The 115343-nt window shown below is 69.0% G+C and carries 90 protein-coding genes (1 of these 90 running past the window's edge); 36 read left to right on the top strand and 54 right to left on the bottom strand.

Annotation, left to right across the window (positions count from 1 at the left end; all coding sequences use genetic code 11):
- The 4 genes from mshC to ABD848_RS03475 form a co-directional block, all read right to left on the bottom strand.
- Window positions 1-608 carry the beginning of a cysteine--1-D-myo-inosityl 2-amino-2-deoxy-alpha-D-glucopyranoside ligase gene (mshC, locus tag ABD848_RS03490; RefSeq protein WP_344967168.1) on the bottom strand. It extends 628 nt beyond the left edge of the window, so only the first 608 of its 1236 coding nucleotides appear in the window; it begins with the start codon at window positions 606-608; its stop codon lies off the left edge, out of view.
- A gap of 374 nt (window positions 609-982) precedes the next feature.
- Window positions 983-1213 (bottom strand): hypothetical protein, encoded by a 231-nt coding sequence (locus ABD848_RS03485; protein WP_344967166.1) that lies wholly within the window; start codon window positions 1211-1213, stop codon window positions 983-985.
- A gap of 396 nt (window positions 1214-1609) precedes the next feature.
- A complete protein-coding gene (locus ABD848_RS03480; RefSeq protein ID WP_344967164.1) occupies window positions 1610-3424 on the bottom strand; it encodes a helix-hairpin-helix domain-containing protein in 1815 nt (604 codons plus the stop codon).
- 681 nt (window positions 3425-4105) lie between these two features.
- Complete coding sequence (locus ABD848_RS03475) at window positions 4106-5065, bottom strand: aldo/keto reductase (RefSeq protein WP_344967162.1); 960 nt, start codon at window positions 5063-5065, stop codon at window positions 4106-4108.
- A gap of 405 nt (window positions 5066-5470) precedes the next feature.
- Here ABD848_RS03475 and ABD848_RS03470 point away from each other — a divergent pair, with 405 nt between their 5' ends.
- The 6 genes from ABD848_RS03470 to ABD848_RS03445 all read left to right on the top strand — a co-directional run bounded on the left by ABD848_RS03470 (window position 5471) and on the right by ABD848_RS03445 (window position 10881).
- Entirely contained in the window at window positions 5471-6535 is a 1065-nt protein-coding gene (locus ABD848_RS03470; RefSeq protein ID WP_344967160.1) for an undecaprenyl-diphosphate phosphatase, read from the top strand.
- 71 nt (window positions 6536-6606) lie between these two features.
- Window positions 6607-7191: a hypothetical protein gene (locus ABD848_RS03465; RefSeq protein ID WP_344967158.1), complete on the top strand. Its 585-nt coding sequence runs from the start codon at window positions 6607-6609 to the stop codon at window positions 7189-7191.
- A complete protein-coding gene (locus ABD848_RS03460) occupies window positions 7188-7916 on the top strand; it encodes a histidine phosphatase family protein (RefSeq protein ID WP_344967156.1) in 729 nt (242 codons plus the stop codon). Before ABD848_RS03465 ends, ABD848_RS03460 begins: the two co-directional genes overlap by 4 nt.
- A 24-nt stretch (window positions 7917-7940) precedes the next feature.
- Window positions 7941-8525, top strand: a complete 585-nt coding sequence (locus tag ABD848_RS03455; RefSeq protein WP_344967154.1) for a DUF3090 family protein — start codon at window positions 7941-7943, stop codon at window positions 8523-8525.
- 55 nt (window positions 8526-8580) lie between these two features.
- Window positions 8581-9324, top strand: coding sequence for an SCO1664 family protein (locus ABD848_RS03450; RefSeq protein WP_344967152.1), 744 nt, complete (start codon window positions 8581-8583; stop codon window positions 9322-9324).
- A 726-nt stretch (window positions 9325-10050) separates the two neighbouring features.
- Window positions 10051-10881 carry an NRDE family protein gene (locus tag ABD848_RS03445; protein ID WP_344967150.1) on the top strand — a complete coding sequence of 277 codons (831 nt, stop codon included), beginning with the start codon at window positions 10051-10053 and terminating at the stop codon, window positions 10879-10881.
- A 343-nt stretch (window positions 10882-11224) separates the two neighbouring features.
- Here the strand turns inward: ABD848_RS03445 and ABD848_RS03440 are convergent, their stop codons facing one another.
- From ABD848_RS03440 to ABD848_RS03415, 6 genes are all read right to left on the bottom strand, one after another.
- The gene (locus ABD848_RS03440; RefSeq protein WP_344967148.1) at window positions 11225-11986 is read right to left on the bottom strand and encodes an SDR family NAD(P)-dependent oxidoreductase; all 762 of its coding nucleotides are present in this window, start codon (window positions 11984-11986) and stop codon (window positions 11225-11227) included.
- An 89-nt stretch (window positions 11987-12075) separates the two neighbouring features.
- Window positions 12076-12840 (bottom strand): enoyl-ACP reductase FabI, encoded by a 765-nt coding sequence (gene fabI, locus ABD848_RS03435; protein ID WP_344967146.1) that lies wholly within the window; start codon window positions 12838-12840, stop codon window positions 12076-12078.
- Window positions 12841-12934: 94 nt separating this feature from the next.
- Window positions 12935-13639: a 3-oxoacyl-[acyl-carrier-protein] reductase gene (gene fabG, locus ABD848_RS03430; RefSeq protein ID WP_344967144.1), complete on the bottom strand. Its 705-nt coding sequence runs from the start codon at window positions 13637-13639 to the stop codon at window positions 12935-12937.
- Window positions 13640-13868: 229 nt separating this feature from the next.
- The gene (locus ABD848_RS03425) at window positions 13869-14888 is read right to left on the bottom strand and encodes a phosphotransferase family protein (RefSeq protein WP_344967339.1); all 1020 of its coding nucleotides are present in this window, start codon (window positions 14886-14888) and stop codon (window positions 13869-13871) included.
- A 248-nt stretch (window positions 14889-15136) separates the two neighbouring features.
- Window positions 15137-15784 carry a response regulator transcription factor gene (locus ABD848_RS03420; RefSeq protein WP_344967142.1) on the bottom strand — a complete coding sequence of 216 codons (648 nt, stop codon included), beginning with the start codon at window positions 15782-15784 and terminating at the stop codon, window positions 15137-15139.
- A 12-nt stretch (window positions 15785-15796) separates the two neighbouring features.
- Entirely contained in the window at window positions 15797-17050 is a 1254-nt protein-coding gene (locus tag ABD848_RS03415; RefSeq protein WP_344967141.1) for a sensor histidine kinase, read from the bottom strand.
- Window positions 17051-17474: 424 nt separating this feature from the next.
- Here ABD848_RS03415 and ABD848_RS03410 point away from each other — a divergent pair, with 424 nt between their 5' ends.
- From ABD848_RS03410 to ABD848_RS03400, 3 genes are all read left to right on the top strand, one after another.
- Entirely contained in the window at window positions 17475-18230 is a 756-nt protein-coding gene (locus ABD848_RS03410; RefSeq protein ID WP_425567425.1) for an ABC transporter ATP-binding protein, read from the top strand.
- A 6-nt stretch (window positions 18231-18236) separates the two neighbouring features.
- Entirely contained in the window at window positions 18237-20807 is a 2571-nt protein-coding gene (locus tag ABD848_RS03405; protein WP_344967137.1) for an ABC transporter permease, read from the top strand.
- 216 nt (window positions 20808-21023) lie between these two features.
- Complete coding sequence (locus ABD848_RS03400; RefSeq protein WP_344967135.1) at window positions 21024-22424, top strand: FAD/NAD(P)-binding protein; 1401 nt, start codon at window positions 21024-21026, stop codon at window positions 22422-22424.
- Window positions 22425-22445: 21 nt separating this feature from the next.
- Here ABD848_RS03400 and ABD848_RS03395 read toward each other — a convergent pair whose 3' ends face one another.
- From ABD848_RS03395 to ABD848_RS03375, 5 genes are all read right to left on the bottom strand, one after another.
- On the bottom strand, window positions 22446-23240 hold the full coding sequence (locus ABD848_RS03395; RefSeq protein ID WP_344967134.1) for a polyprenol monophosphomannose synthase: 795 nt from the start codon (window positions 23238-23240) through the stop codon (window positions 22446-22448).
- 365 nt (window positions 23241-23605) lie between these two features.
- Complete coding sequence (locus tag ABD848_RS03390; protein ID WP_344967133.1) at window positions 23606-24412, bottom strand: DeoR/GlpR family DNA-binding transcription regulator; 807 nt, start codon at window positions 24410-24412, stop codon at window positions 23606-23608.
- Window positions 24413-24575: 163 nt separating this feature from the next.
- Entirely contained in the window at window positions 24576-24746 is a 171-nt protein-coding gene (locus ABD848_RS03385) for a hypothetical protein (RefSeq protein WP_344967132.1), read from the bottom strand.
- Between the two features lie 228 nt (window positions 24747-24974).
- Entirely contained in the window at window positions 24975-26237 is a 1263-nt protein-coding gene (locus ABD848_RS03380) for an MFS transporter (RefSeq protein WP_344967131.1), read from the bottom strand.
- Window positions 26230-26988, bottom strand: coding sequence for a DeoR/GlpR family DNA-binding transcription regulator (locus ABD848_RS03375; protein ID WP_344967337.1), 759 nt, complete (start codon window positions 26986-26988; stop codon window positions 26230-26232). Before ABD848_RS03375 ends, ABD848_RS03380 begins: the two co-directional genes overlap by 8 nt.
- 138 nt (window positions 26989-27126) lie before the next feature.
- Between ABD848_RS03375 and ABD848_RS03370 the strand changes: the two genes are divergently transcribed.
- The 4 genes from ABD848_RS03370 to ABD848_RS03355 all read left to right on the top strand — a co-directional run bounded on the left by ABD848_RS03370 (window position 27127) and on the right by ABD848_RS03355 (window position 33745).
- Window positions 27127-27891 carry a 4'-phosphopantetheinyl transferase family protein gene (locus ABD848_RS03370; RefSeq protein WP_344967129.1) on the top strand — a complete coding sequence of 255 codons (765 nt, stop codon included), beginning with the start codon at window positions 27127-27129 and terminating at the stop codon, window positions 27889-27891.
- A 663-nt stretch (window positions 27892-28554) separates the two neighbouring features.
- Window positions 28555-30723, top strand: coding sequence for a prolyl oligopeptidase family serine peptidase (locus tag ABD848_RS03365; RefSeq protein WP_425567424.1), 2169 nt, complete (start codon window positions 28555-28557; stop codon window positions 30721-30723).
- Between the two features lie 431 nt (window positions 30724-31154).
- A complete protein-coding gene (locus tag ABD848_RS03360) occupies window positions 31155-32339 on the top strand; it encodes a JmjC domain-containing protein (protein ID WP_344967335.1) in 1185 nt (394 codons plus the stop codon).
- A gap of 542 nt (window positions 32340-32881) precedes the next feature.
- Complete coding sequence (locus ABD848_RS03355) at window positions 32882-33745, top strand: (2Fe-2S)-binding protein (RefSeq protein ID WP_344967125.1); 864 nt, start codon at window positions 32882-32884, stop codon at window positions 33743-33745.
- 16 nt (window positions 33746-33761) lie between these two features.
- On the opposite strand, the gene ABD848_RS03350 is transcribed toward ABD848_RS03355, so the two are convergent.
- From ABD848_RS03350 to ABD848_RS03275, 16 genes are all read right to left on the bottom strand, one after another.
- Window positions 33762-34049: a hypothetical protein gene (locus ABD848_RS03350; protein WP_344967333.1), complete on the bottom strand. Its 288-nt coding sequence runs from the start codon at window positions 34047-34049 to the stop codon at window positions 33762-33764.
- Window positions 34050-34427: 378 nt separating this feature from the next.
- Entirely contained in the window at window positions 34428-34835 is a 408-nt protein-coding gene (panD, locus tag ABD848_RS03345) for an aspartate 1-decarboxylase (RefSeq protein ID WP_344967123.1), read from the bottom strand.
- Window positions 34836-35243: 408 nt separating this feature from the next.
- On the bottom strand, window positions 35244-36062 hold the full coding sequence (locus tag ABD848_RS03340; RefSeq protein ID WP_344967121.1) for a siderophore-interacting protein: 819 nt from the start codon (window positions 36060-36062) through the stop codon (window positions 35244-35246).
- A 77-nt stretch (window positions 36063-36139) separates the two neighbouring features.
- The gene (gene entS, locus ABD848_RS03335) at window positions 36140-37417 is read right to left on the bottom strand and encodes an enterobactin transporter EntS (RefSeq protein ID WP_344967119.1); all 1278 of its coding nucleotides are present in this window, start codon (window positions 37415-37417) and stop codon (window positions 36140-36142) included.
- 392 nt (window positions 37418-37809) lie between these two features.
- A complete protein-coding gene (locus ABD848_RS03330; RefSeq protein WP_344967117.1) occupies window positions 37810-38817 on the bottom strand; it encodes an ABC transporter substrate-binding protein in 1008 nt (335 codons plus the stop codon).
- Between the two features lie 132 nt (window positions 38818-38949).
- Window positions 38950-39147, bottom strand: coding sequence for an MbtH family protein (locus ABD848_RS03325; RefSeq protein ID WP_344967115.1), 198 nt, complete (start codon window positions 39145-39147; stop codon window positions 38950-38952).
- A gap of 76 nt (window positions 39148-39223) precedes the next feature.
- Window positions 39224-43222 carry a non-ribosomal peptide synthetase gene (locus ABD848_RS03320; protein ID WP_344967113.1) on the bottom strand — a complete coding sequence of 1333 codons (3999 nt, stop codon included), beginning with the start codon at window positions 43220-43222 and terminating at the stop codon, window positions 39224-39226.
- Between the two features lie 44 nt (window positions 43223-43266).
- Complete coding sequence (locus tag ABD848_RS03315; RefSeq protein WP_344967111.1) at window positions 43267-46548, bottom strand: amino acid adenylation domain-containing protein; 3282 nt, start codon at window positions 46546-46548, stop codon at window positions 43267-43269.
- A 52-nt stretch (window positions 46549-46600) separates the two neighbouring features.
- Complete coding sequence (locus tag ABD848_RS03310) at window positions 46601-54433, bottom strand: amino acid adenylation domain-containing protein (protein ID WP_344967109.1); 7833 nt, start codon at window positions 54431-54433, stop codon at window positions 46601-46603.
- Between the two features lie 53 nt (window positions 54434-54486).
- Window positions 54487-55998 carry a tryptophan 7-halogenase gene (locus ABD848_RS03305; protein WP_344967107.1) on the bottom strand — a complete coding sequence of 504 codons (1512 nt, stop codon included), beginning with the start codon at window positions 55996-55998 and terminating at the stop codon, window positions 54487-54489.
- Window positions 55999-56108: 110 nt separating this feature from the next.
- On the bottom strand, window positions 56109-56387 hold the full coding sequence (locus tag ABD848_RS03300) for a phosphopantetheine-binding protein (RefSeq protein WP_344967105.1): 279 nt from the start codon (window positions 56385-56387) through the stop codon (window positions 56109-56111).
- Between the two features lie 62 nt (window positions 56388-56449).
- On the bottom strand, window positions 56450-57802 hold the full coding sequence (locus ABD848_RS03295; RefSeq protein WP_425567423.1) for a lysine N(6)-hydroxylase/L-ornithine N(5)-oxygenase family protein: 1353 nt from the start codon (window positions 57800-57802) through the stop codon (window positions 56450-56452).
- Between the two features lie 52 nt (window positions 57803-57854).
- A complete protein-coding gene (locus ABD848_RS03290; RefSeq protein WP_344967102.1) occupies window positions 57855-58511 on the bottom strand; it encodes an isochorismatase family protein in 657 nt (218 codons plus the stop codon).
- Between the two features lie 51 nt (window positions 58512-58562).
- Window positions 58563-60230, bottom strand: coding sequence for a (2,3-dihydroxybenzoyl)adenylate synthase (locus tag ABD848_RS03285; RefSeq protein WP_344967332.1), 1668 nt, complete (start codon window positions 60228-60230; stop codon window positions 58563-58565).
- Window positions 60231-60281: 51 nt separating this feature from the next.
- Entirely contained in the window at window positions 60282-61496 is a 1215-nt protein-coding gene (locus ABD848_RS03280; protein ID WP_344967100.1) for an isochorismate synthase, read from the bottom strand.
- Between the two features lie 87 nt (window positions 61497-61583).
- Window positions 61584-62378 carry a 2,3-dihydro-2,3-dihydroxybenzoate dehydrogenase gene (locus tag ABD848_RS03275; protein WP_344967098.1) on the bottom strand — a complete coding sequence of 265 codons (795 nt, stop codon included), beginning with the start codon at window positions 62376-62378 and terminating at the stop codon, window positions 61584-61586.
- 1074 nt (window positions 62379-63452) lie between these two features.
- Here ABD848_RS03275 and ABD848_RS03270 point away from each other — a divergent pair.
- Window positions 63453-63833 (top strand): SSI family serine proteinase inhibitor, encoded by a 381-nt coding sequence (locus tag ABD848_RS03270; RefSeq protein WP_344967096.1) that lies wholly within the window; start codon window positions 63453-63455, stop codon window positions 63831-63833.
- Between the two features lie 92 nt (window positions 63834-63925).
- On the opposite strand, the gene ABD848_RS03265 is transcribed toward ABD848_RS03270, so the two are convergent.
- The 13 genes from ABD848_RS03265 to ABD848_RS03205 all read right to left on the bottom strand — a co-directional run bounded on the left by ABD848_RS03265 (window position 63926) and on the right by ABD848_RS03205 (window position 78308).
- Window positions 63926-64717 carry a TIGR03943 family putative permease subunit gene (locus tag ABD848_RS03265; protein WP_344967094.1) on the bottom strand — a complete coding sequence of 264 codons (792 nt, stop codon included), beginning with the start codon at window positions 64715-64717 and terminating at the stop codon, window positions 63926-63928.
- Entirely contained in the window at window positions 64714-65784 is a 1071-nt protein-coding gene (locus ABD848_RS03260; RefSeq protein WP_344967092.1) for a permease, read from the bottom strand. Before ABD848_RS03260 ends, ABD848_RS03265 begins: the two co-directional genes overlap by 4 nt.
- Before the next feature lie 125 nt (window positions 65785-65909).
- Entirely contained in the window at window positions 65910-66422 is a 513-nt protein-coding gene (locus ABD848_RS03255) for a GNAT family N-acetyltransferase (RefSeq protein WP_425567422.1), read from the bottom strand.
- A 56-nt stretch (window positions 66423-66478) separates the two neighbouring features.
- Complete coding sequence (locus ABD848_RS03250; RefSeq protein ID WP_344967088.1) at window positions 66479-67042, bottom strand: Uma2 family endonuclease; 564 nt, start codon at window positions 67040-67042, stop codon at window positions 66479-66481.
- 109 nt (window positions 67043-67151) lie between these two features.
- Entirely contained in the window at window positions 67152-68165 is a 1014-nt protein-coding gene (locus ABD848_RS03245) for an NADP-dependent oxidoreductase (RefSeq protein ID WP_344967086.1), read from the bottom strand.
- 151 nt (window positions 68166-68316) lie between these two features.
- Window positions 68317-70251: an ABC transporter ATP-binding protein gene (locus ABD848_RS03240; RefSeq protein ID WP_344967084.1), complete on the bottom strand. Its 1935-nt coding sequence runs from the start codon at window positions 70249-70251 to the stop codon at window positions 68317-68319.
- A gap of 288 nt (window positions 70252-70539) precedes the next feature.
- Window positions 70540-71853, bottom strand: coding sequence for a DEAD/DEAH box helicase (locus ABD848_RS03235; RefSeq protein WP_344967082.1), 1314 nt, complete (start codon window positions 71851-71853; stop codon window positions 70540-70542).
- A gap of 232 nt (window positions 71854-72085) precedes the next feature.
- Window positions 72086-72913, bottom strand: a complete 828-nt coding sequence (locus ABD848_RS03230) for an enoyl-CoA hydratase/isomerase family protein (RefSeq protein WP_344967080.1) — start codon at window positions 72911-72913, stop codon at window positions 72086-72088.
- A 168-nt stretch (window positions 72914-73081) separates the two neighbouring features.
- Window positions 73082-73294, bottom strand: a complete 213-nt coding sequence (locus tag ABD848_RS03225) for a helix-turn-helix domain-containing protein (protein ID WP_344967078.1) — start codon at window positions 73292-73294, stop codon at window positions 73082-73084.
- Window positions 73295-73517: 223 nt separating this feature from the next.
- Entirely contained in the window at window positions 73518-75116 is a 1599-nt protein-coding gene (locus tag ABD848_RS03220; RefSeq protein WP_344967076.1) for an ABC-F family ATP-binding cassette domain-containing protein, read from the bottom strand.
- Between the two features lie 197 nt (window positions 75117-75313).
- Window positions 75314-76633, bottom strand: coding sequence for an AI-2E family transporter (locus tag ABD848_RS03215; protein WP_344967074.1), 1320 nt, complete (start codon window positions 76631-76633; stop codon window positions 75314-75316).
- Window positions 76634-77004: 371 nt separating this feature from the next.
- Window positions 77005-77412, bottom strand: coding sequence for a YccF domain-containing protein (locus ABD848_RS03210; RefSeq protein WP_344967072.1), 408 nt, complete (start codon window positions 77410-77412; stop codon window positions 77005-77007).
- Between the two features lie 251 nt (window positions 77413-77663).
- Window positions 77664-78308 carry a pyridoxamine 5'-phosphate oxidase family protein gene (locus ABD848_RS03205; protein ID WP_344967070.1) on the bottom strand — a complete coding sequence of 215 codons (645 nt, stop codon included), beginning with the start codon at window positions 78306-78308 and terminating at the stop codon, window positions 77664-77666.
- A gap of 361 nt (window positions 78309-78669) precedes the next feature.
- Here ABD848_RS03205 and ABD848_RS03200 point away from each other — a divergent pair, with 361 nt between their 5' ends.
- Window positions 78670-79323, top strand: coding sequence for an MBL fold metallo-hydrolase (locus ABD848_RS03200; protein WP_344967068.1), 654 nt, complete (start codon window positions 78670-78672; stop codon window positions 79321-79323).
- A 509-nt stretch (window positions 79324-79832) separates the two neighbouring features.
- Window positions 79833-80132, top strand: a complete 300-nt coding sequence (locus tag ABD848_RS03195; protein ID WP_344967066.1) for a WhiB family transcriptional regulator — start codon at window positions 79833-79835, stop codon at window positions 80130-80132.
- A gap of 164 nt (window positions 80133-80296) precedes the next feature.
- Here the strand turns inward: ABD848_RS03195 and ABD848_RS03190 are convergent, their stop codons facing one another.
- Window positions 80297-81622, bottom strand: coding sequence for a phosphoribosyltransferase family protein (locus ABD848_RS03190; protein ID WP_344967064.1), 1326 nt, complete (start codon window positions 81620-81622; stop codon window positions 80297-80299).
- Window positions 81623-81883: 261 nt separating this feature from the next.
- Window positions 81884-82453, bottom strand: a complete 570-nt coding sequence (locus ABD848_RS03185; protein WP_344967062.1) for a GNAT family N-acetyltransferase — start codon at window positions 82451-82453, stop codon at window positions 81884-81886.
- 535 nt (window positions 82454-82988) lie between these two features.
- Here ABD848_RS03185 and ABD848_RS03180 point away from each other — a divergent pair.
- On the top strand, window positions 82989-84233 hold the full coding sequence (locus tag ABD848_RS03180) for an MFS transporter (RefSeq protein ID WP_344967061.1): 1245 nt from the start codon (window positions 82989-82991) through the stop codon (window positions 84231-84233).
- Here the strand turns inward: ABD848_RS03180 and ABD848_RS03175 are convergent.
- Both ABD848_RS03175 and ABD848_RS03170 read right to left on the bottom strand, forming a co-directional pair.
- On the bottom strand, window positions 84230-84940 hold the full coding sequence (locus ABD848_RS03175; protein ID WP_344967059.1) for an HNH endonuclease family protein: 711 nt from the start codon (window positions 84938-84940) through the stop codon (window positions 84230-84232). The two genes, ABD848_RS03180 and ABD848_RS03175, sit on opposite strands and share 4 nt — an antisense overlap.
- Before the next feature lie 80 nt (window positions 84941-85020).
- Window positions 85021-86340 carry a YihY/virulence factor BrkB family protein gene (locus tag ABD848_RS03170; RefSeq protein ID WP_344967057.1) on the bottom strand — a complete coding sequence of 440 codons (1320 nt, stop codon included), beginning with the start codon at window positions 86338-86340 and terminating at the stop codon, window positions 85021-85023.
- A 945-nt stretch (window positions 86341-87285) separates the two neighbouring features.
- Between ABD848_RS03170 and ABD848_RS03165 the strand changes: the two genes are divergently transcribed.
- The 10 genes from ABD848_RS03165 (at window position 87286) to ABD848_RS03120 (ending at window position 97926) form a co-directional block, all read left to right on the top strand.
- Window positions 87286-88971 (top strand): nitrite/sulfite reductase, encoded by a 1686-nt coding sequence (locus ABD848_RS03165; protein ID WP_344967056.1) that lies wholly within the window; start codon window positions 87286-87288, stop codon window positions 88969-88971.
- Between the two features lie 49 nt (window positions 88972-89020).
- Complete coding sequence (locus ABD848_RS03160) at window positions 89021-89224, top strand: hypothetical protein (RefSeq protein ID WP_344967055.1); 204 nt, start codon at window positions 89021-89023, stop codon at window positions 89222-89224.
- Window positions 89221-89913: a phosphoadenylyl-sulfate reductase gene (locus ABD848_RS03155; RefSeq protein WP_344967054.1), complete on the top strand. Its 693-nt coding sequence runs from the start codon at window positions 89221-89223 to the stop codon at window positions 89911-89913. The genes ABD848_RS03160 and ABD848_RS03155 overlap by 4 nt, the downstream gene beginning before the upstream one ends.
- Window positions 89910-90695 (top strand): sirohydrochlorin chelatase, encoded by a 786-nt coding sequence (locus ABD848_RS03150; protein ID WP_344967053.1) that lies wholly within the window; start codon window positions 89910-89912, stop codon window positions 90693-90695. The genes ABD848_RS03155 and ABD848_RS03150 overlap by 4 nt, the downstream gene beginning before the upstream one ends.
- A gap of 245 nt (window positions 90696-90940) precedes the next feature.
- Window positions 90941-92584, top strand: a complete 1644-nt coding sequence (locus ABD848_RS03145; RefSeq protein ID WP_344967051.1) for an acyl-CoA dehydrogenase family protein — start codon at window positions 90941-90943, stop codon at window positions 92582-92584.
- Between the two features lie 207 nt (window positions 92585-92791).
- Window positions 92792-92959, top strand: coding sequence for a hypothetical protein (locus ABD848_RS03140; RefSeq protein ID WP_344967049.1), 168 nt, complete (start codon window positions 92792-92794; stop codon window positions 92957-92959).
- 222 nt (window positions 92960-93181) lie between these two features.
- Complete coding sequence (locus tag ABD848_RS03135) at window positions 93182-93367, top strand: hypothetical protein (RefSeq protein WP_344967047.1); 186 nt, start codon at window positions 93182-93184, stop codon at window positions 93365-93367.
- Between the two features lie 521 nt (window positions 93368-93888).
- Window positions 93889-96051, top strand: coding sequence for a glycogen debranching protein GlgX (gene glgX / locus ABD848_RS03130; RefSeq protein WP_344967045.1), 2163 nt, complete (start codon window positions 93889-93891; stop codon window positions 96049-96051).
- 11 nt (window positions 96052-96062) lie between these two features.
- Window positions 96063-96824 (top strand): pyrimidine reductase family protein, encoded by a 762-nt coding sequence (locus ABD848_RS03125; protein ID WP_344967043.1) that lies wholly within the window; start codon window positions 96063-96065, stop codon window positions 96822-96824.
- 343 nt (window positions 96825-97167) lie between these two features.
- Entirely contained in the window at window positions 97168-97926 is a 759-nt protein-coding gene (locus ABD848_RS03120; protein WP_344967041.1) for a GntR family transcriptional regulator, read from the top strand.
- A 228-nt stretch (window positions 97927-98154) separates the two neighbouring features.
- On the opposite strand, the gene ABD848_RS03115 is transcribed toward ABD848_RS03120, so the two are convergent.
- Entirely contained in the window at window positions 98155-98619 is a 465-nt protein-coding gene (locus ABD848_RS03115; protein WP_344967040.1) for a hypothetical protein, read from the bottom strand.
- A 178-nt stretch (window positions 98620-98797) separates the two neighbouring features.
- Here ABD848_RS03115 and msrB point away from each other — a divergent pair, with 178 nt between their 5' ends.
- The 3 genes from msrB (at window position 98798) to pssA (ending at window position 100824) form a co-directional block, all read left to right on the top strand.
- Complete coding sequence (gene msrB / locus ABD848_RS03110; RefSeq protein ID WP_344967038.1) at window positions 98798-99238, top strand: peptide-methionine (R)-S-oxide reductase MsrB; 441 nt, start codon at window positions 98798-98800, stop codon at window positions 99236-99238.
- A 64-nt stretch (window positions 99239-99302) separates the two neighbouring features.
- A complete protein-coding gene (locus ABD848_RS03105; protein ID WP_344967036.1) occupies window positions 99303-99953 on the top strand; it encodes a phosphatidylserine decarboxylase in 651 nt (216 codons plus the stop codon).
- Between the two features lie 49 nt (window positions 99954-100002).
- Window positions 100003-100824, top strand: a complete 822-nt coding sequence (gene pssA / locus ABD848_RS03100) for a CDP-diacylglycerol--serine O-phosphatidyltransferase (protein WP_344967034.1) — start codon at window positions 100003-100005, stop codon at window positions 100822-100824.
- A gap of 137 nt (window positions 100825-100961) precedes the next feature.
- Here pssA and hemQ read toward each other — a convergent pair whose 3' ends face one another.
- The 3 genes from hemQ to ABD848_RS24975 all read right to left on the bottom strand — a co-directional run bounded on the left by hemQ (window position 100962) and on the right by ABD848_RS24975 (window position 103783).
- A complete protein-coding gene (gene hemQ / locus ABD848_RS03095) occupies window positions 100962-101600 on the bottom strand; it encodes a hydrogen peroxide-dependent heme synthase (RefSeq protein ID WP_344967330.1) in 639 nt (212 codons plus the stop codon).
- Window positions 101601-101747: 147 nt separating this feature from the next.
- On the bottom strand, window positions 101748-103265 hold the full coding sequence (gene hemG, locus ABD848_RS03090; protein ID WP_344967032.1) for a protoporphyrinogen oxidase: 1518 nt from the start codon (window positions 103263-103265) through the stop codon (window positions 101748-101750).
- Window positions 103169-103783, bottom strand: a complete 615-nt coding sequence (locus tag ABD848_RS24975; protein WP_425567421.1) for a hypothetical protein — start codon at window positions 103781-103783, stop codon at window positions 103169-103171. The genes hemG and ABD848_RS24975 overlap by 97 nt, the downstream gene beginning before the upstream one ends.
- A 222-nt stretch (window positions 103784-104005) precedes the next feature.
- On the opposite strand from ABD848_RS24975, the gene ABD848_RS03085 reads away from it, so the two are divergent.
- The gene (locus tag ABD848_RS03085) at window positions 104006-105091 is read left to right on the top strand and encodes a DUF4349 domain-containing protein (RefSeq protein ID WP_344967030.1); all 1086 of its coding nucleotides are present in this window, start codon (window positions 104006-104008) and stop codon (window positions 105089-105091) included.
- 194 nt (window positions 105092-105285) lie between these two features.
- Here ABD848_RS03085 and hemE read toward each other — a convergent pair whose 3' ends face one another.
- Window positions 105286-106254 (bottom strand): uroporphyrinogen decarboxylase, encoded by a 969-nt coding sequence (gene hemE / locus ABD848_RS03080; RefSeq protein ID WP_344967328.1) that lies wholly within the window; start codon window positions 106252-106254, stop codon window positions 105286-105288.
- Between the two features lie 521 nt (window positions 106255-106775).
- Here hemE and ABD848_RS03075 point away from each other — a divergent pair.
- The 5 genes from ABD848_RS03075 (at window position 106776) to ABD848_RS03055 (ending at window position 113958) form a co-directional block, all read left to right on the top strand.
- On the top strand, window positions 106776-107360 hold the full coding sequence (locus ABD848_RS03075; protein ID WP_344967028.1) for a DUF3000 domain-containing protein: 585 nt from the start codon (window positions 106776-106778) through the stop codon (window positions 107358-107360).
- A 541-nt stretch (window positions 107361-107901) separates the two neighbouring features.
- Window positions 107902-109179: a ribonuclease D gene (locus tag ABD848_RS03070; RefSeq protein WP_425567403.1), complete on the top strand. Its 1278-nt coding sequence runs from the start codon at window positions 107902-107904 to the stop codon at window positions 109177-109179.
- A gap of 308 nt (window positions 109180-109487) precedes the next feature.
- The gene (locus tag ABD848_RS03065) at window positions 109488-110363 is read left to right on the top strand and encodes a tetratricopeptide repeat protein (protein ID WP_425567420.1); all 876 of its coding nucleotides are present in this window, start codon (window positions 109488-109490) and stop codon (window positions 110361-110363) included.
- A 302-nt stretch (window positions 110364-110665) separates the two neighbouring features.
- Entirely contained in the window at window positions 110666-111868 is a 1203-nt protein-coding gene (locus tag ABD848_RS03060) for a thiolase family protein (RefSeq protein WP_344967026.1), read from the top strand.
- Entirely contained in the window at window positions 111865-113958 is a 2094-nt protein-coding gene (locus ABD848_RS03055; protein WP_344967024.1) for a 3-hydroxyacyl-CoA dehydrogenase NAD-binding domain-containing protein, read from the top strand. The genes ABD848_RS03060 and ABD848_RS03055 overlap by 4 nt, the downstream gene beginning before the upstream one ends.
- Before the next feature lie 200 nt (window positions 113959-114158).
- On the opposite strand, the gene ABD848_RS03050 is transcribed toward ABD848_RS03055, so the two are convergent.
- Window positions 114159-114671 (bottom strand): DUF7144 family membrane protein, encoded by a 513-nt coding sequence (locus tag ABD848_RS03050; RefSeq protein ID WP_344967022.1) that lies wholly within the window; start codon window positions 114669-114671, stop codon window positions 114159-114161.
- Between the last annotated feature and the right edge of the window lie 672 nt (window positions 114672-115343).

The following is a 115343-nucleotide window of genomic DNA, read 5'->3' as shown; positions in this document are numbered from 1 at the left end:
CGCCACAGCAGCCAGTCGATGGGGTCCTTCTTGCCCCATCGCTCCGGGTCACCGCCACGTTCGCCGAACAGTTCCAGCATCGTGTCGCGGCCAAGGCCGCTCACCTCGCCAAAACGTGCCGCCGCGGCGGCGGAGAAGTAGATGTCGCCGTCGAGCTCGTAGGCTGCGCCACTGGCGCGGAGGCGCTCGATGAACTCGACGATGAGCTCGATCGACTCCACCACACCGAGGTAGGCACGCGGCGGCAGGATACGCAGCGCCGCCATGTCCTGACGAAACACCTCGATCTCACGTTCAGCGAGCGCACGCCACTCTTCGCCGGTGGCCGCGGCCCGCTCCAGCAGGGGATCGTCGATGTCGGTGATGTTCTGCACGTAGTCGACATCGTGGCCGGCGTCACGCCAGACCCGGTTGACCATGTCAAAGACTAGGTAGGTGAAAGCATGGCCCATGTGGGCAGCGTCATAGGGGGTGATGCCGCAGATGTACATCCGCGCGGTTGCCTCGGGGTCGGTGGTGTACAGGCTGCCGCTAGCGGTGTCGTGGATGTGGAGAGGGTGTCCGCTGCCGGGCAGGCGGACGATGTCGGGCGCAGACCAGGAACGCATAATCCAGAGACTATCCCGCCATCTCGGCAGAAACGGTTCGCCGGGGCCCGCTGCGGACCTGTGATGTCGACGCTGCTGCGGGAGAGAGCCTCCCCTCCTCGCGGCTACACCCCCGGCGGGCATGCCGGGTTGGAATGTGCCGCCGCGCGGCGTGGCGCCCCGAGACCACACGTAGGGCGCGGCTACCGACGTTTCCGCCGGCGGCCACGTGGACTCGCGCTCGGCCGGCGCAGGCACGCCTCGGAGCGTAACGACTGGCGCGAACAGCCGAACCTGGGGGAAAGCGCTGTGCCCGTGAGGGTGACGGGATCGGCTGGCCGGTGCCCCACCGCCACGACACCGGCACCTCCCCCCGAACTTGCCGGCCGTGATCTTTAGGCGGGCGAGCGGAGACCGATGATCAACCGCACACTCACCAGCACGGCCACCGCGCACCCCACCGCGAGCAGATGGTTACCCATGCGCCAGTGCAGCAGTACAGCCGTGACGGCCACCACGTACAGCAGCCAATAGGCCGCCGGTTCCCACACCGAGGCGCTGCTCAACCGGGCTGTGGCCTTACTCCAGGCCCGCCGCGCCCGTGCGCGCAGTCTTGCGATCACCATTGGCTCCCGACGCTCCTTCAACGCTCGGGCGACGACCGGCGCCAACCGAGTCCTTGCGGCCTCGCCGTCCCGGTCGTGCTCATGGCCGGGGCGACACGTGTGACGCCGCTCCTGCCGGTGGTACCTGAGGGAGACGTGCGCCGCGGCGCAGAGGTTTACTGGCAGCCAGCGCGGGCGGCCCGGCCCCACCGCAGGCGGCCAACGCGGCGGAAAGGCAGCGGGAAGGGGGACTTCGGCTGCGGGCCCGTGTGGGGTGCCGTCCCGGCTGCGGCTGGGTTCTGTTTTTGGGGGACGGCGAGATCGCGCAGCGATCAAGGCACGAGCCAACGAAGAACACCTCCACAGCCCCCACTCCAGCCGTTCGCACCACAGAACCTAGCGGCGGTGACCGGAGCCTCACGCCGTCCGCAGCGCGTCGACGAGGCGGGTCCGCCGTGGGATCGTCGCCACCTCGCCCACCGCGCGCGCCAACTCCCCGCCGGTGGCGTCGATGAGGGAGAGGTGTCGTTGGGGCCGGGTCAAGGCGGTGTAGACCTGCGGGCGCGATCCCTTGGTCTCAGGTGGGAAGACGGCGACCACAGCGGGCCAGCTCCCGCCATGGGCGGCAGCGACCGTGACGGCCCACCCGTGCCGCAGGCCCCCCGGGTCGGCCACCGTGACCCGCGTGCCGTCGCGCAGTTCGACCACGCCTCCCGCCTCGGTGATCTCCCGTAGCCAGCCGACCTCGCCCGCTGCGTGCCCCGGCCCCCGGCGGGTCAACAGGACCCGGTCGCCGGCGTCGAACCCGCCGTGGGCGCCCGGACCGGGGTTGAGATGGGTCTTACAGGCGGTGTTGAGCGCTTGGGCCCCGGCCTCGCCGCCATTAGTGGCAGTGATGAGCTGGACGTCGTGGGCCGGGATCTCCAGGGCCCGCGGGATGGAGTCGGTGATCAGTTGCAGGGCGCGGTGCGCGGCCTCGGCAGCCGACTGGGCCGGCACCGTCACAACCTCGCGGCCAGGGGCGTCCACCGCAGCGAGCTCCCCGGCCGCCACCGTCGAGGCCAGCCTGGCCACGGGCCCGGGAGCGGCATCCTCGGGGAGCCGGGCCACCGCCACCGCACGAGAGGTGATCACGTCACTGACCACCTGCCCCGGACCCACCGACGGTGCCTGGCACGGATCGGCGAGCAGCACCAGGTGGGTGCCGTCGCCGCAGGTGTCGACGAGTTCGGTGGCGCGGAGCACGTCCAGCGCCATGGCGTCGGTCACGATCACGAGGCCCGCGGCCGGTGCCGGCGAGCCCGCCCCCGGCGTCTCGGGCGCGCCCGTGCCGGGCGAGCCGAGCAGCTCGGCGAGGGAGACGACGTCAATGCCGCCGCCCGCCCCGGCAGCCGCTAGGCGTGCCCGCAGTGCGGCGGCTGCGCTGGCGGTGGGGCAGGCGACGGTGGCGCCCAGCTCGCTCTCGTGGGCGATACCGGCACAGCAGGCCAACGTGTCGATGATCGCCGCGTCACAGCCGGCCCCGTGTTCCAACACGCACACTCCGCGCAGCGCGACGGTGACCACGGCAGCGGCTGTCGCCGCAGCGACGTGACGCCCCAGGTGCTCGGCTCGCGCTTGGACGATCTCGGCTGCTGTGGCGGCGTCGACGATCGGCTCGCTGGTGGCTGCCAGCCGCGCCAGCCCTTCACCCAACCGCTGCTCAGCGGCCCCAAGTTCGGCTGGGGCCAGCACCACTTCCGGCTCGGGCAGGTCGGCAGCCTCGCCCTCCGCGAACTCGTCCTCATCCCCGTCGAGCGTTTCGAAGGCGACGATCTCCTCGGCCTCTTGGGAGGCTGCCAGCGCGGTCTTGGGATCGCGGACCCCCTGAGAGCGCAGTGCCCGTTCGAGCTGCCGCTCTTCGACAGCGGTGTGGCCCGCACGCACCTCCTGGCGTATGGCCCGCTCCACCAGCGCTCGGCCCCGCCGAGCGTCATCGGGAGAAGCCTGTGCCCCCAGCAGTTGGCGGGCGCAATAGTCGGCCTGTTCCACCGTGACCGTGGACAGTTTCAGCAGCAGCCACGGGTTCTCGGTGATCTGTTCGGCGGCGGTAGAGCCCAATGCCGCCACCAGCGCTCGCGCGAGGTGCTCCGGGGCGCCCATACGGGCCAGCGCGGCGCTCGCCTGCGTGACGGCGGCACTCCCGGACTCCGCCGCGGGCGCGGGGGACGGATGCGGCGACACCTCGGGCACAGCAGCGAATCCCTTCTGATGGTGGTACGGGGCACCGCGTCCCGGCGGGCGGGGCCGATGCCGCTTTCGCAGCGAGCTTAGCGAGAACAGCGGCACCACGGTCGGGCAGTGAACCGGGCTGGGCGTGCCTCAGCGTGCGCGGTGGGGCCACCGTGGGCGACGGTGCAGCCGCGGCGTCACCGCGATGGTGGTTGCGGGGCCACTGGCTGGTCGCGGCGTTGATTTCCTGCCTGCGGTTGGAGCGGGGGTCCCGCTGGTTTCTGGTGCTGGTTGGTGGGTGCTTGCGCGGGGTGGCGCTGGTGTGCGGCTAGGCAGTCCGCTCTTCCTCGGGGACCGATTTTTAGGGTGCGGGCGTGGCCGGGAGCGCGCGGCGGCCTCGGCCCGATCCTCACGCGCATCCGCCTCCCCGTCGACAGGCGTAGCAGGTCGGCGAGGGCGACCGGGGCGGCGGTGACGATCCGGAGTGCGGTACAAAGCTGGCGCCTTGCCCCCTCAAGATGCAAAGAAGCGGCTCCCATGGCCGAAGCCAGGGAGCTGCGCCGCGAGAAGATCGATCACCCCAGCGGCCGGGGGCCGGGGCCGGCCGGGGTGAGCTGAGCGCGCCCGGCGGACGCGGTAGGCGCCGGGGGGCGGCGTGACCGTCTCCCGTGCGCACGATGCTCGTGACTGGTTCGGGTGGGCTCAGTGCAGGGGGGCGGCGGAGGCGTCGTGCAACGCCTCCCGGATTTCACGCGGCAAGACGACGTTCTCGGCGGCCAGGATGTCGCCCAGTTGGGAGGCGGTGCGCGGGCCGACCGTCGTGGCGGCCACATTGGGCTGGTCGCGGACCCAACTCAGCGCCACCGCCAGCGGAGAGACTCCCAGCCCTTCGGCGGCGGTGCACACCGATTCCACTACGCCGCGACTGCGCTCGTCGAAATATGGCTCTACGTAGGGTGCCATGTGCGGCAGTGCGGCGCGGGAATCGCTGGGGACACCGTTGCGGTATTTGGCGGTCAGCACCCCGCGTCCCAGCGGAGACCAGGCGATGGCGCTGGCGCCGCAGTCGTCGGCGGCCGGCAACAGGTCGGCTTCGACACGGCGGTTGAGGAGGGAGTACTCGGCTCCCGTCGACACGATGGGGCAGCGTCCCATCGCTTGGCCGGCGCGCTGCCAGGTGGCGTAGGTGGCGAGTTGCCAGCCGGTGAGGTGGCCGACACCGATATAGCGCACCTTTCCCGCCGCCACCGCCGCGTCGGCGGCAGCGAGGGTCTCCTCGGCCGGGGTGCCGGGGTCGTAGACGTGGAGCTGCCACAGGTCGATGTGATCGACCTGGAGTCGACGCAGGGAGGCCTCCAAGGAGGCCAGCAGGTGCCGACGTGAGGTGTCGAACGGCCGGTTTCCCTCCGGAGTATGCCCCACCTTCGTGGCGAGGATCACATCTTCCCGACGTATGGCGGTACGCAATAGCCGTCCGACAATACGTTCGCTCTGGCCCCCCGTGTAGATATCGGCGGTGTCGATGAAGGTTCCGCCGGCGTCCACAAAAGCGGTCAACTGGTCGGCGGCTTCACTCTCCTCGACATCTTTTCCCCAGGTCATCGTGCCTAAGGCGGTCCGTGACACCCACAGCCCCGACCCGCCGAGCCTTCGCTGTTCCATGGCGCGGAGAGTACCCGCTCGGACCCTTGTACGGGCTGAACCAGCCGAGGGCGGGGTGGTGGCGTATACCGGGCGGCAGGTCACCGGTCGACGTGGCCTCGGACTCTCTGGCCTGCGCCGGCCCGGCCATACTCGTGCTATAACCAGCGTGCCCGCACCGTGGTCGCAAGCAGAGTAAGCTGCCGGGGTCCCCCTCCGCGCCGATTCGCCGCTGAAGCGAGTGCAGCGGGTAGGCCCAGCCCTTTCCGGCGTCTTCCGTTGCCCACCAGTGCGCCACCGGAGGGGGTGACCGGTTGACTGGGAGCCGACTTCGCCGCCCGAGCCCCACACCCTCGGATCTCGTCGGCGGCCCTTCCCAGGCGCCACCGTCGCCACGGAAACCAATAGCCAGGAGCCGATTCCGCCGTGTCCCTACTAGAGGCCCTCATCCTTGGAATAGTCCAGGGGTTGACCGAGTTTCTGCCGATCTCCTCAAGCGGTCACCTCAGAGTCGTCGCCGCCTTCGCCGGCTGGCCCGACCCGGGCGCCGCCTTCACCGCTGTCAGCCAGATCGGCACCGAGCTCGCCGTGCTCGTCTACTTCCGTAACAAGGTCTGGAGCATCCTCTCGACCTGGTTTCGATCCTTGGTCAACAAGGAACTGCGGCGTGACATCAACGCCCGCATGGGGTGGTACGTCATCATCGGCACGATCCCCATCGGTGTGACCGGCCTGCTCCTGGAAGAGCAGATCGACAGCGTCTTCCGTGACCTGCGACTCGTCGCGCTCACCCTGATCGTCTTCGGCGTGTTCCTCGGCATGGCCGACCGCTACACCCGCAAGCGCCGCGAGCTCACCGAGCTTACGGCCGGGCGAGGGATCGTCTACGGTCTCTTCCAGACGCTGGCGCTCATCCCCGGCGTCTCCCGCTCCGGCGCCACAGTTACCGGCGGTATGCTGCTGGGTTTCCGCCGTGAGGCCGCCGCCGAGTACGCTTTCCTGCTCGCCATGCCGGCGGTATTCGCCTCTGGCTTCTACAAGCTGTTCGACATCGGCGGCAACGAGTACGCGGGCTGGGGGGCGACGTTCCTCGGCACCGCTGTGGCCCTCGTGGTGGGCTATGCCGTGATCGCCTGGTTCATGCGCTTCATCTCGACCAACAGCTTCATGCCCTTCGTCTACTACCGCATCGCGCTGGGAATCCTCATCCTCACCTTGGTCAGCTTTGGCCTGCTCGCCCCGACCTCCGGCTCGCAACTGGAGGAGGTCACCGCCGAGCCCGCACAGTCCTCGCAGGTCGACTCCGAAGCCTCCGCATCGCCAGAGCCGGAGGTTTCCCCATCGCAGCCGGGGACCTCCCCCGCCGCCGTCTCCTCCTCCCCCGACGAGCCCGGTCTTGGCCAGCCTGTCGAGCCCGACACCGGTGGGGGCGCCGGGGCCGGTACCGGCGAGCAGCCGACCGATCCCAACCAGGGCTTCACTGTCCAGTGAGCCGCGCGTAGGGGTCCCTGGGGCCGTCCGGTCGCGGTCGCGGGCGACCGGACGGCTGTTAAGGTTCGGGCATGGCGTACCCCTCGGAGGGGCCCCACCCGGGCGACGGCCTCGGCTCCCACCCCATCAGCGCTGAGGCTGACCCCGGGTACTTCCCCTCGCTGACCCGCCGTACCACTACGCTTGCCTCACTACGCACGTTCGCCCTAGCGCTGACCGGGTCGCTCCCGCTTTTGGCCGCGGCGGTCTTTCTCAGCGTCGAACCGGCGTTTACCGTCGCCCCCGCTTCGCTGGCGCTGCCCGCCTTTGGTCTTGCCACGGTCGCTGCGACCCTAGCCGTGCCCCCGGTGCCCGCGCTGGCTCCGGCGCTGTCCCCCCACGTCGCGGCGCGAACCGCTGTCACCTGGCTGCGCATTGTCGTCCTCACCCGCCTGACGCTGTGCGAGACGGCGGCCCTGCTGGGTGTCGTCGCCTCGTTCTTGCAACCGCGCGGCCCGCTGCCCTTCCTGCTGGGAGCTCTTATCTCCGCGGCGGGCATGGCCGCCGTCGGGCTGCCCACGCGCGCCATGATCGAGCGGGTGCGGGTACGGCTGGAATCCGAGGGAACGCCGTCTTTTCTATGGAACGAGCTGCTGCGGGAGGTCAAGCGGGCATGAGCGCCACGGTCACCCTACTGCTGGTCAGGCACGGCATGACCGAGGTCACCGGCGCGACGCTGGCGGGGTGGACACCTGGAATCCACCTGGACGAGCGAGGCCGTACCCAAGCGGCCACCCTGGCGGACCGGCTCGCCGAGGTGGAGCTGGCCGCCATCATCTCCAGTCCCCTGGAACGCTGCCGCGAGACGGCGCAGGCCATCGCCGACGTCAACGTCGGGGGGCGCGAGGTCACCGTCGACGAACGTTTCGGAGAGTGCCATTACGGCGAGTGGACCGGTCGTCCCCTCAAGGAGTTGGCTCAAGAACCGCTGTGGCGGGTGGTGCAGGCCCAGCCTAGCGCCGCCCGTTTCCCCGGTGGCGAGAGCCTCGCCGAGACCTCCCATCGCGCGGTGGCGGGGGTGCGCGCCTACAACGAGAGACTGCTCACCGAGCACGAGCGCCCGGTCTATGCCGTGTGCAGCCACGGTGACGTCATCAAGGCGATCACCGCTGACGCGCTCGGTTTACACCTGGACCAGTTCCAGCGGTTGCAGGCCGACCCCTGCTCGATCACCGCCATCCGCTACACCGAGACCCGCTCGTTCGTGCTTCGCAGCAACGACGTGGGCGGCTCCGTGGCCGGCCTGGTGCCCGAACCGCCCGCCGAAGACGCGCAGGGCTCTGACGACGCCGTCGTCGGCGGAGGCGCCGGCGGTCCCGGTGTCGACGAATCGCGGGCGTGAGTGTGATCCTCTAGGGTTTGTGGCATGCCCGTCTTCCAATACGACCCCCCTGATCGATTCGTGGTCGGCACTGTCGGTCAGCCGGGGGAGCGAACCTTCTTCTTGCAGGCCACCGGCAGCGGTCGGATCACCAGTGTCATCCTGGAAAAAGCACAGGTCGCAGCGCTCGCTGAGCGAATCGAGGAACTGCTGGAGGAGGTCCGGCAACGGTTCGGAGAGGAAGCCGGCGACGTTCTCACCCCCGGACCAATGGACGACGCTCCCTTGGAGCAACCCATCGAGGAGGACTTCCGGGTCGGCACCCTGGCCTTGGCCTGGGACGCCGAAGCCGCACGGGTCATCGTCGAGGCCCAGCAGGTCGAAGAGACCGAAGAGGGCGCGGGCGAGGACACCGACGCCGAAGAGGTCGAAGTGTTCGCTGAGGAAGCTCCGCAAAGCCGTGACGTGCTGCGCGTACACCTCACCGCTGCGGCTGCGCGCGCCTTCGCCAACCGCGCGATGAAGGTGGTGGCCGCCGGCCGTCCCAACTGCCCGCTGTGCGGACGTCCACTCGATCCGGAGGGCCACATCTGCCCCCGGCAGAACGGCTACCGGCCCATGAGTTTTTAGCGCACTGGTGCCAGGGGCGGTCCCGCTGGAGCCGACCACAACCGCAGGGGGTGTCATGACCGCGTCATTCGATGGTAGTACTGCCACCGAGGCCGTTGATCTGCTCCGCAACGGCGATTTGACGGTCAGTGGGCGCCTGGTGGAGGCATCGAACGCGACCCTGTATTGCACCGTCTCCGACGGCGCGCGCAGTGCGGCGTGTGTGTACAAGCCGGTGGCCGGCGAACGGCCCCTGTGGGACTTCCCCGACGGGACCCTAGCTGGGCGGGAGACTGCCGCCTACGCCGTTTCCGAGGCGTTGGAGTGGCACGTGGTCCCGCCCACCGTCTACCGCGACGGTCCCTTCGGTGAGGGGATGGTCCAGTTGTGGATCGAGGGCGACACCACTGTTGACCTCGTGGAGCTCTCCCGCAGCCAAGAGCATGCCGGGTTGCGGCGCATGGCCGTCTTCGACGCCGTCATCAACAATTCCGACCGCAAAATCGGTCACCTGCTGCCCACGACTGACGGTCACCTCTACGGCTGTGACCACGGCGTCGCCTTCGCCGAAGAGTACAAGCTGCGCACGGTGCTGTGGCAGTGGCAGGGACAGCCACTGCCCCCAGACGCTCTGGCGGGCCTGCACCGACTGCGCGAGCTGTTGGCCTCCCCCGAAAGCACGGTCTCACAGGAGTTGGCCCGCCACTTGACCGAACCCGAGTGCTACGCCACCCGCGCCCGAGTGGACCTCCTGTGCGAGCACAGCGTCTACCCCTACCCCTCCCCCGACTGGCCCGCCCTGCCCTGGCCCCCCGTCTAGGCTCTACTGTGCCAACGGTTGGGGTGTGGGGCTGTGGGGGTGTTCTTCGTTGGCTCCTGCCTCGATCGCTGGGCGATCTCACCGGCCTGCGAAGGCGACAGCGGCAGGCGCTCACCCCCGTCCGCCCACCGCCGGCCCTCACCGTCTGTCCAAAAGACAGAACCTGGCGTCGGCCCCCAAGAGACACCGCTGCCCGTGGGAAGCCGGACGGGAACCCCCTGGGGAGGTCGCCTAGCGCGGCACCGAGACGCCCAGGGCACCGCCCCGTCGTGCAGGCCGCGCCGCGGCCCGGGGCCGGCCTGCGGCGCTCGGAGCTGCTCCCAGGAGCGTACCCCTGCATGGCCGCATCCGGTCCACTGCGGGCGGCCCGGCCCGCCCAGCGCGCATAGCACCGTCCCGGCCCCTCGCCGCGCGGCACTACCTCCCTCGACCGTGGCGCAACCGTTGGGGCACGTGTGGGGGCGAGCGCCGGCTCGCCCCTGCCCCGCCCCTTGCCTTCTCGCCCGCTCGGCACCGCACGAGCGCTGCTGTCGCCCTCCCGGCGCCCTGCGAGGACCACCCCCGAACGCGGGATCGTCCCGCGACTGCCGCGAGCCGGTTTCCCCGCCTTGCCATTCCGGGAAGCTCGCGGGCACCCCACCTGTTCCAGCCAAGAGGGCGGAGCTGAATACTGGCGGGGCTGCGCCGTCGACCCCGCGCGGCGCGAGGAAGGAGAAAGAGGCTCCGATGTGCACCGTGATCGTCAGCCACGATCCCAGCGCTGACGTGCCGCTGCTCGTCGCCGCGCTCCGCGACGAGATGACCGACCGCGCCTGGGAGCCGCCGGCCCGGCACTGGCCCGAGCGGCCCGGTCTCCTGGGCGGGCGCGACCGGCACGCCGGCGGCACATGGCTGGCCGCTCACCCCGCCCCCGCCGCAGCCTCGCCCCGCTTGGGTGCGGTCCTCAACGGCCGTGTCACCGCCGAGCCGTTCCACGGGCGCCGCCCCGTCTTGGACTCCACTGTCGCTCCCGCCCGCGCCAAGCGCAGCAGAGGTGAGCTTCCGCTGCTGGCCGCCGACAGTGCCGAGCTCCGCTTGGACGGCACTGACTTGGACGCCTTCGACCCCTTCCACCTGCTGCGTGCCGACGCCGAGGCAGCGACGCTGTCCACCTGGGACGGCGCCGACCTCACCGAGCGGGCGCTGCCCCGGGGGGTCAGCGTGATCGTCAACACCGGTCTCGACGCGGCCGAACCGCGCGCGCAACGCTTCGCCCCGTTGTTCGCCCACCGCCGTCCGCGCCCGGACGCGGAGCTGCTGCGCACAGCCACCGACCCCTACACCATCTGGGGCGCCTGGGCCGAACTCATCGATACCGCTGCCGGTTCCGGCGCCCGCACCGCTGGAACCGGCAGCGGGGCCGACGATCCCTCCGCCATCGTCGCCCGCGTCGAGCTCGACGGCGGTCGCGTGTGGGCGACCTCGTCGGCGACCTTGCTGGCTCTTACCGGCGACGGGCTGCGCTATGCCTTCACCGACTCCCTCGGCGACCCCCACGCCTGGCGCATGGTTCACTAACCGTTAGAGGCTGTTTTTTCAGACGGGCGGCCAGGACAGGCGGCGGGCGCAAGCCGGTGAGTGCGTCCGCGGTCGCCCCCAGACTGGCGAAATCGCGCAGCGATCGAGGCACGAGCAACGAAGACACCCTATCCCCCACCGTCCGAGCAACAGCACTCCAGTGGCGCCCCGCGTCGGGAAAACGACGCGGCTTCCCCTCGCTGACGCGAGTGGACAGGCCGGCGCTTCTCGGGCAGGGGTGCGGGCGCGACGCAGCCCCGCTTCGGCGGACCTGCCGCTCCTCTGCGGCCGAGCCCAGCCCGACACCAGCGCCCGCGGATACGACGGGAGCCTGCCGCGGCGGCTAGACGCGGTCCACGAACCCGCCGTCGATCACGAGATTAGCCCCGCTGATGAAGCTCGCCATCGGGCTGGCCAGGAAGGCCACCGCGCGGGCGACCTCCTCGGGGGCACCCATCCGGCCACACGGGATACGGGAACGGATCTGCTCGTAAAACTCGGGGTCCTTCTGTCGGCGCCGCGCCCATCCGCCGCCCTCGAACTCGATCGGCCCCGGTGAGACAGTGTTGACCCGGATTCCCTTCTCCGGCAGCGTGCGCGCCAGCGAGGCGGCGTAGTGGTTCAGCGCAGCCTTGATCGGGCCGTAGGCCTTGGGGCCGGAGGGGGTGCCAGTGTGCAGGGCCGAGGTGGTCGAGATGAGGACGATGGCGCCGCCGCGCGTGGACTCGGCCAGGTAGGGTTCGGCGTCGGCGGTCATGCGCACGAACGGCATGAGGTCGGTGGCGACGTTGCGCTCCCACTGATCCGCGGTGGCAGCGCTGCCTCCGGAGACATTGGAGACCAGGATGTCGATTCCGCCCAACTCGGCGGCGGCACGCTCGATGAAGGCGCGCATGGCGGCGGCCTCGGAGACGTCGAGAGCCTCAGCGACCACCGTTGTGCCTTGGGCGCGCAACTGGTCGGCGGCTTCCTCCAGCGGCCCGGCCGAACGGGCGCAGATCGCCAGGTCAGCACCTTCATCAGCGAGAACTTGGGCGATCGCGCGGCCGATGCCGCGGCTGGCTCCCGTGACGACAGCCCTGGCCCCGTCGAGCCCCAAATCCATGGCGGGTCTCCCCTATTCGACTCGTGGTCGGCTCGCAGGAGTGGGCGCCCCGCACGCGGGACGCCCACTCCTGCCCGATCGGGAAAAGCCTAAGCTCCGATGGCGTGAAAACCACCGTCGACATGGACGAGTTCACCGGTCGTTGCGGGAAACCAGTCTGAGAGCAACGCAACGACGCCGCGCGCGGCCGGTTCCGGATCGCTCAGATCCCAGCCCAGGGGGGCGCGCTCGGGCCAGCGTGCGGCGAGGTTGTCGAAGCCGGGGATGCTGCGCGCCGCCATCGTGGCGAGGGGGCCAGACGAGACCAGGTTGACGCGGACCCGCTGCTCACCCAGGTAACGGGCGAGGTAGCGCGAAGTGGCCTCCAGGCTGGCCTTGGCCACGCCCATCCAGTCGTAGACGGGGTAGGCCACGGTGGCGTCGAAGTCCATGGCCACCACGGAACCGCCGTCCTTCATCAGCGGCAACACGGAAGTGGTGAGCGATTTCAGCGAGTAGGCGGAGGTGTGCATCGCGGTGGCGACGTCGTCCCACTCGGTGTTGAGGAAATTCCCTCCCAAGGCGTCGGGGGGTGTGTAGCCGATGGAGTGGACGACCCCGTCCAAGCCGCCGACGTGCTCGCTGATCCGGTCGGCGAGGCTGTCGAGGTGGCCGGTGTCGGTGACGTCGAGCTCGAGCACCGGCGCCTGCTCAGGGAGGCGTTTGGCGATGCGCTCGACGAGGCTGAGCCGGCCGTAGCCGGTGAGCACGACGGTGGCGCCCTGCTCCTGGCACAGCCGGGCGACGTGGTAGGCGATCGAACTCTCGGTGATCACCCCGGTAACGAGGATTCGCTTGCCCTCGATGATTCCCATGGCTTCCTCAGTCCTGTGTTAGTTGCTCGGTGCGAGCCGCTCGGGCGGCTCCCGGCCCGTGCGGGCCGGTCGGGGGGCGAGGGTGGGAAGGGCGCTAGTGGCCCATGCCCATGCCGCCGTCGACAGGGATGATCGCTCCGGTGATGTAGGCGGCCTCCTCGCTGGCGAGGAAGCGTACGGCGGCGGCGACCTCGTCGGCCCGCCCAAAACGTCCGAGGGGCACGGTGCCCTTGATCTCGTCTTGGCGCTCCTGGGGCAACTGGGCGGTCATGTCGGTCTCGACGAATCCGGGGGCGACGACGTTGACCGTGATGTTGCGCGAGCCCAGCTCGCGGGCGAGCGAACGGGCGAAGCCGACGAGCCCGGCCTTGGAGGCGGCGTAGTTGGCCTGGCCGCCGGAGCCGAGCAGGCCCACCACCGAGGAGATGAGGACGATACGTCCGGAGCGTTTGCGCATCATGCCCCGCACTGCCCGCTTGGCCACGCGGAACGCGCCGGTGAGGTTGGTGTCGAGGACGGCGGAGAAGTCCTCCTCGTTCATCAGGGCGAGGAGTTGGTCCTTGGTGATGCCGGCGTTGGCGACCAGGACCTCCACCGGCCCGTGTTCCTCCTCGACGCGCTTGAAGGCGGCGTCGACCTGGGCGGTGTCAGTAATGTCGCAGTGGACGCCGAACAGCCCCTCTGGCGGTTCGCCGGAGCGGTGGGTCACGGCCACGTCGTCGCCGACGCCGGCGAAGCCGCGGGCGATGGCCAGGCCGATTCCCCGGTTGCCTCCGGTGACCAGAACCGAGCGGGACATAGGGCGGCACCTCCGAAGTGCTGCGGGCAGCAAAAGACCAGTCAAGAACGCACAGCAGGGTACCGAGCTACGGTGCGTTCCTCGAACCGAGGCCACCCAGACACGGCGCGTGCGAGCACCGCGACTTACTTACAGCGGCAGCCGCGTCTGGGCGAGGTCGAACTCGAAGGGTATGGGCAGCGGGAGCTCCTAGTTGCCCGAGGCGGTGTGGGGGGCGTGGTAGGTGGCCTCAGCCGGAGACGTGTTCGAGACCGCTGGCGATGAGGGGCGGGACGGCCTCACCGATGCGGTCGAAGTTCTCGCCCACAGTCTGGCCCTGGGTGTAGCGGTAGTGGATGCCTTCGAGGATCACCGCGAGCTTGAAGTAGGCCAGTCCCACATACCAGTCCAGGTTGGAGACGTCGCGGCCCGAGCGTTGGGCGTAGCGGGCGACCAGCTCGTCGACGCCAGGGTAGCCGGGCGCGTCGCCGCTGGTGCTGGCGACGATGCCGGGCGGGAGTTGACGATTGGTGTAGGCCACGATGAGCGCCAGGTCGGTGAGGGGATCGCCGAGGGTGGACATCTCCCAGTCGAGGACGGCGGTGATGCGCTGGTCGGGCCCGACCAAGACGTTGTCGAGACGGTAGTCGCCGTGGACGATGGCGGGATCGGGGGAGGTAGGCAGCGCCGTGGCGAGGCGGTCGTGGAGCTCGTCGGCGCCGGGCAGGTCGCGGGAGCGGGAGGCGGCCAACTGCTTGTTCCAACGGCGCACCTGGCGCTCCAGAAAGCCCTGGGGGCGGCCGAAGTCGGCCAGGCCCACCGCAGTCGGGTCCACCGCGTGCAGGTCGACGAGGGTGTCGATGAGGCAGAAGGCGATGGCGCGGGTGCGGTCGGGGCCCAGCGCGGCCAGCTCCGCGGCATCGCGGTAGGGGGTGCCCGCCACGTACTCCATGACGTAGAAGGGGGCGCCGATGACGTCGGTGTCCTCACACAGCACCACGGTGGGCGGCACCGGGACCGGCGTGTCGGCCAGCGCGGTGCTGACCCGGTATTCGCGGCCCATGTCGTGGGCGGTGGGCAGCACGTGACCCAGCGGAGGGCGGCGCACCACCCAGCGGCCGTGACCGTCGGTGACGTCATAGGTCAGGTTGGAACGCCCACCGGCGATGACCTCACCGGTCAGCTCCCCGCGCACCAGGCCCGGACGGTGGGTGTCGAGATACTCGCGCAGGCGGAAAAGGTCCAACCCCGGAGGATTCGGCACACCTATCAGCTCCCTCAACTCACGGTCCCGCCGATTGTGGCACTCCCCGCCAAAACCGACCAGACGGTATCCATGCTTGGCCTCAGGAAATATACACCAGGAGACCACCTGTACATACCACGCGGTCGGTATGGAGTATTCGTGCAGTTCACGCTCGCACGCAGCGCCGACGACACCGGCTGCCGAGGTTAAGAGGGTGCTTCCCCCGTTAGGGCGACGCCGGCGTTAGACCATGGAGGGTGAGGTGGCCGTGATCAAACCCAGCCGGCGTCATGGGCCAGGATCGCCGCTTGGACGCGGTTGCTCAGCTCCAGTTTGGCCAGAATCCGGCTGACATGGGCTTTGACCGTGGCCTCCCGCATGCCCAACTCTCGCCCTGTCTCGGCATTGGACATGCCGGCGGCCACCGCGGTGAGCACGGCGCGCTCCCGCTCGCTGAGGACGTCCAACCGACACGCCGACGCGGTGGCGGTGTCAGAGACCGAAGCGGCGAACTGGCGCAGCATACGCTTGGTGACGCTGGGTGCCAACATCGCGTTGCCCTCGTCGATGGTGCGCATCGCCGCGACGAGGTCGCGGGGCGGGGTGTCTTTGAGGAGGAACCCCACCGCGCCGGCGCGCAGCGCCCGGTGGACGTACTCGTCGAGATCGAACGTGGTGAGCAGAACGACCTTGGGGGGCTGCGGCAGCGCCGCCAGTTCGCCGGTGGCAGCCAGACCGTCGATACCGGGCATGCGGATGTCGAGGAGGACGACGTCGGGGTGCAGCTCGCGGGCGAGCCGCACTGCCTCGGCGCCGTCGGCACCCTCCCCGACGACGTCGATGTCATCGGCGGACTCCAGGATCATCCGCAGTCCCGAACGCACAAGCTGCTCGTCATCGACCACGACGATCCGAACCACGTATCCCTCCCGTCATCGGCCCTCAACCGAGGGTCCATCGCTGTGTGGGGCCTCGTCTGAGGCTACGGGGGCGGCGGGCAGTACCGCGCGCACCCGCCAGCCGCCATCGGCAGTGGGCCCCGCGCACAGCCGGCCGCCGACCCGCAGGACCCGTTCATGCAATCCGGCGAGACCATAGCCGCCGGCGGGCGGCGCGACATGGCGGGTGTCGCCGGATACGGGGGTGGCAGGCGGCCCGTTGGCGACCAGGACCGCCAGTTCATCGCTGCCGTAGTCGAGCCGCGCCACGACCGCGGTGGCGGGGGCGTGCTTGGCGGCGTTGGTCAACCCCTCTTGCACGGCCCGGTAGGCCGTGCGTTCGAGCTGGACCGACAGCGGGCGTGGCGTCCCGCCCGTGTGCCAGCTCACGTCCATCCCCGCTGTGCGCCACTGCTCGATCAGCCGGTGCAGGTCGGCCAGCACGGGCTGGGGCGCGGTCGGGGCCGCGGCGGCGGGATCGTCACGCAGGACGCCGAGGATCTCGCGCAGTTCGGCCAGGGCCTCGCGCCCGGTGGTGCGGATGACCCCGGCGGTCTGGGCAGTCTGGCCGTCGGTGGCCGAAACCTCCAAGCCGCCGGCGTGCAGCACCATGAGACTGACCCGGTGGGCGACGACGTCGTGCATCTCGTGGGCGATACGGGTGCGCTCGGCGATGATGGCGCGTTCGGCTTTGAGATGCTGCTCGCGTTCGAGGCGCTCGGCGCGCTCGCGCAGGTTAGCGACGAGCTGGCGCCGGGTGCCCGCCCACAGCCCCACGGTCAGTGGCACCACCAGCGCGACGATGACCAGCATGAACGTCGGCGCCTCCGAGTTCAGCGGAGGATAGCTGAACAACAGCGCCGCCAGGACCGCGCCGCTCCACAGGGCCAGGCGGCGCCGGTCGGAGAACCAGGCGGCGTAGCTGTAGAGCGCTATGGTCGCCGGGACGAAGTTGGCGAAGCCGAAGAGCAGGAGCACCGACAGCGCCAGCAGGTAGCCGGGTCTGCTGCGCCGCCACAGGATCGTCAGCGAGACCAGAGCGGGCAGCAACAGGAACACGGTGAGCGTGAAGGGAAGCTCCAGGCCGCCGGGCACGAAGGGCGGGAAAGGCCTCGCGCCTTGGCCCAGGGCGTTGCCCATGGCGACGAAGGGAAAGTACCAGATCGCATAGCTCCAGTCGGCGACGCGGTAGCGCCGCTGCCACCCCCACGTCCATATCTGCCACGCCCGGTCCAGTGCTGCACGCATGGCAGAAGACAATGCCCGATCCAGCCCCATGGGGCGGATTCTAGGGCTGGGGCACGAGCGGTGGAATCGGCGGCGGCCGGGGGCGATCTCTACCGACCATCGTCGATACGGCCGCGCTGATCTGCAAGAACATCATTGTGGCCGGTGCGCTGTGGCGGTGGAGCCCACCGACGAAAGTCGGTGGGCTCCACCGCCACCGAGTGACCTTTGGCGATAGGGGTACCTCTTTCGCCCCTCGTGTGAATCGACCGCGCGGGCGAGGTCGGCGCGGCCTGGCCGCTCCTAGGCTCAGACGGGCATGCGCGCCGTAGCCGGCGCGCGACGGGGCGGGAGCACCCAGCGGCCCGCCGGCACGGTACCGCCGCCCCTGCCCCACCGATCGCTTTCCCCTCGGTTGAGCTAGGAGAACGCCGTGAGCGAGACCATGGCCCACCAGGCCGCCCCGCAGACCGACGCGCCCCCTGCGGTGGTCGCTCAGGGGTTGACGAAGGTCTACGACACGGGGGCCACGGCGGTACGCGCGCTGGACGGGGTGGACGTGGCGTTCGCCCGGGGCGCCTTTACCGCGATCATGGGCCCCTCAGGGTCGGGTAAGTCGACGCTGATGCACTGCCTGGCCGGACTGGATACAGCCACGTCGGGGTCGGTGCACATGGGCCGTACCGACATCACCGGCCTCAAGGACCGGGAGTTGACACTGCTGCGGCGCGACCGCATCGGCTTCATCTTCCAATCGTTCAACCTGTTGCCGATGCTGACCGCCCAGCAAAACATCGTGCTCCCGGCCGAGATCGCCCGACGCAAGGTGGAACCCAAACGGTTCGAGCGCATCGTGGAGGTCGTGGGGCTGCACGACCGGCTCGACCATCTGCCGGTGAAGCTCTCCGGTGGCGAACAGCAGCGCGTGGCCGTGGCGCGGGCGCTGCTCAACGACCCGGAGGTCGTCTACGCCGACGAGCCCACCGGCAATCTCGACTCGCGTTCGGGCGCGGAGGTGTTGGGTTTCCTCCGCGACTCCGCTCGGGAGCTGGAGCAGACCGTAATCATGGTCACCCACGACCCGATGGCTGCCGCCTACGCCGACCGCGTGGTGTTTTTACGCGACGGCCGACTGGTCGACGAGGTGGGCACGCCCACCGCCGAACTGGTACTGGACCGCCTCGTGAAGCTGGAAGGGTAGGCGACCGTGCTGCGCACCACACTGGCCGGGCTCCGGTTGCACAAGCGACGGCTGTTCACCACCGCTCTGGCGATCGTGCTGGGGATCATGTTCGTGACGGGCACGCTCGTCTTCTCCGACACGCTGCGCGCGGACTTCAGCCGGCAGGTGATGGGGTCGGCCGGCAAGATCGATGTGATCGTCACCGCGACGGGTGTCGCCAAGGCAGGGCCGGACCCGGACGAAGAACCCACGGGCGAGCCGGGCGCCTCCGACGTCGAGACGGTGGCGGCGTTGCGGGACCTGCCCGAGATCGAGAGCGTCCAAGGCGTACTCGAAGGGCCGGCACCGCTGCTGGACCGCGACGGCCGCGCGGTCGGCTACATCCCCACATTGGGTATGTCGGTGGGCGGGGAGGTCAGCCGCTACGAGGCGTTCGAGGGGCGGCTGCCCACCGCCGACAACGAGGTGGCGCTGGACACCGGCAGCGCCAACGACAACGATTTCGGCGTCGGCGACACCGTGGAGGTGCTCGATCCCCAGGGAGAGCCGCGCTCGTTCACGGTCGTCGGGCTGATCGACCTCGGCATCCAAGGCTCCGTGTCCCAGCGGGGGGCAGTAGCGTTCACTCCCGAACGCGCCCAAGAGATGGTCGAGCTGCCCGCCGGCTCGGGCTACACCCGGATCTATGTCATGGGGGCCGAAGGCGTTCCGGTGCACCAACTCCAAGAAGAGGTGGCCGCGGCCACCGGTGAAGCCGCCCAGGTGCAGACCGGCCAGGAGGTGGGCGAGACGCTGGCCGAGCGGGCCGGCGCCGAACTGGAGATCATGCGCAGCGGGCTGCTGTTGTTCGCCGCTGTGGCGATGTTCGTGGCCGCCATCGTCATCTACAACACCTTCGCCATCCTCATCGCCCAGCGCCAGCGCGAAATGGCGCTACTGCGCTGCCTCGGCGCGGTGCGCGGGCAACTCTTCCGCGGCGTGCTGGTCGAGGCGGTGATCGTCGGTCTGCTCTCCTCGGCGGTGGGCGTACTCGCCGGTATCGGCCTGGGAGCGGCCGGACTGACCTTCGGGGCCGAGCTGATGTATCCCACCACGGGGGCGACGGCGGGGCTGGTCGTCAGCCCGCTGGCAGTGCTGGCGAGTCTGGGTGTTGGGACCCTGGTGACCATGGGGGCCGCATTGGTGCCCGCCCTGGGCGCCACGCGGGTCGCACCGCTGGCGGCGCTGCGCGCCGGCGCGACGCTGGGCTCGGAGAAGGGGGTCGGCTGGCTGCGGATCGTGGCGGCAGTGGCGCTGTTCGGCATCTGCGGGGCCATGGTGGCCCTCGCGGTGGGCGGTGACCCCAGCCCGCGCAACCTGACGCTGATTGTCGCGGCGGGCGTGACCTGCTTTTTGGGGGTGGTGCTGCTGAGCCCGTTGCTGGTTCGCGGGTTCGTGTGGCTCATCAGCGGCCCCATGCGCAGCAGCGGCGTACCGGGCAGGCTGGCCGCCGACAACGCCGGCCGCACGCCCAAGCGAGCGGCGACCGCCATGATCGCCCTGACCGTGGGCGCCGGGTTGATCACGGCGTTCTCGGTGTTTAGCGCATCGGTGCAGTCGAGCCTGGACGAACAGCTCGACGACCGGATGCCGGTGGACTATCAGATCATGCGCCAACTCGGGACGACCGCGGAGGAACAACGGCAGGGGGTGCCGCCCGCGGTGGCCGCCGAGCTGCGCCAGACCCCCGAACTCGACAAGGTCTACTCGCTGCACGAGGCCGATGCGCATGTGGCGGAGCAGCCGCAGATGAGAGTCTCGGCACTGACCGGCGGTGACCTCACCGAGATAGTCGAAGAGACCACCTCCGGCGACCTCGCCGACTTCACCGATCAGACGACGGTGCTCTCGCAACCGATGGCCGAGATGCTGGGGGTGGAGGTCGGCGACCAGGTGGACATCGGCACCGAGCAGCAGCGCCCCTACGAGGTGGTGGCGGTAACTTCGGAGACGGAGGCCCTCGCCCCGATCGTCGTGGCCTACTCCGACTTCACCGAGCAGTTCGCCGACACCGGCCGGATACAACTGGTGGCCGTGGCTAAGGCCGAGGGGATCGAGACCACGCAGGCACGCGATGTCGTCGACGCCGCGGTCGCGGACTACCCCACTCTCGGGGTGCAAAGCGCAGCGGAGCTGAAACAGCAGTACACCGACATGTTCAACGTCATGTTCCTGGTGGTGGCCGCGCTGCTGAGCATGGCGATCCTCATCGCGATATTCGGTATCGCCAACACCATGGCGTTGTCGGTGCTGGAACGTACCCGCGAGTCGGCGCTGCTGCGGGCCGTGGGGCTGTCACGGGCGCAACTGCGGTGGATGCTGTCGCTGGAGGCGGTGATCGTCTCGGTGCTGGGCGCCCTGACCGGGATCGCGGTCGGAATCGTGTTCGGCTGGATCACCGGGCGGGCGGTGCTGGAGGAGGTGAGCCTCGTGCTGCCCGGCTGGCAAATCGCGGGCTTCGTCGCGGCGGCGGTACTCGCCGGTCTCGTGGCCGCGGTGCTGCCCAGCCGCAGGGCCGCACGCGCCTCGATCACCGCGGCGCTGGCCAGCGAGTGAGCTCACCGCCGCGCCGTCCCCGACGGGGTGGGAGGCTCCCGCGGGGACGGTGCGGCGGGAGGCGGCCGGAAACGTAACGCGGCGGATACGTGCGCCGCCAGCGGCGGGCGCGATAGATTCGAGGAAGGGTAGCGCCGACTCGCGCCCCTTGGTATCGGGGAGGTCCCGGTCAGGCGACCCCCTTGGCGCCCCGTTCGTGATCGATAGAGTGACGCTATGCCGCACGAGGTCCCCGCCGACGGGCACCGGCCCATCATCGCGTGCGTAGGTGGTGGGGCGAGTGCCACACTCACCGCCATCGCGCTGCTGCGCGCCACCACGTGGCTGCGGCTGCCCTACCGACTAGTACTGTTCGACGAGCACGGCCGCCACGGCCGGGGCACGGCCTACGCCACCACCGAGGAACACCACCTGCTCGCCTCACCGGCCACGACGATGTCGGCCATCCCCGAGCAGCCGGCGCACTTCGTCGAATGGGCCCGCAGCCGCAACGGAGATTGCCGGGCCGCCACGTTCCTGCCGCGCGGCGACTACGGCGACTACCTGTGGGAGACGCTGCTGGCCACCGCGCGATGGGCCGAACCCCACGCCTCGCTGGAGTGCCGTACCGCGCGGGTAGTCTCTGCCACCTGCGATGACCGGGGCGTGACGCTGGGGCTGGCCGGAGGCGAGCGCGTCAACGCCGCTGCGGCCATCGTGGCCACGGGAAACGCGCGGCCGAGTCCCCTTACCGCGGCAGCCGAGCTGGGGGTGCCGGTGATCGACCCGTGGGCCCCCGAGACAGCGGGGAAAACGCTCCAGGGGCACCGGCGGGTCCTGACGATCGGCACCGGTTTGACCATGGTGGATGTAGCGCTGTCGGTGGCCTCGGCGGCCCCACAGGCCCGGATCGATGCCGTCTCGCGGCGCGGGCTGCTGCCCCACCGACACCGCCCGCCGGTGGTGATGCCGCCGGTCGCGGTGGATCTGAGCGGACCGCCGGCGCTGCGCACCCTCACCCGGCGGGTGCGGGCGGCGATCGCGGCCTACCCCGGTGACTGGCGCCATGTCGTCGATTCGCTGCGCCCCCACACGGCGCAGTTGTGGCAGGGGCTCACCCGCGAGGAGCAGCAGATCTTCCTCGAACGCTTCGCTACCTACTGGGAGAGCGCGCGGCACCGGATGGCGCCCGAGGCGGCGGAGGAGGTTGCGGCGCTGCGCGCCTCGGGACGGCTGCGGGTGCACGCCGGCGGCATCGAAGGCGTGGAACCGGGCCACGAAGGGGTTCGCGCGCGACTGGGCAACGGGCGAGTGGTCGAGGCCGACGCCGTGGCCGACTGCACGGGGGCGCACCCGGGCTCCTCACCGTTCCTGCGCGGGTTGCTCGCGCAAGGGCTGGCCCGCCCCGACCACTTGGGCATGGGGATCGACACCTGCCCGCACGGAGCGCTCATCGACGCCTCGGGCAAGGTGAGCCGCCGGTTGTTCGGTTTGGGGCCGGTGCGCCGCGGCAGGCTCTACGAGACGACCGCCATTCCCGAGATCCGGGAGCAGGCCGAACACCTGGCCCAGCGCATCGCCGATACAGTGCTACGCGAGCGCCCCGTCTCCGGTGGCGGGGTCCACGTCGCCGGTTGATCGTACCGCTGGGCAGGCTCTTTAGCGTGGCCGGTGGGTAGAGCGGGGCTGGCGCTCGTACCTGCGCAACTGGAAGGGGCGCAGTGCGGACTCGACCTGCACGGCGAGATCCATCTTGCTGTCGCCCTCGCGGCGGTCCTCGAAGTGGATGGGGATCTCCACCATCTTCTGTCCACGGCGGTAGGCGCGAAAGTGCATCTCCACCTGGAAACTGTAGCCGCTGCTGTGGATATCGGAGAGTTCCATGACCTCCAGCGCTTCCCGGCGCCAGATTTTGAACCCGGCCGTGATGTCGCGGATGGGCATCGCCAGGATGGCTTTGACATAGGTGTTGGCCCAGGTGCTGAGGAGGCGACGCGGCAAGCTCCACTGGTGGGACAGGCTGGCGCCGGAGACGTAGCGGCTGCCGATGACCACGCCGGCACCGGTGGAGAGCATGGTTCCCAACAACTGCGGCACATACCCCGGGTGGTGGCTGAGGTCGGCGTCCATCTGGACGACGAACTCGGCGCCTTCGGCGAGTGCGCGCGTCATGCCGGCTACATAGGCCCGCCCCAGTCCGTCCTTGGTCGTGCGGTGGACAACGGTGATGCGGCCGGTTCCCTGACCGCCGTGCTCGGCGGCGAGTTTCTCGGCGATGTCACCTGTGCCGTCGGGAGAGTCGTCGTCGACGACGACGATGCGCAGGTTGGGCAGGTCGAGCGCGAGAAGCTGGGCGACCAGGTGCGTCAGGTTGTCGGCCTCGTTGTAGGTCGGGACCACGACGCTCACGTTGGAGCGCGACCAGGGCTCGGGCAGGGTAACCGGAGTGGGCATGCAGCGGCCTCCAAATTCGTCGTCGGGCCGGAAGCGGCCGTGGCTGGGTGTGTCGATCGCCAGCCTCCACGGTAGAGGCGCTGTGGACGCGGCGGGAAACGCTGCGGGGCGCGAACGCGGGCAGGGGGCGGACCGAGCGGGGATGACCGGGAAGAAGGCGCTGTCCGAAAAGTTGGGGTTTTGCTGCGGCCGGCGGGCCGGCACATCCATGCTCGGCGCGGTGCGGGTGCCCCCTGGCTGGACGAGGGGCGGCGGGCAGAGCGCTACTGTGCGACGTCGGCTCGCCGGGCGCGGGGAGGCGAGGCTGCCCGACTGTGCGCAACCGCGCGAGGGGGGCGGCGCGGTCGTGGGCGCGGCGGGGGTGGCTACTCGCCCTGGTCGTTTTCCAAGACGGCGACATGGACGGTGGTGCCCATGTCCTCCAGGGTCATGAGGACTTCGGGGTCGGCGTGGTTGTCGGTGACCAGATGATTGATGTGTTCAGGGGGGACCGTCTGCACCATGGTGTCGGTGCCGATCTTGGTGTGGTCGGCCAGGATGACGGTCTCCTGGGCGCAGGCGACCAGAGCCTGATCGACGCTGGCCACCGCCGGGTGGGGGGTGCTCAGGCCCCGGTCGACGGTGAGGCCGTTACCTGAGAGGAAGGCCCGGTGGACCCGGATGCCGGCAAGGGCCTGTTCGGTGGCCGAGCCGATGAGTGCCAGCGTCGTCCCTCGCAGGGAGCCGCCAGTGACCATGACATCGATGCCGGGCGCGTTGACCAGCACTTGGGCGACCAGGAGCGAGTTGGTCACGACGGTTAGGTTGTGGCGCCCCATGAGCTCGCGGGCCAGCGCTTCGGTTGTGCTGCCGGGTCCGAGCACGATCGCGTCGTCGTCCTCGACCAGGGCCGCGGCGGCCTTAGCGATGGCGAGTTTCTCCGGGGCGGCCTGCCGGGTCTTTTGCGCGTAGCTTTGTTCGTGGCCCAACCGTCCTGGCGGGGCGGCACCGCCACGGCGCCGGTCGATCAGCCCTTCGGCCTCTAGTGCCCGCACGTCACGACGGACGGTGACCTCGGACGCACGGACCTGGCTGGCGATGTCGCGCAGAGCCATGGCCCCATTGGAGCGCACCAATTCCAGGATGCGTTCCCGCCGCTCGGCCGCGAACGTCGGCTTTCCCTCCTCTGTCACAGGTGTCTCCTCCGGCCGTGCGGGCGTTACCGCACCGCGGACTCTCGCAATGAACGATTCCAGTGCGATTCGATCATAATCGATCACCTGGTGTTCCTGACCGGGGCGCCTTCCGCTGGCCTCGCGTGAAAGCGGGGTGTGGGACCGAGTGGGGGGCGGGCGCTCAGTTGAGGTGCCCGCCGTGCGCGGTGAACGACTGGTCGACGGCGTCGTCGTCGGGGGATTCCTCGGCTGCGGGGGTGCCCGTGCCGCCGAGGAGGGCGACCCAGAACAGCGCGGCAAGCACAGCCAGCGTAGCGAGAACGGCGATACCGAACAGGGCCAGGGTGGACATGGGCGTCTCCCTACACGTCGGGGACGGTCCGGACCGGGGCCGCTGCCTTCCCCATGCTGAGGGAGCACACGGTCAGTCCTATGGTGCCCTGGCGAGTCGCACATCACACCTGGATCGCCGCCAGGGACCGACCGAAGCCAGCCAGTGCGTGTACTCTCCCGCGACGCGCTTGGCCCCCACCCGCGGCGGGTGGGGGCCAAGGGGTGTGCTCCGCGGCTGCGGTGGCGGTCAGGCCGCCACGGCCGGTTCGGGCTGCGGCTCCTGCGCTGGCGACCCGCCAGGGCGCAGGGTGACCGCACCGGCGGCGATGAGCAGCGACAGCACCACCGGGACCGCCAAGGCCACCCCGAGACCGGCGCTGTGTGAAATCGCCCCGATGGCCACCGGCCCGCTGAGCAGCCCGAAGTAACCGATGGCGCTGACGAAGCCCAGGTTGCGGCCGGCGCGCAGCGGATCGTGGTTGGTGGCAGCGGTGAAGACCTGCGGGATGATGCAGGACAGTCCGGCACCCATCAGGCCGAAGCCGACGATGCCCACAAGCGGCGAGGGCACGAGCAGCCCCGCGGACAGCCCGCCGCCGGCCAGCAGGCCGCCCCAACGCAGCAAGAGGACGGGGCCAAAGCGTGCGGTGAGGCGATCCCCCACGAGACGTCCCGCCGCCATCATGGCGGAGAAAACCGAGAAACCAAGGGCTGCCACCGCCCCGGAGGCTCCCAATCCGTCGTGGAGGTACACGGAGGCCCAGTCGGTAGCGGCGCCTTCGGCCACCATCGAGCACATGGCGATGAGGCCGAAGAGGACGATCTTCAACGGTAGACGGTTACGCCCGCGCTTGGGCGGACTGTGCCCCGCAGGCGCCGCTCCCACCGGTGAATCGGCGTCCAAACCGGGCAGTAGGTGGGTGCGGGCCGGCAGCGCCAGGGCCACCAGCGCCACGGCAACGATCGTGAAGGTGATCAAGGGGCTCAATCCAACCCACGCCGCCAGAGCGCCCACAGCGGCGCCGACGAACCCCCCGATCGAGAAGGCGGCGTGGAAAGAGGCCATGATGGGACGGCCATAGCGACGTTCGACCCGCGCGGCGTGCACGTTCATTGGAACGTCGATGAGACCGTGGCCGGCGCCCACGGCGGCCAGCGCGACGAACAGCGACGCCAGCGAGTTGGACAGCCCGGGCGCGATGAGCGCGAGGCTGCCAAAGACCGCGGCCGGCACGATGTTGGCCGCGCTACCGAAACGGTCGACCATACGGCCAGCGACCTGCATGGCGGCCAGTGCGCCAACGGCCAATCCGAGCAGTCCGATGCTGAGCGCACCGTCGCTGAGCCCCGTCTGCGCCTTGACCGCGGGGATACGCGCAGCCCATGTCGCGATGATCACGCCCGCGATGAAGAAGTACACAGATACCGACATCCGGGCGCGCCGCAGTTCGGGTGCTGGCCGGCCGGCGTCGGGTCGACGTTCGGTGGTAGGGTGCTGGATCTCAGACACGAAGTACCGCCACTCCGCAAGCTTGAATCTCGGTCACGATGTCATCAGGAGCGTCGGTGTCGGTGACCAGCATGTCGATCCTGGAAAGAGGAGCGACGTAGCCCATGGTCACCTGACCGAGCTTGGTGGAGTCCGCGGCCATGACGATCCGTTGTGCAGAACGCATGGCAGCGCGTTTAACGGCGACGTCGCCCAGGTCGTGGGCTGTGACACCGTCGGTCACGGTCAGACCGCAACAACTGAGCACGGCTGTGTCGAACCGCACCGCACCCAGTGACTCCTCGGCCAACGGGCCAATCAGGGACAGTTCACCGGGACGGACTTCCCCTCCTGCCATAAGGAGCTTGGTCTCCCGGCTGGCACTCAGCGCCGACGCGGCTTGCAACGAGAGCGGCATCACCGTGAGCGGACGATCCACGAAGGCGTGGGCCACCCGCGCGGCGGTGGTCCCGCTGTCCACGACCACCGCCTCCCCCGCGCCGATCACATCGTTCACGGCGAGAGCGATGCGCTCCTTGGCCTCGACGGCCTGGCGCTCGCGGATCGCAAAGGGCGGCTCCTGCCCTCTGGGGAGCAGGCTGATGGCGCCGCCACGGACCCGTCTCAGCACCCCCTGACCGGCGAGCTGATCGAGGTCGCGACGGATCGTCATCTCGGAGTGTCCGAGCCGCTCTGCGAGGTGGGCCACGGCGACCTCACCGGTCTCCCGCAACAGGGCCACGATCGCGTCAATGCGTTCCGCGCTGTCCATCTCCATATCCAAACATAAACCATGTTCTTTTGTATGTCCTTCAAACAGGGGTTGTGTTTGAAGTTACAGCGATCCTGATTGGAGAGTGTGGAACTCCGGGGATGTCGGGCGCTGCCGGCAGGCGTCACAATGGGGCTTGTGACTGCGACTTCACTGCCCTGCTCGGTGTGGTGGGCCGATCCGGCCCTGGCAACACCTGACCTGCTAAGACTCCTCGACGACCGGGAACGCCAGCGACACAGCAGGCTACGAGTGGCCGCCGACCGTGACCGCTACGCCGTGGCCCACGCTCTCGCACGCCTGCTGTGCGCGCGCGAGGCCGGCTGTTCCCCCCAGCAGGTGACGTTCGAGCTGTACTGCGGACGCTGCGCCGCCCTGGACGAGCCACGCGGCGAGCCCCACGGCAAGCCCCGGCCCGTGGGCGTGGCCGCCGGCCTGGAGATCTCGATCACCCATTCCGGTCAGCGCGTGGGTGTGGCGTTGACACAAGGGGCTCCCGTGGGGTTGGACGTGGAACACGTGCGCGACGACCGCGACATCGAGGGAATCGCGGAGCACGCCCTGACTCGGGTCGAGCGGGAGGCCTTGGCCACTCACTCCCCCGCCGAGCGCACTAGGGCTTTCTTTACCTACTGGTCGCGCAAAGAAGCTCTTCTCAAGGCTACCGGTCAAGGGCTCAGCGGAGGGCTGAACAGCGTGACTGTGAGCGGCTCCACGGAGCAACCAGCGGTGCTGGCGTGGGATTCCCCAACCGCTCCCCCGCACGTGTGGCTCACCGACCTGGCCGCCGGTTCCGACTACCGGGCCGCGGTGGCCGCCATCACACCGCATGAGGTCAATGTCACCGAGCACGACGCCGCGCCGTTACTGCGCGACGTCGAGACCTCAGCACCCCGAGGATAGGCGGTGGCCCCTCCGTTGGATCGGCGATTGGAGCGCGCAACTTCGCCGTGCTTCCGTATGCGCGGCCCCCTCAGGCAGGTGCTCCCCGCCGGGCGGGAATCCGGCGGAGAGCCTGAGCGTCGGAGCGGTGCACTAAAGGTGAGGCAGGTCACGGAAGGCGGCGGGGGCGGCCGGTCCTCGATGTTGCCGGTTGCGTTGCCCCCGGCCGACGGGAGCCTCTGCCCGCTCCCGGCTTGACCAAGACTCCCCCGGGAGTGAGAACCGCCCCGGTGCCCGCCCTGCCACCGCACGCGGGCGGTGCGTGCCCGCATGGCCCGAGGGTGGTCGCCACGCCAGAGGCACGGACAATGCGGCTCGACACCCCCAACGCCCACCGAAGGTGACACAGCAACCACATAACGCCAAACCCATGCCTGTGATACCGGCTGGGAAACGGACCGCGCAGGATCAGTGGTGACCCCCTACAACCAGCGAAAACGTTTGGTAAACGTAGCCGCGGGGTGAGTTTCGCGTTGACGTGGGTAAGCAATGACTTCCTTGCTTGCGGCACGATCCGGCCTCAAGGATGGGAGGCGTGCGAAGCTGTTGCCCTGTCCTCGCCGGCCTTGCCCTCCATCCCCGTCCGCCACGTCCGGGCCCGCCCGGGGTGGCGTGGAGTGGCTCTTGGTGAGCGCCCGCACCCTGGGGCCCGAGGAGCGAGCAGGCAACGCTCCGGCCGTCGACATCGTGCATGGCATCCGCATAACCGACCCGTATCGCTGGTTAGAGCACGGCGATTCCCCCGAGGTCCACGCCTGGCTCGACGAACGTGATCGCGAGTTCGCCATGGCGGCCCGCGGCTGGCCGATGCGGCAACCGCTGGCGGACGACATCCGTGAACTGGTCTCCGCCGACCTGTGGTCCCCTCCGGTACGGCGCGGTCGGGCGGTGTTCGCGACCCGCCGTGACCGGGACGCAGAGCACCCTCGGCTGGTCGTCTTCGCCGGAAACGGCGAGCGCACCGTGTTCGATCCGGCCGTGTTCGACCCCGGCGGCACCACCACTCTCGATGCGTGGGAGCCCAGTCCTGACGGTCGCTACGTGGCCGTGCAGACCTCCAGCGGCGGCACGGAACGCGGTTCCCTGCGCGTGCTGGCCACCGAGACCGGTCTGCCGGTGGAGGAACCGATCTGGGGAGTGCGCTACTCCCACGTCGCCTGGCTGCCCGGCGCGCGCGGCCCCGTCTTCTACTACGTGCGCCGCGACAACGGCGACGGCCGCCGCGGCGTGTGGCTGCACCGCGTCGCCGCCCCCCGTCGCGATGACGTCCTCGTGCACGCCTGCACCGCCGAGCGGACCGTGCCAGGGGTCCGACTGCGGCGCGGTCGCTGGCTGCTGATCTCGGAGAGCCATGGCACGGGCCACCGCAACGACCTGTGGCTGGCCGATCTGGCGGAGTGCCGCGCCGACGCGCCCGAACTGACCACGATCCACAGCGGCATCGAGGTGGAGTCGGAGGCCGAGGTCGGTCCCGATGGGATGCTCTACCTGCGCACCACGCACGGCGCGCCGATGCGGCGGGTGTGCCGCACCGCTCCTGACCGGTGTGCTCCCGAGCACTGGGAGGAGCTCGTCGCCGAAGATCCCACGGCGACCCTGGACGGCTTCGCCGTCGCCGGCACGGCCGCGGCTGTGGAGATTCTGGTGACCCGGACGCGGCTGGGTATCAGCGAACTCACCGCGCACAGTGGCGAGGGTCACCTGCTGCGGCCGATCCCCCTGCCGGGAGAGGGCATGGTGACCCGGCTCGAATCCCACGAGCCCGCGTGGGCCCGCACCGGCGAGGCGCGCGACCACGGCGAGCGGGTCGGTACGGCCGAGCATGGCGGCGAGATCACGTTCTGCTATGCCGACGTCGCCACCCAACAAATCGTGCTCACCTACCTGCCCGGCTGGCCCGAACCCCGGCGCTGGCCCGAGCCCCAAGCGCCGCCGCCAACCGACCACGTACGGCGCGAAACGCTGACCTGCCGGTCGGCCGATGGGACACAGGTCCCCATCACCGTGTTCTCTTTGGAGGGCGCCCCCAGGAGCGGACCGACGATCCTGCACGCCTATGGCGGGTTCGGTCGCCCCCGCCAGTTCGGGTTCAGTGCGACTGTGCTGGCGTGGCTGCGCGCGGGGGGCCGCTATGCGGTGGCCCACGTCCGCGGGGGCGGCGACGGTGGACGACGCTGGCACGTCGAGGGCGCGCGGCGCGCCAAGATCCGCTCGGTGGAGGACCTCATCGCCGCCGCCGACGAGCTGGTGGCTATGGGGTACTGCACTCGGGCTTCGCTGTGCCTGTCGGGCGGCTCGGCCGGTGGTCTGCTGGTACTGGCCGCGGCGATGCTGCGGCCCGACGTGTGCGGCTCGGTCATCGCCTCGGCGCCGCTGACCGACATGGCGCGGTTCGAACGGCTGGGGCTGGGAGCGATGTGGACCCGGGAATTCGGCACCGTGGCTGACCCCGGCGACTTCGCCGCGCTGCTGCGCTACTCCCCCTACCACCATGCGCTACGCCACGGCGGGAGCGACCATCCGGCAATCCTGCTAACCGGGTTCCATGGCGACACCCGCACCGACGCCGCCCATCCGCGCAAGATGTGCGCGGCGCTACGGGAACACGGCTCGGGCACACGCCCGGTGCTGCTGCGCTACGAGCACGGCGTGGGCCATGGGGCCAGAGCCGTGACGCGCGCCATCGATCTCGCGGCCGACGCACATGCCTTCGCGGCCGCGCAGACGGGGCTGCTCCCTGCCGACAGAACGGTCGGCGCTGGGGTGGTTCCGAGCCAACAGGAAGAGAGGTGAACTCCAATGGATCCGATCGAGATCGAGGTTGAGGTCGAGGACCTGAACGAGGTTACGTCGCGCGACATCACCGCCGGCGGTGACACTGACGGCACCGACTCCAGCTCTGACTTCATCTGATTCGTCGCTGCCACGACTGGCCGCCGGTGGGCACGGGCCCGCCGGCGGTCGCCGAGCGGTGCCGGGGGCGTGGCGGCGCCGCTGGCGCTGCCGAAGGTGAGTCACGCCCGCCCCGACCGGCGTGCGGTCGAGTGCGCCGGCGGTATGGCCCTGCGGCCGGCCGCTGGGCGCGAGCGCGGCGAGCCGCGCCAGGTCAGGGCCCTGGAGCCCGCCTCGAGCGCAGTGACACGGCCCACGCCGGCGTCACGCCCGGCTATCCACAAGTGTCGATCCCCCGCCCCGACATGGCGGGCCGGCCCGGAAGGTTCATGGTGACCGATTACCTGTTCACTGAGACGCTGCGCGAGGCCGTTGGCGCCGAGAGCCTTGAGGACAAGCTGTCCCGTGAGGTCGTGTTCGCCGACCTGGGGGCGGCGGCGGTGGCTCCCCTGTTGGACTTCGCCGCGCTTAACGAGATCCTGTCGACACGACCGCTGGAGCCGCCGCGGCTGCGGCTGCACCGCGAGGGATCGCCGGTACCGGTGGAGCGCTACACCGAGACCGGGGAGTCCTCAGGACGTTCCCGGCGCCTCATCCGCCCTGACGCGCTGTATGCGCAACTGCGCGAGGGGGCGAGCATGGTGCTCGACGGCATCGACCGGTTGCACCCGCCCATCGGAGCGGCCACCGACGACCTGATGCGCCTGGTACGTGAGCGGGCCCAGGTCAACTTATACCTGATCTGGGGGGATTCCCACGGCTTCGACACCCACTGGGACGACCACGACACGTTCGTCGTACAGGTGGTCGGGACCAAGTCGTGGCAGGTCCACGGGCAGGGCAGCCGCGCTTACCCGATGAAGGTCGACGCCGACCACAGCCACGAACCGCCAGGGCACACGCTGTGGGAGGGGGTACTGCGCCCGGGACACGTCCTGCACGTCCCGCGGGGCTGGTGGCACACGGTGAAGGGCACCGGTGACGTCAGCATGCACCTGACGTTCGGGTTCACCCGCGCCACCGGGATCGACTGGGCTCGGTCGCTGCTGGAACGCCTGCACGACGTCGAGTTCATGCGCCAAGACCTGCCGCGCTTCGCCTCAGCCGAGGAACGCCGCAAGCACCAGCACGAACTGGTGCGCACCCTGACTGATTTGGCCGAACGCCACAACCTGGACTCCTTCCTGGCCGACCGTGACGCCCGTTTCCCCCGTCGGCAGTCCTTCTCGCTGCCGTGGGCGGTCGATGGCGCCGCCCCCCAGCCCGAGACTGTCGTGGAGTTCACCGCGATCCTGCCCCCCGCAGTGGAACGCGAGAGCGACACCGGCAAGGTGGCCCTGACGGTGGCCGGTCGACGCTACCGGCTGCCGGGCGAGACCGAGGCGGTGGTGCGGGAACTCGCGCGGCACCATCGCCTCACGGTCGGAGAACTGGCCGAGCGCACCGCGACCCCGGTGGCGAATGTGGTGGGCGTAGTCCAGGCGCTGGTACGCCACCATCTCGTGCTGCTGCGTTGATCGGTTTGCAACGGCAGGCTGGAACCGGTCGGCCGTACCGGCGAGGAATGGGACGGCCGTGCTGCGGCGGTGGCCGGCCGGACCGCGGCGCGACCGTGCCTTGGTGACCTGCGCCGCCCTGGGGACTGCGCCGGCGCGGCGCCCGAGGCCAACGGGAGCCAAGCCCCGCTCGCCGTAAGGGGCGGGGCGGCGCGACGAGGCAGGAAGACCGATAGAGATGTACCGCGAAGCGCGCCCCACCGGCCGAGCGGGGGCGGCCAGCCGGCGGCAAGGTGTGACACTACGCACATACCCGCGCCCATCAGGAACATTGCCCCTGGCTCGCCACACCGCGGGCACACTGATCATTGCGCCCAATAGCCTGTTAGGCTAGCCTTAATTAACAAGCGGGCACCGCTGCTAACGGGGGGAACACCAGGCGCAGATGACGTCCGCTTTCCCATTCGGCCTACTGTAGCGAGCCCACTCGGCGATCGGCGACCGTCCGGCGACCGCTGGTATGCGGTCGAAAAGCACCCAGCGGCACGAAAGGCGGCCTAAGCATGACAAGCACGCGCCATCCACTGCAGAGTGTGGTGGAGGCTTGCGCGCCGCTGAAGTTCGCCCCGCTGCCCGACATCCGTGTGCCTGAGATGCGGATTGTCCGGGCCCACCCCGGCAGCGAGCACTGGTACCGGACCGACCTGATGGTCGCCGAGGGGGCCGTGCCCGTTCTGTTGGAGAAGATCGCCTCGACCAACGGGCCGCAGCACCGCCTCCCCGCAGCGACGCACTTCCTGCGGGCACTGCTGCGGGAGCCGATCTTCCTGGTCGCGGCGGGCAGTTACCTCACCGGGCGTGCCCCACTGCTGGACCGGGAGCATCTGTGGTTCCCGTGGCGCTGTAGCGGCAACTTCGGTACTCCCACCATCACCAGCCCCCGCGTCGCGGTGAGCACCGACGACGACTACGCAGGACACCACGATGCCGTGGCGGTCGAAGCCACCGAGTTCGACACGGTCGTAGCCGCAGGCATGGTGGGGGCGTTCTCCCCCATCATCGACGCCGTCCACGAGCACTCTCGGGTGGGACGGCGCGTGCTATGGGGCTGGGTCCTCGACACACTGCACTTCTACATGCTCAACCCGGCCCGTTTCTTGGGCTATGACGCTAAGGCGGCCTGGGAGCGCGCCCGCCGCCTCGGCGAGGCCTTCGTCGACGCGGGCGCCACCACCCAGTCTCGGCCCCGCCTGTTCCCCTTCTGCGAGAACCATCCGCGAGGCACGTGGGCGGTGCGCGGCACCTGCTGCTTCGAATACAAGGGAGACCCCGCGCACGGCTTCTGCACCACATGTCCCCTCAAGGACGACAGTCTGCGGCGCGAGGAGCTGCGCGAGTGGCTGCGCGATCCGGCGCTGGCCCCTTGAGGCGGGTCGGCTGGGTTCAGCTACGGCCCCGGCCGTAGCGCCACCGCAGGAAGCGGTGCTTGCGCTCGACGTCGCGCATCTCGGCGTAGAGTTCCCCAGGGTCGGCCGCGGAGACGACAGCGCCGCCGGGAGGGACCGGCCAGCGGGCAAAAGCCCAGAAGCGGCGACTGTAGGGGCCCCAGATCACCACCCAGGCCCCCTGTTTTTGCCACTCGATGTGGGCGGCCACATCGCGCCGCTCGGGATCGTAGCCGCGGCTGGCCGCAGCGGCACCGGGCTCTAGCTCCGGCTCCTCGTCGATCATCGCCTCGCCCACGGCCCTGGGTGCGCCACCGGCGACTGCGGCGCAACGACACCGCTCAACCGCGTCTCCCTCCGCCCTCGGGTCCGCATCGGCAACGTGGCTCGGCCAATACGGCGCAGGAAGTGCATACCCGGAGATGTCACGGATCATCGGGCCGGATGTGGTCAGCAAGCGTCCCGAGGGCGCGCCAGGGAGTCGAAGTCGGGGGCGATGAGGCGAGGTGTGGGTGGAGAAAGGAGGCGGGGCGCCCTAACGGGCGAGGCTGACCTGCCGGTTCGCATCCCGGGATTCCAGGAGGGAGCGCACTGGAGGCCTGCCGCCCCCGCCCTACCGCGGTAGTGGTCTATGTCACTACCGCCAGACATAGCCGCTGCCCTGTCAGGCCCGCCCCGAGGTCAGACCGCTGCCGGGCAGCGCACCGGCCGGATCTACCCCCAGTTCGATGATCCGGTTATCCCGGTTGACATGGACCACCCGGGGGTGGTGCATGGTGCGCTCGACCTCGTCCAGCACGACATAGGACATGATGATGACGAGATCTCCTGGGCTCACCAGATGCGCGGCGGCACCGTTGATCCCGATCACTCCACTGCCCCGGTCGCCCGTGATGGCATAGGTCACCAGCCGGTTACCGTTGTCGATGTCGACGACGTGCACCTGCTCGCCTTCCACCAGGTTTGCCGCCTCCATGAGGTCGGCGTCGATGGTGATGGAACCGACGTAGTGCAGATCGGCCTGTGTCACCGTCGCGCGGTGGATCTTGCCGTTAATGAGCGTACGCTGCACGGACCTTTCCTCTTTTCCGCTTGCTCTGGTTCCGCGGCGGCTAAGTCGACGGACCACGCGCCGGTGCCGGGCCTGCCGCCCAGCCGTGCTGGTGTGGCGCCCCGAAGCGGCGATGATCCGAGCTTATGGAGATATAAGGAGCCGAGCGCCCGCCCCACGGTCCCGCTCAGGGACGTGGCGTGGCTGCGGTGGGACCGCCCCCAGGGCGGGACCGGGTCACCGGTGACCCACCCGCCACTACAACACTCCACGGCCCAACAGTTTTCCATCACGGCCGGCGCCACGGTACGGCCGGGGGCCGTTCGCGCTATCGCGCCAGGCCGCGCTCACGCATGCGACGGCCCGCGGTCATGACCGCGGGCCGTCGCATGCGCTACCGGGCCACAAGAGCCGGCACCGGCGGGTGGGCTAGTCCTCGGGAGGAGCGTGGTGGTCGAGGTTGACCGTGCCACGGCGCCAGTAGCCGTCAACGTCGGCGGTGCGACCGCGTTCAAAGCCGCTTTCCTTGAGGTAACGGCGGATGTTCTTCAGGCAGCTCGCCTCCCCGGCCACCCAGACGAACCCTTCGCCCTCGGGCAGGGTCAGCCCGCGCACGGCCCGTTCGAGCAGGTCGGTGGTTCCGGGTTCGGCGCCGTCGCGGTGCAGCCAGGTGATACTGGCCCCCGCGGGGGCGTCGATGTGCTGTTCCTCAGCGGCGTCGGCAACCTCCAGGAAGGCGAAGACCGTGGCCTGCCGCGGCAACTCCTCCAGCCACCGGGCGGCTGCGGGCAGAGCGGTCTCGTCGGCGGCGATCACGTAGTAGTCGAAGTCGTGGGGAACGTAGTGGGTGCCGCGCGGGCCGAGGACGCCCAGCCGCTGGCCGGGAACGGCGCGCATGGCCCAGCGACCGGCGGGGCCATGGTCGTGGGCGACGAAGTCCACAGTCAGCTCACGGGCCTGCCGGTCGAACCGGCGCACGGTGTAGTCGCGGAAGATGTATCCGGGATCCTTGGCGTTCCAGCGTTCGTTCTCGTCGACGACGGGCAGGCGGTGCTCGCCGGTCTCCTCGTCGGGGAAGAACAGCTTGATGTGGTCGGCGTAGTTGTCGCTGCGGAAGTCGGCCAGGTCGTCGCCGGTGAAGATGACGCGGATCATCCGTGGGGTGATCCGCTCTGTAGAACGAACCTCCAGGTTGCGGGCCCGCAGCGGGTACATCTCGCGGCGCGCTTCGCTCCTCGTGACGGTCAAGGACACTCTCCTCCGCAATCGGGTAACGCGGTCCTTAGGGTGACCGCGACGCATCCGAAATCCTAGCTTAGGCTAAGCTAACTTGAGATACCGCTGTCGTTGCCGGGGACGGCTGGGGCGACGCCGGCGCGCCGCAGCCCAGGCAGACTCACCACGATCACCGTCACAGCAGCGACGGTGGCCGCGCCTCCGATCACAATCGCCGTACTCACTCCCACAAGGGGGACGATAGCGCCCAGAGTAAGGGAGCCCAGTGCCCCACCAGCGGTTGCCTGGGCGGTCCAGAGGCTATTGACGCGCCCACGGAGGGCGTCAGGGGTGTGCGACTGCAACAGCGCATAGCGCAGGATCTCCTCGACGATCTGGCCGACCCCGAAGAACGTGAGCGCGACGAGAGCGGCAACGAGGGTGGGGGCGATTCCCAGCCCCACCACAGCGCCCCCGCACACCGCGACGGCCCCCAGCAAAAACGAGCCCGTGTGACGCACCCGTCCGGTCCAGCCGCTGGTCAGCGAACCGACAGCGGCTCCAGTGGCGGGGGCGGCATAGAGCAGTCCCGCGGTGAACTCGCTGCCGTCGAGCACCCGGTCGTTGAACGCCGGGATGAGGACTTGGGGGGAGGCGAACAGCAGCAGGAGGAACCCCACCAGTAGCAAGGGGCCGACGGTACGGTCGCGGGCGGCGAAGGAAAGACCGGCGGCGATGTCGGCGAAGAGGGAACGCGCCCCTTGAGCGCCCTGGCGCGCCGGGGGATGCAACGAGGGGAGCCGCCAGACCATCGCCACCGTGAGCATACCGGCCACAGCAGTGATGCTGTAGTTGACGCCAAAGCCCCACACGGCGATGATCAGACCGGCCAGGGCGGGAGAGATGGCCATTCCCAGTTTGGCCGTCATGGCGAGCAACGCTCCGGCGGCGGCCAGCCGGTCGGGCGGGACGAAGCCCGGGGCGGCGGCCTGTAGGGCGACGGTACTGAAGCTGCCCAGGAACCCGTTGAGCGCCGCACAGGCGTAGATCAGCGCCAAGAGGGGATGTTCGGGCACAACGGTGTTGGCGGCCAGGAGCACGAAGGCCACCGTGGCGGCGAGCCGCCCTCCGATGATCAGCCTCCTGCGGTCGAGGCGGTCGGCGAGCACACCGCCGGTGAGCGTACCCGCGAACATGGAGACTCCCGCCGTCGCGGCGACGGTGGCCACCAGCAGCGACGACCGTGTCATCGCGTAGACCTGGAGCGGCAGCGCGGTCGTGGTGAAGCCGATCCCCACCAGCGAGATCAGTCGCGCGGTGAACGCGATCCGGAACTCCCTGCTGATCTGTAACGGCGTGATGTCAATGGCGATGGATGCGGGTTTCACCGTGCACCTTTCACGGATGCCCGGGTGTGTCCCGGGGAGGGATCGCGGCACCTGCCGCCGTGGCATGGTGACACACGGTCAGCGTCTCGCGCGGGCGCGGCCCCTGCCGCAGCGCCCACCGGCCCAGAGTGTCGAGGCGTGGCAACGGCCGTTTCCCGCTGTGGATCACAGGGCTCCCAGCGCCGGTCGAGGTGGTCACGAGGCGAACGCGAGGCGAAACGGTAGTCGATCGGGGATGAGCGACCAGGAGTCCACCACCGCTTACACAAGCGCGCAACTGCCCCCTGGCGGGAAGGCCACCCCGGGCACGCATGGGGCGCGGAAGTCACCGCGGTGCCGGCGCCCCTCAGGGGCGCCGGCACGACCGGGCCGTGGGGCGTGGCCCCCGGGGGTTAGGAACTGACCTGCTCCAGGATCGTGTCAAGACTGTCCAGGGTCAGCAACGCACTCTTGTGGGTGGTGGCGCCACTCCAAGGGAAGGGGTGGACCTGGTCGTCTTGGGCCGCCGGTAGGGAGGAGAAGGCGTCCATGTCGAGGATCTGCTGCGTGGCGTCGGGGACGTTGCCCTCGGGATCGGACTCGGTGAGGATCGCGTCGGCATCGGCGACCTTGTCGAGTTCCTCCAGGGAGTAGTAGGCCGCCCACGCCTGACGTGAAGCCTCGTTTTGCTCACCGATGAAGTTCAGACCGACCTCTTCGGCGATGTTGGTGTTCCACGCCGGGCCGAACTCCTGCATGACCTGGCCGGCCTGGGCGCCGGGCGTGCCCTCGGTGGAGCGGATGAAGGCGAAGTCGGTCGAGTCGAGGGTCTCGGCGTACTCCTCGCCCAACTCGGTGACGCGCTGGTCGTACTGTTGCTGCACGTCCTCGTAGGCGCCGGTACGGCCGACGACGTCGGCCACGCGCGACTCCAGCTCCTTCCAGGAGGAGGGGTCTCCCAGGCCGATGACGGCGGTGGGGGCGATGGCCTCCAAGTCGGCCACGGGCAGCGTGTCGAGCCCCCGCTTGGGCCAGCCCACCACGATGAGGTCAGGTTCGAGACCAGCGATGGCCTCGTAGTTGGGCTCGCTGGTGGAGCCGACCTGTTCCACCGAGTCCACCGTGGCCACGTCATCGGGGTGGATGCGTTCGCCCCAGTTCTGCTGGGTGTCCACCCCCACCACGCTGGCACCCAGCTCGATGGCCGGCTGCACGGCGTAGGACAGCGCAACGACACGCTGGGGGTCGGTGGGAACCTCGACGGCACCGTTGTCGGCTTCAAAGGTGCGAAGCTCGCTTGCGCCGCTGGGACTGGGGCTGGCCTCGGAAGATTCGGTCTCGGGTGTGCCGCAGGCGGCGGTGGTCAACAACAGCGCGCCGCTCGCGGCGATCGCCACCCACGTGCGCATCCGTTCACGCATGATCAGCTCTCCTGACGATTACGAGGAATGAAGATCCCCAAAAAGGACACGCTAACCTTACTAAGGTTAGCTATGCCTTACCTATAGAGGGTGGTTGCGTCCTGATCACGATTGAGCAGCGTCACCGTGCCCTCACCGCCGTACGCTCTTGGGGCGCAGATCCGTCCAATTGGTGTTGACGTAGTCGATCGCCTCATCGCGACTCACCGGCCCGAGCACGACGTGCCAGCCGTCGGGGACGGCGGCGAACTCTGGCCATAGCGAATGCTGCTCCTCGTCGTTGACCAGGACGAGAAAACGGGCGTCGGCGTCATCGAAGGGGTTGCTCACAACAGGGTCCTTTCTGTCATGTCTGTGGATAGGCGGGGCCGGGCGCACGAGCGGTGCTGTCAGGGTCCCGCGGTGCTCACCCGGCCGACCGCTGCAAGGCTTTGGCGACGACAGGGCCGATGTGGCTCAGCGCCGCGGGCCCGGTAAGGGTCTCGTGTCCGGCGTTGACCACGTGGGCGTCGACGTCGCCGGCCACGTAGGGGTGCCACGCCTGAGCCTCACCGGCGGGGTTCTCCGCCGCGGCGAAGAAGAGCAGGTCACCGTCGAACTCGGCGTAGCTCATGCGGGTCATCAGCTCAGCGTTGGCCCGGTAGGTGTCCACGACCGCCGAGAGGGTGCGCTCGTCGAAGTCGCCCCACACACCGCCATTCTCCCGGATCAACTCGGTGACGTCGGAACGCGAGTAGGGCGGGTGCAGCCACTGCGGGAGCTCGCGCATGGAGCCGCGCAGCAGGAAGTCCAGCGCCTCCTGCTCCAACTGCGGGCCGCTCGGCACGGGTTCGGCGCGCGCTGCCTTGCGCGCCTCGTCGACGGGGTAGGTGTCCAAGATCGCCAGCAGCCCCACGCGCTCGCCCTGAGCGCGCAGCCGAGTGGCCAGCCGGTGCACGACCTGCCCCCCGAACGACCAGCCGAGCAGGTGGTAGGGCCCCTCCGGCTGCACGGTGCGGATGTGGCCCAGATAGTCGTCGACGAGCGTGTCGATGTCGGCGGCGATCGTCTCGCCGCGCAACCCCGGCGATTGCAGCGCATAGATCGGACGGTCGGCGATGTAGGGGGCGAGCCCGGCGAACGACCAGCCAAAGCCGGCTGCCGGATGCACGCAGAACAACGGCGCCGCCCGCCCCGCCGTGCGCAGCGGCAGCAGGGGAGCCAGAGGGTCGTTGGGCCCACCGCCCTCCGAGAGCAGCTCGGCCAGCCGTGCCACGGTGGGCGCCGTGGCCAGGCTGCCGGCTGTCAGTCGCGTGCCGGTCTCCTTACGGAGCCGTCCCACCAGACGCATCGCCAACAGCGAGTGCCCGCCGAGCGCGAAGAAGTCATCGTCGATGCTGACCTGGGACAGCCCCAACGTCTCGGCGAAGAGCCGGCACAGCAGCTCTTCTTGCTCGTCACGCGGCTCGCGCCCACCCGCATCACCGGTGTCGGGGCGGGGCAGGGCATCACGGTCGAGTTTGCCGTTGGTGGTCAGCGGCAGCTCGTCGATAGCCATGACGATGGCGGGCACCATGTACTCCGGTAGGCGCGCCGCCGCGACCGCACGCACGGTCGCGGTGTCGATCGGCTCGGCGTCGGTGCCTTCGGCCGTGGCGGTGGGGACGACGTAGCCGACGAGACGCTGCACCCCCGGGGCGTCGGTACGCACGACCACGGCCGCCTGGGCGACGTCGGGGTGGGCCTCCAAGACGGTGGCGATCTCGCCGGGCTCCACCCGGTAGCCGCGGATCTTGATCTGGTCGTCGGCGCGCCCCAGGAAGTCGATGGTGCCGTCGTCACACCAGCGCACCAGGTCACCGGTGCGGTACAGCCGGGAGCCGGGCGGCCCGAAGGGGTTGGCGACGAACCGTTCGGCGGTCAAGTCCGGACGGCCGACATAGCCGCGCGCCATCCCGACTCCGGCGATGTAGAGCTCCCCGGCGACGCCGGGCGCCACCGGCGCCAACCCAGAGTCCAAGACGTAGGCGCAGGTGTTGAAGATCGGCCGCCCCACGGTGGGCGTCGCGCTGTCCTCGGTACCGCCGCCGAGGGTATTGATCGTGTACTCGGTGGGGCCGTAGAGGTTGTAGCCGAGCACGTCGGGGGTGGCGGCCAGCCGCTCCCACACCGCTTCGGAGACGGCCTCGCCGCCGAGCAGCACCAGCGGCGGACGGTGGACGCTGTCGAGCAGACCGTCTTCGATGAGTTGCCCGCAGTAGGAGGGGGTGACGTTGATGACGTCGATGTGGTGGCGGGCGCAGTAGGTGGTGAGGGTGTGGGAGTCGCGGCGCATCTCCTCATCGAGCAGGTGCACCTCGTGGCCCTGCACCAGCCACAGCAGCTCCTCCCAGGACATGTCGAAGGAGAAGGACACCGTGTGGGCCACGCGCAGCACCCGGTTGCCCGCCCGCCGGACCACCGGGTCGAAGATGTGGTGGCGGTGGTTGTAGAGCATGTTCGTCAACCCCCGGTGACCGACGGCGACGCCCTTAGGGCGGCCGGTCGAGCCGGAGGTGTAGATGGTGTAGGCGAGAGCGTCGAGGTGGAGCGGCGCGTCCCGGTCGGCGTCGGTGAGGTCGTGGTCGTGGCACGCGGCCAGTTCGGCGGCGATCGCGTCGTCGTCGATGACGAGGCGCCGGCTGCCGGCCACTTCGGGGACACGATCCTGTGAGGCGCGGGTGACCAGGGTCACTGCCGGCCCGGCGTCGGTGAGGGTCTCCGCCAGTCGCGCCGGCGGGTGCTCCAGGTCGAGTGGCACGTAGCCGGCCCCGGCTTTGAGTACGGCGAACAGTGCCACAACCGCCTGCTCGGAGCGGGGCAGCCCCAGCGCGACCAGACGCTCGGGACCGGCGCCGTAGCCGACCAGCAGCCGCGCCATCCGGTTGGCGCAGGCGTTGAGCTCGGCGAAGGTCAGTTGGGTGTCGTGGCAGACGAGGGCGGTACGGTCGGGCCACTGCCGCACCGCCTCCTCGAACAACTCCGGGATGGTGCGCTCGGGGATGTCGGCAGCGGTGTCGTTAAACGTAGTCAGCACCGCGCGGCGCTCGTCTTCGGTGAGAAGGTCCAGTTGGGCCACTGGCAGGTCGGGCTCGGCGACGATGCGCTCCACCGCGGTGAGCACCCGGTCGAAGAGGGTACGCGCGGTGGCGTCGTCGAAGAGGTCGGGCCGGTAGGCCAACGAGATCGTCAGCGTCTCGCCGGGTTGGGCGACGAAGGTCAACGGGTAGTGCGTGGCGTCGGCCGCCGAGACGCGCTCCAGCCCGACCGCCTGCTGTAGCTCGCGCGCATGCTGGTCGTCCTTAGGGGTGTTGCGCAGCACGTACAGGGTGTCGAACAGCGCCCCCACCCCGGCCTGGCGCTGGATCTCAGCCAGATCGGTGTGGTGGTGGGGGAGCAACTCCCCCTGGCGGCGGTGGACCCGGGTGAACAGGTCGGCCACCGTCTCGTCGGGGCGCACGGTAACCCGTACCGGGATGGTGTTGAAGAACAGTCCGATGATGGAGTCGACATCGGGGATCTCGGGGGGCCGACCGGAGACGGTGTTGCCGAAGACGATGTCGTCACGGCCGGTGTGGGCGCGCAGCGCCAAAGCCCACGCGGTGGACAGCACCGCGTTGGGGGTGACCCCGCGCTGGCGGGCCAGAGCCGTCAGCGCGGCGACGGTGGCATCGGGAACCTGGGCCTCGTGCGAGCGCGGCATGACGGGAGCCCGCCCCACGTCAGGCGGGGCCACCAGAGTGGGGCCGGACAAATCGGCCAATTCCTCGCGCCAGGCGGCGATCGAGGGGTTGCCGGCACCGTCGTTGGTAGCGCCACGCTGGGCCAGCCACTGTAGATAGTCGCGGTAGGGGCGGGCGGGCGCCAAAGCGGCCGGGTCGGCGCCGTGACGGTACAGCTCCAACAGCTCGAAGATGTAGAGGGTGCCCGACCAGCCGTCCATGATGATGTGGTGGTGGGTCTCGACCAGCACCGTGCGCTCGGCTGAGCAGCGCACCAACACGTTGCGGATGAGCGGGGGCCGGGTGAGGTCGAAGCGGCGCTCGCGCTCCTCGCGGCGCAGCCGCAGCAATCGCCGTTCCCGTTCCTCTTCGTCGAACCCGCGCAGGTCGATCTCCCGCCAGTCGACCGGGGCCTCGGCGGGGATGAACTGGACGGGCTCGTCCATGCCCTCATGGGCGAAACCGGCGCGCAGGTTGGGGTGGCGCCGCAGCATCTCCGCGGCGGAGGCGCGCAGCGCGGTGGCGTCGACGGGCCGGGTGAACTCGAATACGTGCTGAACGGTGTAGACGTCGAGGTCGCGGTCGTTGTAGAGGGCGTGGAACAGCAGTCCTCGCTGGAGCGGGGCCAGCGGCAGCACGTCAACGAGACCTTGCGGCGGCGCCATGGATGTCGTCCTTTCTGTCGTCGATTGGGGCGCGGATCGGCGCGTCACTGCCCGTCCCGCCACAGTTGCTCCAACGCGGCGAACTGGTCCTCCCCCAGATCCACCAGCGGCTGTGGTTGAGCGGTCGGCTCCGGGGCGGGCTCGGGGGAGCGCGCCGCTGCGTCGCCGCCGGGGCGGGCAAGCTGGGCCAGAGCCGCCGGAGTGGGAGCGGCGAAGACGTCGCGCGCGGTGACGGTGATCCCGGCCCGCGCCAACTCGGTGACGAGGCGGATCGAGGAGATGCTGTCGCCGCCGAGGCGGAAGAAGTCGTCGTCGACGCCGATGGGCGACGAGCCGAGCACGGCCGCGAAGGCCGCGCAGACCGCCGCCTCGGTTTCGGTGTGGGGGGTTCGGGTGGTGGTGGGGGTCAGGGTGGGTGCGGGTAGGGCGGCGCGGTCGAGTTTGCCGTTGGTGGTGGTGGGCAGGTGGTCCAGCTCGACCAGGGTGGTGGGCACCATGGCCGCGGGCAGGCGCCCGGCCAGCTCGGTCAGTACCTGTTCGGTGTCGATCGCGGCACCGGCGGTGGCCACGAGGTAGCCCACCAAAGTGGTGGTGGTGCCCACATCGGTGCGGGCCAGCACCACGGCGTGGGCCACCTCGGCCCGCTCGGCCAGCACCGCCTCGATCTCGCCCAACTCCACCCGCACCCCACGGACCTTGACCTGGTGATCGGTGCGGCCCAGAAACTCCAACACCCCATCGCCACGCCAACGCACCAGATCCCCGGTGCGATACATCCGCGTGCCCGCCGGCCCGAAAGGATCGGCCACAAACCGCTCCGCGCTCACCCCCGCACGCCCCACATACCCCAACGCCACCTGCACGCCTGAGAGGTAGAGCTCTCCCACGGCACCGGGCGGCACCTGCCGCAGCCACCTGTCCAGCACGTAGGTGTGGGTGTTGGAGATGGGGCGGCCGATGGGCACTCCTCCGGAACCGATCCCTTCCACACAGCCATAAGCGGTCACATCCACCGCCGCCTCCGTAGGCCCATACAGATTGTGCACCCCCACCCCCGGCAACACCCGCCACAACGCCGCCACCACACCCCCCGGCAACACCTCCCCCGAAGCAAACACCCACCGCAACGACCCACACCCCGCCAACGACGGCTCCTCCACCACCGCCGCCAACATCGACGGCACAAAATGACACACCGACACCGACCGCTGCCGCACCAACCCCACCACATACCCCGCATCCCGATGCCGACCAGCACCAGCCACCACCAACCCCGCACCCACCATCAACGGCCAAAACAACTCCCACACCGACACATCAAAACCCACCGGCGTCTTATGCAGCACCCGATCCGAAGCCACCAACCCATACCGCGCCTGCATCCACACCAACCGATTCACCACCGCCCCATGCGACACCGCCACACCCTTGGGCCGCCCCGTCGACCCCGACGTAAACACCACATAGGCCACATCACCCGGCACCACCACCCCCAACCGCTCCCCCACACCCACCGGCTCCCCCGACTGCACCGCCACCTCAGCCACCACCCCCGCATCATCAACCACCAACCGCGCCACACCCTCCGGCACCACCGAAGCCACCTCACCCACCGTCACCACCAACGCCACACCCGCATCAGCCACCATCGCCGCCAACCGCGCCCCCGGATACTCCACATCCAACGGCACATACACCCCACCAGCCGCCACCACCGCATGCACCGCCACCACCGACTCCACCGACCGCGGCATCGCCACCCCCACCGCCACACCCGGCCCCACACCACGCCCAATCAACACCCGCGCCAACCGCGCCACCCGCACCCCAAACTCACCAAACGACACCTCACCACCCCACTCATCCACCAACGCCACCAACCCACCACCAACACCAACCCCACCCACAACATCAACGAGGGTGGCGGGTGCGACGGGGTGGGCGGGACCGGTGGTGAAACGCTCCAGTTGGGTGCGCTCGGCCTCGGGCACCACCGCGACAGCACGCGCCGGCCGCTCCAGGTCGGCGACTGCACCCGTGAGGGTGGCGGTGAACTCGGTGAGGAGTTCCTGAGCGCGCTCGTGGGAGATCGCCGCCGGACGGTAGCCCAACTCGAAGCGCGGCTCGCCCCCAGGCAGGGCCACGAGGGTCGCCGGGTAGTGGGTGGCGTCGCGCATGCCGAAGTCGCGCACGCGGACCCCGGCATAGGAGCGTTCGCGCAGGGAAGGGTCGAGGGGATAGTTCTCCACCACCAGCAGCGAGTCGAACAGCGGGGTCGGCCCGACGAGCCGCTGAATGCGGCCGAGCCCGATGTGCTCGTGGTCCAGCAGCGCGTTGCGCTCGTCTTGTACCCGGCGAGCGAGGTCGGCCACGCTCTCCTGGGGGCGCAGCCGGACACGCACCGGCACGGTGGTGATGAACAGTCCCACCATCGACTCCACGCCGGGCACCTGCGGGGGCCGTCCCGAAACGGTGGCGCCGAAGACAACGTCGTCGCGGCCGGTGCGCCGTGCCAGGGTCAGTGCCCACGCGGCCCGCAGCAGCGAGTTCACGGTGACACCGGCGCGCGCCGCCGCATCGGTGAGCTGGGCCGCCTGCGCGTCGGACAGCGTGACGGCCGGGCGGGGCACCAAGGCGCCGGCGTCCTCGCCCACGGTGGTGTCGGAGGTGGTGTCGCCGGCAGCGAGCAGTGTGGGCTCGGGCGGGTCGTCGGCGAGTACCGCACGCCATGCGGTTTCGGCGGCATCGCCGTCTTGGGCGGCCAGCCACTCAAGGTGGGCACGGAAGGGGGGCGCCGGCGGTAGGGCGGTGGTGTCGCCGGCGGCGGCGTAGCTCTCCAGGAGCTCCCGGACCAGGATCGGCAGCGACCAGCCGTCAAGGACAATGTGGTGGTTGGTGAGCAGCAGCACGGACGTTTCGGCGCCGGTTCGCACCAGGGCGCACCGCAGCAGCGGCGGCTCGGTGAGGTCGAAGGGGCGCTGGAGTTCCTCGCGGGCGATCTCGTCGAGACGGCGGGCGACCTCGCCGGAGCCGCTGGTGGCGTCCACCTCGCGCAGCGGTGGGGCGACCGTGGCGGCGATGAACTGGACCGGCTGGTCGATGTCTTCAAAGAAGAAGCCGGCCCGCAGGTTGGGGTGGCGCTGGAGCAGCGCCGCCAGGGCGGCGCGGAGCCGACCGGTGTCCACCGGCCCGGCCAGCTCGACCGTGGTCTGCACGGTGTAGACGTCGCGCCGATCGTGCTGGGCGTGGAAGAGCATGCCCTCCTGTAGCGGGGTCAGCGGGAGCACATCCTCCAGCGCGGACGACGCAGGGTTTGGCTGTGACATCGTGACATCCTTGCGGGACGGGGGTAACGAGACGGCAGGGGTGGGCGCGTCGCTAGCGCCGGCGCCGTAGCAGCGACTCGATGCGGTCGATCTGGCTTTGCTGGAGGGAGACCAAGGACATGTCGGAGGGAGTGTGACCCCCCGCTCCCGGGGCGGCGGCATGACGGTGCAGGGCGGCTAGTGCGTCGAACCAGGCGCGGGCGAGCCGGTCGACGTCATCCTGGCGCCATAGTCGAGCACCGAAGGTCCAACGGGCCCGCAGCCGCACCGTGCCGGCGCTGTCCTCCTCGGCGACCGCGTTGAGCGCGAGCCCGTGGGTCAGCGGCAGCGAGGGGGCGAACTCCAGCGGCACCTGCCATGTCTCCGGCGTCATTTCCCAATGGCGCGTGCGCGAGGCCGGCATCCGGCCGAGGTAGTTGAACAGCAGCAGGGGCGCGGTGCCCGCAGCGAGTTCGGCGGCGGTGTCGCCGTTGAGGTAGCGCAGCATCCCAAAGCCCAAGCCGTTGTCGGGCACGGTGCGCACCTCTTCCTTGACCCGCTTGCACGCTGTTCCCGCAGCCGGCCCGCCCGCCATAGCATCGCGGGCGTCAAGGCCGGTGAGGTCGAGCCGCACCGGGTAGAGGCTGGTGAACCACCCCACCGTGCGGGCCAGGTCGGCGCCGGCGACGATGCCGGCGCCCTCCTCTCGGCCGTGGCCCTCGACGTCGACGAGCAGGGGGGCGTCGGGGCGGGCTCCCACGTCGGCCCGCCACGTCGCCACCGCCATGGCCAGTGCGGCGAGCAGCACGTCGTTGACCGTGCCGTGGAACATATCGGGGATCTGGGACAGTACGGCCGCCGTCGTGTCGGGGTCCAGCTCCCGGGTTACGGTGTCCGCGGTCGCCACGGTGTCGCGCTGGGGGTCGGGTACGGGGGCGGTGGGCCAGGCGTCGCCGGTGGGGGCGAGCGCCGCGCGCCAGTGGTCGAGCTGGCCGGTCCACTCCGGGGACTGGGCGTGCTCGGTCAGGCCACGCGCCCAAGCGCGCAGCGGCGTGGCTTCCGGCTGCAAGCTCGGGGCACGGCCCTGCGCGTGGGCGGCGACCGCCTCGGCGAGATCGGGCAACAGAATCCGCCACGACACTCCGTCGACGGCCAAGTGGTGGATGAGCAGCAGCAGCCGGCCGTCGGCGTTCGCTCCGGCGTCGAACCACACCGCCCGCAGCACCTGGCCCGCCTCGGGGGCAAGCTCGTGGGCGGCTTCGTGGGCGGCGGCCACGATCGTTTGCGTCAGCTCCGCCTCGGCCAGGCCGGTGGCGTCGACGCGCCGGAAGACGCCGGTGGCGTCGACGGCGCCGGGGGCCGGGATGTGCATCGTGGCCTGGTCACGGTCGAGCCGCAGGCGCAGTGCGCCATGGTGGTCAAGCAGACGCTGTAGCGCTGTAGTGAGCGTGGCGCTTGTGAGCCCGGCTGGAGTGGCCACGACCTGGCGCTGGGTGACGGCGTGGATCGCTTCGCCGCGCCGCAGCAGCCAGTGCACGATGGGGGGCGCCGGCATGGAGCCAACGGGATCGACGGCGTGCTGCTGGACGGCCGGTTCGCTCGTGACCGGTTGGGCGACCGCGGCCAGGGCCGCGGGCGTACGGTGAGTGAAGACGTCTTGGACGGTCAGCGCCCATCCTGCCCGATAGGCCCGGTTGACCACCTGGATCGAGGAGATGCTGTCGCCGCCGAGGCGGAAGAAGTCGTCGTCGACGCCGAGGTCGTCACGGCGCAGCACCTCGGTGAACGCCTCGCTCAGCGCGTGTTCGGCTTTGGTGTGGGGGGTTCGGGTGGTGGTGGGGGTCAGGGTGGGTGCGGGTAGGGCGGCGCGGTCGAGTTTGCCGTTGGCGGTGGTGGGCAGGTGGTCCAGCTCGACCAGGGTGGTGGGCACCATGGCCGCGGGCAGGCGCCCGGCCAGCTCGGTCAGTACCTGTTCGGTGTCGATCGCGGCACCGGCGGTGGCCACGAGGTAGCCCACCAAAGTGGTGGTGGTGCCCACATCGGTGCGGGCCAGCACCACGGCGTGGGCCACCTCGGCCCGCTCGGCCAGCACCGCCTCGATCTCGCCCAACTCCACCCGCACCCCACGGACCTTGACCTGGTGATCGGTGCGGCCCAGAAACTCCAACACCCCATCGCCACGCCAACGCACCAGATCCCCGGTGCGATACATCCGCGTGCCCGCCGGCCCGAAAGGATCGGCCACAAACCGCTCCGCGCTCACCCCCGCACGCCCCACATACCCCAACGCCACCTGCACGCCTGAGAGGTAGAGCTCTCCCACGGCACCGGGCGGCACCTGCCGCAGCCACCTGTCCAGCACGTAGGTGTGGGTGTTGGAGATGGGGCGGCCGATGGGCACTCCTCCGGAACCGATCCCTTCCACACAGCCATAAGCGGTCACATCCACCGCCGCCTCCGTAGGCCCATACAGATTGTGCACCCCCACCCCCGGCAACACCCGCCACAACGCCGCCACCACACCCCCCGGCAACACCTCCCCCGAAGCAAACACCCACCGCAACGACCCACACCCCGCCAACGACGGCTCCTCCACCACCGCCGCCAACATCGACGGCACAAAATGACACACCGACACCGACCGCTGCCGCACCAACCCCACCACATACCCCGCATCCCGATGCCGACCAGCACCAGCCACCACCAACCCCGCACCCACCATCAACGGCCAAAACAACTCCCACACCGACACATCAAAACCCACCGGCGTCTTATGCAGCACCCGATCCGAAGCCACCAACCCATACCGCGCCTGCATCCACACCAACCGATTCACCACCGCCCCATGCGACACCGCCACACCCTTGGGCCGCCCCGTCGACCCCGACGTAAACACCACATAGGCCACATCACCCGGCACCACCACCCCCAACCGCTCCCCCACACCCACCGGCTCCCCCGACTGCACCGCCACCTCAGCCACCACCCCCGCATCATCAACCACCAACCGCGCCACACCCTCCGGCACCACCGAAGCCACCTCACCCACCGTCACCACCAACGCCACACCCGCATCAGCCACCATCGCCGCCAACCGCGCCCCCGGATACTCCACATCCAACGGCACATACACCCCACCAGCCGCCACCACCGCATGCACCGCCACCACCGACTCCACCGACCGCGGCATCGCCACCCCCACCGCCACACCCGGCCCCACACCACGCCCAATCAACACCCGCGCCAACCGCGCCACCCGCACCCCAAACTCACCAAACGACACCTCACCACCCCACTCATCCACCAACGCCACCAACCCACCACCAACACCAACCCCACCCACAACATCAACGAGGGTCATCTCGGGCACGTCGACAGCGGTGTCGTTGATGCTGGCGTGGGCGGCGCGCTCCAGCGGGGTACGGGAGTCGACCCGGTGCAAGGGCAGCTTTGGATCGGCGAGGAGCTGGTCGAGGACTTCCAGGAAGCGCTCGGCCAGCAGGGCGGCCGTGTCGCGGTCGAACAGGTCGGTGGCGTAGCGCAGGTAGCCGCTCATTCCCGCGTCGTCGGGGTGCTCGACGACGGTGAACTCCAGGTCGACCTTGGCGACACCGATATCGACCGGCTCGGCGGCACCGGGGTGGCCAAAGAGCGTAGTGGAACGCTGGGGGTCGCGTTGCTGACTGAGCATCACCTGGAACAGGGGGTGTCGGCCGGGGCTGCGCTCGGGATCGACAGCTTCGACGACGTGGTCGAAGGGCACGTCGGCGTGGGCGAACGCCGCGGTGTCGACCTCGCGCACCCGCCGCAGCAGCGCCGTGAGGTCGGCGAGGCCCGTCACGTCCACGCGCAGGGCGAGCATGTTGAGGAACAGCCCCACCATGTCGTGGGTGGCGGGGTCGTCCCGGTCGGCGGCGGGCGTACCGATCACGGTGTCGCGGCCGGCGCCGTTGCGGTACAGCAGCAGGACGAGTGCGGCGTGCAGCACCATGAACTCGGTGACGCCGTGCTCCCGGGCGAGAGCGCGCAGGGCGTGGTGCCGCTCGGGCGTGACGTCGAAGGGCACGGTCGCGCCGGTGCCCGAGGCCACGGCGGGCCGGGGCCGGTCGAGGGGCAGGGTGACCTCGTCGGGCAGGCCGGACAGCGTCTCGCGCCAGAACTCCAGCCGGCGCGCCGCCCCGCCGGAGGCAGGGGCGTCCTCCCCCGCCCAGGCGCGTTGCCACAGCGCGACGTCGGCGTAATCCAGCCGCTCGGCGTCGTCGGTGGGCCATGCGGGGGCCGCGCCGGCGCACCGGGCCGCGTAGGCGGTCTCCAGGTCGCGGGTGAGGGGCGCCTCGGACCATTCGTCGGTGGCGATGTGGTGGATGACCAGCAGCAGCACGTGTTCGTCGGGGGCGATCCGGAACAGGGTGGCGCGCAGCGGGATATCGCGGGTGATGTCGAAGACGCGGTGGGCCTGGGTGGTCATCGCCGCCGCGAGGCCGGCCTCATCGGTGTCGACGGTGCCCAACAGGTGGGGCACCTGCTGCGGGGGCAGGATGACTTGGCGGGCCGTGCCCTCGGCATCGCCGTCGTCGGTGTAGCGGGTGCGCAGCGTCTCGTGGCGGGCGGCGACGTCGCGCAGCGCTTGGGCCAGCGCGTCGGCATCGACAGCGCCGTGAATCCGGAAGGCGATGGGGACGTTGTAGATGGCGCTGGGGCCGTTGAGTCGTTCGAGGAACCACAGCCGCCGCTGGGCGTGGGAGAGCGGGATGGGCTCGGGACGCGGCCGGCTAGCCCGCAGCGGCGGGCGCGCGGCCGGCAGCTCGGGCAGCCGCGCGGCGAGAGCGGCGGCGGTGGGGGCGTCGAAGACGTCGCGGACTCCTATAGCGACGGCGAATTCCGCGCGCAGGCGGGTGGCCAATCGGGTGGCGAGCAGGGAGTGCCCGCCCAATGCGAAGAAGTCGTCGTCGGGGCCGACACTGGGCAGGTCGAGAACCTCGGCGATGTGGGCGCACAGGTGGCGCTGGGTGGCGTCGGCCGGTTCCCCGCGGCCCGCGGCGGCGGCGAAGTCGGGGGCCGGTAGGGCGGCCCGGTCGATCTTGCGGTTGGCGGTGAGGGGGAAGGCGTCCAGCACCAACAGCGCGGCGGGAACCATGTAGGCGGGCAGTCGCGCGGCAAGAGCCGCGCGCAACTCGGCCACCTCGCAGGTCGCCCCGGGGGCCGCCACAACGTAGCCGGCCAGGTAGGGCTGCTGCGGGGTGTCTTCGCGGGCGACGACGACGGCCTGGGCCACCTCGGGCCGCTCGGCCAGCGCCGCCTCGATTTCGCCCAGCTCGACGCGGAAACCCCGGATCTTGACCTGGTGGTCGGTGCGGCCGAGGAACTCCAGTACCCCGTCGCCACGCCAGCGGGCGAGGTCGCCGGTGCGGTACATCCGCGCTCCCGGCGGTCCGAAGGGGTCGGCCACGAAGCGTTCCGCGCTGCGCCCCGGGTCGCCGGCGTAGCCGCGCGCCAGCCCGGTGCCGGCGATGTAGAGGTCCCCGGCGTGTCCGGGCGGCAGCGGCTGTAGGGCCGTGTCGAGCACGTAGCAGCGAGTGTTGGCGATCGGGGTGCCGATGGTGACGGGTTCGTCGACGCTCACGGGGGCGCAGGTGGACCAGATCGTGGTCTCGGTGGGGCCGTAGAGGTTGGTCACGGCGCGGGTGTGGGCGGCGAGCTCACCGGCGAGGTCGGGGGGCAGCGCCTCCCCACCCACAAGGGCGCGCAGTTTGGTGAGCGCCTGCGGGCGCTGCTGGAGCAGTTCGCGCCACAGGGTGGGGGTGGCCTGCATGACGGTCGCGTCGGACTCCTCGATCAGCTCGGCCAGGGCGGCGGGGTCGCGTACGGTGTCGCGTTCGGCGAGGACGAGCGTGGCCCCGCTGAGCAGCGGCAGGTACAGCTCCAAAGCGGAGATGTCGAAGCTGACGGTGGTGACGGCGAGCCAGCGGTCGCCGGGAGCCATCGGGAAGCGGCCGGCCATGTCGAGCAGGAAGTTGCGCAGTGCCCGTTCCGGAATGACGACGGCTTTGGGCCGGCCGGTAGATCCGGAGGTGAACAGGAGGTAGGCGGCACGTTCGCCGGAGGTCTCCAGCTCCTCGGGGATGGCCGGGGGCGTGGCGCCGGTCTCGTCGGCGGGCGCGGCGTCGACCAGGACGGTGGCCGGTGCCTCAGGCAACCGCGCGGCGAGGTCGGTCGTGGTGACCAGCACGGCGGTGCCCGCGTCGGTGAGCATGGCGGCGAGCCGCTCGCGGGGGAACTCCGGGTCGAGGGGCAGGTAGGTCGCCCCCACGCGCATGGCGGCCAGCAGCGCGGCGACCAGGTCGGCCGAGCGCGGCAATGCGATGGCGACGACGCGTTCGGGGCCGGCCCCGTGGGCGCGCAGCCGCGCGGCGATCCGGTCGGCACGCGCGAGCAGGGCGGCGTAGGTCAGTTCCGTCTCGGCGGTGCGCACCGCGACGGCCTCGGGGGTGCGGCGGGCGACGGCGGCGATACGGGCGCCGACGGGATCGGTGGAGGCGTCGGGCCGAGCGGGCGGGTTGAACTCGGTGAGCACCCGCGTGCGCTCGGCGGCGTCGGTGAGATCGACATGGCCCAGGCGGCGATCAGTGCCATTCACGTCGGCCATGTCCTCCAGGCAGCGCTGGAATTCGGCGAGGCGCCGGCCGAGCTCGGCCTCGGTGTAGCGGTGCGCGTTGCCGTTGAGGTCGAAACGCAGCCCGCCGGTGTCGGTGTCGCGGTAGACCGACAGCGACACGTCGCTGACCGGCCCTTCGGAGAGGTTGACGGCGCTGCCGCGGACGCCGGCGAAGGTCAGCTCGTAGTCGAAGGCTTTGATGTTGACCACGGGCCCGTAGAGGTCGCCGGCACGGCCCACGAGGGCGAGGTCGCGGCGGATCTCCTCAGCGCGGTAGCGCTGGTGGGTGCGCAACTCCCGCAGTCGCTGGGTGGTGTGGACGACCAGGTCCTCGACCCGGTCGCCCGGGTGCAGCTCCAGCCGGAGGGGCACGATGTTGACGACCATGGCGGGGGTGCGTAGCGAGGGCGAGCCGAGCCGTCCCATGGCGGGCATGCCCAGCAGGACGTCGCGGGCGCCGGTGCGGCGGTGCACGTAACCGCCGAACGCGGCGATCAGCGCTTCGGCCCAACTGGCGCCGCTGTGCTGCGCCAACTGCGAGAGCCGATCGAAGGCGGCGGCACCCAACGCGCCGTTGACCCGCAGTGCGGCGCGGGGAGCGGCGGGCGGGGCGTCACTGAGCAGCGGCGGCTGTGGCCGGTCGGCCAGGAGCGACCGCCAGTACTCCCGGTCGGCCGGGGAGCGCTGCGAGCGCTCGTAGGCCTCCTCATCCTCGATGACGTCCCGGAGCGCGCCAAAGCGCCCCTGCGGCTGGGTGCCCTCGCATATCTGGGTGTAGGTCTCGGCGACCCGGCGGGCCAGGGTCGTAATCGCGTAGGCGTCGGCCACGATGTGGTGGTAGCGCTGATACCACAGGTAGTGGTCCTGCCCTACTCGCAGCAGCGCGTAGCAGTAGAGGGGACCCGCCACCGGATCGACGGGGGTGGCCATGTCGTCGCGCATCCACCGCAGCGCGGTGGCGCCGGGGTCGGGCGCCTCGCGCAGGTCCAGGTGCCACAACACGCTGGTGGGGGTGGGGCCCACCTCCTGGTAGGGGGTGTCGCCCTCGACGACGATGCGGCTGCGCAAGGCGTCGGTGTCAGCTACGACGTGGCGCAGCGCCGTCTCGAACCGGCCCGGGTCGATCGCGCCGGGCAGGTCGATGTACTGACCGACGTTGTAGACGGGGTTGTCGGGATCGACCTGCTGGGCGTACCAGACACCAGTCTGCGCGCCAGTAAGGGCGAGGCGGTCGGTGTTCAGGGTGCTCATGGCGGATGCTGCTCCGGTGTCGGGTCCTGGGGTGGGCAGGGGGAGGGTCGGGCTCAGCCGGCTGGATCGGGGGCGGGCTGGGGCTCGGCCCACCGCAGACCGTCGGCGGTGGGGACCAGCCCGTCGGCCAGCAGCGGGGGTTCGGAGATCTCAGGCTCGGTGCCGCGGCGTTGGATCTGGTTCATCTCGGCCATGACGTCGCTGACCACGGGAGCGCGGAAGAGTTCGGTCATGCGTTCGCCGGATTCGGTCTGGGCCGCGCCGGTACGCTCGACCGCTTCGGCGAGGTCGGTGGAAGAGGACGTGAACCGGCTGCGGAGTTCCTCGCTGTCCACGAGGGCCCGTTCGCCGGAGAACGCGCCGGCGACAAGCGTGGTGAAGGCCTCCATGTCGGTGGTCGCCATGTTGGTGACCTTGCGGGCCCGCCAGAAGTAGGAGTTCTCGTCGGCCTGCATGTCGTAGAAGGCCGAGAGGAACTCGTAAAAGACGGCGTATTCACGCCGATAGCGCCCCTCGAACTCGGTGAAGGCGCGCTCTTCGGTCAACTCACCGGCGAGGACGCTGTTGACCGAACGCGCGGCGAGCAGGCCGCTGTAGGTGGCCAAGTGCACCCCGGTGGAGAAGACCGGGTCGATGAAGCAGGCGGCGTCGCCGATGAGGGCGATGCCCGGCGCCCAGAACCGGCTGTGGGAGTAGGAGTAGTCTTTGCGCACCCGGATCTCGCCGTAGGTGCCCTCGGTGACGCGCGTGGCCTCGGAGAGCAGGTCGCGGACGATGCCACAGCTTTGGATCGCCTCGCGCAGCGCCGCCTCGCGGTCGGCTTGGATGCGGCCGATCTGATCGGGGGTCAAGACCGCGCCGACGCTGGTGAGCGTGTCGCTGAGCGGGATGTACCACAGCCATCCCTCGTCGAAGGCCGCGCAGAGGATGTTTCCCGCGTCGGGGCCGGGCAGCCGCTTGCCCCCCTCGAAGTAGCCGAAGACTGCGAGGTTTTTGAAGAAGTCGGACATGTGGCGCTGCCCGCCGACCGCGCGGTGCAGACGCCCGCTGTTGCCGGAGGCGTCGAGGACGTAGCGGGCCGACAGTTCTTGCTGCCGGCCGGCCGGGTCGGTGTAGCGCACGCCGGTGACCTGGCCGTCGGTGGAGACCGCCGACAGCACCGGCGACTCCTCGCGCACGTCGACGCCGTGCTTGGCGGCGTTGCGCAGCAAAATGTCGTCGAAGGTCATCCGGTCGACCTGGTAGGCGTAGGAGGTCGGCCCGGAGAGCTGTGGGGACAGCGCGAACAGGAAGTTCCACGGGTCGGGGCTGCTCCCCCACCGGAAGCTGCCGCCGCGCTTGACGGTGAAGCCGGCCTGGTCGAGCTCGTCGGTGACGCCGAGCAGTCGGCACACGCCGTGGATCGTGGCGGGTAGCAGCGACTCGCCGATCTGGTAGCGCGGAAACCGCTCCTTTTCCAACAGCGCTACCCGATGCCCCTGGCGGGCGATCAGGGTCGCCGCCGTCGAACCGGCGGGGCCACCGCCGACCACGACGACATCAAACTCCTCGGTGGAAGTGGTCACGTCGCAACGCTCCTTTGTGTGGTGTGTCTGGTGCCGCCGCGGCCATGGGGGCGGGCGGGGTGGAAGAGCAGGGGGTGGCGCGGTGGGCGGCGCGCCGGAAGATCCAGGGGTCAGCCGGTGATCAGCCGCCGGGTCCAGGCGGCGACGGTGGGCTCCTCGGCGAGGCTGATGAAGTCGGTCTCGACACCGGCTTTGCGCCAGGTCTCGACGAGACTCATCAACCGGATGGAGTCCATGCCGCGGTCGAGCAGGTTCTCGTCGGCGCCGATACTGCCCTCGTCCTCCCCTAGCACCTGGGCGACGTCGGCGCGCAGCCGCTCGGCGGTGAGCTCCTGGGCGCCGGCGGCGGGCTCGGCGCTGTCGCGGGCGTCGTCGACACGATCCGACATACGGGTCTCCTCAATCTGGTCGTGGGTCGGGAAAAACGGCTCGGTGATCCCGGCCGAATGGGTCAGTGGGGGGCGGCGACGTGGGAGGCGGCCGGCGCGTCCGATACGGGGGCGGTGCGTGCACTGATCGAGTCGAGGATCTCTCCCACGCGCACCGCCACGTTGGACAGCAGGGTCGCGGAGAGACCGTGGGTGTGCTCGGTCCCGCCCTGGCTGTAGATGCCGCAGGTGACCTCGTCGGTGGTGGCCATGCGGTAGTCGCGCTGGATCACCGGACGGCCGGCGGTGTCGGTGAGGCAGCGCTGGGCGAGCTCACCGAGGAGGTCGCGCGGGTCAGCCGGACGGTATCCGGTGGCGTAGATGACGTGATCGGCGTACAGCGGGGTCTGCTTACCGCTGGTCAGGTCCTCGACGGTGACCGTGACACCGGAATCGTGCTCCTCCACGGCGGCGACCCGGGAGGTGTTGTGCTGGCGTAGCCGCTCGACCCCGCGCACCCGGTCGGCGTAGTGCTTGCGGTAGAGCTCCTCGATGAGGTCGGGGTCGACCACCGAGTAGTTGGTGTTGCGGTGATACTCAAGGATCTCGGTCTTGACGTCCTCAGGGGCGGTGAAGAAAGCGTCGACCGCCTCGGGGTCGAAGATGCGGTTGGCGAAGGAACTGTCGTCGGAGGGGCTGTAGCCGTAGCGCGCGAACACCGTGTTGATCTCGGCGTCGGGGAAGCGGTCGTAGAGGTGGGCGGCGGCCTCGGCGGCGCTTTGTCCGGCGCCGACGACGACGAAGGAACGGGGCTCGGCGGCCGGTTCGAGGGCGGCGATGCGGTGCAGCAGGTGCTCGCTGTGCCATACCCGGGCCGACTCGGTACGCCCTCCCGGCAGGTGGGGGAGCAAACCGGGGGCGAGTACGACGTTGCGGGCACGGTGGCGGGTGAGGGCGCCGGCGGCGTCACGGGCGACCACGTCGAGGAGAGCGACTCGGCCGGCGGCGTCGCGCACCGGCTCCACGCTGGTGACCTCGTGACTGTAGCGGACCTGCCCCTCGACTCGGCTGGCACACCAGGCCAGGTAGTCGTGGAACTCGGTGCGCAACGGGAAGAGCGTCTTGTGGTTGATGAAATCGTGCAGCCGCCCCACCTGGTGCAGGTAGGCGAGGAAACTGAAGTCGCTGGCCGGGTCGCGGGTGGTGACGAGGTCTTTGAGGAATGAGACCTGCATGGTGGCGTCGTTGAGCAGCATCCCGCGGTGCCAGCCGAATTCGGCCTGGCGCTCCAGAAAAACGCCGCTCAACGTGGCGGCCGTGGTGCCGGCGGCGTGGTCACGGGCCTCCTGCAACGCGATGGCCAGCGCGACGTTGGACGGTCCGAAGCCGACACCCACCAGATCGTAGACAGGTGGGTTGTGTGGTGTGGAGGTCACCATTTCCCTTTGCTCCCCTTCTTCCCCTTCGGTGCCGTCGTGGTGGGCTCAATTAGGCGATGCGGGCGGGGCCGCGGGTCAGTGTCGTGGTCAGGGCCGCGGTGGGCAGCGTCACGGCGCAGCGGCGGGCGGCGTAGCGCATGGCGTAGTAGTGGTCTTCGGCGCTGAAGTCAGCCATGGCATCGGCGACGAAGAACGCTTGGAGGTCGCGCATGAAGGCGTCGGTAGCGGTGATCAGGCACCCGATATGGGCGTAAACACCGGTGATGATGATCTGGTCGCGGCCTGAGCGCGCCATGCGCTCGACGAGGTCGGTACCGAGGAATGCGCTGTAGCGGTGCTTGACGAGCAGCACGTCGCCGTCGTGGGGGCGGAGCTGGGCGACGATGTCGGTGTCCTCGGAAACGGCGCGCATGCCACGTCCCCAGAAGTCACGCTCCAAGCCGCGTTCCTTGGCGGCCATGTCGCCGGGTTTGGCGGTATAGATCACCGGGGCACCGATGGCGTGACAGACCTGGCGCAGGGCCGCGATGTTGTCGAGCGCACCGGCCAGCGGCGGCTCGCCGCTGGCGTAGGGCCGCAGGAAGTAGTGCTGCATGTCGTGGACGAGCAGCGCAACACGGTCGGGCTCGGGCGTCCACGACACCCGGTTGGCCGGCAGGGTGTCGGGGGTGGGCAGGGGGTAGGGCTCGATCTGGGGCAGAGCCATGGCGTGGTCCTCTCGGCAGCGGACACGGGCGAAAAGCGGCGACGCGAACGGTCACCTTCCTGCGGCGCGGGCGAGTTCAGCGGCGACGGCGGTTCTGAGGTCACGCTTGCTGACCTTGCCGACGCCGGTGGCGGGAAAGCGCTCGGCGAACTCGACACGGTCGGGGATCTTGTAGGCGGCCAGACCGCGCCGGCGCAGAAAGCCCAGCAACTCGGCCCGCTCCGGGGCCTGGCCGCGAGGGATGACGTAGGCGCAGATGCGCTCGCCGAGGAAAGCGTCGGGCATGGCCACAACGGCGGCGTCGTGTACGGCGGGGTGGGCGAGGATGTGGTTCTCGATCTCCTCGGCTGCGACTTTCTCGCCACCGCGGTTGATCTGGTCCTTGGCGCGCCCCTCGACGACGAGGTAACCGTCGGGTGTGCGCCGCACGATGTCACCGGTGCGGTAGAAACCGTCGGCGGTGAAGGCGGTGGCGTTGTGCTCAGGCACGTTGTAGTAGCCGCGGATCGTGTAGGGGCCGCGGGTGAGGAGGTGACCGGCCTGGCCCATAGGCACGGGCCGGTCGTGGTCGTCGACCACGCGAACCTCGTCGGCGGCCGAGATCGGCCGACCCTGCGTGGTGACGACGGTCTCGGGCGAATCGTCGAGCCGCGTGTAGTTGACGAGCCCTTCGGCCATACCGAAAACCTGCTGTAGCGAGCAGCCGAGTGTGGGCTCGACCCGGCGGGCCGCCTCCTCGCTGAACTTCGCGCCGCCCACCTGAAGCAGACGCAGCGAAGACAGGTCACGGTGGGCTTGGGCTCCCCCGGCGACCGCGTCGAGCCATAGCAGCGCCACAGGGGGTACCACAGCGCTCACCGTGACCCCTTCGGTCTCGATGAGTCGTAGGCACGTCTCGGGGCTGGGATCGGGGGCCAGGACCACACGGCCTCCGGTGTGGAAGACGCCGAGGAAGCCGGGCGAACTCATCGGGAAGTTGTGCACGATCGGCAGCGTGCCGAGATAGACGGTCTCGGGCGACAGCGCGCAGATGTCGGCGCTGGCGCGCACCGAGTACAGGTAGTCGTCGTGGGTGCGCGGGATGAGCTTGGGAAGCCCAGTGGTGCCGCCGGAGAGTTGGAGGAAGGCGACGTCACCGGGGTCGGGGGCGGCGAGGACGGCGGGGTCGGCCTCGTCGGCCCGCACCTGCTCCAGCGCGACGAAGCCGGCGGAGTCGGCGGAGTCGGCGAACTCGCCGGGATCACCGACGACGATCACGCGCGGCGCGGCGCCACTGTCGGCTGCGACGATGTCGGCGGCCATGGCACGGTAGTCAAAACCGGCGTGACGGTCGGCGATGATGAGGGCGGTGGCCTCGGTGAAGGAGCAGAGGTAGCTGATCTCGCTGTAGCGGTGGGCCGGCAGAGCGAACACCGGCAAGGCTCCCAGTCGGTACAGCGCGAAGACGACCTCGAAGACCTCGGCGATGTTGGGCAGTTGGAGGACCACCCGGTCACCGGCGCGGATGCCCATAGTGGCCAGGCCGGTGGCCAGTCGGTCGGCGCGCGCGTCGAGTTCGGCGTAGCTCCACCGGGTGTCCCCGGCGACAACGGCTGTGCGCTCGGCGAAGCGTTGGGCGCGCTCGCGCAGGAAAGCGCTAAGGGTCTCGCCCCTCCAGTAGCCGTCGGCGCGGTAGCGAGCGGCGACCGCTTCGGGCCAGGGGGTGCATCCGGCGAGCATGGTCGATCGTGCCTTTCGGGTCATCGTGGCGGGAAACAGAACAACCGGTTGCTACAGCGACTGGTCGAGGCCGAGCGCGAGCAGCAGGGTGCGCAGCTTGGCCGAGGTTTCAGCGAGTTCGGACTCGGGATCGGATTCGGGCACGATGCCTCCCCCGGCGAACAGGTCGATGTTGCCGCCGGCGACCTCGGCGCAACGGATCGCCACGACCCACTCGCCGTCGCCGGCGGCGTCGCAGTAGCCCACAGCGCCGGCGTAGAAGCCGCGATCGAACGGCTCGATATCGGTGATGGTGTCCCGGGCGGCCTCGGTGGGGGTGCCGCAGATCGCCGGGGTGGGGTGGAGCGCGCGGGCCAACTCGGCCGAAGACGTGGCGGGATCGTGCAGTTCGCCGGTGACCCGGGTGGCCAGGTGCCACATGGTGGCGGTCTTGACGAGTTCGGGTTCTGGCGGAACGCGCAACTGTCGGCAGAAGGGGCGCAGGCCCGTAGCGACGGCCTCGACGGTGAGGGCGTGTTCGTGGCGGTCCTTGGCTGAGGCGAGCAGGTCGGCTGCGCGTCGCTGGTCGGTGGCGCTATCGGCGCTGCGCGGAGCGGACCCGGCGAGTGGTTGGGCCACCGCCTGTCCGGCCCGCTTGGCAACGAGCAGTTCGGGGCTGGCCCCCACGAGGGTGCGGGGCAGGTCGGCGTCGTAGCGGTGGTCGGGGGTGTGGCGGGGGAGGTCGACAGCGAAGGTGAAGCCGTGGGGGTCACGGCGGGCGAGGTTGCCTAACAGTTGGGCGACGTCGACGGGCTCGTCCCGGCTGAGCCGGAGGCAGCGGGCCAGCACGAGCTTGCGCAACTGGGCGGTGCCGGGGGTGGCGTCGGCGAGGAGCTTGAGTCCCCGTTCGACCGCGCGCACGTGAGCGGTGGGCTCGGGCACGGCGCGGATGCGCCACTGTCCCTGGAGAGGGTGGCGCGCCTGCCCGTTATCGGCGGCCCCGCGCCCTTCCGAGGGGACGGCGTAGCGCACGGTCTCGGGGACGACGAGCCGAGCAGGGCTTCGGGCGTCGAACGGCACGGCCCCGATGGCGATCGGGCGTACGCGGTCGGGGGTGGTGACCGCGGCCAGAGTATCGGCGACACCGTCGAGGGAGTGGGCGACAGTCAACTCTCCCTCCCCCAGGACGGCGCCATCGGCGGAGGAGAAGAACGCGGACCCGGGTCGGTAGGCGGCGAGGAGCTCACCGACCGCGGCGGCAGGGGCGGCGACGCGCTGGAGGGACACCGGTCGGCCTTTCTGTGACGGACGTGGACGCGGTTGCCTGGCTGGTCGGTTGTGTACGAGCAGGACAGGGCGGTGGCGGCTGCGTGGTCAGGCACGCAGGGTGGCGCCGCCGTCGACGTAGAGGTCGTGCATGGTGATGTGGCGCGCCGCGTCGGAGGCGAGGAAGCACACGGCCGCAGCGATGTCCTCGGCGGCGGCGAGGCGTCCCAGCGGGATGCCCACCCGGTAGGCGTCGGGGTCGCCGGCGATGACCGCTTCAGGGCCGCCTGGGGAGAATGCCCGCTGCATAGGAGTGTCGGTGGAGCCGGGCGAGACAACGTTGCAGCGGATGCCGTGGGGGGCGAGTTCCAGGCCGAGGGACTTGGTGAACAGGGTGGCGGCAGCTTTCGAGGCCCCGTATCCGGCCATGCCGGCCCGGGGCACCCCGCCGGCGTTGGAGCTGACCGTGATGATGCAGCCCTGGCCCCGGGGTTTCATCCGCCGCGCCGCAGCGCGGGCGGTGTGGAACACGCCGGTGGTGTTGACCGCGAACAGTTCGGCCCAGTCGGCATCGGAGCACTCGGTGACCTCGCCGGTGCGCAGGACACCGGCGACGTTGACCGCCAGAGTCACCGGCCCGAGGTCGCGCTCGGCACGGTCGAAGAGGTCCTCGACGGCGTGGGCGTCGGTGACGTCGGCCGGGTAGGTGCCCGCCCGGTGGCCGGCCGCGTGCAGCGCGCCCGCGGTGGCGGTGGCGGACTCAGCGTCGCGGTCGACTACGGCGACCGCCAAGCCGGTGACGGCCAGTGCTTCAGCGACGGCACGTCCGATCCCCTGGCCGGCCCCAGTAACGACGGCGGTGGATCTGCTAGTTCGGCCGGCGGCGACCTCAGTGCGATCCAAGCGTCTTCTCCCCTCATCACCCACAGCGCTGTTCGTAACAGAGCGCAATGGGCTCTGAACCCACGATCCAGTATGACCAAGGACAAGCAAACCTCACTAAGGCAATGCTTACCTAATTGGTCGACGGCCAGTCTTGACCGGAAGCGCACCTCATGTCAACCGCTAGAAATCCGACAATCGCGGCCAAAAACGCAAACCGAAACTACTCTTTGCTTTTATTTGAATGCGAAGAGTTATAGTTCGTGGCTGGCGGTGACAGCCAAGCGTGACGCAGACCACGCCCCTTATGCGGCAGCCATCCGAGACAGCCCCCTCCCGCCACCATTAACCATCACAGAGGGTGACTAACAGCCGGTGTTCGCCAGAGCCCCACCGCACGACACAGGTGTGGCCCAACCGCAGTAGAACGGGATACAGCAACCGCTGGGCACGTCAGTGCTCACCGGCCCCAGGGAGAAACTCACCCCTGCCGGCGCCAACAGCTCCCCGCGCTCCCACACTCCCTTCTCGCCCCCATCCACCACCACGGCACAACGACAACAAAGAACTGACGCACTGATCGCGCGATGGCAGGTCACCCCACTGAGCGAACAGCGAGAGAGTAGTTCCCGTCCTCCGTTGGATACCGGAGATTCCCACATGACAGAAAACCGAAGAAAAGCGTTGATAAGCAACGCAGCGATCTTTTCAATATGGGGACCATACAGTCGCACAGTGAAGCGAAACCAACGGTCTCCACCTGAGAAAATTACTGAGAATGCAGTGCTTTCGCTATTCGCCACGGCATGGCTTGATCTGGCCGCAGCGGTCGCCCCACCCGGTCATCCGACATCTTCTCGACGCTAAGTTTTCGCCGTATCATTACTCTCGGCTGTTCTCTCTGGCTTTCGACTCCCGTGCCAGGCAGGTGAATTCCGGACGCTATGCGCAACAGGAACGACCCCCTACCTGGCCACACAGACATCGACAGGACTGCAACGGGTCTCACTGCGCCGATTCACGTGTCTAAGGGAACAAAAAGAACTGGCCTTTTCAGCGTGTAACATGCCCATTATTCGCGTTAGGGAGAAAAACGTGCGCACAAAGTTCATCGCATTGACCGCCGCGGCCCTCACCGCCGCCGGGCTTGGGCTGGCGACCCCGGCACATGCGGCGAGCAGCCCGATCGGGGAGCTCACCCTCAGCCTCGGCGGCCCCGACAACCGGATCTCACTGACCTGCCTGCCCACTGGCGGAACCCACCCCACCGCCGACGAAGCCTGCGCCTCCCTGACAGCAGTATGGGGCCGGTTCAAGTCGCTGCCCGCCGAGCAAGGGGTGTTCTGCCCGATGCACTACGCCCCCGTCACCGCCGAGGCACACGGCACCTGGGCCGGTAACCCCGTCGACTACGAGGAGACGTTCTCCAACGCCTGCGTGGCTGGGGTACAGACCGACGGCGTGTTCGACTTCTAGCCCTCCGACGCCCCGGTGCGGCCGAAGCGGCCCAGCTGCCTCCGCCCACCGGGGCTATTCCCAGCTCGCCGAGCACAGGGCGGCACGGCCGGTCACTCGTAAGGGTCGGGAGGGTTGACGACCTCAGTCATCTGCGCCACCTCGAAACGGTGGTCGCGCACCTCCAACAACTTCCCCTCAGGCTCGACCCACTGCCCCTCGACCGTCCACCAACTGTCCTTCTGCGGCGCGGGCTCATTGGTGATCAGCACCCGGTTGACGATCGCGTCAGCGGCACAGCAGGCCATCTGTAGCCGGGCCAGGTACCAGCCCTCGCCACTGTCGTTGGGGACCACGAACCCCGTCAGCCGGACCGTGCGTCCAGCGAGGCTGCGCTCTTCGTCGGTCCACGCCCGCACGACGAACTCGCGCAGCTTCAACTCCACCGGCTCCTCAGGGGGCGCGGAGGCCGCCAGCGCGTCGGCGTCGGCAGGCTCTTGGAGCGCCGCCCCGCTGGGGGGTTCGCTCTGGGCGTTGGCCGCGGTGTAGGCGCCCAGCGCGGGTGGACTGACGGCAAACACCGCGATCACCGGAAGGAGTAACAGCCAGGCTACCCCCGGCCCGTGCGCGTGGTCGTGCCCATGGGCGGCACCATGGTCGTGGTGGTCCTGCCCACCGGACTCGACCGGGTCGCCACCGTCGTCTGCTCCGTCACCGCGCACGGCGGCGCGCACGTCGGCGGCCACCACCACCGCCCCGAGCGCGACCAGCACACCCCCCGCGGTGATGAGGAACGGACGGAACGCGGCCTGCACATAGTTGAGGTAGAGGTCACCAGCGAGCGTGGCACTCAACGCCGCGGCACCCAACAGCACCAGCACCAGCCCCTGCGCCATGCGGCTCACAGCAGCACCCCTCCCACGACCAGACTCGACACCACGGTGAACAGCAGGGTCAGCGGCACGAACCGGCGCACGAAGCCCCATCCGAACGTCCCCGCCTGCAACGCGATGAGCTTGAGGTCGACCATCGGACCGACGACGAGGAAGGCGAGCTGAGCGGTGGGCGAAAACGCGCTGAGGCTGGCCGCCACGAAGGCGTCGGCCTCCGAACAGATCGACAGCAGGATCGCCAGCAGCGACAGCACCAGAACCGCCAGCAGCGGCACGTCGGCGACGGCGCTGACCCACTCCCGGGGCACGACGACGTTCAGCGTGGCCGCCGCCAGCCCGCCGACCACGAGGTAACCGCCGGCGTGCATGATGTCGTGGCGCATCGAGTCGGCGAACACGCGCCACTTCGAGGCGCCGGGGGCGTGGTCGCTACGCGGCATCCGCAGCCACTCGCCCCGGCCAAAACGCGCCCAGAGCCAGCCCACCGCCACCGCGGCGGTCAGTGAGGCCACGAAGCGCGCCGCCACCATCTCCGGGCTGTTGGGGAAAGCCACCGCGGTGGCCACCAGCACGACCGGGTTGATGGCCGGTGCGGCCAATAGGAAGGTCAGGGCCGCCGCCGGAGCGACACCGCGCCGGATGAGCCCGCCGGCCACCGGCACTGAGGCACACTCGCAGCCGGGCAGCACCGCACCGGCGGCGCCGGCCACCGGTACCGCCATGGCGGAGTTGCGCGGAACGGCGCGCTGCCAAAACGACGGCGGAACGAAGGCGGTCAGCGCCGCTGACAGCGCGACCCCGAAAACCAGAAACGGCAGCGCCTGTAGGCTGATGGCCGTGAAGATCGTGGCCCACGCCAAAAACGCCTCGGCGGTGAGCCGATCGGCCAGCCAAGCGTTGCCGGCCGCAAGCACAGCGATGAACAGTGCGAACAGCCAGACGGTGGTGGTGCGTCGCTGTCCCGGACGTCGTCCCCAATCCGAGGGCGGGAGAAGGTCGTCGTCGCCGTCCCATCCGGGAACCAGAGAGTCACCCAGCGACGTGGGACGCGGCGCGGCACCTGAGGGCCCATCGGGCACGGCGGTTCCTCGCGGTCGATCGACGGCATGTTCCCGGGCATCCTAGCCGATAAACGCTTTCACGTTCGGTTTTGCTGCGGGAGCTGTGGCACAAATCCGACCGTCCGACGGGCACGCACGCCGATTCACGGTGTGACCCGCGGCGTTGGCGGGATCTCCTCGGCGAGCATGTCCATCAGCAGCCCGTCGCGCCAGCGGTCGGCAACGGGGTCGCGCCAGTAGCGGCGTAGCACACCCACGCGGGAGAAGCCGGCCTTTTCGTAGGCGCGTACGGCGGCGGCGTTGTCCAGTGCCGGGTCGATGATGAGCCGGTGGTGGCCCCGCGCCTCGCACAGCCACCGCGCCAGCGTGACGATGGCCGCCACCCCGATCTGGCGCCCGCGCACGGCCGGGTCGACGAAGATGTCGATGCCGGCGTGGCGGTAGGCGGGATCGGACTCCTCGTAGAACTGGATCATGCCGCACACTCGCTCGGCGAGCCGAATGGTGTAACGCTGCGTGTCCTCCTCGGGTGGAGCGCTGAAGTCTTCCGGTCCCCACCAGCGGGCCACCTCGGGCAGCGCGGCGATGCGGTCGAGCTCGGGACCGTCGGCCGGGGTCCACGGCCGCAACGAAAGAGCTCCGGCGACCAACGGCACAGGAGTGGGGTCGGGAAACCGCCTTTCTCCGGAAGGTTTCACGCCGGACAAGAACCCTACTTGAACCGGGTCGTATCCAGTTCGACAGCGAAGGGTTCCGGCAACGCCAGCGGCTTGCCGAACGGCACTGTCGTCTGGAACTGGTAGGTGTGATTCTCTGGGCCGCTGGACAGCGTCACCAACCGCTTTTGCCGGTCGATGAGCAGGTAGTGCTCGACCCCCTCACTCGCATACCCCAGGGGCTTGATCTCACGGTCGATCTCGGCGTTGCGTGGAGATGTGACCTCCATGACCAGCAGCGCCTCAGCGGCGGGGAAAAGCCATTCTTCACTGTCCAACAGGCTCCGCTGGCACACCACGAGATCGGGGACGTAGCGCTGGCTGGTCGACGCCAGGGAGAGGCTGACATGGTCCACCGACCCCAGGTCAGATGGTGCCACAGCCCGAATCTGGTCATGCACGTCCATTACCAGAAGAGCGTGTAACCCTGTCGGTGTGGGGGACACCAGGATTTTCCCTTCGATGATCTCGACCCGGAAGCCCTTCGGGACCTCGATGGCCTCCGCGGACGCCGCCAGATGCTCGAGTTCATCCGGCGCAGCAGCCGTAGGCGTCGCCATACTCGACTCCCTTCTCCAACGACTCATTGTAATCATCCCCTCACGCTCGCGCGTGGTGCTTCGTTGGGATCGCCATCTGCGGATCGGACCCGGGGGTGTGGGCGACGGCTCAGGTCCCCACCCGCACCACCATCTTGCCCGTGTTGGCCCCGCGCAGCATGGAGATGAACGCCTCGGGCGCGTTCTCCAAGCCCTCGACCACGGTCTCGCGGAACTTCAGCCGCCCGTCGGCCACAGCGGGGGCTACCTCGCGGTAGAAGTCGGCAGTGGCATCGGAGGTGTCGGTGACGATGAAACCTTGCAGCATAAGACGCTTGGTGACGATCAGCGCCATGTTGCGCGGACCGGGCTGGGGCTCGGTGGCGTTGTAGCCCGAGATCGCCCCGCACAGCGCGAAGCGGGCGAAGGGGTTGGCCACTGCCATAGCGGCCTCCAGATGGTCGCCGCCGACGTTGTCGAAGTAGATGTCGATGCCATGGGGCGCGAGCTGGCTGAGCTGCTCGACCACGGGACCGTCCTTGTAGTTGAAGGCCGCGTCGAAGCCCAACTCGTTGACGAGGTAGTCCACCTTCTCGGCCGACCCGGCGCTGCCAATGACCCGGGAGGCGCCGCGCAGTCGCGCCAACTGGCCCACGAGCCCGCCCACGGCCCCGGCCGCCCCGGAGACGAAGACGCTTTCGCCGCCGCGCATCCGCGCCTTCTCGAACAACCCGACGTAGGCGGTCCGCCCGGGCATGCCGAGGACACCCAGATGGGCGGTGACCGGGATCGCGTCGATGACATTGATCGCACGGACGTGCCCGGAGCCCACCACGGCGCGATCGCGCCAGCCGGCATCGTGCAGCACCACGGTGCCCTCCGTGAAGTCGGGGTCGCGCGAGACTTCGACCACCCCGACCGCCCTGCCCTCCATCGGTGCGTTGAGTTCGTAGGGGGCGGTGTAGGTGCGTTTCCCGGTCATCTTGCCCCGCATGTAGGGATCGACCGAGATGGCCTGGTTGCGGATCAGCAGCTCGCCGTGGCGGGGCTCGGGCAAGGGGCGTTCGACGAGGGTGAAGTCACCAGGCTGGGGCTCTCCGGCGGGGTAGGCAAGGAGATGGATCTCTCTGGCCATCGTGGGCATGGGGGCTCATTTCTCTCATCAGTGGCACGGGGGCGGCGCGGCGGCGGTGCCACCGGTGCGGGATGGCACGGCGCGCGCTGGTGCCGGGGGCGGTGGTCATCGAGGTGCCCGACGGAACGGCGTCGTACACCTGGGTAACCCATCCTCGCACTCACACCCGCCCGGGGGCCTCGGCGGCCGGCACGCTGGGTTCCTGGGGCGCGAACTGGGTGTGGTAGAGCTGCGCGTACAGCCCGCCGGCGGCCAGTAGCTCGTGGTGGGTGCCGTGCTCGACGAGGTGACCATGGTCGAGGACCAGAATCCGGTCGGCCTCGCGCACGGTGGAGAGGCGGTGGGCGATGATGAGGGAGGTACGGCCGCGCAGTGCCTCGGCCAGAGCTTCCTGCACCGCGGCTTCCGACTCGGAGTCAAGGTGGGCGGTGGCCTCGTCGAGCACGACCAACGCCGGTGCCTTAAGGAGCAGCCGCGCGATGGCCAGGCGCTGTTTCTCGCCGCCGGAGAGTCGGTAGCCACGGTCGCCCACCACGGTGTCGAGTCCCTCGGGCAACTCGGTGGTGAGGTAGTCCAACCGGGCCGCCCGCAACGCGCTGGCGATCTCGGCGTCGGTGGCGTCGGGGCGAGCGTAGCGCAGGTTCTCCGCGACGGTGTCGTGGAACAGGTGCGCATCCTGAGTGACGACACCGACCGTGCCGCGCAGGGAGTCGGCGGTGACCTCACGCAGGTCGTGGCCGCCCAGCCGCACGCTGCCTTCGACGGGGTCGTAGAGCCGAGTGACGAGGTGGGTGATGGTGGTCTTGCCGGCTCCGGAAGGGCCGACGAGGGCGACCATCTCGCCGGGGTCGGCGCGGAAGGAGACCTCGTCGAGGACGAGCGCGGCGGGGTCGGCACCGGAGGTGGTGTCGCCGGCGGGATCGGCCTGCCGGTCGGTGATGGCCACCGACTCTAGCGAAGCCAACGACACCTCGGCGGGAGTTGGGTAGCGGAAGGAGACGCGGTCGAACTCCAGCCCCACGGGGCCGGCGGGCAAAGCGCGCGCCCCCGGAGCGTCGGAGATGGCCGGGCGCAGATCCAGTACCTCGAAGACACGGTCGAAACTGACCAGGGCGGTCATGATGTCGACGTGCACGTTCGACAGGGCCGTGAGGGGGCCGTAGAGCCGGGTGAGCAGGGTCGCCAACGCGACAAGGGTGCCGAGTTGAACGGCGCCCCCGATCGCCAGCGTCCCGCCCAGGCCGTAGACGACGGCGGTGGCGAGCGAGGCGATGAGGGTGAGTCCGGTAAAGAAGATCCGGCTGTACATGGAGGAGGTGACCCCGATGTCGCGCACGCGGGCCGCACGGCGGGAGAACTGGGCGGACTCCTCGTCAGGGCGACCGTAGAGCTTGACGAGCATGGCGCCGCCGACGTTGAACCGTTCAGTCATGACCGAACTCATCTCGGCATCGAGGCGCATACTTTCTCGGGTGATGCCGGCGAGCCTGCGGCCGAAGACTTTGGCGGGGATGAGGAACACGGGGACCAACAGCAGCACGATCAAAGTGATGCGCCAGGACAACAGGAGCATGGTGCCCAGCACCAGGACCAGACTCACCGCGTTGGAGACGACGGAGGAGAGCGTGGTGGTGAGGGCGCGCTGGGCGCCGATGACATCGGTGTTGAGCCGGCTGATCAGCGAGCCGGTCTGGGTGCGCGTGAAAAACGCCAACGACATGCGCTGAACGTGGTCGAAGACTTGAGTGCGCAGGTCGTAAATGAGCCCCTCCCCGATGCGCGCCGAGTACCAGCGCTGGGTGAGGGTCAGGGCAGCCTCCAGCAGAGCCAACCCCGCCAGCCCCACGGCCAGCCACACGACAAGTTGGGTGTCGCCGGGGATGACACCGTCGTCGATGATGGTCTTGGTGAGCAGCGGTGTCGCCACGACGATGCCACCATTGAGCGCGGTCAACAGCAAAAACAGCAGGAGCTCAGTCAGGTAGGGACGCGCGTAGCCGGCGATTCGGCGTACGGTGCCGCTGCTCAGCCGCTCGCTGGTGACCCCCTTGTCCCGCGAGAAGCTGCGAAACGTGCTCCACGTCCCCTCTTGCATAGGTGACCCCTTACACCATGGCTACTGAGCGATCTCACGGCCGGATATCCCGCCGTGTCGGGCCCGTGGCCCAGCGGTGCACGGCCGCCTTCGAGATCAACACTGCCCGCCGCCCGGCTCTTCCCAACACTGACGCAGTGTAGGCAACCGGCCTCAGCTCGCGTGGCCATGTGACGGCACTGCCTAGGGGACCGTGCGGGGAACTGCTGCCACAGGCAACGGACCGGACCGCCGACGATGTCGGCGGTCCGGTCCGTTGTGACGTGGCGGGAGCGGGCTTGCTCGCTCCTAGCGGTGCTGAGGTGTCGAGCGGCTCTCGTGGCTACGGCGCTCACCGCGGCGGCGAGGGTGGCTCTTACGGCCGCGCTGCGGACGGCGGCTGCGGTTGGCGCGCGGCGGCTCGGGGGGCTCGATCCAGGGCACGCCAGAGGGCTCCTGGGCGCCGGTGACATCGGCTAGCAGGGCATCGCCAGGGTTGACCAGGTGCTGTTCGGCACGCACGCCCGCATCGCTGAGCAGCCGGCGCGCCGTACGGCGCTGGTTGGGAGCCACGAGGGAGACCACGCGCCCCGACTCGCCGGCACGGGCGGTACGACCACCGCGGTGCAGGTAGTCCTTGTGGCCGTTGGGCAGGTCGACGTTGAGAACGAGATCGATGCCGTCGACGTGGATGCCGCGGGCGGCGACATCGGTGGCGACCAGGGTCTGGATGCGGCCCTCGCGGAACTTGGCCAGCGTCTTGGTGCGCACGCTTTGGCTCTTGCCCCCGTGCAGCGAGGCGGCCGGCACGCCGACGCTGACGAGTTGTTCGGAGATGGCGTCAGCGCGGTGCTTGCTGCGCACGAACAGCAGGGTACGCCCCTCACGGGCGGCGATCTGAGTGACGATGCGGTTCTTGTCGCGCGGCAGCACCTTGAGTAGGTGGTGCTCCATGGTGGTGACCTGGGAGACCGGGGGGTCGACCGAGTGGGTCGTAGGAGTGTTCATGTAACGGCGGACCAGGGTGTCGACATCGCCGTCGAGCGTGGCGGAGAACAGCAGGGTCTGCGTTCCAGGGCGAATCTGGTTGAGCAGCTCGCTCACCTGGGGCATGAACCCCATGTCACACATTTGGTCGGCCTCGTCGAGAATGGACATCTCGACGTCACCGAGGGCGCAGGCGCCCTGCTCGATCAGGTCAGTCAGTCGCCCGGGAGTGGCGATAAGCACATCGACACCGCGGCGTAGTTCATTGATCTGGCGGCTGTAAGAGCTACCACCGACCACGTCGCCCAACCGCACGCCGAGGGGGCGCGCGTAGGGGCGCAGCGCGTCACGGACCTGGTGAGCAAGCTCACGTGTGGGAACCAGGATGAGCCCCCGGGGTTTGCCGGACGTGGAGCGTCCTCGGGCAAGCCTCGCCAGCAGGGGCAACCCGAAAGCCAGTGTCTTGCCTGAACCGGTGCGGCCACAGCCAAGGACGTCGCGACCAGCGAGCGCGTCGGGGATGGTGGCGGCCTGGATCGGGAAAGGGGTGGTGACCCCGTTGCGCGTGAGTTCCTCGATGACCTGGCGAGGCAGGTCGAGGGCGGTGAAGTCCGTGCACGCGGCAGTATCCGTCAAGTGACGTAAACCTTCCTCATCAATCGGCGGCGTTTCGAGGAAGGCTCCGAGGCCACGCAACAACGGCGTCGGCCACGAAGAGATCACACAAACGCGCCGGAGCGGAACAGTAACGGACGAACGCGGCGCGTTCCCGTCATCGAGCGGTCCGGCGCGCCGGATGCGCGCAGCACAAGATGACCGCTGGAAGCACAATACTAAACGTTGACTGGTGACGAGTACGTGAGTGCGATTATTCCGGTAGTCGTTGGGCCATAGCCTGGAGCCGCTCGATCTGGGCTGCGCGTTCAGCGGCGGCCTGCTCCTCCAGGGAATTCTCGCCGGCCTGGCCCAGGAGTTCCTTGGTAGCCCTGGCAGCCCCGGCGGGCGTCGCCAAAAGAGCGTCGACGAGATCGGTCACGGCACCGTCGAGCTCAGCGTTGGGCACCACCAATTCGGCGAGGCGCAGCTCATGTGCCTCGCGAGCCGAGATGGTGCGCGCGGTCAGGCACAGTTCGATGGCCCGGCTGCGTCCCACGAGTTCAACCAGCGGCTTTGTCCCCGTGAGATCGGGCACAAGTCCCAGGGCGGGCTCGCGCATGCTCAACTGCGCGTCCTCGGCGAGGATGCGCAGATCGCAGGCGAGCGCGAGCTGGAACCCGGCGCCGATGGCATGACCGTGCACAGCGGCGATGGAAACGATGTCAGGCCGGCGCAACCACCGGTACCCCGCCTGGTAGGAAGCGATGTCGGCGTCGAGAGAGGCGTGGGTCGCGGAGTCGTCGGACTCGGAGAGGAGACGTTGGAGCAAGCTCTGCTCACCGGGGAGGCCGCCGGCGGGATCGAACATGGCAAGATCGATCCCAGAGGAAAATGACGCCCCCGCACCATCAATCACAACAATTCGGACAGACCTGGATAAGGTATGGCCAATATGGGCCAAAGCGGTCCATGTTCGTCCAGTCATGGCATTATGCCGCTCCGGACGTGCCAGCGTGATCCGGGCGAGCGCACCGTGGATCTCCAACCGCACCCCGGCAGTTGCCAGCTCCTCGGTCGTGGGAACGGACTCCTGTGTCATATCCGCCTTCCGCGGCCCGTCGGACCGCCAGGCCCATCGAGCTCTTATCCGTTGACGTCACCGGCACCGCGCCTCACCATAAATCCTTCGAGCATGGCGCGCTCGCTCGGGACCCGTTTCCGAGAACGGCACCGATCACATCAGCGACAGCGAAACCGCTGGTTACGGTCAGCCACGACTGCGACGGGTAGCTCCTCCCCGACCGCGCAGCGTCACACCTGACTCGGTGAGTAGACGGTGCACGAAACCATAGGAGCGTCCCGTCGAAGCGGCCAGCGAACGAATGCTCTCGCCTTCGTCGTAGCGCTTCTTCAATTCCGCAGCGAGCTGCGAGCGTTCAGATCCCGTCACACGGGTGCCCTTTCTCAGGGTCTCGGCCACGAGTACCTCCTGTGCTCTTGGGTGACCGCGACGTCGCTGCCCATGATCAGTCATGGGGCGTCGACTGGCTACCCACCAGCACTGGAAAAGCTGTTGTGTCCGCGCTTTGGCACATTTGGGACCGAAGATATTTGTGACCAGAAAAAAGGAGGGGTTCCGGCATCCCCCTCTCCTCAGGTAGGGCCCTCCCGGTACCGAGCACCGCCGGCAGGATCTGCCGCCCTCAGGCGAGCGCGATGAGATCGGCGAACTCGGCGTTCCAGATGTCCTCCACCCCGTCGGGGAGCATGATGACCCGCTCTGGCTGGAGCGCCTCCACGGCTCCCTCGTCGTGCGTGACCAAAACGATGGCCCCCTTGTAGTTGCGCAGAGCAGCCAGGATCTCCTCGCGGCTGGCGGGGTCAAGGTTGTTGGTGGGCTCGTCCAGCAGCAAAACGTTGGCGCTGGAGACGACGAGCGTGGCCAGCGCCAGGCGCGTCTTCTCGCCGCCGGAGAGCACATCGGCCGGCTTGTCGACGTCGTCTCCGGTGAACAGGAACGACCCCAGCACTCGACGCGCCTCGACCTCGGGCAACTGTGGTGCGGCGGCCGTCATGTTGGCCAGCACCGACTGGCTGAGGTCGAGAGTTTCGTGCTCCTGGGCGTAGTAACCCAGCCGCAGGCCGTGTCCGTGCACCACCTCACCGGTGTCGGGCGTGTCCACTCCGGCCAACAAGCGCAGCAGCGTCGTCTTGCCCGCCCCGTTGAGCCCCAAGATGACGACCCGGCTCCCGCGGTCGATCGCCAGGTCGACCCCGGAAAAAATCTCCAGCGAGCCATAGGACTTGGACAGCCCCCTGGCGGTCAACGGGGTGCGGCCACTCGGCGCAGGATCGGGGAAGCGCAGCTTGGCCACCCGTTCGCTGGAACGGGTGCCCGCCACCGAACCGAGGATGCGTTCGGCGCGCTGCTCCATCTGCTGGGCCGCTTTGGCCTTGGTCGCCTTGGCGCGAAACCGGTCGGCCTGCTTGCGTAGCGAGGCGGCCTGTTTCTCGGCGTTGGCCTGCTCGCGCTTGCGGCGCCGCTCGTCGGCCTCGCGTTGGGTCAGGTAGGCCTGCCAGCCCATGTTGTAGATGTCGATGACGCTGCGGTTGGCGTCAAGGTAGAAGACCTTGTTGACGACGTGCTCCACCAGATCGACGTCGTGACTGATGACGATGAGCCCGCCCTGGTGAGACTTGAGAAAGTCACGCAGCCACACGATGGAGTCACCGTCGAGGTGGTTGGTGGGCTCGTCCAGCAGCAGGGTGTCGGCCCCGCTGAAGAGGATACGAGCGAGTTCGACGCGGCGGCGCTGGCCTCCTGACAGCGTTCGCAACGGCTGGCCGAGGATGCGCTCGGGCAGGCCGAGACTACTGGCGATCGAGGCGGCCTCGGCCTCGGCAGCGTAGCCGCCAAGCGCGTGGAGCCGCTCCTCCATCCGGGCGTAGGAGCGCACGCCACGATCGCGCACCTTGGCGTCGTCGCTGCTCATTTTCTCCTCGGCTAGGCGCATCTCGCGCAGCACCTCGTCGATCCCGCGCGATGACAAGATACGGTCCCGCGCGATGACATCGAGGTCCCCGGTGCGCGGATCTTGGGGGAGGTAACCGGTGGTGCCCCCCGAGGTGACGGTGCCCGAGGCCGGGAGGCCGGCACCGGCCAGGACCTTGGTCAGCGTAGTCTTGCCAGCGCCGTTGCGTCCGACAAGACCGATGCGGTCTCCCGCGGCGACACGGAAGGTCGTGGGCTCCAGCAGCAGCCGAGAGCCCACGCGGATTTCGAGGTCGTTGGCGATGAGCATGGGTGGCGCGCTCTTCCTGGGAGAAGAAAAGACGTGTGCGTAAATCGGCGTCGCGCCCGCGCGGCAGCCGCCGGCTGGGCGGCGCGAACGCGACAGGGCAGGGGTCAGTCCGTGGTGGCACGCACGCACGCAAGCCTAACCGTTGTAGCCACCGATAACCGCACGCCCGGCCGTGCCGCGTCCCGCCGGAGGGCCGCTCAGCCACCGGGACCGGAGGCGGTTCCGTTGCCCTCGCGGTTTTCCGTTGCCGTGGCGGGTTTCCCGACCGGTTGGGCAGACTCTCCGGAGGTGGTGGAGGAGGCCGCGGCGCTCTCGACCTGGTTGGCCCCGGTTGGGGGCCCCGACGGAGGTTGTGCCGGCTGTGCCGCAGGCGCGGAGGGGCCTGCCCTCGTGACCGTGCCCTGGGAGGACTCGGAGGCGGCGCTGTCGGCGGAGGCGGTGACGAGGGAGCGGTTGCGCAGCAGCGCGGCGACCACGGCGGCGACCGGCGTGGCGAGGAAGGCCCCGACCAGCCCACCGATGATCGAGCCGACGGCGATGACGAGCAGCACCACGGCCGAGGGCAGCTCAAGGGCCTTGCCGTAGACCCGCGGGGCGAAGATGTGACTCTCCAACTGCTGCACGACGATCGTGACGGCGACGACGACGAGAGCGACGAGGAAACCGGCGTCGATAAAGGCCACGACTGCGGCCAACACCCCGGCCACGAACGCCCCGACCACCGGCAGGAACGCGCCGATGAAGGTGAGGAAGATCAGCGGAACCGCCAACGCGGGGTCGATGAGGAAGATGAGGAAGACGCCGATGCCGACCGCGTCGATGAGCCCGACCAGGGCGATACCGCGCACGTAGCGCCCGATCACGTTGTAGGTGACGTCACCGCTGACCTTGAGAGCATGGCGGGTGCGGCGCGGGAACAGTTCGCGCACCCATTCCATGAGCCTATCGCCGGAATGGACGAAATAGACCGTCAGGACCAGCATCAGAATCAGGCCGATGAGCACCTCGCCGACGGCGACCGCACTGGCCCAAGCGCCGCTGATCAGCCGGCTGCTGTCCTGTTGGATCTCCTCCTCGGCCTGTTGGATGAGCTGGTTGACGAGTTGCTCGTCCAGGCCCATCGAAGCGGCGAAGCTCTGGAGCACGCCCACCGCCTGGTTGACGCTTTCGACCAGATCGGCGAAGCCAGATATCGCCGGTTGGACCACGAGGGTCACGACGCCGCCGAAAACGATGAGGGCGCCGACGAAGGTCAGGATCGTGGACGAGCCGCGTCCCAGCCCCTTGCGGCGCAGCCACGAGGCCGGCGGCATGAGCAACGCGGTGAGGAAGACCGCCAGGATGGTGGGGATGACGACGACGCGGATGTAGAAGGCTCCCCATAGCAGCAGTGCCACGACGACGCCGATCAGCAGAATCCGCCAGGCCGTGTCACTGACCTTGCGCAAGAAGTCGTCCTCGGGCACCTCGGGCGGTGGCGCCTTCTCTACGGGCTGCTGTGGTGGCTGGCGAACCACGTTTCGCCTCCTCCGAAACGACCACGTACTTGGCCGTGTGAATCGCACGTCCGCTCCCCTCACCGGTGACTGGTGCACGCCTGCGACGCAGTTTCCTTCTTACTCGACGAATACCGTGCTCCCTACACCGCTGTGCACATCATGCAGGCCGAGGTAGCGGAGGGGGCTGTGGGCTATGGGGCCGCGTCTGTCGGAAGCGACACTCGCGCGGGGCAGGGCCCCGCTCCGGCCCCTGCTGCTGCACTGTGGCGAGAGCGCCTCGCTGGGGAGAGCCCAAGCACCCCTGCCGCGCGATCGTTGCCGATCCGCCAGTTCCTGCCGGGACCGCCCCTCCACTTTCGCGCAGCAGCTCAGGTGCAGCGTGGCCGAACCTAGATCCGCCAAGGTTCGCGCGGGGCGCCGCTGGGGACGACCTCGTTGCCGAAGGGCGCCAGCGCGAGCGGGATCATCTTCAGCGAGGCCCATGCCATGGGGATACCGATGATGGTGACCGCCAGGGCGCAGGCGGTGGCGATGTGCTCGATCGTCAGCCACCAGCCGGCGACGATGATCCAGATGACGTTACCGAGCGTGCTGGCAGCACCGGCCTCGCGTCGGTGCACGACCTCCCGGCCGAAGGGCCACAGCGCATAGCCGGCCATACGGAACGAGGCGATCCCGAAGGGGATGGTGATGATGAGGACACAGCAGATCAGGCCCGCGATGGTATAGCCGACCGCGAGCCAGAAACCGGCAATGACCAGCCAGATGATGTTGAGGACAAGACGTAGCGCAGCCACCGGTGTGGGCCCCTCTTTCCCTGGATATACGGACGGACCGGGCGATTATGGCTCGCACTGGCCCGATCAGCGGTTGTTCGCCACGGCCGGGAGAGTCGGCGCGGCCTTAGCGTGTTCTCTCCCTGTACCGTCGCCTTTTACGACGGCGCGACACCTCCCACCGTTCCGCGGACACGCCCGGAGAAACCCCCTAGGGGGTGGCCATTGGGCTCATCGCGCCTCGCGCAGGGTTAATAAAGGGGGTGGCCGGTTCAGTAGAGGGTGTTGCGGTAGGAGTCGCGGTAGTAGGCGTCCATCTCGGCGACGGAGGATTCGGTGGCCCGCTGGTCGACCATGATGCGCCCCAGCGTGGGGAGTTCGGCGCGGTCGGGCCAGGTGTCGCTGTGCCAGAGCTTGGCGCGACGTAAAGCTTTACCGCAGTGGAAGTAGATCTCCTCGATCGTGACGACCAGCGCCAGCGACGGGCGCCGGCCCCGCACCGCCATCTCGTCGAGGAAGGGGGCCTCGCGCACCAGATGGGCCACACCGTTGATCCGCAGGGTCTCCTCTACGTTCGGTACACAGAACCACAGGGCGACCTGGGGGTTGGCCAAGATGTTGCGGAAGGAGTCAACGCGGCGGTTCCCTGGACGGTCGGGGATCGCCAGAGTGGTGTCGTCGAGTGGTTGGACGAAGCCGGCGGCGTCACCGCGGGGAGAGACGTCGCAGGAACCGTCGGCCGCCGCGGTGGCGAGGAGGAGCATCGGCGATCGGGCGATGAAGGTCCGATCGTGCTCGTGGAGGGTGGTGCGCTGCTTGGCGAAGGCACGAGGGCTGGGCTCGCCGACGATGGCGCGCAACTCCTCCTCGGTATCAACGGTCACTACGGGTGTGTGCGGGGTCTCGCGCATGGACATGTCCCCCAATTCCCCTGACTGTCGAGTATGCCATTGCCGTCGGTGCTAACGATTCGACTGTGTGGTCTACACCATTGGCAACCTACAACGAGGCTTCGAAAGCTCGCCAGAGTCCCCGGCCCCGCAGGCGTGGACGGCGCCGACCGCCGCCTGCGGCGCGCCCGCAACCGTAGCGGCCGAACCCGGGTGCTGGGGCTGCTCGCCCGCGCTGCGCCGACGGGCGGTGACGCTCTAGGGTCGGAAGACGACGGGGTCGGCGGCCCGCAGCAGAGCACTGGGCGGTGCCGAGCAAGGAAACAGCGGTGCAGCCGACGGAGTCAGCGAGACAGCCACCGGACAACGGTCAACTAAGGACAGACTCGTGCGTATCACCAAATTGGGACACGCCTGCGTGCGTCTGGAGCACGCAGGGGCGACCCTCGTCATCGACCCGGGGGGATTTAGCGAGCCCGACGCGGCGGTGGGAGCCGACGCCATCGCCATTACCCATGAGCACCCTGACCACTTCGACATGGACCGGCTCAACGCTGCCGCCTCGGCCAACCCCGAACTCCAGATCTACACCCATGCCGGCATCGCCTCACGGCTGGGCGCGCTGGAGGCCATGGGCACCGCGGTCCACACGGTCAAACACGGCGACGCGCTCGACATCGCCGGTTTTGACGTGCATGTGTACGGCGAACGGCATGCGGTAATCCATCCGGATATTCCGGTCGTGGCCAACGTCGGCTTCCGGATCGACGGGGACGCGGGCGCGATCTTCCACCCGGGTGACGCGCTGACCGTCCCCGAGGACCCGGTGGGCACCCTGTTGCTGCCCTTGCACGCTCCGTGGATGAAGGTCGCCGAGTTGATCGACTACGCGCGCGAGGTCGACCCCGACCGCGCGATCGCGGTCCACGATGGACTGCTCAACGAGACCGGTGCCGCGGTCTACGCCAAGAACCTGGCCGCGACCGGCGTCGCTAAGGGCGCCTACGAGCGGCTGACGCCAGGGGACAGTCGGGACGTCTGAAGTCTTGCTTGGGGCCGTGGGCGGGGCGGCGCATCCGCCCACGGCCCTACGGAAGGACGTGCCGCCACCACGCGGTGTGAGCCGCACCATCGGCGTAAAACTCTGGCCAGAAGCCGAAGAGCCACATATGATGTTCTGTATCCGGTGTGATGCCGGGAACTTGCGATTCCGTGGCGAACCAGGACAGACAGGTCGGCGCGAGTCGACGATCGTCAGATTTCGATAACGGTTGAGCGAGTAATTTCCCCACCCCCCGTGCACAAACGGGAGCGGGGATGGCATGATTGCGTATCGGCTCGGTGAGAGAGCGTTTTCAGCCTCCACGGCCAATCGCGTGAGCGCCCGCCGGCTTCGGCGGTTCTGCGCCCCGTGGTCTCAGCCACATCGGGATTACCGAAGCGCCGCATGACGTTTGCGTCGTGTGGGGTGTCTCACGCCGCACGACCCTGTTTGTTTGTGACTTCAGCTTCTAACAGCTTACTAGCGATTTCAGTAGAGGTGGTTCAACCATGGCTCAGGTACGTCGGCAGGCCACGCTGCGCCCCCGCCCGAGCTGGGGCTGGCAGGACGCCGCCGCGTGCCGGGGCGAGGACCTTGTGCTCTTCTTCGGCCCCGATGGCGAGCGCCAGCCGGAGCGGGAGATTCGTGAGCGTAAGGCCAAGGAGATCTGCGCTCAGTGCCCTGTCCGCACCGAATGTCTCGACTACGCGATTTCGCGTCCCGAGAAGTACGGCACGTGGGGTGGCTTGAATGAAGACGAGCGCGCGTCTGAGCGCCGGCGTCGCATGCGCCGCGCCAACGCAGCCTGATCTCGTCCGCCCCGGACAGCACCGCGGCGATCGACGTCTCCGTAACGGCAGTTGCATAACCGGCCCGTTGGCCGTCGCCCCCTTTCTGCGTAACGCCTCGACGATAGCAATCGTCGAGGCGTTACGGTATTCGTGCCCCTTTCCGTGGCGCTCCGTCCCAGGTTTCACAGGTGGAGCTGGAGCCAGTGAGCAGCGAGATCGCCCACCGCGCGCCATTCGTGCGGTTGCCGCAACAACTGCTCGGCGCCGGCAACGGTGCGTATCTCGTAGGGGCCACCGATGTGGGCGAGTGCCCATTCGGTGATCTCGCGCATGAAGGAGTCGTCGCCTTCAACCAGCACCAGCGTGGGAGCCCGGACATGGGGCAGCGCCGATTCGGCCAGATCGAGCCGTCCGCCGTGGACGACTACCGCGGCGATGTCGCCGGTCTCTCCGTCCTGCCCCGCGCAGCGGGCCGTTGCCACCAAAGCGGGCGCGCTGGCGTCGCCGGAGGCGAGCAGGCCGATCCGTTCCCCGTCTCCCACCGCGGCCTGGCGCAGCCACGTGGCAGCGGCGGCCAATCGCTGGCCCGCGTCTTCCACGGTCGGGAGCTCTTCCAGGGGATCGGTGTCGCGTTCGTCTTGTGTGCGCAGGTCGAGTACGAGCGTGGCGTAGCCGGCCTGGCGCACGGCGGCGGCCATTGCGCGCTCGCGCGGGTTTGAACGCCCTTGGCAGGACCCCAACAGCACGGTCCCGCGGGCGGCAGGCGGCACGGTGAGGTCGCCGTCGAGTTCGACGCCGGCGACGGTCAGCCGCAGCGGACGTTCAGTGCCGGGCTCGACCCCCGAGGCGGGGTGCTCGGCGAGTTCGGCTAACTCGGCCAGCACCTGACTGTCGGTGAGTTGCGTGAAGTCGCGGTACCACTCCCCCACGGCGTGAAAGTTCTCCGGAACCGTGAGGACGACGATCTCATCGGCTTCGGGCCGCAGGGTCGCCACCGCCTCCTGCGCGGCGACCGGCACCGCAAGGGTCAGCCGAGCCGGTTGCTGGCGGCGCGCCATGCGGAGTGCGGCGCGGGCGGTGCCGCCGGTGGCCACCCCGTCATCCACGACGATCACATCGCGCCCCCGCAGATCGGGGGGTGGGCGCTCACCGCGGTAGAGCTTAAGGCGGCGATCGAGCTCGCTACGCTCGGCCTCGACCGTAGCGCTCATCTCCTCGCGCGACAGGTGCAGGCGGGCCAAGACCGTATCGTCGAAGCACACGTGGCCGTCCTCAGTGAGGGCGCCCACCCCCAGTTCGGGGTGACCGGGCACGCCCACCTTTCGCACCACGAGCGCGTCGAGGGGAGCGCGCAGGCGCCGGGCGAGTTCGGCGCCCACAGGCACGCCACCGCGGGGGAGCGCCAAGACGATCGGAGCGTTGATCGCAGTGGCACCCACCCGGTCGGCGAGGTGGCGTCCCGCCTCGGCTCGGTCAGTGAATGGCAGCGATACGGGTAACGGTTTCACGGCGACCTACCGTGGAGTCGACATTCCCAAAGTCGCAGGGTCCATACCCGCTCAATGGACCATCACAACCTCTACCTGCACAAATTTGACATTCTCCCCGCTTAAGGCCGGGAGTTCCCATCAGTTCTGGATGGCTCAGTACGTCCTGGCGGGGCACGCTGAATGCGCTGCACAGCCGAGCGCCCCGCAGCTAAGCCCCGGGGCGCTCGGAGAAAGCAACCCCCACAGTCGCAGCCGGGCCGGCTCGGCTATGGAGTCGACTCAAGACGAGATGGCTTTGCGGAAATCGCCTTCCAGCACGGCCATGATGAGCGCGTCGTGGCGACGGCCTTCCCACAGCAGCGCGTCGCGCAGCCGCCCTTCAACGGTGAAACCGCAGGAGCGGTAGGCCGCGATGGCGCGCATATTGAATGCGTAGACCTCCAGCCATACGCGGTGCAAGGCAAGACGGTCGAAAGCGTATTCGAGCACGAGGCGGGTTGCCTCCTTGCCCAGACCACGACCGGTGAACTCGATCGCCGACAGGGCGATGCGGTAGGCGGCGCTCTCGTTGTCGGGGTCGACGTCGCGCAAGGACAGCTCCCCCACGAACCGCTCGCTGGGAAGTTCCAGGATGGCCAGGTCCAGGCGGTCGAATTGGTGCTGCCGAGAGCGGCAGTACTCGTGGGCCTCCTCGTAGGTGACGCTGTGGTGGCTTCCGGTCAGCCTGCGTGTCTCGGCGTCCTGAGTGGCGCGATAGTAGTCATCGGCGTGCTCGCCGGTGAGGGGGACGAGACAGACCCGATCACCGGAGAGAGTGGGGTTGTCGCGTAGCGCGCTGAGATCGATCATCGGTCGCAAGCTCCGGTCGTCGTGCGGCATCAAACGGGTCGCCGGATCAGATGGGATGAGGAAGGCTCGGGCCGGGAGAGGGGCGAGAAAAGACGCAACGGATACGGAAATAAGGCAGCGAATCATACCTAGAACAAACAACCTACCCATGTAGCCCGTCCGCTGACCGTTCACGTCATTTCCGGTACACAGTCGGTCACGGCCTTGGCCGCACGAGGGGACCGAAACGGGGAAGTCACGGTGTGCCATGTCGGTTTACCGTGGCGCTAGCGCCGCCGCGCGGCGGCACCACCGTTTTCCCCGACGGGCCCGCCGTCTCGTAACGGTGGCCGATCTTCCCCTCCTCCCGACATACCACACACCCGATCATCCTATCTTTCTGTTCGTTCGGTGACCGCCTCGCATCGGCGCTGCCCCTCGTCTTCCCCTAAAGTCGAAAAGATTGTGGAACCGTGCCCGATCCTGTCCGAGCGCTCCCCACCGCTGCCCCGGGAATACCGGCACGGCGAACTCACCCAGCGATGAGGGAGGTCTGGTGGTTGAGACTTGGGAGCGTTCCCAGCGTCCAGATGCGCTCGCTCGACGGGGGCGACTCGGCGTCGTTTTGTTATTCGGCAACAACGGGTTCACCTACGCCAACGTGGTGCCCTGGCTGCCCACCATCAAAAACGAACTGGAACTGTCGAACACCGCGCTGGGCGCGGCGGTAGCGGCGATGCCACTGGGGGCACTGGTACTGGGCATGCTGGCGGGCCCCCTGATCAATCGCTTCGGCAGCGGGCGCACAGCGGTTGGCGCCGGCCTGATCATCGCCTGGGTACTGCCTGTGGTGGCCCTGGCGCCGAACTGGCCCGTGCTGGCGGCGGCGCTGTTCACGATCGGTTACCTGGACGCCTGGACCGACTCGGCGATGAACGCCCACGGCCTACGGGTCCAGCGACGCTACCGGCGCACCATCATCAATACTTTCCACGCCGTATGGAGCATCAGTGGCGTAGCCGGGGGCCTGGTGGGCGCGACCATGGCCGGTCTAGGGGTGCCCATGTTCGCCCACATGCTCGCAGCGGCGGTCCTCCTGACCGCACTGGCGCTGATCGCGGTACGGTTGCTGCTTCCCGGCGATGAGCACAGCGAACGCAGCGCCCCTACCATATCTGCCGGCCCCGCCCAGCCGTCGGTGCGACTGTCGTGGCGCACCACCGGCGCACTCGTGGCACTGGGGACGCTGCTGATGCTAGCGGCGGCCATGGAGGACGCCGCAGCCTCGTGGGGGGCGGTCTACATGCGCGAGGAACTGGCGGCTACAGCGTTCCTGGCCGGACTGCCGTTCGTGGCGGCCTCGGCGATGATGACGCTGGGGCGACTCACCGGCGACCGCCTCACCGACCGCTTCGGCGCAGTGAACGTGACGCGCACTGGATCGCTGCTGGCCGCCCTCGGACTGGGCATGGCCCTGGCACTGCCCACCCCGGCGACGACCATCATCGGCTTCGGACTGGTCGGCTTCGGGATCGCGACTCTGTTCCCGCTGGCTCTGGCCGCGGCGGGCGAACTACCCGGTATCAGCAGCGGCAACGGGGTCACCATCGTGGGCTGGCTGGCCCGGGCGGGCTTCTTGTGCGTCCCGCCCCTGATCGGCTTCATCTCCGACTCCTCCTCGCTGCGGGTGGGGCTGCTCCTGATTCCCCTGGCCGGTCTCGTCGCCGCCCTGCTCTCCAGCAGCCTGCGGCCACGCTCCGCAGCCCCCTCTCCCGCGTCCCCCCAACAGCCGGGAGGCTAGGCGCACCCGTCGAGCATGTCGGAGAGAGCAGCACGGTCCTGGTCGGGTACGGGCAGTTCGTAGTCGGCCAGGACCTCGATATAGCGCACAGCGTAAGAACAGTGGAAGTCAGCGGTCGGACCCCACTCGGCCGGGCCGGAGTCGCTCTTGGACTGGTTGGCCGGACCGTCCACGGCCAACAGGTTGGCGGGATCGTTGGCGAAGGCCACGCGACGCTCGGGCTCCCACTCGTCCGCACCCATGCGCCACGCTAGGGCGAGCGGCACCACATGGTCGATGTGCACCGCGTGGGCCTCCTCCTTGGCGAAGGCGATCCGCTCCCCAGTGTAGGGGTCGTCGAGGACGCCGCTGAGGACTTCACACGCGCCGTCGGTGCGTACCTGCTCCAGGTCGCGAGCGAGCACGTCGTCGCGCGTGTCGCAGCCGTTGTCGTCGGTGTCGACCCAGCCGCTGCCGAACTCGTCACGCTCGTAGTCGGCGCCGGAGTGGGCGTCAGCGGTGGCCAGCGAGGCGAGGAGGGCGCGGGCGGCGTCGACGTCGACGTCGACCGTGGCGCCGGGATCGGCGGCGGTCGCGCTGGGTTTGGGGGAGATCGAGGAGGCGAGGTCCTCAAGGGCGGTGAGTATGTCGCTGTCACGCAGCGAGCCGCACGCGGTCAGCGCGAGCACAACGGCGGCGGCAACCAAGGGGGTGGTTAGACGTCTCATGGGGTCCTATCCGGCGCTGAGTCGGGGGTGGGGTGGGCGCGCCGGTAGCACCGATCATGCCTGAGAGGCCGGTGGCTGTTCTATCGCCGTCGCGGTGCGATGCGTCTCACCCGGCGTCGCCATGTCGGCTCGGCTTGGCTGGGCGTCTTTGCCGAGGACGCGCTGGGCGCCCCCCGGGGCTCGTCGCCGTCGGTGGGAGAACCGTTCTCGGAAGGGGGTGTTTCGGGAGGGCGCGGAGCGGGGGTGCGGGTCACGGAGGCGGCGTCCTGGCCGTCCCGGCCGGTGCCGGTCGGCTCGCGCTGTGACGGATCGGCCGTGGGAGCCTGCGGGGGGCGTGAAGGCTCACCGCCGGCGGCGGACCGGCCACGGACCTCGCCGGCGGCTTCGGCCTCCGCTGCCTCCTCGGTGGATTCGGCTTTCTTGGCGACTTCGGTGGATTCGGCCAAATCGGCGAGGGCGCGTTCGCGCCGCTCGACCATGCGCATGGCGTCGGCGTGCCGGTCGGCGGCGATCTCGGCACGCGCTACGGCAGTGGTCTCGGTGGGCCACATGGCGTCGATCTCGGCGTTGAGCACAGCGCCGACGAGCACGGCGATGGCGATGACATAGAACCAGGCGAGGATGGCGATGGGGGCGGCCAGCGAACTGTAGGTCGTGGTCTGTCCAAAGGAGGCGCCGAGGTAGAGGCGCAGCGCCGCCGACCCCAACAGCAGGATGACCACACCGAGGAGCGCGCCGGGAAGGTGGCGCCGCCAGCGGACCCGCACCGGGATGCTCAGGGCGTAGAGAGCGACCAGGCACAGCAGGCACAGCACAGCGGTGGTGGGCCAGTAGGCGAGGTTGAGCAACTCGGCGGCTGGCGGCAGGATCTGCCGTATCAGGTTGGGGCCGGCGACCAGGATCGGCAGTACGAGCAACGCGAACACGAGAGCGCCAAGGTAGGCGACGAAGGCGAGCAGGCGCCGGCGGAGGTAGCCCCGCAGCACCGAGACTCCGTAGGCGATGGTGATGGCTTCGATGAACACGTTCATCGCGCGCGACCCCGACCACAGCGACACGAGGAAGGTCAGTGACAGCACGCTCCCCTGCGCGCCGCTGAGGAACTCGTCGACCATCGGGGCGACGACGGCGTCGACGGTGTCGGAGGTCAGTACCGTGGCGGCTGTGTCGAGCAGTTGCGCCCGGATCTGTAGCACGGTCTGCTCGCCGATCACAATGGCGAGGTGTCCCAGGGTGCCGAGGAGTCCCAGCAGCAGGGCGGGCAGTGACAGCAGTGAGAAGAACGCCGCCTCGGCCGCCAATCCAGAGACGCGCGTACGCCCTGTGGAGGCGGCGGTGCGCGCGACAAGACTCAGGGCCGCGTCGGCCATCGGATGGCGTTGCCGCCATCGCTGTGCCATGTCACGCACCCTGTACCAGTGATCTCGCATGGCCTGCACAGCTTTCAACGTAGCTTCTCAGGCAGGTCAGCGGCAGCCTCACCGGCCATTTCAGGCGTTTCGCCACCGTTTCGGCATCGAATCTTGATTTTCTCCTCTTCCTAACGGGAGGGGATTTCGCCTCTCGCGGGGTGGGTTTCCTGCTTCGTCGCCGGTTGCGGACGGGAGGGCCCGTGCCGTCTGACGTCGGCTCCACCGGCCTCGCCCGCGTGGCGGGCGGTGACTCGACCAGCCGCACCGATGTTCGTGGCCGCGTTAATGTCCCGGCCGGGGCGGGGCGGCAGTCCGGGCACGTCCACCAGCGGGTGCCCCGGGAGAGGTGCGCGAGCAGGTGTCCACAGGCCCAGCAGGTTGTGGAGGCGGGGGTCACCGATCGACCACCGCGAGGGTGGGCCCGTACCGGTGTGCCTCAAGTCGGCTCCGGTCGGATGCGACACCGGTTGCCGCGCTGCGCTGACTCTGGCTCCGACTGCGACCGAGGGGGCGTTCCTGTCTTGGCTCCTGCCCGCGAACACCCCCTATTCCCTACTTTGTTTGTTAGGTTTAGGGGTTTCAAGTGACACGCCTCACCGCCATTACCCCGCGCGGGACGCTAGACAAATGTTCAGTCCGCATGACATGGTCATTACATGACTGTCGCTTTGGACCCCATGCTCTGCGTGCGCCGCCACGTAGACTTTCTTCGGGTTCGTAGCGCCATCTGTCGTAACGTCGGTTGATTCCGCCGCTGATTCGTATCTCGTTTCGCATCTTGTCCCGCCCACCATTTGGGACGTGCGGCGCCGACGTTGAATCACCCGCCTCCCCACGACCTCTTGCAGAGGCACACGACGACGTGCCCTGAGCGAGGAGCGGCGGGACGGATGTCGGCCGCCGTCCCGCGATCCGCTCGGAGGACTTTCCGCGATGCCTCCCGCATCCGCAACGACCGGCTCCAAGACGTCCCGCCCGCGCCGCGGTGAAGGGCAGTGGGCTCTCGGTTACCGCGAACCGCTCAACAAAAACGAAGAGAACAAAAAGAACGACGATGGGCTCAACGTCCGCCAGCGCATCATCGACGTTTACTCCAAGGCCGGTTTCGACTCCATCGACCCCGCCGACCTGCGCGGCCGATTCCGCTGGTTCGGTCTCTACACACAGCGCGCACCGGGGATCGACGGTGGCAAGACCGCCGTGCTGGAGCCTGAGGAGCTCGACGACCGTTACTTCATGATGCGTATCCGCATCGACGGGGGCCAGCTCAGCGTCGCGCAGTTGCGCACGATCGCTGAGATCTCCACGGACTACGCGCGCGGCACTGCCGACATCACCGACCGGCAGAACGTGCAGTTGCACTGGGTGCGCATCGAGGATGTGCCCACCATCTGGGAAAAGCTCGAAGCGGTCGGCCTTTCGACGACCGAGGCATGCGGCGACGCGCCGCGCGTGATCTTGGGCTGTCCGCTCGCCGGTATCGACGAGAACGAGGTCATCGACGCCAGCGAGCAGATCGCCCAGGTCTATGAGGACCACATCGGCAGCCCCGAGTTCTCCAACCTGCCGCGCAAGTTCAAGACCTCGATCTCGGGGTGCTCGTCCTACTGCACCAACCACGAGATCAACGACGTCGCCTTCGCCGGCGTGGTCGGCCCCGACGGCACTCCCGGCTTTGACCTCTTCGTCGGCGGCGGGCTGTCCACCAACCCGATGTTCGCGCAACGGCTGGGTACTTTCGTCCGCCCCGACCAGGTCAGCGAGGTCTGGGCAGGGGTCACCTCGGTCTTTCGCGACTACGGCTACCGCCGGCTGCGCCACCGCGCCCGCATCAAGTTCCTCGTCAAGGATTGGGGACCGGAGAAGTTCCGCGAGGTGCTGGAGAAGGAGTACCTCGGCTACGCGCTGCCCGACGGCCCCGCCGTCGAACTCGACCCCGGCACGCGGCGCGACCACATCGGCGTGCACCGCCAACGCGACGGCCGCTACTACGTCGGGTTCGCTCCCAAGGTGGGGCGGGCACCGGGCGAGATGCTGGCTCGTGTGGCCGAGATCGCCGAGACGCACGGGTCGGACCGCATCCGTACCACCGCCGACCAGAAACTGGTCATCCTCGACATCGACGAGGACAAGATCGACTCGCTCGTCGCGGCGCTGGAGGGCGAGGACCTGCGCGTGCGGCCGAGCGTCTTCCGTCGCCAGACGATGGCCTGCACCGGCATCGAATTCTGCAAACTCGCCATCGTCGAGACGAAAGACCGCGCAGCGTCGCTGATCGACGAACTGGAGCGCCGGTTGCCCGACTTCCCCGAGCCGGTCACGATCAACCTCAACGGCTGCCCCAACTCGTGTGCTCGTATCCAGGTCGCCGACATCGGACTGAAGGGGCAACTCGTCAGCGATGGCGAGGGCAACCAGGTCGAAGGGTTCCAGGTACACCTGGGGGGCGGCATGGGACTCAACGCGGCCTTCGGCCGCAAGGTTCGCGGGCTGAAGACCACCGCCGACGAACTGCCCGACTACATCGAACGGGTGCTGCGGCGCTTCCTTGAGCAGCGTGAGGACGGCGAGGCGTTCGCGACCTGGGCGGCGCGGGCGCAGGAGGGCGACCTCAAGTGACCCCGGCAACGATCGGCCGCCACAGCGACCACCGGTGGGTGAACCTGGCGTGAGCGAACGCGCGGCTCCCTTCTACTGCCCCTACTGCGGGGATGAAGATCTACGACCACACGAAAGCGACAGCGAGACGGGCGCGGGCTACGCCTGGGCCTGCGGCGCCTGCGCGCGCGTGTTTCGAGTCAAGTTCCTTGGACTACGTACTGCCTCCATCGCCGGTACCGGCGATGGCTCTGGAACGGGTGAGAACGCATGAACGTCGCACTGGACGGTGAGACTCTGGCCGCGGAAGCGGCAGCCGAACTGGAGGAGGCAAGTGCCCAGGAGATCATCCAGTGGGCCGCTGACACTTTCGGTGAGAAGCTGTGCATGACCTCCTCCATGGCGGATGCGCTCATGGTGGACCTGGTTTCCAAGGTCAAGCCGGGCATCGATGTCATCTTCTTGGACACCGGTTACCACTTCGCCGAAACCATCGGCACCCGCGACGCGGTGGCGTCGATCTACCCGATCAACCTGGTCAACGTCACCCCGAGCCGCAGTGTGGCCGAGCAGGACCGCGACCTCGGCCCCCGGCTGCACGGCCGTAACCCCAACCTGTGCTGCCACCTGCGTAAGGTGGAGCCGCTGCAACAGGCGTTGGAGCCCTATGACGCCTGGGTCAGCGGACTGCGCCGTGACGAAGCCACTAGCCGCCGCAACATCGGCGTCGTCGAGTGGGACCCTCGCAAGAAGATGGTCAAGGTCAACCCCATCGCGCGGTGGACCGAGGAGGACGTCGACACCTACATGGCCGAGCACGGTGTCGTGGTCAATCCGTTGCAGTACGACGGCTACCCCTCGATCGGGTGCGCGCCATGCACCCAGCGGGTCGATGCCGGCGCCGATCCGCGCAGCGGCCGGTGGGCCGGTATGGGTAAGACCGAGTGCGGAATCCATCTTTGACAGCGACGGCACCGGCGGGCGGGAGCCGGGAGGTCCCGCTCGTCGCGGTCGCCCATGGCAGCGCCGATGAGCGCTCCGCCCAGGCCGTGGAGCGGCTGGTGGCGCGCGTCCGCCACCTGCGTCCGGGGCTGGAGGCGCGGGTGGCCTACCTCGATCACGTCACTCCCGACCCGCAGCGGGCCGTCAAAGAGTTGGCCGGCGACGGGGCTGGAGAGGTCGTGATCCTGCCGACTCTGCTCACCGCGGCTTACCACAGCAAGGTGGACCTGCCCGGTGTCATCGAACAGATCCGCGCCACCTACCCATGGCTGCGCATCCACTATGGCGCAACACTGGGACCGCACCCCCTGCTGCCGGCCGGCGTTGAACGCCGGCTGGCGCAGGTCGGCGTGACCGGGCACGCCGGCACGGGCCTGGTGGTGGCCGCCGCCGGTTCCAGCGACGCCGACGCCAACGCCGTCATCGCGAGCATGGCCCAGCGGCTGGCCGAGCGGGGACCGTGGTCGCAGGTGGTGCCGGCCTACGCCTCGGCGGCCGAGCCCACGCCGGGCGCCGCGGTCCGCCGGCTCCACGAGGTCGGTATCGCCCGCGTGGCGGTGGCGACCTATCTGCTCGCCCCCGGCTTCTTCGCCGACCGCATCGCCGAGCAGGCGCATGCGGCCGGTGCAGCGGCGGTCTCACCCGCCCTGGGCGACTGCCCGGAGCTGGCCGCGATCGTGCTCCAGCGCTACGACGAGGCACGCGCAGCGACTCCCCACGTGGAACACACGGCGGCCCCCTGACACCGCCACGACCGTTGTGGAATGCCCGCTCCCACAAGCGGGCCCCGTACCGAAGGCCCCTTCTCCCCCGGGGATCTCCACGGCAAGACTCCCCACCCCGGGCGGAGCCGACGCCGCGTCGCACGGCGACGGCTCAGGGCAGGCCTCCCCCGTTTCCCAAACGGTAGACCTCCTTCAGGCGCGACCGGCCCGCGGCTAGGCTGAGGGCCACATCACCGGCCGTCCGCGTCAGGGGGACTTCACACATGCCCGCCACACACGAGGTGGTCAACCAGCCGGCTCCGTTGGTCGACCACGACGTCGCCGCCGATCCCGCGCTGCTGCACGGCCTGGCCCAGGAAGGGGCGCAGTGGGCCGAACCCGAACTGCGCGAGCTAGGCCGACTCGCCGGTACGGCGCGGGCGCAAAGCTGGGGCCAGCAGGCCAACGAGAACGAACCGGCGCTGCGCACCCACGACCGCTACGGTCATCGCGTCGACGAGGTCGACTTCCACCCCTCCTGGCACGTGCTGACCGACACCGCCGTTAACTACGGACTGCACGCCGCCGCCTGGGCCGACGACCGGGCCGGCGCCCACGTGGCACGGGCGGCCAAGTTCTACGTCTGGTCGCAGGTGGAGGCGGGACACGGGTGCCCCATGTCCATGACCTACGCGCTCATCCCCGCGCTGCGCCACTCCCCCGAACTGGCCGCACGCTACGAACCGCTGCTGACCTCGCGCACCTACGACTTCGGTCTGCGCCCGCCCCACACCAAGCAGGGGCTGCTCGCCGGCATGTCCATGACCGAGAAGCAGGGCGGCTCCGACGTGCGCGCCAACACCACGCGCGCGGTGCCCACCGGCGACGGCGACTATCGGCTGACCGGACACAAGTGGTTCACCAGCGCACCCATGGGCGACCTGTTCCTCACGCTGGCCCAAGCGCCGGAGGGCCTGTCGTGCTTCCTGGTGCCGCGTGTGCTCGACGACGGCAGCCGTAACGCGCTGCTGATCCAACGCCTCAAAGACAAGCTGGGCAACCGTTCCAACGCCTCAGCGGAGCTGGAGTACGACGGCGCCACCGGTTGGCTCGTGGGCGAGGCCGGCCGCGGGGTGCCCACGATCATCGACATGGTCAACGGCACCCGGCTGGACTGCGTCATCGGTTCAGCCGCGGGCATGCGCGCCGCCCTGTCCCAGGCGGTGCACCACGCCAGCCAACGCTACGCCTTCGGCAAGCCGCTGATCGAGCAGCCGCTGATGCGCAACGTGCTGGCCGATCTGGCATTGGAGTCAGAAGCCGCGACGGCGCTCATGCTGCGGCTGGCCGGCGCCGCCGACCGCGCGGTGCGCGGTGACGCCGGCGAGGCGGCGCTGCGGCGGCTGGCGGTGGCGGCGGGCAAATTCTGGGTGACCAAGCGCTGCGCGGCCCACGCCGCCGAAGCACTGGAGTGTCTGGGCGGCAACGGCTACGTGGAGGAGTCGGGGATGCCGCGGCTGTTCCGGGAGTCGCCGCTGAACTCCATCTGGGAGGGCTCGGGCAACGTGGCGGCGCTGGACGTGCTGCGCGCCCTGGGCAAGGAGCCGGCGGGGCTGGAGGCGCTGCTCGACGAGATCGCGCTGGCCCAAGGCGCCGACGCGCGGCTGGACGCCGCGGTCAAGCGGCTCCGCGACGAACTGGCCGACCTCAGTGAGGTGGAGTATCGCGCTCGTGGGCTGGCCGAGTTGATGACGCTGTGCTTGCAGGCGTCGCTGCTGTACCGCCGTGCCCCGAGCGCGGTCGCCGAGGCTTTCACCGCCTCCCGTCTCGGCGGCGCGTGGGGGAACACGTTCGGCACGCTGGACCGCGACGTCGACACCGCCGCGCTTCTTGACCGCGCCCACCCGCGCCCGGCGACCACCGGCTGATTCCGGAGATGGAATGCGGCGGATGACCAGCGATGCGTCACCGTACGTGAAAGAATGAGGGCATGACAGTGATGTATGAAGATACTTCACCCAAAGACACTACGGGGGTATCACCGGAAGGTGAGAATGTGCCGGTACTGATCCCCCGGTCGTCTCTTCGAAAGCATCCGGGCAGAGGTCGGTGACGCCGAGGTAGGCCGCCAAGTCGTGGAATACATCGAATGGGCGCATCGGGCTCATGCCATCGACACCTATATCAAGGACTACGAAGCCGAGCATGGCCCCCTGCCCGCACATTTAGCGGAGGAGACGGCGGAAATGTGGCGCGAGGCCAATGAAAGGTACCGAGCGTGGCCCACGGAGAACAACGTGTGAGCTCACCTGGCCCCTAATCGGGCACAATGGTGCTTGACTGCGAGGGGCTCGGATTTTTACTCACGGGCGATGCGAGGTTGACCTGGTGGCTGAAGGATTCCCGAGATCGAAAACCAGGGATGGTGATCAGCAGCCTAACGGTTGTTGAGGCCCAGCACTCGGGAGTGGACCGCAAAAGGCTCGACTACCTCCTTTTCCGGGATCACGGTCGTCGGTGTCACCTTGGAGATCGCCAAACGTGCGAGCGAGCTGCTGGATCAGATAGGCAAACATGGTCACCAACACGCCATTGACGCAGTTGTCGCAGCCACTGCGCTGTCACAACCCGGCCCGGTGATCCTCGTTACCAGCGATGTGGATGACATGAGTCAACTCTGCGATGAGCGAGTAATGATCAAGAAGGTCTGAGACTCTCCTACGGTCTCCCCCACAGCACTGTGACCGCCGTTACACAATCTCCCCGTTCGCTGGCCCACGATTTCATGCAAGGGCCGTAACCAGCACGGTGCGCCACAGTGGCTGTAACGGCTCCTCCCTCATCAGGCTTATGCACATGGCGGAGGTGAGCCTAGCGCCGGAGCGCAAGAGTCACCACACGTACGGATTCGATGGAGTCGCGCCGGCAGAGGGCGAGCTGTCATGCCCGCGCACAATGGTCCCGCCTCCTCTCGGTTCATCCATAGTGGTTGATTCCTCCGCTACGGTACGCACTGTCGCGCGCATGCCCTCCCCAGCAAAAGAGACACGAATCGGCGTCGCCCCACGAGTAATATCGGCGCCCCGGTGGGGCAGGGCGGGGAGATGACGGGGCTACGACACGCACGGCGGGCGTACTATCGGGTGCCGATCGCGACAGTCATGGTTACGTGACGGGTTAGCGCGGCAACAGCCACGTCCGCACGGTGATAGCGAGAGAGACAGCGAAACGCATGGTGGAAATCTGGCCCGGTGCGCCGTACCCGCTCGGTGCGACCTATGACGGCTCTGGGACGAACTTCTCATTGTTCTCCGAAGTGGCGGAGCGCGTGGAGCTGTGCCTGTTCGACGATGCCGGCGCGGAGACCAGGGTCGCACTCACCGAGAACGACGGGTTCGTCCACCACGGCTACCTGCCCGGCGTCGGAGCCGGGCAGCGTTACGGCTACCGCGTACACGGCCCCTACGAGCCGGAACGCGGGCTGCGGTGCAACCCCAACAAGCTCCTCATCGACCCCTATGCCAAGGCCATCGACGGTGACCTGACCTGGCATGAGTCGGTGTTCAGCTACCGGTTCAAGGCCCCCGCCCAGTACAACGACAGCGACAGCGCGGCCCATGTGCCCAAATGCGTCGTGGTGAGCCCTTTCTTCGACTGGGACAACGAGAGCCGGCCGCGCATCCCCTACAACGAGAGCGTCATCTACGAGACCCACGTGCGTGGTCTGACCATGCGCCACCCCGGCGTGCCCGAGCGGCTACGCGGCACCTACGCCGGGTTGGGGCATCCGCTGGTGGTCGACTACCTGTCCTCGCTGGGGGTCACGGCCGTCGAACTCATGCCGGTTCACCAGCACATCCCCGAGCACGCCCTGGTAGCGCGCGGCGTGACGAACTACTGGGGCTACAACACGCTGAGCTTTTTCGCCCCGCACAACGGCTACGCCTCCCACACCGAGCACGGCGCTCAGGTGCAGGAGTTCAAGAGCATGGTCAAGTCGCTGCACGAAGCCGGCATCGAGGTCATTTTGGACGTGGTCTACAACCACACCGCCGAAGGCGACCACATGGGGCCGACCCTGTCGCTGCGGGGGATCGAGAACCCCACCTACTACCGGCTCCGTGACGACGATAAGCGCTACTACCTCGACTACACCGGCTGCGGCAACAGCTTCAACGTGCGCTATCCGCACTCATTGCAGCTCATCATGGACTCGCTGCGCTATTGGGTGCTGGACATGCACGTCGACGGGTTCCGCTTCGACCTGGCCTCGGCGCTGGCCCGAGAGTTCCACGACGTCGACCGGCTCAGCACGTTCTTCGACATCGTGCAGCAGGACCCGGTGATCTCGCAGGTGAAGCTGATCGCCGAGCCGTGGGACGTCGGCCCCGGGGGCTATCAGGTGGGCAACTTCCCGCCGCTGTGGACCGAGTGGAACGGCAAGTACCGCGACACCGTCCGCGACTTCTGGCGCGGCCACACCGTCGTGCCCGAGCTGGCCTCGCGGCTGGCGGGCTCCTCCGACCTCTACCAAGCCGACGGGCGCCGCCCTTTCGCCTCGATCAACTTCGTCACCTGCCACGACGGCTTCACCCTGGCCGATTTGGTCTCCTACAACCACAAGCACAACGAGGCCAACGGCGAGAACAACCAGGACGGCACCGACGACAACCGCTCGTGGAACTGCGGCGTGGAAGGCCCCACCGACGATCCGGCCGTCACGGCACTGCGTCGCCGGCAAAGACGCAACTTCCTGGCCACGCTCATGCTGTCCCAGGGGGTGCCGATGCTGTCCCACGGCGACGAGATCGGCCGCACCCAACAGGGCAACAACAACGCCTACTGCCAAGACAACGAGATCTCGTGGATGGACTACGACCTCGGTCCCGACGAGGAGGAGCTGCTGGAGTTCGTGCGCGGTCTGGCGCGGCTGCGACACCAGCATCCGGTGTTTCGACGGCGCCGGTTCTTCCAAGGCAGGGCGCCGGGCAAGGGCGAGATGCGCGACATCGCGTGGTTACGTCCCGACGGCACGCGGATGAGCGACGGCGACTGGGGAAACGGTGAGCGATGCCTAGGGGTCTTCCTCAACGGCGAGGCCATCACCGAGCCCGACTCCTACGGCCGCGAGGTACGCGACGACTCCTTCCTGCTGCTGCTCAACGGCGGCAGCGAGCCCGTTGACTTCACCGTTCCAGGGCAGGCCTACGGCTCGGCGTGGGAGACCGTGCTCGACACCGCCGAGCCCGAGGTCAAGGATCGTCCGCTGGTACGGGCGGCCGGTCGGGTGGCGCTGGTCGACCACGCGCTGATGTTGCTGCGGCGGATACGGGCACGCGAGATCATGGGGGCGCGCGTCGACGGGGGCGGGAAGGAAACCTTCGGGGTGACTTAAGCTCGACGCCCATGAGTTCCGTTGACAGCGCATCCGCGCCTTCGTTTCGCCGTCTGCTGCCCGAACCCTGCGGCGATGTCGATGTTGCTGCGGCCTACGCCTACCCGCAGACGCGGCACCGGCCGTGGCTGCGGGCCAACATGGTGGCCAGCGCCGACGGCGCGGCGTGGGGGCCGTCGGGGCGTACCGTCGAGCTGTCGGACCGAGCCGACCGAAGGATGCTGGTGGTCCTGCGCGGGCTGGCCGACGTGGTACTGGCCGGGGCGGCCACAGCCCGCATCGAGGGCTATCGACCGGTGCGCCAGCGGGAGATCTTCGCCAAGCTGCGCGAGGGGCGGGCGACCACGCCTCCGATCGCTGTAGTGACACGCACGCTCAACATCCATCCGCGGCTGCTGGCCGATGCGCCTGAGGAGTCGCGCACCATCGTTGTGACGACTGAGTCAGCGCCAGCTGAACGGCGGCGGGCCGCTGCCGAGCACGCTGAGGTAGTCGTGGCAGGCGAGGAATCGGTCGATCCCGAAGCGCTCATAGCGGCGCTGGGTGCGCGCGGACTGTTCCGGGTGCTGTGTGAGGGTGGACCGCACCTCCTGGCCGAGCTGTCGGCCGCCGGGCTTGTGGACGAGCTGTGTCTGACGGTGAGCCCGCACCTGTTGGGTCCGGCGGCGTCACGGATCGTGTCCGGCGATACTCCCTCCCACACACAGGACCTGGAGCTGAGCCACGTCCTGGAGGCGCAGGGGTCCCTGTTTTTGCGGTATACGCGGCATTGACCGCGCATACTCCTGTGACAGGCGAAAACGGCGCAACCCTTGGGAAAATCGTGGACAATGGTGCGGTGACCTCGCTGTCAATAAAATGAGCTGAATTCAGACACCCGCAGGAGAGGCATGAATCACCCCGCGACCGGACATACCGGAAGTGTGAGTCGAAAACCCGCGGAGTTCGTGAGACATCGCGTGAGAATGCGTGGGGCCCGGCGCGGGAGAGCCCAATTGAGGGCGCACTACGGCATCCTTTCTATTCGATCCGAAAATGGATCCGTCGCTTTCGGTCCGCCGTATGCAGCCGCTTCGCACCGCGCGACCGTCCAACCCGGGCGAGAGGATGAATGCAGTGCCGACATCCGACAACAGCTCCCCGCCGGTCTACCGAGAAATCGCTGAAGAGCTACGCTCGGCTATCACCTCCGGCAGCCTCGCCGACGGTGACCGGGTACCGGGTGAAAACGAGCTGATGAGACGGTATGGGGTGGCCAGAGCCACGGCAAGGCAGGCGCTGAGCCTGCTCATCCACGAGGGGGTCGTGGTGGCCGTGCGCGGCTCGGGGGTCTATGTCCGCGCGTTTCGCCCGCTGCGACGCCACGGGCCACGGCGCCTGTCGCGAGAGCTGTGGGGCAACGGGCGGGCCATCTGGCAAGCCGACAGCGGGCAGCGGACCTTCCAAACGGACACGGTGGAGGTAACCGAAATCGACGCGCCCGAACACGTGGCGCGCGCGCTCAGCCTGGCCGCGCAGGAGCGGGTGTTCAAACGTCGGCGCCGCCATTTGCTCGACGAGCGGCCGATGCAACTGGCGGCCTCGTACCTCCCCGTGGAGTTGGCGACCGGCACAGTGATCACCGAACCCGACACGGGGCCGGGCGGGGTCTACGCTCGGCTCGGCGAACTCGGCTATGGTCCTGCACATTTCACCGAGGAGATCCGGGTGCGCATGCCGACCCCGGAGGAGTCGGAACAGCTACACCTGGAGCCGGGAACGCCGGTGCTCGACGTGATGCGTACCGCGTTGACCGAACAGCGGCGCCCGGTGGAGTTCACCGAGATGACCCTTGACGGCTCCGCCTATGTACTGCAATACGACTTCGACGCCTGATCGCCGCGGCCGGCGACGCGGGAGGGCCGTGACAACGATCGGCGGAGGCGGCAACCGGCTCGGGCGGTCGAATAGCGGCACGGCTGTGCCTCCTCCGGACGAGGAACCGGCCGGCGCGCAGCGGCCAGGCCCGTCGGCACCGTTCCGACGGGCGGTGCAGCGTCCCTGCGGCGGGGCGGGGAGGACGGCCCCGGCCCGCCGTGGCGGGCCGGGGGTTGAGGGGCGAACCTATTCGTACGTTTCTTTCTCCGCTTGGGCTCGGCGGTCACGGTGTCGGTTCTTGGAGCAAAACACCAAGAACCCCAACCCGAGGAGAGCTACCCCTATCGCGATGGCTCCGCCCCCGGCGAGGATCACGTCCTCGGAGGGGGCCATGATCCACTTCGACAGGGCGCGTCCCAACACCGCGGCCACGGCCAGCGCCATGGCACCAATGACCGCGGCCAGCGCCAGCAGGGCGGTATCGCCCAGCGGCCGCGGCCGAATGCGGTCGAATGCCATTGCGGCGGCGTGGAGGTTCACGGTGATCAAGCTGCGCACTTCCCACGTGGCGCCGCCGACCACGGCTACCGCGGGGCGCGTCCGTTCCCAGAGGTGACTACCGTGATACTCCAGCCATAGTTGGCCATACCGAGCCCAGCCCAGATGTAACGGTCGCCGGTAACCCACCGGCTCGCGATACGAGATGAGCATGGTACTCTCTCCCGCCTGTTTTGACCCTTGTGATGTTGCCTACCCAACCCTGCTCAACACGAACTTCCCAACAGCGAAGAAACGGACACGAACTAATCAGAGATCGGTTACGACGGGCGATACCGGCGTGTCCGGGCAAGAGGCCACTACAGCGATGAATCAGGGTAGCGTCAGCCATATGGAAGAATTTTCTGGAGAACCGCATCCTGGCGAGCCAGTCCGCCGCAGCGAACGCCAATGGCGTGCCATGCTGGAGCCGGAAGAGTACGCGGTGCTGAGGGAAGCGGCCACCGAACGGCCGTGGACCGGGGAGTACGTATCGACGACGACCACCGGTGTCTACCGATGCCGAGCATGTGGTCACGAACTGTTCAGGTCACAGGAGAAGTTCGAGTCGCACTGTGGCTGGCCGAGCTTCTACGATCCCTCCGACAGTTCAGCGGTGACCTTGCACGAAGACACGTCACTGGGTATGACCCGTACCGAGGTGCGCTGCGCCCGCTGTGACTCCCACCTTGGCCACGTCTTCTACGGAGAGGGGTACCCGACCCCCACCGACGCCCGCTATTGCATCAACTCCGTGGCTCTGACTCTGGAGACTGAGGACGCGGTGTCGTAGCATCCTGGCCCATCACCTTCTCCGCCGCGGCCTTCGACTCCATCCGGCGCTATGAAAGCTCTCCATGACCGATGACTCTCACTCCGCCCCTTTTCGTGCGCGTGTGCGCATGGCACGCGGTTCGGCGCCCTGGCTGATCCCGACGTGTGCGGTCGCAGGGGCCGCCGTGCTCGCTGGGCGGGGTTCACGCCTGGGCACCGCGCTGGCGGTACCGGCAGTGGCGACCGCCGCGGCGATGGCGTGGTTCTTCCGCGACCCTGATCGCGAACCGGGGAACGGGCGCGTTCTCTGCGCAGCCGATGGCGTCGTGCAAAGCGTCGACGCCCAGCCCGACGGCCGAACGCGGGTGGCCGTCTTCATGAACCCGTTGAACGTCCACGTCAACCGGGCCCCTATAGCCGGGACGGTCATCGGTGTGGAGCACCGTTCCGGGGGTTTCCGGCCGGCATTCGACAAGGACAGCGAGCGTAATGAGCGCGTCATTTGGACCCTTGAAACCGAGATCGGTGAGGTCACGGTCATTCAAATCGCCGGGGCGATGGTCCGGCGCATCGTTTGCTATCTCAGCGTCGGGCAGAAGGCGGAAAAGGGCGAGAGGATCGGCCTCATCCGGTTCGGCTCCCGGGTCGACGTCTACCTGCCCGCCGGGATCGCGCCGGGTGTGGAAGTCGGGCAGCAGGTTCAGGCTGGGAAAACCCGCCTCGACCGGGACTGAGCCGGCCGCGGTCGCGCCACTCAGATCCGGGCCCCCGTCCGTCGACGCTGTGGACGGCGACCACGGGTCGGCGGACTCCCCCGGGGGTGGGCCGCAACCACAGACGCGCCTCGCGCTAGCCGACTACTTCACCCTCGGTAACGCCCTGTGTGGCTTTATGGCCGTGTGGCAGTTGGCCAGCGCGCAGTTGAGTCAACTCCCCCCGGGGATCGAGGGACCACTCCAGCGTGGCCATCTCGCGACTGCGGTCATCCTGCTCCTGGCAGCGGCAGTCTGCGACCTCTTCGACGGCCGGGTCGCGCGCAAGCTCGGCGGCAGCGGCATGGGGGCGGAACTGGACAACCTCGCCGACGTCATCAGTTTCGGCTTCGCTCCGGCCTTCTTCGTCGTCGCGTGGGCGACCACACTCCCCCGAGGCGCGTTAGCGATGGTCGCCGCCGCGGCCGTACTGCTGGCCGTGGTCGTACGGTTAGCGCGATTCTCCTGCCAACCTCCCTGCGCACGCTACTTCACCGGGCTCCCTAGCCCGTTCGGGGCCATGGCGGTCATTACCGTCGTCCTGCTTGACCCACCTGCCTACCTGGGCATAGCCGCCATCTTGACGGTCGCGTGGCTCATGGTCAGCCGGGTGGAGTACCCCAAGCCGCGCGGCCGGCTCGCCATAGCGATCCTGGTGTGGATCGTGGGAAGCGTTGGCTGCCTGACCGCTTGGGCGATCGACGCCCCCGCGGGAGAAGCTCTCCTGTACTCCGGCTCCAGTCTTCTGTTTGTCCTGATCCTGACCATCCCGGGCTACGTGCTGGTAACGCGACGCCAGGCGCGAGATGAAACCGAGGACAACGTGGCGTGGAGCGCGGTGCGCGAAAGTTGAGCCGCACTGCTCGCCACCGGCCCGACACGGGTCGCGGCCGGTGGACGTGCCCTGCGCTCGCGAGGACGCCGGGGCCCTGGTCGAGCCACCCGCTTGAGGGCGAGGTCCCCGGGGTTATTGCTGCGGTGACCGCCGCGCTAGAGGTTCTCCAGTAGTTCGGCTACGCCGCGCCTGCGACCGGTGTAGAAGGGGATTTCGAGCCGGGTGTGGCGACGGGCCGCCGCGCCTCGCAGATGGCGCATCAGGTCGACGATGCGGTGCAGTTCGGCGGCTTCAAAGGCCAACAGCCACTCGTAGTCGCTCAGTGCGAAGCTGGAGACGGTGTTGGCGCGCACGTCACGGTAGCCGGCGGCCATGCGGCCGTGCTCGGCGAGCATGTCGCGGCGCTCCTCGGCGGGCAGCAGGTACCACTCGTAGGAGCGCACGAACGGGTAGACACACAGGTAGTCGTGGGGCTCCTCCCCCGCGAGGAACGCGGGGACGTGGCTGCGGTTGAACTCGGCCGGACGGTGCAGGCCCATGGCCGACCACACCGGAGAGCTGAGCCGGCCCACGCTGGTGTGGCGAAACCCCGCATACATCTCTTGGAGGGCGTCGGGGGATTCGGCGATCCACCAGAACATCACATCGGCGTCGGCGCGGAACCCCTGGATGTCGTAGACCCCGCGGGTGGTGACCCCCTTGTGCGCCGCACCGTCGATCAACTGGGTGAGTTCGTGGGCTGCGCTGCGGCGGTCGAGGTCGACGAGATCACCGACCTTGAACACCGACCACATGGTGTAGCGGATGAGCGCGTTGAGCTCCTCGGGGGCGGCCGCACCGTTGTTGGTGTGTTCGTTGGCCACGTATGACTCCCTTGTCTGTGTTTTGTGCTGGTTTCCTGCTTGCTCGGGCTTCGCCGGCCGGACGCGGGGGCGGTGGGCTCACGTTTGTCCGACCCGCGGTCCCAGTTCGTTGGCGACCCGCAGCGCCGCCTCCTCGGCACTGGCGACGCAGGCGGGGATGCCCACGCCGTTGTAGGCCGCGCCGCACACCTCCAGGGTGGGGTGTTCGGCCAACGCCGCCTGGACACGCGCGACCCGGTCGAGATGACCGACGTCGTACTGGGGCAGCGCGCCGCCCCACCGGGTGACCCGCTGGTCCACAGGGGGCTCGGTGATCCCGCAGACGGTGCCCAGATCGCGCACGGCAAGGTCTACCAGTTCTTCGTCGGAGCGCTGGAGCAGGGCGGTCTGGCCCACCCGCCCGATCGAGCAGCGCAGCAGGATCAGGTCGTCGGTGGGGTTGGCGGCGCGCAGCTCCTCGGCCAACCACGGCCATTTCACGCTACTGAAGGTCGCGGCCTTGATAGCCAGCCCCTCGCGGGCCGGCACGAGGAAACCGCTGGCGGTGGGCGGCACGGGGAAGGCCGACCGGCGCAGAGCGAGGGTGACCACGACCATGCTGGCGTAGTCGATATCGGCGAGTTCGGCGGCGGCGGGCGGGGCGATACCGGTGAGCAGGCGAGTGGCGGAGGGCGCTGGACAGGCGAGGACGACGGCGTCGGTGGTGACGGTGCGGGGGTCGCTGGCGGGACCGACCGTGAGCCGCCATTGGCGGCCAAGGCGACGCAGCTCCCGCACCGTGGTCGAGGTCTCGATGGTGACGGGCGCGGCGGACCCGTCGGAGGAGCCCAGTGCGGCCACGAGTTCGGCCACGCCGCCGCGCAGGGTCGCGAACACGGGGCGCTGTGGGTCGCTGGCGGCGGCCTGCGTGGCTTTGACCTCGCGCGCCGCCAGCGCCAACGAGCGCTGCCGCAGCGCCGTGGGCGCCAGTTGGGGCAGGGTGGCCGCCAGGGAGAGACGGTCGGCGCGGCCGGCGTAGACACCGCCGAGCATCGGCTCGACCAGACGCTGTACCACCTCGGCGCCCATGCGCTTGCCGACGTAGGAGGCCACGGAGACATCGCCGGAGGTCGGGCTGGCGGGCCAGATCAGGTCGCGGGCTGCGCGTAGCGCCCCTCGCCACGACACCACTTTGCTGCGCGCCAGGGCCGCTATGTCGCCAGGGACCCCCATCACCTGGCCTTGCGGGAAGGCGCGCAGGGCGCCGCGGCTGTAGATCCGGGAGGTTGTGGTCGCCGGATAGGTGATGCGGTCTTCGATATCGAGATCGGCGATGAGGCGCAGCGCCTCGGGCCTGCGGGCCAGGAGGGACTCGGCTCCGCTGTCGACGTCGACACCGGCCACGCTGATCGAGCCGATTTTGCCGCCCACGCGCGGCGCGCCCTCAGCGACGGTGACGGCCACTCCGGCCCGGCTCAACCGGTGGGCGGCGGTCAGTCCGGCGACACCGCCGCCGATGACTACGGCGTGCGGGCGCTGCCCTCTGCCGGAGTGGGAGGCGGTGGGGAATTCGGTTCCCGAATCGTTGACCTGTCGGTCACTGCTGCGCCGTTCCATGGTTCCCAGCTTCGCAGACGTGTGAGGATGCGCGACTCCGCCCTTGCTTTGCCGGTGCTGGGGCGGCAGGCAGCCGCGCGCCGCGGCATGGAGGCGCCATTGTGCGTATGGCCGTGCCGCCGGTGGGTCTGGCCCTTCGCGCGACCGAGGGGCTCGGCACGGGCGGCAACCTCTGCCACCGCCGCCCGCCTCGGCCAACGCCTAGTAGGGAATTTGGCTTCCTCTCTTCCTGTGGGGAGGGCAGTCCACTCCTCGCGGGGGTTTCCTGCTTCGTTGCCGGTTGCGGACGGGGGTCGCGTGCCGTTTGACATCGGCTCCACAGGCATCGCCGGGGGTGCCCGGCTGCGGCTCGGCCAGCCGCACCGATGTTCGTGGCCGCGCTGCGGCCCCGGTCGTGACGGGTGGCCAGGGGCAGGTCGGCCAGCAGGTGCCCACACGCCGAAGTAGGTTGCAGAGGAAGGAAACCACCGGTCCACGATCACCAGCATGCGGCCGTAGCGCTGCGCCTTGTACTCCAGTTGGCGGCGAAACTCCCCGACTCCGGCCGCCAGGGTCGCCCGGGTGAGCCCGGCCTTCTGGCCGCCCCGGCGCCTCGGCGCTGCCGCGCGCCGAGGCGGTCATGCCACCCACTGCCGGATTCCTCCCCGACCTGAGTTCCCGGAGCATCCTCCGGGAACTCAGGTAACCCAAACGTTATCGCCAGGTGAAACGGGCAGGGGGGAGGTCGCCGTCGAAAGGGCATGGACCCCACACTGAACCAGCGCCGCGCCCCGCGAGGGGCGCGCGGCGCGCTCCTGCCCCTCGTCGCCTCGGTGCCGACCACGCTGCTCGTTCTCGGGCTGGTGACCGGCTGCGCGGAACAAGGTGATAGCTCCAGCGGAGCGGTGGAACGATCCGCGCTGCAAGACAAGGCCCGCAACGGTGCCGACGATGCCGGAGCTATGGCTGCCGAGGAGGATGCTGCGGTCGCCGAAGACGGCGACACCATCGCCAATTCCGACGTGGAGGTAACGGACCGTGAGGTGATTCACACTGCCGACCTCACAGTCGAGGTCGACGACATCCAGAAGGCAGTGGAGGCGACGAAGCGAGAGGTCACCGACGCAGGCGGCTACATCTCCGCGGAACACGTGTCCGCCGCCACGGGCGCGGCGCCTCAGGCGAACCTGGTGGTGAAGGTTCCCGTGGACAGCTACGACGCTGCGCTGGAGGACCTGTCGGCTCTGGGAGAGCGCGTCAACCTCGACCGCAACGAGCAGGACGTCACCGAAGAGGTCGCCGACGTCGACAGCCGAGTGGAGTCGGCAGAGGCCTCCCTAGAGCGGCTGCGGGAGCTCCTCGACGAGGCCGAGTCGGTGGAGGACATCCTCTCCATCGAGCGCGAGATCTCCAACCGGCAGGCGGATCTGGAGGCGCTACTGGCCCGACAGCAGACCCTGGCCAGCCAGACCGACTACGGGACCGTACGTCTGGAACTGCTCCTGCCCGACTCCTACATCCCCGCCGCCGAGGACAGCGACTCCATCGGCTTCCTCGGCGGGCTGCTCCAGGGGTGGCGCGCCTTGGTCACCGTCGGCGCGACGCTGGCGGTCGCGCTGGGCTGGTCGCTGCCGTTTTTGGCGATCCTGGCAGCGGTGGCGGTTCCGGGGTGGCTCCTGCTGCGCCGTCGCAGGCACGGTGGAGCCGCGACCGTTGCCGGCCACGCCAGCTCGGCCGAGACCACTGAAACGGCCGCAGCCGGAGCCGACGGGGACCCCGGTTCGGCGGCAACGGCTGACGGCACCGCCGAGGACGGTGGAGCCGACGCGGAGCGTTCCCCGTCCTGACCGTTATGCTACCCAGTGCCGCTCCCGGCGGCGGACAAGCGGTGCGCGCCGGATCGGCCGGTTCTCCAGTGACACGAGGAAAGCCCTGCCCCGGCGCGTCCCCGAAATCTGCTCTGGGGAACCGGCTGCTGGCACCGGCCCGCTCCCGCTCCGGACTACCGCGCTCTGGCTCGCCACGAGCAAGCGCCGCCGAGCTAGCGCACGCTGTGTTCGTGCACGAAGTCAGTGAGACGGGCGAGGACGTCGGGTGAGGTCTCCGGCAGGACACCATGGCCGAGATTGAAGATATGGCCCTCGGCGGCGGTGCCTTGCGAGAGGACCCGGCCGGCCCGCTGGGCCACCACATCCCAGGGAGCGAACAGGGTCGCCGGGTCAAGGTTGCCCTGCACCGCGATACCGGGACCAATCCGCGACGCGGCTGCGTCCAGGGGAACCCGCCAGTCGACCCCGACGACGTCGGCACCGGCCTCGCCGAGTAGACCGAGCAGTTCCCCGGTGCCCACACCGAAGTGAATCCGGGGCACCCCCACGTCGGCGAGGTGCTCGAAGATCCACGAAGCATAGGGAAGCACCGACTCGCGGTAGTCATCGGCGCTGAGCGCACCGATCCAGGAGTCGAAAAGCTGGACGGCGCTGGCGCCCGCGAGGACCTGGGTGCGGAGGAACTGAAGGGTGATGGCCGAAAGCCGCTCCATGAGCTCGGCCCATAGTTCGGGCTGGCCATACATCAGCGCTTTGGTGCGTTCGTGGTTCTTCGACGGGCCGCCCTCGACAAGGTAGGAGGCGAGGGTGAAGGGACCGCCGGCGAAACCGATCAGTGGCCGCTGGCCCAACTCGGCGGTGAGCGCGCCCACAGCCTCGGTGACGAACGGAACGTCCTCGGGTTCGAGAGTGCGCAGCCGCTTGATGTCGCCGGCCTCCCGTACGGGGTCGGCCACGACGGGCCCGACTCCGGGCTTAATGTCGAGGTCGATTCCGATCGCCTTGAGCGGCACGACGATGTCGCTGAAATAGATGGCGGCGTCGACAGCGTAACGGCGCACCGGTTGCATCGTGATTTCCACGATCATGTCGGGGCGCGCGCACGCCTCCAGCATCGGAACGTCGGCGCGGACCCTACGGTATTCGGGTAGCGAACGCCCTGCCTGGCGCATGAACCACACTGGTGTATGGGCCACCGGTAGGCGTCGGCAGGCTCGCAGAAAAGGAGAGTCTTGCAGCGTCACATCTCTGATCGTGCCACGCTGCGGAAGCGAGCGGTCCCGAAGGCCGCAGATCGGGCCCCGGCGTGGCGGCAGGGGCCGGTGGTGAGGTTCTCCGCAACTGCCGCCATGACGGCGAGAGCACTGCTGTGCTGAGGGGCCGCCGAATGCGCGCAGGGTGGTTCGGACAGCTTCGGACCAGCTAGTAACGGGCCGGTCATACCGGCTATTCCAAGATCATCACAAAACCCCGACACGCCGAGAAAGCTCCGTGGGGTTGGCGCGAACTCGTGTCACCGTCGGTGGAGCGCCCGTCATCGTGCCGGCGCACGGCAGTGTGGCCACCACGGCGCTGTCCGTGTGTCCCCCGGTCGGCTGATGACGAAGCGGTTCGCGGTCGCCGCCCGGCAGGGACGGGTCGGTGGTTCCACGGCCCTGGGCGCGAAGTGGCGATTCGAAAGATTAAGGCTGACGTTTCCACCATGCCCCCTCTCGGTAGGGTCGATGACGCTCCTCCCACGTTCCGGCGGGCGGTCGAGAGCCTGTACGCACCAGTGCCGCGACCCGAAGTCGTCGTCGAAGAGATCCCCGCTCCGCAGCGGCTCGCTCCGCACGCCGCGGCCCTGTCGGCGCGCGTGAGTCACCGCGACGCCGAAGACGTCGCGCTGGGCCGCCTGATCGTGCTCTACGATCCGGGAGGTACCCGAGACTGGCCCGGCCCGTTTCGGGTGGTCGCCTACGTAGGGGCTGAGATGGAGCCGGAGATGGCCGCCGACCCCCTGTTGGGCCAGGTGGCGTGGAGTTGGCTGACCGAGGCGCTGGCCGAACACGGCGCCGAGCAGACGGCGCTGAGTGGCACGGTGACGCGGGCGACGAGCGAGGGGTTTGGGGCCAAGGCTGAGGAGCCGACGACCACCGAGGTGGAGTTGCGTGCCTCGTGGTCGCCCACCGGGGAGGATCTGTCGGCGCACATGGCCGCCTGGCTGGCCCTGCTAGCTTCGGCCGCCGGGTTGCCGCCGGTGGATGTCACCGACATATCCCAACACCGGCCGCGCCAAGAGAGCTGAGGACAGCCGCAGCGCCCCGCTGCGGCGGACCGCTCTGGCCAGGTCCGGTCATATCCGACTGCGGCGACTACGGCCCGGGGCTGGCAGGACCTGCTGCCCTGCCAGGCGTACCGCCGGTGCACAACCGGCACCCGTGAGCGGCAGCGGAGACGGCTGTGGCCGGTCCCGGGCCTACGCCCCGCTGCCACGACGGCTTACCGTGGAGTCGTGGCGAACGTGTTGACTTCTCCCCGCGCCAACGCGCGGGGGTCGTTGCCTTGGCGGACCCGGGTTCCCGCGTGGCGGCAAGCAGCCGCCCCCGTCATGCCGGACCGTCTTACGCCTCCTCCGCCATTACCTGTACCGATGGCCGGTCCCCTTTCCGCCTGGCGACCGTACAGACGCGAGGGTGGTTCTGGGTGTGGCCATTGAGTTGAGGCCGGCTCGCCGGCGCCTATCCTGCCGCGACAAACCGTGAAGTGGCGTGCTTAGCCGACCTACTTCACAGGAGTCCGATTCCTCCCCCGGCTTTCCCGGTCGGGGCGTTGTCGAAAGGTATCTGGTGAACTCCAAGACAGACGATCCCGAAGCATCCCCGGTCCGCCCCAACGACAGTGCGGTGCAAGAGGAGGACGTCCCTCTCCTGCGTGAACCCCGAGAGGGACTGCCGCCCGTCGTGGGCGATCCCGCGGGTCTGGCGCGGGTGGTGAGCGACTTCGCCGCCGGGACGGGGCCGGTGGCCGTGGATGCGGAGCGGGCCTCGGGGTACCGCTACGGTCAGCGTGCCTACCTGGTGCAGTTGCGCCGAGCGGGGGCCGGCTCGGCGCTGATCGACCCGATCGCCTGCCCCGACCTTGCAGAGCTCGGTGCGGCGCTAGGCGACACCGAGATGGTGCTCCACGCCGCCCATCAGGATCTGCCCTGTTTGGCGGAAGTGAACTTGCGTCCCGCCCGTCTCTTCGACACTGAGCTGGCCGGACGGCTGCTGGGCTACCAGCGCGTGGGCCTGGGGTCGCTGGTCGAGCGGATTCTCGGTATGCGCCTGGCCAAAGAACACGCGGCAGTGGACTGGTCGCTGCGCCCCCTGCCGGAAGACTGGCTGCGTTACGCGGCGTTGGACGTCGAGGTGTTGGTCGAATTGCGCGACGCCCTCGAAGTCGAACTCGACGAGGCCGGCAAGCTCGCATGGGCCCACGAGGAGTTCGCCGCTGTGCTGACAGCGCCCCCCAAGGAGCCGCGCCCCGATCCGTGGCGGCGCACCTCCGGCATTCACAAGGTGCGCAACCAGCGGGGGCTGGGGGTGGTGCGTGAGCTGTGGCAGGAACGCGACCGCGTCGCCCGCGAACGTGATCTCTCCCCCGGTCGCGTGGTGCCCGACTCCGGGATCGTGGAAGCGGCGATGGCCATGCCGCGCACCCCCGAAGAGCTAGCCGAACTGAAACCGTTTAGCGTGCGGCTGGCCCGACGCTATGTGACGACGTGGATCAAGGCCATCAACCGGGTGCGCGACATGCGCGCCGAGGAGCTGCCGCAACCCAGCGCACCAGGCGACGGTCCCCCCGCGACCAACCGGTGGGCCGACCGGGACCCGGCAGCGGCCAAGCGGCTGGAGGCCACTCGGGCCGCGGTGGGAGCGGTCGCCGAGCAGATCACGATGCCCACTGAGAACCTGCTCCAGCCCGACGCGGTGCGGCGGTTGGCGTGGTCACCCCCGCAGCCCGCCGACGAGGCCGCCGTGGCCGAGCACCTGCGCGCGCACAACGCCCGGCAATGGCAGATCGATCTCACGGCGGGACCGCTCAGCGCGGCGCTGCGCGAGGCCGCCAAGCAGTCCGGCTAACCCCTCGGCAAAATCGGCGTCTCTTGGTCTCGCGTTTAAACCCAGTTCAGCGATAAATTCCCCGTAAGTGATGTAAATCACTTGAGAGTACCCCGCGCGGAAGGCTGACTCAGGTGACTACACCGGATTAAGTTATTAAATCGTGTTGTTGCCGATGCGGAATAGCAAAGCTTGCGGGCGGCATGCGTAGCACGAGCGAAGCAGATGGTGTGAGCGTCGCGCGCGGTACCGTTCCCAGCCAATCCAGCGAGCGCGGCAAACGCGGCCAAAACGCTTTTGGATACGTGGGGGTGGTGAGTCTGGTGTCGATGTGGCGGTCGCTCATGCGCGCATCGGGACTGTCGGGGGCCACCGCGCGCCATGGGGCCGAGGTAGGCGCCCGGGAGCCGGTCGCGGGCGGCACCCCCGCTGGCCGCGCAGCGTGGCTGGAGCAGACTCTGCGCGAGTACGTCGAAACGCTGGGCCCCGAGCATGCGCGCAGCATCGCCGCGCGAAACAACCTGGCCAGCAAGTACGCCGAGACCGGACGCCGGAAGGCGGCGATTGAACAGTTCGAGTTGGCGCTGGCCGACTCGCTGAGCGCGTTGGGCGAAGAGCACCCGCAGACCGACGTGATCCGGGAGAACCTCGCCTGGTGCTATGACGACACCGGCCGCTTCGAGGATGCCGCTGTGCAGTGGGAAGCACTGCTACAGCAGCGCCAGTGGCGGCTGGGGGCCACCGCCGCCGATACCGTGACGGCCCGGGCCCGGCTGGCGGCGGCCTACCGCCGTACCGGGCTGTTCGACGCCGCGATCGCCCACTACGAGCGCGCTATCGAAGATTTCACCGGGTTGCCCCCCGAGCAGTTGGAGCATCTGCGGATCGGCTCCGCGCTGGCCTACCGTTCAGCCGGCCGCCTCGACGACGCGATCCAGCAGTTCCGCATGGTGCTGGCACAGCGACAGCGGCGGCTGGGCAGTCGTCACCACGAAACCCTGGTCATCCATCACCAACTCGGTCGTCTCTACCTGCGATCCGGCCACACGAACGAGGCGGTGGAGACGCTGGCGCGCGCCTACCGCACGTGTCTTTCGGCCGCAGGTGACCACGATGTCCGGGTTCTCACCTTGAAGGTGCGCCGCGATCTCGCTGGGGCCTACCGGGCCGCTGGGCGCCACCGCGAGGCCGCCGCGCTGCACTGAAACGTCTCGACCTCTCACATACCGCCCAGGGCGCGCCTGGCCACCGCCCCGGGAAAGCCGGACACAGCACCGTGGGCGGTATCGCGGCGCTACAACAGTCGAGGCAACGCCGAGTTGCACTGCCACCACCGTGGTACGGCCTGCGCTAGGGAGCCGGTGCGGGCGCGAGAACCCCTTGGCTGGTCGGGCGGGCGCGGCGACACGCCACGACGGGGAGCCGTGGACAACCACAGCAGTGGTTACTCACCAGTAGCATATGAGGCACCAGCATCACCCATCCGCTCATGCAAGGAGGGGCAATCGTGCCGCGAACCGCCCGCGATGTCGTGTTCGTCGACGGGGTGCGCACTCCGTTCGGCAAAGCCGGCAAGGGCCTCTACGCCGAAACGCGCGCCGATGACCTCGTCGTCCGAGTCATACGCGAACTACTGCGTCGCAACCCCAAGCTGGCGCCCGAGCGCGTCGACGAGGTGGCCGTCGCGGCCACCACCCAAATCGGCGACCAGGGGCTGACGATCGGCCGCAGCGCCGCCCTACTGGCGGGGCTGCCGCGCAGTGTCCCCGGTTATGCCATCGACCGGATGTGCGCCGGAGCCATGACGGCGGTGACCACCACCGCCGCCGGCATCTCCTTCGGTGCCTACGACGTCGCCATCGCCGGCGGAGTCGAGCACATGGGGCGCCATCCCATGGGAGAGGGCATCGACCCCAACCCGCGCTTCCTCTCTGAGAAACTGGTGGACCCCTCCGCTCTGGTGATGGGCAACACTGCCGAGAACCTGCACGACCGGTTCCCCACCATCACCAAGGAACGCGCCGACGCCTACGCCGCGCGCAGCCAGGAGAAGATCGGCAAAGCCTACGCCGAGGGCAAGATCCAACCCGACCTGGTGGAAGTGCTGGTGCGCTCCACCGAGCAGGGCTATGGCCTGGCCACGGCGGACGAGCCTCCGCGCCCCGACACGACGGTGGCGGGGCTGGCCGGGCTGAAGACCCCGTTTCGCTCCCACGGCCGGGTCACCCCCGGCAACGCCGCCGGCCTCAACGACGGTGCCACCGGTGCCATCATCACGGCCGAAGACACCGCGGCCGAGCTAGGGCTACCGGCCAAGATGCGCCTGGTGGACTTCTCCTTCGCCGGTGTGGAGCCGGAAGTCATGGGTGTCGGGCCGGTACCGGCCACCGAGAAGCTGCTGCAACGCCAGGGGCTGAGCATGGCCGACATCGGCCTTATCGAGATCAACGAAGCCTTCGCGGTCCAGGTGCTGGCTTTCCTGGAGCACTTTGGCATCGCCGACGACGACGCCCGGGTCAACCCGTGGGGCGGCGCCATCGCCGTGGGCCACCCGCTGGCCTCCTCGGGAGTGCGACTGATGATGCAGCTCTCCCGGCTGTTCGCAGAACGGCCCGACGTGCGCTACGGACTCACCACCATGTGCGTGGGCATGGGGATGGGCGGCACTGTCCTGTGGGAGAACACGAACTGGGAGGGGAACACCAAGTGAGCACGCTGATCGAGCAGGCGCGCGAACTGTTCGACGACGAGGTCGTCACGCACGCGCTCGCGCGCGACGTCGAACTCCCCTATGGGGCGGGGACGGCCGTACTGATCACCCTGGAGAACGGCCACGACCACACCAAACCCACCACGTTCGGCCCTAGCGGACTGCTCTCCCTGGACGAGGCCATCGACGCCGCGGCGGCACGCACCGACATCTGCGCCATCGCCATCACCGGCAAACCGTTCATCTTCGCTGTGGGCGCCGACCTCAACGGCGTGCCAAAGATCGAAAACATCGAGCAGGCCCGCGCTATCGCCCGCCTCGGCCACGATGTGTTCCGTAAACTCGGCGAACTCGACATCCCGACCTTCGCCCTGATCAACGGGGCTGCCATGGGAGGGGGGCTGGAACTGGCGCTGCACTGCCACTACCGGACGATCTCGGCCAGCGTACCGGCGGTGGCACTGCCGGAGACCTTCCTCGGGCTCGTGCCCGGCTGGGGCGGCACCTATCTGCTGCCCAACCTCATCGGGGTGGAGCGCGCCGGCAAGCTGATCATCGACAACCCCTTGGCTCAAAACAAGACGATCAAGGGCCCCGAGGCGTTCGAAATGGGCATCGCCGACGCGATGTTTGAGCCGGCCGACTTCGTCGAGGAATCCCTGCGCTGGGCCGCCCGCGTCGTCAAGGGTGAGACCAGTGTGCAACGGCCCGAGGTCGACCGCGGGTCGGCCTGGGATCAGGCCATCGATAACGCCCGCTTCACCGTTGAAGGCAAGCTGCACGGCGCCGCTCCGGCCCCCGCGCGCGCTGTCGAACTCATGGCCCAGGCCAAGACTCGCACACGCGACGAAGGCTTCGCCGCCGAGGACGAAGCATTGGCCGAACTGATCATGAGCGACCAGCTCAAAGCCGGACTGTACGCTTTCGACCTCACCCAAAAGCGGGCCAAGCGCCCCGCCGGCGCCCCCGACTCCTCCTTGGCGCGCCCCATCACCAAGGTGGGGGTGGTCGGTGCCGGCCTGATGGCCGGGCAGCTCGCGTTGCTGTTCGCGCGCCGTTTGGAGGTGCCGGTCGTCATGACCGACATCGACCAGGAACGCCTGGACCAGGGGGTGGGCTACGTCCACGCCGAAATCGACACGTTGCTGACCAAGGGGCGGGTCTCAGTCGACGGTGCCAACCGTCTCAAGGGGCTGGTGCGTGGCTCACTGTCCTACGACGCCTTCGCCGACGCCGACTTCGTCATCGAGGCGGTCTTCGAGCAGATGGCCGTGAAACGGGAGGTCTTCGCCAAGGTGGAGCGGGCCGTGCCGCCGGAGACGGTGCTGGCCACCAACACCTCCTCGCTGTCGATCACCGAGATGGCGGCTGAACTGGCCCATCCCGAGCGCGTGGTCGGCTTCCACTTCTTCAACCCGGTGGCTGTGCTGCCGCTGTTGGAGATTGTGCGCGGCGAACGCACCGACGAGGCCACCTTGGCTACGGCCTTCGCGGCTGCCAAGAGCTTGAAGAAGACGGCGGTCCTGGTCAAGGATGCGCCGGCGTTTGTGGTGAACCGGCTGCTCACCCTGTTCATGGGCGAGGTGCTGGCTGCGGTCGAGGAAGGGACCGATCCCGAGGTCGCCGACCGAGCTGTGGCCCCCCTCGGACTGCCGATGTCGCCGCTGATGCTGCTCCAGTTGGTCGGCCCGGCCGTGGCCCTCCACGTTTCCGAGACACTCCACGCAGCCTTCCCCGAGCGTTTCCGCGTCTCCGAGCAACACCGCGCGCTGGTCGACAGCGGTACAACCGCGATCTTTGGGCCGGACCTTCAGATCGATCCCGAGGTCAGGGAACTGTTCCGCGGCGGGGGCCACCCCCTGACCGAAGACGAGATCCGTGACCGCGCCTTGCGGGCGCTGGCGAAGGAGATCCGCATCATGCTCGACGAGGGCGTGGTAGCCGAGCCGGCCGATATCGACCTGTGCCTGATCACCGGGGCCGGCTGGCCTTTCCACCTGGGCGGCATCACCGCCTACCTCGACTACTCCGGGATCTCCCAGAAGGTCAACGGAGCTCCGTTCCATCCGAACGGGTTGCGGGCGCTTTGATGGGCCCTCTCGCCGCCATATGCCGCGTCCCTGCCCCGTTTTGCCCCGGGGTGGGGCCACGGTAGTCGTCGGCGGGCTCCACTCGACAGGAGGGAGCCCGCCACCCGGCGGCCGGGGCAGGCACTCAGCCGACCCGCTGGGACAGCGCCGTGTGCGGGGCCGGCTGCCAAGTCCTCAAAGCGACCGTCCCCGCTTCTTGCTCACCGTTTGGGCTGTTCGCCCGAACGAGCGGTCGGAACTCCACGCTCGCCCGACGTTTCGGTACCCACGCGCGAGGCGGCATCGGCGCGCCCAGAGCGGTAGGCCGTGGCTTCGCGGTAGGTCTCAGCAGCGCCAGCGCCCCAGCCGCTGGTGAGGGCGTAGATGGCCAGCACGCTGATGGCGATGATGATGGCTGACCAGAACGGAGAGGCGACGAGGAACATCAACTGCCCGATCACGTTGAGTCCGGCGAGGACCACGGCGGTGGTGCGGGCCCACCGCTGGCCGGTCAGCAGCGCGAATCCGGCGAGCACCAAGAGCACACCGAGGACAGTCATGATCACGCCCCACGGCACGAAGCCGAAGAGGAGCATGTCGGTCCCAGCCACGAAGAAGTAGCCGGGGGTGGCCATAGCCACGATTCCCTGAATGACGTTGACGATCCCGACAATGAAGAGGATCGCCTCCGCGAAGGCCCCTCCAGCGTTGGCCTTGAAAGCGTTCATGGACATGCCTAACGCCTCCTGCAGTGAGTGGACGGACTCGGCTTTCGAGCGACCGGCCTCCGGTCGCCGATCCACGCTTGGGCCAGGTCCAAGGCCGGTATCTGGCTCTTCTCACAACCGCAACGGTCACACCGCAGGGCTGGGCTGCCCGGCTGACCGCCTTGATTGTGTATGTGAACGGCTACCCGGTCTCGCCTGCTTTAAATCACGAAACACAAGGTCAGAAGCGTCGGTAAGCCAGTCGTAGCAGGAGGTGGGCGCCTTGGCGCGGCAGGTGCCCCACTTCCGGTTTTGTCCCCCTACGCAACCGGGGCGGAACGAGCGCAACCGGGGGTGGTGGCTGGGGCTGACACCGGCGCGGAGCCGCGCAGCCCCTCCCCTGGCACACTCCGTTGCGGCTGACGGCGCCGACCGCCCTTTTTGCCCCCTGTGTTTTTCTCCGGCCCGCCCCCCGTGCCCGCACACCCCTGAGCGGCTGCAACGGCCCGCGGAGCGCCGCTGAACATCGATCGCCGGAGGTCGCGGCTGTGCCCTCTCCCGATCTCTCAGGGTGGTGCCACGAGGTCCTGTTTTTGGACGGGCGGCGAGGGCCGGCGGTGGGCGCACGCGGGTGAGCGCGTCCGCTCTGTCGCCCCGCCGGCTGGCGGGATCACCGCAGCAATCGAGGCACGAGCGGAC

This window comes from Salinactinospora qingdaonensis (assembly GCF_039539445.1).
Classification (GTDB): Bacteria; Actinomycetota; Actinomycetes; order Streptosporangiales; family Streptosporangiaceae; genus Salinactinospora; species Salinactinospora qingdaonensis.
The sequence above is the reverse complement of the archived record's forward strand: the minus strand, read 5'-3'. Positions and strand labels throughout refer to the sequence as shown.

What these genes read in the sequence shown, in the direction of transcription:
- ABD848_RS03485 (WP_344967166.1), bottom strand. Translation starts at nt 1,213, where the DNA reads ATGGTGATCGCAAGACTGCGCGCACGGGCGCGGCGGGCCTGGAGTAAG.
- ABD848_RS03460 (WP_344967156.1), top strand. Translation starts at nt 7,188, where the DNA reads ATGAGCGCCACGGTCACCCTACTGCTGGTCAGGCACGGCATGACCGAG.
- ABD848_RS03415 (WP_344967141.1), bottom strand. Translation starts at nt 17,050, where the DNA reads ATGCGTGCAGCACTGGACCGGGCGTGGCAGATATGGACGTGGGGGTGG.
- ABD848_RS03205 (WP_344967070.1), bottom strand. Translation starts at nt 78,308, where the DNA reads ATGTCCATGCGCGAGACCCCGCACACACCCGTAGTGACCGTTGATACC.
- ABD848_RS03455 (WP_344967154.1), top strand. Translation starts at nt 7,941, where the DNA reads ATGCCCGTCTTCCAATACGACCCCCCTGATCGATTCGTGGTCGGCACT.
- ABD848_RS03195 (WP_344967066.1), top strand. Translation starts at nt 79,833, where the DNA reads ATGGCTCAGGTACGTCGGCAGGCCACGCTGCGCCCCCGCCCGAGCTGG.
- ABD848_RS03115 (WP_344967040.1), bottom strand. Translation starts at nt 98,619, where the DNA reads ATGCTCATCTCGTATCGCGAGCCGGTGGGTTACCGGCGACCGTTACAT.
- ABD848_RS03085 (WP_344967030.1), top strand. Translation starts at nt 104,006, where the DNA reads ATGGACCCCACACTGAACCAGCGCCGCGCCCCGCGAGGGGCGCGCGGC.
- glgX (WP_344967045.1), top strand. Translation starts at nt 93,889, where the DNA reads ATGGTGGAAATCTGGCCCGGTGCGCCGTACCCGCTCGGTGCGACCTAT.
- ABD848_RS03125 (WP_344967043.1), top strand. Translation starts at nt 96,063, where the DNA reads ATGAGTTCCGTTGACAGCGCATCCGCGCCTTCGTTTCGCCGTCTGCTG.
- ABD848_RS03375 (WP_344967337.1), bottom strand. Translation starts at nt 26,988, where the DNA reads ATGGACAGCGCGGAACGCATTGACGCGATCGTGGCCCTGTTGCGGGAG.
- fabI (WP_344967146.1), bottom strand. Translation starts at nt 12,840, where the DNA reads ATGGGAATCATCGAGGGCAAGCGAATCCTCGTTACCGGGGTGATCACC.
- ABD848_RS03175 (WP_344967059.1), bottom strand. Translation starts at nt 84,940, where the DNA reads ATGAGACGTCTAACCACCCCCTTGGTTGCCGCCGCCGTTGTGCTCGCG.
- ABD848_RS03310 (WP_344967109.1), bottom strand. Translation starts at nt 54,433, where the DNA reads ATGAGCACCCTGAACACCGACCGCCTCGCCCTTACTGGCGCGCAGACT.
- ABD848_RS03290 (WP_344967102.1), bottom strand. Translation starts at nt 58,511, where the DNA reads ATGGCTCTGCCCCAGATCGAGCCCTACCCCCTGCCCACCCCCGACACC.
- ABD848_RS03220 (WP_344967076.1), bottom strand. Translation starts at nt 75,116, where the DNA reads ATGCTCATCGCCAACGACCTCGAAATCCGCGTGGGCTCTCGGCTGCTG.
- ABD848_RS03285 (WP_344967332.1), bottom strand. Translation starts at nt 60,230, where the DNA reads ATGCTCGCCGGATGCACCCCCTGGCCCGAAGCGGTCGCCGCTCGCTAC.
- ABD848_RS03475 (WP_344967162.1), bottom strand. Translation starts at nt 5,065, where the DNA reads ATGGAACAGCGAAGGCTCGGCGGGTCGGGGCTGTGGGTGTCACGGACC.
- ABD848_RS03240 (WP_344967084.1), bottom strand. Translation starts at nt 70,251, where the DNA reads ATGCAAGAGGGGACGTGGAGCACGTTTCGCAGCTTCTCGCGGGACAAG.
- ABD848_RS03410 (WP_425567425.1), top strand. Translation starts at nt 17,475, where the DNA reads ATGGCCCACCAGGCCGCCCCGCAGACCGACGCGCCCCCTGCGGTGGTC.
- ABD848_RS03330 (WP_344967117.1), bottom strand. Translation starts at nt 38,817, where the DNA reads ATGCGTGAACGGATGCGCACGTGGGTGGCGATCGCCGCGAGCGGCGCG.
- ABD848_RS03400 (WP_344967135.1), top strand. Translation starts at nt 21,024, where the DNA reads ATGCCGCACGAGGTCCCCGCCGACGGGCACCGGCCCATCATCGCGTGC.
- ABD848_RS03245 (WP_344967086.1), bottom strand. Translation starts at nt 68,165, where the DNA reads ATGCCCACGATGGCCAGAGAGATCCATCTCCTTGCCTACCCCGCCGGA.
- ABD848_RS03385 (WP_344967132.1), bottom strand. Translation starts at nt 24,746, where the DNA reads ATGTCCACCCTGGCCCTGTTCGGTATCGCCGTTCTCGCTACGCTGGCT.
- hemQ (WP_344967330.1), bottom strand. Translation starts at nt 101,600, where the DNA reads ATGTGGTCGGTGTTCAAGGTCGGTGATCTCGTCGACCTCGACCGCCGC.
- fabG (WP_344967144.1), bottom strand. Translation starts at nt 13,639, where the DNA reads ATGTCCCGCTCGGTTCTGGTCACCGGAGGCAACCGGGGAATCGGCCTG.
- ABD848_RS03050 (WP_344967022.1), bottom strand. Translation starts at nt 114,671, where the DNA reads ATGTCCATGAACGCTTTCAAGGCCAACGCTGGAGGGGCCTTCGCGGAG.
- ABD848_RS03450 (WP_344967152.1), top strand. Translation starts at nt 8,581, where the DNA reads ATGACCGCGTCATTCGATGGTAGTACTGCCACCGAGGCCGTTGATCTG.
- ABD848_RS03145 (WP_344967051.1), top strand. Translation starts at nt 90,941, where the DNA reads ATGCCCGCCACACACGAGGTGGTCAACCAGCCGGCTCCGTTGGTCGAC.
- ABD848_RS03155 (WP_344967054.1), top strand. Translation starts at nt 89,221, where the DNA reads ATGAACGTCGCACTGGACGGTGAGACTCTGGCCGCGGAAGCGGCAGCC.
- ABD848_RS03065 (WP_425567420.1), top strand. Translation starts at nt 109,488, where the DNA reads ATGTGGCGGTCGCTCATGCGCGCATCGGGACTGTCGGGGGCCACCGCG.
- ABD848_RS03445 (WP_344967150.1), top strand. Translation starts at nt 10,051, where the DNA reads ATGTGCACCGTGATCGTCAGCCACGATCCCAGCGCTGACGTGCCGCTG.
- ABD848_RS03250 (WP_344967088.1), bottom strand. Translation starts at nt 67,042, where the DNA reads ATGGCGACGCCTACGGCTGCTGCGCCGGATGAACTCGAGCATCTGGCG.
- ABD848_RS03230 (WP_344967080.1), bottom strand. Translation starts at nt 72,913, where the DNA reads ATGACACAGGAGTCCGTTCCCACGACCGAGGAGCTGGCAACTGCCGGG.
- ABD848_RS03185 (WP_344967062.1), bottom strand. Translation starts at nt 82,453, where the DNA reads ATGATCGATCTCAGCGCGCTACGCGACAACCCCACTCTCTCCGGTGAT.
- ABD848_RS03300 (WP_344967105.1), bottom strand. Translation starts at nt 56,387, where the DNA reads ATGTCGGATCGTGTCGACGACGCCCGCGACAGCGCCGAGCCCGCCGCC.
- ABD848_RS03350 (WP_344967333.1), bottom strand. Translation starts at nt 34,049, where the DNA reads ATGATCGACGAGGAGCCGGAGCTAGAGCCCGGTGCCGCTGCGGCCAGC.
- ABD848_RS03395 (WP_344967134.1), bottom strand. Translation starts at nt 23,240, where the DNA reads ATGCCCACTCCGGTTACCCTGCCCGAGCCCTGGTCGCGCTCCAACGTG.
- ABD848_RS03440 (WP_344967148.1), bottom strand. Translation starts at nt 11,986, where the DNA reads ATGGATTTGGGGCTCGACGGGGCCAGGGCTGTCGTCACGGGAGCCAGC.
- ABD848_RS03105 (WP_344967036.1), top strand. Translation starts at nt 99,303, where the DNA reads ATGACCGATGACTCTCACTCCGCCCCTTTTCGTGCGCGTGTGCGCATG.
- ABD848_RS03465 (WP_344967158.1), top strand. Translation starts at nt 6,607, where the DNA reads ATGGCGTACCCCTCGGAGGGGCCCCACCCGGGCGACGGCCTCGGCTCC.
- ABD848_RS03320 (WP_344967113.1), bottom strand. Translation starts at nt 43,222, where the DNA reads ATGGCGCCGCCGCAAGGTCTCGTTGACGTGCTGCCGCTGGCCCCGCTC.
- ABD848_RS03165 (WP_344967056.1), top strand. Translation starts at nt 87,286, where the DNA reads ATGCCTCCCGCATCCGCAACGACCGGCTCCAAGACGTCCCGCCCGCGC.
- msrB (WP_344967038.1), top strand. Translation starts at nt 98,798, where the DNA reads ATGGAAGAATTTTCTGGAGAACCGCATCCTGGCGAGCCAGTCCGCCGC.
- ABD848_RS03075 (WP_344967028.1), top strand. Translation starts at nt 106,776, where the DNA reads ATGCCCCCTCTCGGTAGGGTCGATGACGCTCCTCCCACGTTCCGGCGG.
- ABD848_RS03170 (WP_344967057.1), bottom strand. Translation starts at nt 86,340, where the DNA reads ATGGCACAGCGATGGCGGCAACGCCATCCGATGGCCGACGCGGCCCTG.
- ABD848_RS03355 (WP_344967125.1), top strand. Translation starts at nt 32,882, where the DNA reads ATGACAAGCACGCGCCATCCACTGCAGAGTGTGGTGGAGGCTTGCGCG.
- hemG (WP_344967032.1), bottom strand. Translation starts at nt 103,265, where the DNA reads ATGGAACGGCGCAGCAGTGACCGACAGGTCAACGATTCGGGAACCGAA.
- ABD848_RS03315 (WP_344967111.1), bottom strand. Translation starts at nt 46,548, where the DNA reads ATGTCACAGCCAAACCCTGCGTCGTCCGCGCTGGAGGATGTGCTCCCG.